The organism is Halomonas sp. LES1, assembly GCF_031846005.1.
In the GTDB taxonomy this organism is placed as follows: Bacteria; Pseudomonadota; Gammaproteobacteria; order Pseudomonadales; family Halomonadaceae; genus Halomonas.
The window spans coordinates 564956-677800 of the sequence record NZ_JAVRGC010000001.1 but is presented as its reverse complement, the minus strand read 5'-3'; the positions used below and the strand labels follow the sequence as shown (position 1 = coordinate 677800).

Sequence of the window (112845 nt, the reverse complement as noted above, 5' to 3'; positions counted from 1 at the left end):
CGAGGGGAAGCGTGGCGGATGGGCTTCCATGAAGGCGTGGCTGGCGCGCAGCACACGGATATCGTCGAACTTGCCGCCGGCCAGCTGGAAGCCTACCGGCAGTCCGGCGTCGGTGAAGCCGCAGGGGATCGACGCCGCCGGCTGCTGGCTGAGGTTGAAGGGGTAGGAGAAGGGCGCCCACTCCTCCCAGTCGCGCATGTCGCTGCCGGGAGGGACCTGGTGGTTCACCTCGAAGGGCGGTATGGCCACCGAGGGCGTCATCAGCAGGTGGTAGCGCTGATTGAAGTGCTCCAGCTGCTCGGTGAGACGCGCACGGTCGGCCAGGGCGCGGAACAGGTCCACCGCCGACCACTCCTCGGCACGACGCGCGTTGTCGACCAATCCCGGGTCGAGCTGCTGACGCTGTGTTTCGTCGCACTGAGACCACAGCTCCAGCGATGCCGTGAACCACAGGCGGCGAAAGATATCGATCGGCGACTCGAAACCGGGGTGGATTTCGGTGACCTCGGCCCCCAGCGCCTCGAGCTTCTCGGCGGCCTCGCGCACTCGCTGAGCGATCTGCGGATCGACCTTGGCATAGCCGAGATCGGGCGAGTAGGCGATTCGCAACCCCTTGAGGCTCTTGTCGAGGTCCACCCCCCAGTCCTCGGGCTGACCGCGCGTGGCGTAGGGGTCGCGGTAGTCGTAGCGACCAATCGCGTTGAGCATATGCACGGCATCCCGCACGGTGCGGGTGAGTGGCCCGATATGCGACAGGGTCGGCTCCTTGGCGGGTGGCCACTGAGGCGTCCAGCCGAAGGTAGGCTTGAAGCCGAAGACCCCGGTGAAGGCCGCCGGGATGCGGATGGAGCCCCCGGAGTCGCCCCCCTGGTGCAGCACTCCCATGTTGAGAGCGGCGGCGACCGCCGCACCGCCCGAGGAGCCCCCGGGGGTGAGTCGAGTATCCCAGGGATTACAGGTGGCGCCGAAGACGCGATTGTCGGTCACCCCCTTCCAGCCGAACTCGGGAGTGTTGGTCTTGCCCAGCAGCACCGCCCCGGCTTCGCGCAGTCGCGCTGACGGCGGTGCGTCGTGCTCACAGGGGGCGTCGGAGGTGGTGAGCGAGCCTTCGCGCGACGGCATGCCGGCCACGTCGGTGAGATCCTTCAGCGTGACCGGAATGCCATCCAGCTTGCCCAGAGGCCGACCCTGGCCCCAGCGGCGTGCCGAGGCCTTGGCGGCGCGCTCGGCGCCCTCGCTATCGACATGGGTGAAGGCGTTGACCTGACCATCGAAGCGCTGGATGCGCTCCAGGGCGGCACGTGTGGCCTCCAGCGGGGAGGCCTTGCCGGTGCGGTAGAGTTCGATCAGCTGGTCGGCCGTCATCTGGCCGAGGTCGGTATCGTTCATGGTTAGCGCCTTCCTAGCAGCATTCCAATGATGACCCCGAAAACGGTACCTATGCCGAGGCTGGTCCAGGGGTTGTCGTGAACGTAGCGGTCGCTGACATCGAGGCGGTGGTCCACGGTGTCGCGGGCCTCCCCGTAGAGGCGCTCGCCGCGGGACTCCAGCCGCTCGCGGGTCTCCTTGAGACGCTTCTCGGCGCGATCGCGAAGCGCCTTGATATTGCTGCGGGAGTCGTCGGCGGTGGCGCCGATCAGCTCCTCGATGGTCTGTGTCAGCTGATGCAGGTCCTCCTTGAGCTGGGCGGTGGACTCTTGGGTGCGCGACTGGCCGGTCGACTTGGCGGTGCTGCGGGAGCGCGTGTTCTGCTTTCCCTGTTCGCGGGTGCCCCGGGATCGAGTGTTGCGTTGCTGTGCCATCGAGCTCTTCCCTGTGACGGTGAATTCAGATCCAGCATAGCAGGCGTTGAGCAGCTTAAAAGGGGGTTGGTGGAAGCGATCACCCCCGGGATCACCCTAGCCGCTGGCTGCCTTCGGCATCCCGCGGCATCATGGAGCCGTTAGGCCGATCGGAGACCCGGACGATGAAGAAAGTGCTATTGATCGCGCTGCTGGCCCTGGCGGGGCTCACCTGGCTCGAGGGACAGTGGGAGGGGCGCGGCAGTGCGGAGCTCCCTGTCGTGGAGCAGCGCCTGCCGGGGCAGACGCAGATCGAGGCGACCCTGCGGTTGATCGAGCGTGGCGGCCCCTTTCCCCACTCCCAGGATGGCACGACCTTCTTCAACCGCGAGGGCAGGCTGCCGAAGGAGCCGCGGGGCTACTATCGCGAATACACCGTGGAGACGCCGGGCCTGGACCATCGCGGTGCTCGTCGTATCGTGACCGGCGGCAAGCCTCCCGAGGTCTTCTACTACACCGATGACCACTACGACTCGTTTCGGGTACTGGAGGGGCGACGTTGAGCACAACGAGTGAGAGTGAGGTTCTGGCACGCTATCTGAGCGATCCGGCCCACGCCGGGGTGTACCGTCTGGATGCGGCGCGGATCGAGACGCCTGTCGTGTCGGTGAGCGAGAAGAGGGGGGATGCCGTTGCAGGGGGCGACTGGCGCAGGCTGCCGGCGGCGCAATACTGGAGTCGCGAGGCGCTGCTCGATGGCCTGGCGGCGAGCCTGGCCTTTCCCGACCACTTCGGGCGTAACTGGGATGCCGCCTGGGACTGCCTGACGGAGCTTGACTGGAGCGAGGAGCGGGCCCTGGTGGTGTTGGTGCCCGCGGCACCCGCCGATGAGGCCGCCATGGCGGTCTTCGTCGAGTTGATGCGGGATGCCGCCGAGCACTGGGCGGCCCGCGGTCATGCGCTGGTTACGTTGATTGTCAGCGAGACGCCGGTCACAGCCGCGCTACGGACGGTGCCGGAATGGCCACTGGGACCAGACGCGAGGTGAGTCGCCGAGGATAATGCCTGCGACGCGCTAGCTCAGCAGTCGACGCAGGCGGTTGAACATCAGGGCGCTGGCGGTCGCGCGGCGACCATAGCGTATTAGCCGACTATGATTCTTGCCGATCCCCAGCATCAGCACTCCCCCCAAGGCATAGAGGGGAACCTTGAAGCGCATCAGTGCATGCCAGCCGCTGTCGATCGACTCGGAGGCGGAGTGCCAGCGGTTGGCCGCGACCAGAATGTCCACCCGCTGCTGTTCGATGCGTGCCTCCAGCTCGGCCTTGCGTTGCGCTCGGCTTAGTGGCGCTTCGTTGTCAGCTGTCATGTCGACCCTCCTTGCGCTCCTGCTCCAGCAGCTCACGGTCGGTGGCGAGGTGCTTGAGGGTACTGGCCAGCAGGGTGCGCCTGCGCGCCAGCTGCATGACGCGCAGGCATAGCAGCAGGCCGCTGGACAGCAGGACCCCCGCGCTGACGGCGATGGCGGTCAGGCGGTAGCTGTCCCAGAAGAACACGATCACCAGGGTGGTGAGTACCGCGATGCCGAGCAGCAACAGGATCAGTGCCAGGCCCGCGATCAGCAGCATGCCGACCAGGCGGGCGCGCTCCTCTTCCAGCTCCAGCACGGCGAGACGCAGGCGTGTCTCGCCGCTGGCCAGCAGGCTGCCCAGCAGGCGCCTGCCGGCGGTAAAGATACGCTGAGCCGGTCCCTGGCTGGCTGCCATCAGCGCCGCCCGATCAGCATGCCGATCACGATGCCTACGCCGGCGCCGATGCCGATGCTGGTCCAGGGGTTGTCGCGGACATAGCGGTCACAGGCATCGACCTGATGGTCGAGGGTCTCCCGGGCATCACCATAGAGGCGTTCGCCGCGAGCCTCGAGCCGATCGCGGGTCTCCTTGAGCCGCTTCTCAGCACGTTCGCGCAGCTCCTTGATATTGCCGCGCGAATCATCGGCGGTGGCACTGACCATCTCCTCGATGGTCTGGGTGAGGTGCTGCAGGTCTTCCTTGAGTTGCGCGTTGGTTACCTGATTACGATTTGCCATTCGGGTCTTCCTGTGACGGTGGGTGACAGGTCCAGCATAGCAGCCGGCATGCGGCTTGGCAGAGTGCCGGCAGGCCGGTCAGGGCTAGCGCAGCATGCCGCTATTGGGCGCAAACAGCGGGTTGAGGCTGAAGCCCAGGCTGAGGCGTTGAGTGACCTGATCGTAGTCGATCAGGCTCTCGCCGTAGCCATGGTAGTACTGTACATGGGCACGGACTCTGCTGTCGAAGAGCGGCCAGGAGTAGTCGAGCTGCCCCCCCATGTGGCCGGCCCCGGGGTTGCCGCGCAGCAGCAGGCTGAGCTCGTCCTCACCGAAACGCCGGGCGAGGGTGACGTCGCCATAGCCCATGTAGCGTTCGATATCGGGGTTGTCATCATCCCCGGTGGTTTCGGGCAGGCGATAATGCGGCGCCAGGCTTACCGCCCAGTTGCCACGCTGGAAGACCGTCTCCAGGTAGAGGCGGTTCCAGCTGCGCGACAGCTCGTTGGAGCGGCCGTTGGACTGATGATTGATGGCCACGCGGTTGCGTATATTGGCCCAGCCAAGCACCTGCCAGTCGTTGTCGGCGCTGAGAAAAATCTCGGGTTCGTAGTTGGTCTCGCGGAACGGCGAGGAGTCGTCGGTGTTATAGGCCTGCCACCAGCTGCGCTGGGTATAGGCGAAGTAGAGATCACCGGTATCGCCGAACAAACCCTCGGCAAGCGCGACCTTGGCGCTGAACTGAAACTTCAGCTCGCTGCGCTCCATCCCCCCCTCACCCGTAAGGTCGGCATAGGCAGCGTGGTTCGGCTTTCGGTTGTAGGTGAGCGGAAACAGGTAGTTGCGCCGGTAGGCGGTGATGGCATAGGGGTTGCGGTTCGAGGCCTGCTCCAGCTGACGCCGGCCGGCGGCTTCGGCCACGGCAACATCGGCCGGGGCTAGCTGCTCCTGGGGCCAGACGAACTCCCTGGCGTTCGGTATGTCATCGACTGGCTGGGCATCCATGGCATCGAGCCTGGCCTGCACTGCAGCGGCTTCGGTGTGAAGCTCGGCCAGGCGTGCCTCCAGCTCGGCGCGGCTGGTCGAGTCCGGTGCCGCCTGAGCCGTGCCGACGATCAATAGAGCCTGACAGGCAAGGGCGGCGGTGCGAATCGGCGGGCGCATGTGGTTTTCCAGGGTAGAAAGGGCTGGATGATCGTTCTACCACGCCCGGAAGACAAGTCAACCGCCTGAGGGAATCACGATTGCCTTGCCGCGGAAGGGAGCACAGAATCGACAGCCAGGAAAATGCAACGGGAGAGGGGCGTGAGGACGGCAACAACGGGAAGTGCCAGGCAGGGCAGAGGGCACCCAGCGCTCTGCAGGCTACTGGGATGTATTCTGCTGGGGTGGATGCTGCTGGCCATGGCATGGCCGGCCTTGGCCCAGCAGGAGCCACTGCCCGAGCGTGCCGCCGTGGAGGAGCAGCTGACGGCTCTGGAGGAGCGCGCCGGCGAGGCTGGCCCTTCCGGTGAAGAGCAGGTCACGATCGAGCTTCTCAACGCCACACTCGCCGACCTCGATGCCCTGGACGAGGTCGAGAAGCGCCGAGAAGCGCTTGAAGCGCGAGTGGATCAGGCGCCCGAGGTTCTGTTGCGTCTGGAGCGTGAGCTGGAAGATGAAGCCGCTAGCGGTCGAGCCACCGCCGCCGAGCTGGATGAGCTCTCTCTTGAAGAACTGGAAGCACGCCAGCAGCGGGCGGTCGTGGAGCTGCAGCGCCTTCAGGATCGCCTCGCCGAGGTCAACGCGCAGCTGTTGACGGGCCAGACCCTGCCCGAGCGCGCCCAGCAGGCCATCGCCGAGGCCATGCGTCGGGTCGAGCAGGCGAGACGCGACCTCGACGAGCTGGATGTCAATGATATCCCCGCGGATGATCCCAGGCGCTGGCGACGACAGGTGGCTCGTGCCCTGGCCGAGGCGCGGTTGCTCTATCACCAGCGCGAGCTGGCTACCAACAGCCGCCTGCGCGACCTGGACCAGCAGCGCCAGGAGCTCCTGACGCGCCAGCAGTCACGCCAGGAGGCGAAGCTTGCGTTGTTGCAGAATGTCATCGAGCGCAAGCGGCGGATGGCGTCGGAGCAGGCCATCGCCGATGCGGTAAGAGACGACCCGCTGCTGGAGGAGGGGCATCCGGTGCTGGTGAGTGCCCAGCAGGTGAACCTAGCCCTCAGTCAGGAGCTGCTGCGCGCCAACGATCGTAGCAGCGTGCTGGTGCGCGATAACCTCACGCTGCGTAGTCAGCTTGATCAGGTGCGTCAGCTAGAGCGCAGCCTCACCGAGCAGATCGAGGCGATTCGTGGCTCGACCCTGCTGGCGCGTATCCTGCGTGAACAGCGGCGTGCACTGCCTCAGGCCACCACGCGGCGCGACCTGCAGGATGAGATCGCCGATCTGCGACTTCGCCAGTTCGATCTGGCGAATCAGCGTGACCAGCTGCGCGAGGGGGAACGCCTGGCCCGGCAGCGCCTGGAGGAGGCCGGGGTGGCGAGCAGCGAAGCTCTGGTCGACTCCCTGAAGCGGCTATATCAGTCGCGTCGGGAGCTGGTCGACCGTCTCGAACAGACCTACGGCAGCCTGCTGAGCTCGGCCATCGAGCTGCAGCTGAATCAGCAGCAGCTGACGGAGACGACCCAGGGGCTGCGAGACACCATCGACGAGCAGCTGTTCTGGGTCGCCAGCACGCGTCCACTGGGGCTGGCCTGGCTGCGCCAGCTGCCCAACAACCTTGCCCTGGAGTGGCGGGAAGGCGAATGGCGACAGGCGTTGCCCACCACCTGGAGTCTCCCCTCGGTGGGCGCCCTGGCGGGATCGCTGCCTCTGCTGCTGGCCGCAGTCCTGCTGTGGAAGCGTCGGCGCATCCAGGCGCGCCTGGCCGAGCTGCATGAGCAGATCGGGCGACTGCGCAGCGATACCCAGCTGCATACGCCGCTGGCGATAGTGTTCAATGCGTTGATGGCCGCACCGGGTCCGCTGCTGCTGGCGGGGGCCAGCCTGGCACTGCTGTTCGGTGGGGATGATACCGCCCAGGCACTGGGCAAGGCCGGACTGGAGCTCTCCCTGGCCTGGGGCGTGGTGGCCTGGTCGCGCCGACTGCTGGTCCCTGATGGTGTGGCCACGACCCACTTCCACTGGCCGGCGGACTACGCCCTGCGCCTTTATCGGCAGATGAGCTGGCTGGGGATTGCCCTGGTGCCGGTGCTGGGGATCGCCACCCTGGCCCGTGAGTCGGAGTTTGGCCTGAGCAATCGTCCGGTGGCGCTGGGCCTGCTGTTGCTGGGGCTGATGGTCATGAGCGTGAAGATAGCTCGGCTGATCATGGCCCATGCACCCTACTTCGGGCTCAAGCTGTTTCGCCTGGTGCTGGGACTGGCGATGGCGGGTGTGCCACTGATCCTGATCGGGCTGGTGGTGAGCGGGTTCGAGTATACCGCGCTAAGCCTGATTGGCCGCTTCGTGATCACGCTCTATCTGCTGGGGTTATGGATTCTGGTCGAGGCCTCGGTGGTGCGAGGGCTGGCGGTGGCGGCGCGCCGTCTGGCGTTTCGTCGCGCCCTGGCCCGCCGCCGTGCCGAGGGAAAGGAGGGGGCCGAAGGCGGCCCCGAGGTCGTCGAGGAGCCGCCCCTGGACATGGAGCAGATCAATCAGCAGTCGTTGAGGCTCTCCAGGTTGCTCCTGCTGATCGGCTTCGTGCTGCTGTTCTACCTGGTGTGGGCCGACCTGCTGACCGTGCTCGGTTATCTGGAGAAGGTGGCGATCTGGGGTGGGGAAGGCGACGACCTGGTCACCGACGCCTTGACGGTGGCGGACGTCTTCACCGCGCTGCTGATCGTGGCGCTGACCATGATGCTGGCACGCAACCTGCCGGGGCTGCTGGAGGTCAGTGTGCTGTCGCGTCTGGAGCTCAAGCAGGGGAGCGCCTACGCCATCACCTCGCTGCTCTCCTACACCATCATCGGCACCGGCCTGGTGTCGTTTCTGGGAACCCTGGGGGTCTCCTGGGACAAGCTGCAGTGGCTGGTGGCGGCGCTGGGGGTGGGGCTCGGTTTCGGGCTGCAGGAGATCTTCGCCAACTTCGTCTCGGGGTTGATCATTCTCTTCGAGCGACCCGTGCGCATCGGCGATACCGTGACCCTGGGCAACCTTACCGGCACGGTGAGTCGAATCCGCATTCGCGCCACCACGGTGACCGACTTCGACAACAAGGAGATCATCATCCCCAACAAGACCTTCGTCACCGACCAGCTGATCAACTGGTCGCTCTCGGATACCATCACCCGTGTGGTGCTGACCTACGGCGTGGCCTATGGCTCCGAACCTCGCCTGGTGCACCGCCTGCTGCGTCAGGCCGCCGAGGAGAGCGAGCGCGTGCTGGCCGACCCGGAGCCCCAGGTCTTCTTCATGGCCTATGGGGCGAGCACCCTCGATTTCGAACTGCGTATCTTCGTCAACGCCCTGGGGGATCGGCTATTTGCCACCGACGAGATCAATTCGCGGGTCGGCGAGCTGTTTGCCGAACACGGTATCGAGATCGCCTTCAATCAGCTCGATGTTCGACTGCATCGTGCCGTCGATGGTGTGGAGCGCAGGGTCGAGCGCCGAGGCGCCGCCGGGCCGGTCGAAGAATATCCGGCCCCCGGGGCCTACGGTGATCCGGGAGACATCGAGACGGGGGATGCCGATGGTGCGGGCGAGGGCGGCCTGGATGGGGAGGCGGATGGTGGCCGCTGAATCGCCTGGTCGGGGCGCTCAGCCGCGCAGGGCGTAGAGCAGGAACTCGCGGTTGCCGTCACCGCCCCGTATCGGGCTCTCCTGCCAGTGCTGGATGACCAGGTTGGCCTCGCGACAGCACTGGCGGATGCGTGCCTCGACCTCGGCATAGCGTGCGGTGTCGCGAACCAGCCCCTGGGAATCGACTCCGCCGGGGCCTACCTCGAACTGCGGCTTGACCAGGCTTACCAGGCGTCCACCCGTGGTCAGCAGGGTGGCGAGCTCGGTCAGGATCAGCGTCTGGGAGATAAAGGAGACATCCATCACGGCCAGATCCGGGGCACCTCCGCCCTGGGCGGCAAGGGTCTCCGCCAGTCGCGCATCCTCGGCCATGGCGCGGGCATTCAGCCCTTCCAGGCAGGTGACCCTGGGGTCATCGCGCAGGCTGGGGTCGAGCTGGTCATGCCCCACCTCGACCCCGATCACGTGTCGCGCGCCATGGGCCAGGGCGCAGTCGGTGAACCCGCCGGTGGACTGCCCCACATCCAGCACCAGCTGGCCCTCCAGGTCGAGCGCCAGCGCCTGGAGGAGCGCTTCCAGCTTGAGCCCCGCCCGGGACACGTAGCGCTCCTCCGGATCATCCGCCACCGACAGCCGGGTATCATCCGGCAGCTTCTCCCCCGGCTTGGTCAGTACCCGGTCGGAGTCGGCCAGACACACCCGGCCATGGCGAATCAGTCGCTGGGCGCGGGTGCGTGAACGGGCCAGGCCCTGGGTGACGAGCAGCAGGTCGAGGCGAGGCATGGGGGCTCCGGGCGGAAAAAGGGCGCCATTATAGCCAGCGGAGAGTCTCCGTTGTAGCCAAGGGAGAGCCGCCGATTTTGGCGGGCGGCTCCCCTTCGGTCATGCCGGCATCATGGCGAGCTGCCCGGCCCCTCGGCGGCTTGCAGATCGGTGGGTGGGATGCGGTCGGCCCCCCAGCTGCGATAGAGATAGTCGGCGACCCGATCTAGTTCGCTCTGGCTGACCTCGGCCAGTTCGCCGCGCTCCAAGGGATCGTAATGGAAGATATAGAGCCGCGAGGCGAACTGATCGAAGGGCAGGGAGGATTCGCCGAAGCGCTCGCCGTGGTCGGCGGTGCTGACCTGGATGCCGTCACCCCAGTCCTGTCCGCTGTCATTGTTGGGGTTGAAGAAGTAGACCCGCATCACCTCGGAGGGGTCGAGGTTGACCCGTAATATGGTGATGGCATGCCAGCCGATAAAGCGGGCGGCGCTATCGGTGACCGCAATGCCGGCTGGCTGAGGGTGAATCAGTGGCTGGTTGCCGTTGTAGTAGGGGTGATAGCTGGCATAGAAGTGGCGCAGGAAGGTGTCCAGCTCCTGGATCTGGCCGGTGGCCACGTCGACATTGATGCGAAAGCCGCGTCCCGACCACCAGCCGTGGAACTCCGGGTTGACCCAGCGGTGGGGGTCGCCCTCGCGGCCGATGCAGCGCCGACCCATCTCGGCATAGATGCGGTCCAGGTGCGGCACCACGATCAGCGACACCGGGTCGAGGTCCAGAGGGAGCGTCTGGGCAACGCCTGACAGGCTGGCCATCGAGGAGAGCGGCATGCCCTCGAAGTGAATGATGATCTCGTCGTCCCGGGCCGCCCAGGTCACCATCTGCAGCAGGTAGTCGGGGTCGTTGTAGGCCCAGATCGAGAGGGCACGGGCGGACTGGCAGGTCGGGTTGTTGCCCTGGCCGATGCCCAGCGGCTGGCCGAGCATGCATAGCACGCCCTCGAGCAGCCGAGCCCGCGGCGAGACGGCCTCGCCGAAGGCCAGGTTGAGTCGCGCCTTGGACCACTCCGAGAGTGACAGGCCGAGCTGTCGCCACATGGCTGGTGCGACCGGGGGTTGATAGAGAATGCCGCGCTCGAGCATCAAGGCCAGGCCGTAGGCGGCCTGGGGGGTGGCGGAGTGCACGCCACCGCGAATCAGTGCCGTGACCAGCTCACGATAGCAGAGCAGGCAGTCCCGCCCGGTGGCGGAGAGCCCCAGCGCCTCCGCCAGCAGATGATCGTTATGGTCCAGCAGGTGGCGCAGCAGCACGGGATGGTAGGCGGAGACCAGGCCCGTGTCATGCATGGCCCGGGCGAATCCGGTGGCCTCTCCCTGAAGCGCCGTCGCATCCATGCTGGACAGCCGCTCGCGGTAGACCTCCAGGCCGGGGTCCTCGCGACAGGCGCGGGTAGGGCCGAACAGCGAGCTGACCAGACGGTCGGCTCCCTGGCCGCTGGCGCCCAGGTCGATTGCCGGGTCGGCCTGGCAGATGGCGATCTGGGTGATCATCTGCTTGACCGGATCGACCTGGATCGGTCGCTGCTCGAGGATCCGCCAGATCTCGTCGATCAGGCGGTCGATGATATGCTCATAGCCGATACGCTCGGCTAGATGGTGAAACAGGTGGCGGGGCACCTGGGCGAGTCGGCCCTGGGTCTCGCGTTCGGCTTCGCTGGGGGCGCCGAACAGCAGCCACAGGTTGATGGCCATCGTCTGGGTCAGGTAGTGGTGCGCCTGTTCCGCGGAAACCACGGGATGAAGGTACTCGCCCTTGGCTACCGCCAGCAGGCGCAGCTCACTGAGTGTCTCGATCACCACCATGTTGGGATCGGCACTCTTCAATGCATGGGTGGTGAGGGTGGGAACCAGATACTGGGGGGTCTCCCAGTCGGAGCCGTCGAAGACGCCGGCCTGCTCCAGCCTCTGGGCGCGCGCCTCTACGGCGGCGGCACCGCCCTCCTGCAGCAGCACACGGCGTGCGGTATCGAGCACCCGGGGCAGCTTGCCGGGCTTGGCGAAGTCGCGCGCCTCTTCCAGCAGGGTGGTTGCCGCGTCGAGCTTCTCCAGCAGAAGCTGAAGCTTGGTATCGTCGGGTGGCGTGGTACCGCCACCCGCTTGAGTGTCGTCATGCGTTGTCACGCTGACTCCTTGTCGTCAGGTCGTCATGGCTTCCCATGACGCCTAGATCGTGCGAGGAAATCAAGCTAACGCCCTGATTGAGACCTCAGCTCAGACATAGAAATCGAGCTCTTCCAGGCTCTTGAGCAGCTCCTTCATGCGTGCCGCTTCGTCGCCCTTGAAGTAGACCAGCCCCCAGTGCGTGCCGAAGGCGGTGCGCTTGGTGACCGTTTCCTCCAGCGGCGGCGTGAGCTCGTGGGATTCGAAGTAGGGGTCGTCCTCGACCTCTTCGGGAATCTCCAGCTTGCTGACCACGCGAAGTCGCGGATATACCCCGAAACAGCCGGCGTAGCCATCGGCGTCCTCGATCTCCCTGGGGAAGAACTCGGCGACCTCTTCCGGCGTGCTCTTGGGGTCGAACACCAGCATCGATGCCTGGTAGGCATTGAAGCCGTAGACCCGCTCGAGCAGCTCGAAGACCTTGAAGCCCGGCGGCCGGTAGGCGACCTCGCCGAAGTACATCTCGCCGTCGTTGGTGACGAAGTACTCGGGGTGAATCAGGCCAAACTCGATATCGAAGGCCTTGATCAGCTTTTCGATCTGGGCGGTGATCTGGGGGCGGTACTTCTCCAGCTCCGGCGAGGCCGGCACAAACACCGAATAGCCCAGGGTCACGTACTCGGAGATATTGAGGAACACGATCTTGCCGTCATGGATCCACGCCTCCACGGCGAACTCCCAGCCGTCCAGGTGCGATTCCATCAGCACCGGGAACTCCTCCTCGGGGATGGTATCGACCTCGTCGGGAGTGCGGATCACGCGATGACCGAGACAGCCAGCCTTGTCAAAGGCCTTGAGGTGGATGGGGTCATTGGGGTCGCCGTCGAGCTTGAGCAGGGTCTGATTGACTCGCTTCAAAAAGCGGATGACGTCGTCCTTGTCGTGGGCTTCCTCGAAGATGCCGACGCGGATGCCGCCGAGCTGGGCGCGGCGTTTCATCAACGCCTTGTCGCGCAGCAGCAGCGACTGCCCGTAGAGGCGCGGGCTGTCGAGCAGCACCGAGTTGATCGCCCCGGCCCACTCCACGGTCTCCTCGAAGAGCGGGATGGCCACGTTGACGTCCATCTCCTTGAGCGTCTCGGCGATCTCCATGGAGCGGTCGTTCAGGCGCTCGAAGTTCCATGGCACGTAAGGAATATCATGCTTCTGGCAGTACTCCTCTGCCCAGTCGGGCGCCACCACGACATAGCGTCGGTCGAAGTTCTCGGCGGCTTCGATAGCGTTCAGGCTCCAGCCCAGCAGGGCGATATGCCCCTTGTTCGGATCCTTCTTCATGTGGCGCCTCCTGTTATTCGCGATGGTGACCCCTGCCTGTCATGCCGTGCAGTGATATTGACGGCATATAAGGTAAGGGTAGTCTTCATGCTACAGCATGCAGCGTTGGCCAACATCCCGAACGCGACCGTCACGCATCCTTGCCTGCGTCCGGTGGGGCTGTTATAGTGCGCATCCACTCGGCAAGACGTTGATCGATAACGTCAATCAGGTCGAGTTGGCATCGTCATGATGTCGTGCTGTGGTGGCCCCGTCGGTCCTCCCGCAACGCTAAACCGCAAACCCCGCCAGGCCCGGAAGGGAGCAACGGTAGTGGTGGACGCGTGTGCCGGGATGTGGCTGTCGGGGCCGCCTCCATTTCAGGCGGCCGAATCGCCTCGACATGTTCCTGGCTTCCTCCCTGGGCCTCGCCTGTTGTCTACCCCTGGTTTTCCTCTTCTTTAGGGTCCTCCTCTTTCCTCGTCTTCTTTTTCTTCGATTTGTGTCGCCTCAACGTTGCCTGTCGTGTGGCTGCCACCCTCTGCGTGGCCGATAAACGGTCGTTCGTTGGAAGGTCGTATTGGCCGCGGCCGCGAAGCGCGCTAAGGTGCAGCCTCGGCCTTTCCAAGGCTGTTCGATCCTGTCTCGATCGCAACAACTCATCAATACGAATAACTCATCAATACGAAGAAGAGGGAACATCATGATGCGGCGTCGAATTCTCTCCGCGGTGCTGGGCTCCATGCTGGTGGCCGGAGTGGCCCAGGCTGAGACCGTCAACCTGGGCATCACCCAGATCGTCGAGCACCCGGCCCTGGATGCCAGCCGCCAGGGAGCGCTGGATGAACTCGCCGAGCGCGGCTATGTGGAGGGCGAAAACCTCGAGGTCGACTTCCAGAATGCCCAGGGTGACACCTCCATCGCCGCTCAGATCGCGCGCAAGTTCGCCGGTGATCGCCCGGACCTGGTGCTGGCGATCAGTACGCCTTCGGCCCAGGCCGCGGCCTCGGCATTGCAGGATGACACCCCCATCGTCTTCACCGCCGTCACCGACCCGCTGATCGCCAAGCTGGTGAGCGACATGGAGGCCCCCGGCGCCAATATCACCGGGGTGGTGGATGCGCCCCCCCTGCAGGCGCAGCTGCAGCTGATCCGCGACATGTTCCCCGAGGCCAAGCGGCTGGGAGTGATCTATAACCCCGGTGAGGCAAACTCCGTCTCCCAGGCCGAGAAGCTCAATGCGATGGCGCCAGAGCTGGGGTTCGAGCTGGTCGAGGTGACCGCCTCGCGCACCTCCGAGGTGATGGGCGCCGCCCGCAGTCTGGCCGGTCGCGCCGATGCCATCTACGTGCCGGTGGACAACACCGTGGTCTCGGCCCTGGAGAGCGTGCTCAAGGTCGGCTACGACGCCGATATTCCGGTATTCACCGGCGACAACTCCTCCGTCGAGCGTGGCGCCCTGGCTTCGCTGGGCTTCAGCTACTACGACATGGGACGCCAGACCGGCGCGATGATCGCCGACATCCTGGGTGGCGAGAAGGCCGGTGATCTGCCGGTGGGCACCGTCGAGAAGCTCGAGCTGATCCTGAACCGAGATGCCGCCGAGCAGATCGGCTACGAGATCCCGGCCGAGTTCGAGGAACAGGCGGTCGAGATCTTCGAGTAATGAGCCTTATAGCCTTCCTGGGGGCCATCGAACTTGGCCTCATCTTCGGTTTCGTGGCGCTCGGTGTCTATCTCTCCTTTCGCGTTCTCGACTTTCCCGACCTGACCGTCGACGGCAGCTTCCCTCTGGGGGCTGCCGTGGCGGCGGTATGGATCGTGGGCGGCGGCAACCCCTGGGTGGGAACCGCCCTGGCGGTGGTCGCCGGTGCCATGGCCGGCACGGTGACCGCCTGGATGGCGGTGAAGCTCAAGATCCTCAATCTGCTGGCCTCGATCCTGTCGATGATCGCGCTCTACTCGATCAACCTGCGGGTGATGGGGCGACCCAACATCGCGCTGCTGACCGATGACACCATCTTCACGCCGCTGGAGTCGCTGCCGTTCAGCCGCTATGTCGTCTTCCCGCTGGCGATCCTCGCCGGCCTGGCGGTGGTGACGGTCCTGCTCAACCGTTTCCTCAACAGCGAGGTGGGGCTCGCCATGCGTGCCACCGGCGAGAACGCGCGCATGGCCTCTGGCAACGGCATCAACACCTCGGTGATGGTGCTCTCCGGCATGGCGCTCTCCAACGCCCTGGTGGCGCTGGGAGGTGCGCTGTTCGCCCAGAGCCAGGGCAGCGCCGACGTGACCATGGGGGTGGGTACCATCGTGGTGGGGCTGGCGGCGGTCATCGGTGGTCAGTCGCTGATCCCCGGGCGCACCATCCTGATGGCTACCCTGGCGTGCATCTTCGGCTCCATCCTCTATCGCCTGATGGTGGCGGTGGCGCTCAATGCCGACTTCATCGGCCTCAAGGCCCAGGATCTCAACCTGGTGACGGCTCTGCTGGTCGGCTTCGCGCTGGTGCTGCCGCGGTTCAAACGCAAGAGGCGTGTCGCATGATCGAACTTCAGGATATCCACGTCACCTTCAATCCCGGCACGCCGCTCGAGAATCACGTGCTCAAGGGGATCGACCTGGTCATCGATGAGGGGGAGTTCGTCACCGTGATCGGTGGCAATGGTGCGGGCAAGTCGACGCTGCTCAATGTGCTGGCCGGGGAGGTAATCGCCCAGCCGGGGCGGGTGCTGATCGGCGGGCGCGATGTCACGCGGCTGTCGGCCTTCAAGCGCGCCGATCTGGTGGCGCGGGTCTACCAGGATCCGCTGGCCGGCACCTGCGGCACTCTGACCCTCGAGGAGAACATGGCGCTGGCCTTCGCTCGTGGGCGGCGCCGGCGACTGGGGCGTGCCCTGGACGGAGGCCTGCGCAGCCGCCTGCGCGACAACTTGGCGCGCCTGGGGCTGGGGCTGGAGGATCGCCTCCACGACAGCATCGGGCTGCTCTCCGGCGGGCAGCGCCAGGCGGTCAGCCTGCTGATGGCGGCACTGCAGCCCATGGAGATTCTGCTTCTCGACGAGCATACCGCGGCCCTGGATCCGAGAATCGCCAGCTTCGTGCTGGAGCTCTCCGCCGACATCATCCGCGAGCAGCGCCTCACCGCGCTGATGGTCACCCACAGCATGCGCCAGGCGCTGGATGTGGGACACCGCACCATCATGATGGATCAGGGCGAGGTGGCATTCGACGTCAAGGGCGAGCAGCGGGCCGGGCTTCAGGTGCCCGACCTGCTCAAACTATTCGAGCGTGCCCGCGGTGAGCAGGTCGACGACGATTCGCTGCTGCTGGGCTGAAGGGGAGGTGCCATGCGTATCTATCACTCCGAAATGAGCAAAGCGCGTCGCGCCCGGACCGAGCTCGATGGCGGCCAGTTGGTGCCGCCCTGGGAGTGCCCGGAGCGGGTCGACATGATCCTTGAGGGCCTGTGTAAGGCGGGGTTCACCGAGATAGTCGAGCCGGCCGAGCATGGCCTGGCACCGGTGCTGGCGGTTCACGATGCCGACTACGTCGACTTTCTGGCGACCTGCTGGGACGACTGGCAGGCGCTGGGGCGCGAAGGGGAGGCGATCGCCTGGATCTGGCCGACTCGCACGATGCCGGGGCGGCGAATCCCCAGCTGTGTCGACGGGCGCCTGGGCCACTATGCCCTGGGGGCGGACACTTCGATCTGCGGCGGCACCTTCGAGGCGGCCCAGGCCAGCAAGGATGTGGCGCTCTCGGCCCTGGACCATGTGCTGGCCACAGGCGAGCCGGCCTTCGGCCTGTGTCGTCCGCCGGGGCACCATGCCGCCGTCGATCAGTTCGGCGGCTACTGCTTCTTCAACAATGCCGCGGTGGCCGCTCAGCGGGCGCTGGATGCGGGTTTGTCGCGAGTCGCCATTCTCGACGTGGACTTCCACCACGGCAACGGCACTCAGCAGATCTTCGAGCAGCGCAGCGATGTGCTGTTCGTGTCGATCCACGGCGATCCCATGACCTGCTTCCCCTATTTCATGGGCCACGCCGACGAGGTGGGGGAGGGTGAGGGGGCGGGCTATACCGTCAACTATCCTCTGCCGGAGGGCACGGGTGCCGAGGTATGGTTCCATGTGCTCGAGGCCGCCAAGGAGCGCATCCGTGAAACGGGCTGTGAGCTGCTGATCGTGTCGCTCGGGGTGGACACCTTCGAGGGCGACCCGATCAGCGCCTTCAAGCTGAGCAGCGACGACTTCATCGAGATGGGGCGCCGCCTGGCGGCCCTGGGTCTGCCGACCCTGTTGTTGATGGAGGGCGGTTATGCGGTGGAAGAGATCGGTGTCAACGTGGCCAATGTGCTGAGTGGCATGACGTCAGGGGCTGTCGAGCGGGGTTAGGCCCGCTCGCTCTGTGCCTGCCGGCCGTGCTGGCGCCGCTGCACCTGCATGGCGTCCATGCGTGACTTGAGGGCGCTCTGGGTGGCCTGCAGCGCCTCGACCCGTATTTCCGCCTTGGTGGCGCGCTGCAGGGCCTCCTGGGCATGCTTCTGGGCCTCCTGCCTGGAGCGCTCTGCGGCATCCAGGCGCGCCTTCTGCTCGGCGCGCATCTCGGTGATCTCCTGGCGCTGGCGGGCACGCTCCTCCTGCATCTCCTGCTTGAGCTGAGCGATCTGCTCGGTCTTTTCGCGTGCCTGCTCGAGGGCGCCATCGCGCTGGCTCTCGGCCACCGCCTGGGCGCGCTCGGCCTTGATGCGCTCCTCCTCGCTGGCGCGGGTCCCGCGCTCGGCGGTCAGACGCGCCTGCTGTGCCTCCTCCAGCTGTTCGCGCAGCAGGGCCACCTGCTGGCGCTGCTCGGCGAGTGTCTGCTGGGCCTGGCGGGCCAGTTGCCGTTCACGCTCCAGCTTGTCGCGCAGGCTGTCACGCTCGGCCAGCAGGGTGCTGGCGCGCTCATCGGCAATCTGCCCGGCGCGTTCGGTGGCCTCGAGCCGTTGTGCCAGTTCGTGGTTACGCCTTTCGAGGGCCTCGCCGGCCTCGGCCAGGGTCGTGGCGTCGGCGCGCGCCTCATCGGCCAGGCGTCGACCCTCGGCCAGCCCGGTGTTGGCATGGGTCGCCAGCTCGCGCTCCAGGGCGTCGATCAATGCCGCGGGAAGGCGTGGAGCCGAGGGTTCGGGCACGCTGCGGGTATCACGCCAGGCGCTGAGGTGGCGCTGGACGATATTGGGTGAGCCGGTGCCGAGCAGCTCCAGCACCCGTTGCAGGGTGGGTTCGGCGCCGCGGTGTTCGAGGTTTTCGGCCGCGGCGACGACCTGCTCGTAGGTAAGCGATGAGGTGGTGGGTACGCTATCGCGAGATGGGTTCATGGCATCGTCGTCCCTGTAATGATCCATGAGGGCCACACTAGCACAGCCCCACGGCTCCGGGCAGCGAAGGGCCGCAGATAGCAATACCGCTCAAGGCTGTTCCGGCGACAGGCCGTCGAGGGGGCGCTACAAGTACTTCCTTGTAGGCTACCTCGGCCATCCCTGGTCCTCGGACCCCCTCTTCGACCTGCCCCCGGCGCCTTTCACTATCACCCTGTCTGTTACCGCGATAGTCCTGCTGGGCAGCGCGGCTCGCTTTCCGCGGCGCCCCCTGGACGCTAGAATGAGCGCTTCATGCCGGCGTTGCCGGCCTCCGTTTTCCCGCAAGGATATCGCGCCGCATGAGCTATCAGGTTCTGGCCCGCAAGTGGCGACCGCGCACCTTCCATGAGCTGGTCGGTCAGGAACATGTCCAGCGTGCGCTGGTCAATGCGCTGGATCAGGGGCGGCTGCACCACGCCTACCTGTTTACCGGCACCCGCGGTGTGGGCAAGACCACCCTGGCGCGAATACTCGCCAAGTGTCTCAACTGTACCGCCGGCGGCCGAGGTGACGAGGGGGTGACTTCCACTCCCTGTGGCGAGTGTGACAGCTGTCTGGCCATCGACGAGGGGCGCTTCGTCGACCTGATCGAGGTGGATGCCGCCTCGCGTACCAAGGTGGAGGACACCCGCGAGCTGCTCGATAACGTGCAGTATGCGCCGACTCAGGGGCGCTACAAGGTGTACCTGATCGATGAGGTGCACATGCTCTCCACCAGCAGCTTCAACGCACTGCTCAAGACGCTGGAGGAGCCACCGCCCCATGTGAAGTTCCTGCTGGCCACCACCGATCCGCAGAAGCTGCCTCCCACGGTGCTGTCACGCTGCCTGCAGTTCACCCTCAAGCATATGCCGCCGGAGCGCATCGTCGACCACCTCGGCAAGGTGCTCGCGGCCGAGTCGGTGCCCTTCGAAGAGAGCGCCCTGTGGTTGCTCGGTCGGGCCGCCGAGGGGTCCATGCGCGATGCCATGAGCCTGACCGACCAGGCCATCGCCTTCGGTCAGGGTCGGGTCGAGCATGCCGACGTGGCCGCCATGCTGGGCACCCTGGATCAGCACCATGTGCTGGCCCTGATCGAGGCGCTGGCCGATGTGGATGCCGCTCGACTGCTCACCGAAGTGGGCAACCTGGCCGAGCATGCCCCGGACTTCGCCGGCGTGCTCGACGAGGTGACCGGCGTACTGCATCGGCTGGCCATCGCCCAGATGGTGCCCGAGGCCCTGGATAACGCCCAGGGCGATCGCGAGGCGCTGCTGGCTCTCGCCTCGCGGTTTACCGCCGAGGATGTGCAGCTCTATTACCAGATCGGCATCCAGGGGCGTGGCGACATGGCCAGTGCACCGGATCTACGTACCGCGCTCGAGATGACCCTGCTGCGCATGCTGGCCTTCCGTCCCCAGGGCGTGCCGAGGCCGGCAACGACGCCGCTGCCGCTGCGCGGCAACTCCGAGGGGGCCCCGCCCCAGGGGGGCGACGCCCCGCCTGCCGGTAGTCAGGAAGCCGGGGGCAAGGCCGAGGGCGCGACACCGTCATCCACGCCCTCCACGCCCTCCACAGCCCCGGCACCCGAGGCGCCTCGCCATCCTTCGCCGTCGAACGAGCCCCCTGCCGAGCCGTCGGCGCCACCGCCGCCATGGGTCGAGGCAGAGCCTTCGCCTGAACCGACCCCCCCTGCGGCATCGGAGGCGCCGTCACCGGCTGAGCCCGCTCCTGCAGCGCCTTCGCCCGGGGCGGAAGGGCCATCCACGGTCTCGCGGCCTGCCGAGCCTCATTCGATGGAACAGGAGGCGACCCCGCCGGGCGAAGCGGAACCGGAGCCGGTCTCGGTTCCCGTTGCCGAGGAACCCGACCCGGCAGCGGTGTCAAACGAGACGAATGGTCACTTCAGCCACTCGGACTGGCTGGCGTGCTTCGAGACGCTGGGTCTGGGTGGGCTGACGCGCAACCTGGCCGCCGGCTGTGTGGTGGAGGAGGATGATGGCGAGCGGCTGCGGCTGCGCCTCGACCCGACGCTCTCCGCCATGCGCGCCGAGATCCATATCGAGCGCATGCAGCAGGCCCTGGCCGAGCACGGCGTCACGCGGCGGCTGGAGGTCGAGGAGGGCGAGATCCCGGCGAGTGTCGAGACACCTCGTCAGCAGGCCGAGCGTCTGGCCGCGCAGCGCCACGCCAGGGCGGTTGAGGCGCTGGGCAGTGACCCCCATGTACAGCAACTTCAGCGGGCCTTCGGGGCTCGCCTGATCGAGTCCACGGTGAAACCCGCCGGCGACCTACACTAGACGACTACTTACGCTATTAGACGACAAGAGAGGACACACCATGTTCAACAAGGGTGGAATGGGCAACATCATGAAGCAGGCCCAGGAGATGCAGGAGAAGATGCAGCGGGTCCAGGAGGAGATCGCTCGTGCCGAGGTGCTGGGCGAGGCGGGGGCAGGCATGGTCAAGGTCACCATGAACGGCCGTCACGACGTCAGCAAGGTGGATATCGACCCCAGCGTCATGGAAGAGGACAAGGAGCTGCTGGAGGATCTGCTGGCCGCTGCGGTGAATGATGCCGTTCGCAAGGTCGAGGCCAACTCCAAGGCCAAGATGTCCGAAGTCACCGATGGCATGAATCTGCCGGCCGGTTTCAAGATGCCGTTCTGATGAGCTTCTCCCCCCTCATCGAGCAACTGATGGAGTCGCTGCGGGTGCTGCCCGGCGTGGGGCCCAAGACCGCCCAGCGCATGGCCATGCACCTGCTGGAACGCGATCGCGACGGCGGTCGGCGGCTCTCCTCGGTGCTCGACGACGCCCTGGCACGAGTCGGCTACTGCCGGCGCTGTCGAACGCTCACCGAGGACGATGTGTGCCGGCTGTGCGCGAGTCCACGACGTGACGACGACCTGCTCTGCGTGGTGGAGTCGCCCGCCGACCAGCTCGCCATCGAGGAAGCCGGCGGCTATCGCGGCCGCTACTTCGTGCTGCATGGCCACCTTTCGCCCCTGGACGGTATCGGTCCCGAGGATCTGGGGCTCGACCGGCTCGAGACCAGAGTCGGCGAGGAGGGGGTCGAGGAGGTCATCCTGGCCACCAACCCCACGGTCGAGGGGGAGGCCACGGCCCACTATATCGCCGCGCAGCTCACCGCCCACGGGGTTCGCCTGTCGCGCCTCGCCTACGGCGTGCCCATGGGTGGCGAGCTGGAGTATGTCGACGGTGGCACCCTGAGTCGCGCCTTCAATGGTCGCCTGCCGTTCCGGAGCGAGTGAGCCTGCGCTCGATTGCTCCACCCCATTCAACACTGCCGGAACCCCGATGCCCCTGACCCCCGAGATACACTGGATCGATACCCCCGAGGCGCTGGATGCCGCCTGTGAGGCGGTGAGTAATGACGATGTCATCGCCCTGGATACCGAGTTCTTTCGCGAGAACACCTTCTACCCGGTGCCGGCGCTGATTCAATTTTCCGCCGGCGGCGTGGCCTGGCTGGTGGATCCCCAGGCCGTGACATGTACCGCCGCCTTTCGGCGTCTGCTGGCCGAAGGGCCGCTCAAGCTGCTGCACGCCGCCAGCGAGGACCTGGAGGTCTTCACGCGCTGGGCCGGTGTGACGCCGCGCCCGCTGGTGGATACCCAGGTCGCCCAGGGCCTTTTGGGCGACAATCCCGGCATGGGCTATCAGAAGCTGGTGGAGCACTGGGTCGGCGAGACCCTGCCCAAGGACGAGACCCGCTCCGACTGGCTGGTACGTCCGCTCTCGGAGACCCAGCTGCAGTATGCCGCCCTGGATGTGGTCTATCTGGTGCAGGTATGGGAGCAGCAGCGCCTCGAGCTCGAGCGATTGGGGCGTAGCGAGTGGCTTCAGGCCGATGGTGAGGCGATGCTGGCCCAGGCCGAGCGCAGCGTCGAGGCCGATGGGCAGTGGTATCTGCGCCAGCGTCAGCTGTGGCGCCTGGCACCGCGCCAGATCGAGGCCTACCGGCGGATGACCATCTGGCGCGAAGGCGAGGCCCGCGCTCGCAATCTGCCCAGGGGGTGGCTGGTGCATGACCGAGTACTGTTCGCGATCGCCGAGGCGATGCCCCGGAATCGCCATGAGCTGGCGCGGATCGAAGGTGTCAAGCCGAGTCTGGTCAAGCGCGACGGCGACACCCTGCTGGCGCTGGTGGCCGAGGCGCAGCACCTTGATGAGACCGAGCTCCCCGGCGAGCTGCCATCGCCCATGGAGCCCGAGTTCAAGCGTGGCATCAAGACGCTGAAGAAGGTGGTGAATGCCGAGGCCGAGGCGCTGGGTGTGGCCCCGGAGGTACTGATGCGTCGCCGCGACCTGGAGGCCCTGCTGGTGGCCCACCTGGAAAGGAGTCACCCGCCGCTGCCGACGGGGTGGCGCGGTGAACGCCTGAACACGGGGTTGATGAAGGCCCTGGAGGAACTACCGAGATGAGTGATGACCGGATGTCCGGCGACCGCCTGCTGTGCCAGGTCTTCAAGAGTTCGCGCAAGGAGGAGATGTATCTCTATGTCGACAAGCGCGAGGGCACGGAGCGCGTTCCCGGCCCCCTGCTGGAGCGTTTCGGCAAGCCGGTACCGGCCATGACGCTGATCCTCAGTCCCGAGAAACGGCTGGGGCGTGCCAGTGCCGTGGAGGTGATGCAGGCGATCCGTGACAACGGCTTCTACCTGCAGATGCCCCCAGCCAAGGAGGAGTATCTGCTGGACCTCTACCGCACTCCAACCCAGGCGCGTTACTGACCCGATGTGACCGTCGCCGCGGAGGAAACAACATGCGAGAACGTTTCTGGGAGCACTACCCCCTCGAAGAGCTGACCGCCGAGGAGTGGGAGGCGCTCTGTGACGGGTGCGGTCAGTGCTGCCTGCTCAAGTTCCAGGATGACGAGTCCGGCGAGCTGGCGGTGCTCAACCTGGCGTGCGAGCTGCTGGATATCCAGAGCTGCCGCTGCAGCGACTATCCCAATCGCCTGGAGCGGGTGCCGGAGTGCACCCGGCTGACGCCGGAGCGAGTGGACGAATTTCGCTGGCTACCGCGCTCCTGCGCCTATCGGCGGGTCGCCGAGGGCCGCAAGCTGGCCGCCTGGCATCCGCTGATCAGCGGTGATCCGGAGCGCGTTCATCGCAAGGGCGTCAGCGTACGCAGCTTTGCGGTCAGCAGCAGAGGGGTCCCCGAGGAGCACTACGAAGACCATATCATCGCGATCCTGCCCATCGACGGCTGACGTCGCCAGCCCACCCCTCCCTTCAGCGGGGATGCCGCCTTCACTGCATGCCTGTGACGCCTCGCCGATGGGCGTTCAGGCCCCTCATCTTGCACCCTCGTTTTATGCCCTCGTTATATGGCGCCGACCACCGGCGGGAACTATCCTTGATATGTGTAACAGATTGTTTTAGGCATGGGCATATTTGCCCAACGCATGACGCCGCTTATCGAGAGGTGCGGGGTCGGGGGGATCGAACATGAAAGGCTTCAGGAAACTAGCGTTGGTCATGGCGGTGGGTGCCCTGGCCTCGTCCGGCGTTGCGGCGCAATCCTCTTCATGGAGCGGCGATCCGCTCAGTGATGACGAGATGGCGGAGATGTTCAATGACCTCATGAATGAGGGCCGCGTGCTCGACAACCAGGAGATGGCGCAGCTGCAGTCGTGGCTGCCGACGCGGCTGAGTCCCGAGCAGTTGTTGCTACTCTATCCGCCGAGCGCTGGAGACCAGGAAACGGATATGTCCGGCGCTCGCGACGGAGGTGAGGGTGTGTTGGTTGCCAGCAACGACGGCTCCGACGATGGAACGGACGACGGCTCCGATGATGGAGCGGACGACGGCAGCGACGATGGAACGGACGATGGCTCCGACGATGGAACGGACGACGGCTCCGATGATGGAACGGATGACGGCTCCGATGATGGAACGGACGACGGCTCCGATGATGGAACGGACGACGGCTCCGACGATGGCTCCGACGATGGATCGGATGACGGATCCGATGGCGGCACTGATGGTGGGGGCGGAGGTGGTGGTCCCGGCGGTGGCTCCGGCGGCGGTTCGGGTGGTGGTTCCGGCGGTGGCTCGGGTGGCGGTTCCGGCGGCGGCTCGGGTGGCGGCTCGGGTGGCGGTTCCGGCGGCGGCTCGGGTGGCGGCTCGGGTGGTGGCTCCGGCGGCGGTTCGGGTGGCGGTTCCGGCGGCGGTTCGGGTGGCGGCTCCGGCGGCGGCTCGGGTGGCGGTTCCGGCGGCGGTTCGGGTGGCGGTTCGGGTGGCGGTTCCGGCGGCGGCTCGGGTGGTGGTTCCGGCGGTGGCTCGGGTGGTGGTTCTGGCGGCGGCTCGGGTGGCGGTTCGGGTGGCGGCTCGGGTGGTGGTTCCGGCGGTGGCTCGGGTGGTGGTTCCGGCGGCGGCTCGGGTGGCGGTTCCGGCGGCGGCTCGGGTGGCGGTTCCGGCGGCGGCTCGGGTGGTGGTTCCGGCGGCGGCTCGCGTGGCGGTTGATTGCGCGCCACTCACCTCATACAGGTGTCACAGGGACCCGGCCTCGGCCGGGTCCTCGCCGTCAGGGCGCTGTCCTCAAGGCATCATGCCTCCTGATCTGCCAGCCCCAGCGCCCAGAGAATAAAGGCGTCCTGGCGGGCACCATCGTGCCACGCCTTGAAGCGCCCGGAGGCCCCACCGTGGCCGGCGGCCATATCGGAACGCAGCAGCACCGGCCCGCGAGCGCTGCCCAGCTCGGTGAGTCGGGCATAGAGCTTGGCCGGCTCCCAGTAGGGGACCCGGGTGTCGTGCCAGCTGCCCTGCAGGAACAGCGCGGGGTAGGGGGCCGCGGCGAGGTTGTCCAGTGGTGAATAGTCGGCGATGCGCCGGCGGACAGCGACGTCCGCCGGGTTGCCCCACTCGGTATATTCGGCGGTGGTCAGTGGCAGGTCGGGGTTCTCCATGGTGCGCAGCACGTCCACGAAGGGGACGTCGAGCACTGCTGCACAGAATGCCTGCGGCGCCAGGTTGAGGCTGGCGCCCACCAGCAGGCCGCCGGCGCTGGCTCCATAGGCGGCGATACGCTCGCCGTCGCTGATGCCATGCTCCACCAGGGCGTCACGTGCCGCCAGAAAATCGTGGAAGCTGTTGGCCTTGTGTGCCAGCTTGCCGGCCAGGTACCAGGGTTCGCCGCGGTCACCGCCGCCCCGGACATGGGCCACGGCGAAGGCCACGCCGCGGGAGAGCAGCTCCAGGCGAGCCACCGAGAACCAGGGGTCGAGCACCTCCCCGTAGGCGCCGTAACCGTAGAGCAGGGTCGGAAGAGGGTGGCCGACCCGGTCGGCTCGCATTACCACCGAGACGGGGATGCGCTCCCCGTCGTGGGAGATGGCCCACAGCCGTTCACAGGCGAGCTGCTCGGGCTTGAGGTCGCCGTGAACGGGCTGCTGCTTGAGCAGGCGACGCTCGCCGCTGTCGAGGTCGAGCTCCACCCAGCTCGCCGGCAATATGAAGGACTCCTCGCACAGGCGCAGGCGACGACTATCGAAGTGGGGAGCATCGCCGAGTGCCAGGCTGCAGGGCGTCTCCGGCAGCGGCAGGCGCTCGTCTCGGGTCGCGAGATGTTCGGAGTCGAGCTCCATGACCCGCAGATGTACCTGGGCCTGGTCATGGTCGCGCTCGGTGATCACCATACCCCAGCTGAAGGCATCGATTCCCTCCAGGGTGTGATGGTCGCGATGGGGAATCAGCGGCTGCCAGCATCCGGTATCGGCGGCCACCTCGAGAGATGTCTCGGGCACTCTGTCGAGCCGAAAATGGGGGGCGCCGCGGTTGTGCAGCAGGTAGAAGTGGCCGGGGCGGTGGTCCAGCGCGAGTTCCACGCCGCTCTCGCGGGGGCGGAAGCAGCGCGGCGGTGTGGCCGGCGCCCGGGCCGGTATCAGGTGGCACTCGCTGGTATCCTTGGAGGCGCTCTCCAGCACCAGCCACTCCCGGGAGCGTGTCTTGCCCAGTCCCAGCCAGAACTCGGGGTCCTCCTCGCGCAGTACCAGAACCGGCTCGTCCGCCACCCCCTCGTCCAACCCCAGGCGCCATATGCTCTCGGGACGCTGGGTCGCGTCATGGCGGGTGAACAGCAGGGTGACGTTGTCCTCGGCCCAGCTCAGCTCGGCGCCGATATCCTCCAGCAGGCGTACGGGGGCTCCATCGGGCAGCCGGACCAGGAAGAGGTCGAACCTCTCGTCGCCGGTGGTGTCTTCGGTCCACGCCAGCCAGCGCTCGTCCGGGGACAGGGCCATGTCGCCGAGCTCGAGGAAGTCGTGGGCCGCGGCACGCGCCTCCAGATCGAGGAAGGGCGCGGCGCGGTCGGGCTCGCCGTTGGGGTGGCGCCACCACACCGGGTAGTCGGCGTCGGCCGCGGTCTCGCTCCAGTAGGTGTAGTGGTCCAGTGGGGTGCGCAGGCCATGCACGGCAAGCTCGCGACGCGCGAGGTGGCCGTGGTAGAGCCGTTCCACCAGCGACTCCAGGGGACTGAACCAGGCATCGCACTCGGCATTGGCGGCCTCAAGGAAGTCGGTGACTCCCGAGTCCTCGCGCTGCTCCAGCCAGTGCCACTCGGGGTCTTCTGGACGGCGGAAGCGGGAGGCCGGGGAGGCAGTGGGGTGCTCAAGACGCTGTGGCGGCTGTGCTTTCATGGCGCGGGATGTACCATACTCGGATAAGTGAAAAGTGAGGTGGCAATGCCTATTACCGAATCGATGAGCCTACTATGGCTGAGCTACGGCGTCTTGTCGCTGGTGATACTGCTCACCGGCTACCTGGGGCTGGCTTTCCTGCCAAGACTGCTGAGGCTGCCGATCACCTGGCTGGTGGCCGGTGTGATGTGGATGCCAGCGCGTTTTCAGCTCCCGCTGCTTGAGGAGGGAGATGTCTACACTGGTTTCGCCCCGGCGGTGGTCGTGGCGACCGTGGCCTTTCTCGAACGCAACAGCGAGGCGCTGATGCCGGCCCTTATCCTGACGCTTCTGGGTGCCGGGCTGGGGATGCTCTTCGGACTGTTGCTGTGGTGGCGAGGCAGGCGCCCCAGCAAGCCGGTTACCCGGGAAGAGCATGAGAGTGAGAATAAGGCGGCTGATGGTCCGCGTGGTGCCGTACGGCGGGAGCCGGTGATCGGCCAGGAGTGATCGTCGAACCAGGGGTGATCGAATAAGGAGGCCGGGATGGCCAGCAGAGTCCGGGGCAGGGCAGGGCGCATGGGCACCAGGCTGGTGCTCACCTTCCTGTGTGCACTGGCTCCCGCCGTGCTGGCACAGCCGGTCGGGGACCGCCCCGAGGTACGAGTGATCATCGACGTATCGGGCAGCATGCGCGCCAACGATCCGGATCGTCTCCGGGCCAGCGCCCTCGAGCTGCTGGTATCGCTGCTGCCCGAGGGCACCTCCGCCGGTGTCTGGACCTTCGGCGAGACGGTGGCCAACCCATTGCCGTCGGGTGAGGTGAATGCCGACTGGCGGCGACGGGCTCAGGCGCTGGGACCCGCGCTGGCAGGCGTGCAGCCCTATACCGATATCGAAGCCGCGGTGCGCCGCGCCGCGGCGCCTGCTGCCGAGGGCTGGCGCCACCTGGTCCTGCTGACCGATGGGGTGATCGACCTGCCCCCAGCGCGAGGCTCCAAGCCCGAGGTGGATGTGGCCTCGCGTCGGGAGTTGCTCGACGAACTGGCGGTGGAGCTTGCCGATTCCGGGGTGGTCGTGCACGCCATCGCCTTCTCCGATCAGGCCGATATGGCCCTGGTAGAGTCGCTTTCCCGTACCACCGGTGGTCTGCCCGCCCCGGTCGCGTCTCCCGAGAGTCTGCTCGTCGCCTTTCTGGATATCGTCGAGCGCATCTTTCCCACCGACCGTATTCCTCTGGAGGACGGGCGCTTTCATATAGAGCCGGGTGTCGAGGCCTTCTCGGCGCTGCTCTTCCACGCCCCCGATGCCGAGCCGCTGGTGCTGGTGGGGCCGCAGGGCCGCGAGTATCGCGCCACCACACCGCCCGCAGGGGGGCGCTGGAAGGTGGAGCCGCGCTTCGATCTGCTGAGAGTGCCCGACCCTATGTCCGGCGAGTGGCGTGTCGAAGGCGAGGTTGTCGAGCAGAGTCGCATCGGCGTCACGTCGGCGCTGGCCCTGCGTACCGGAGTGCTGCCGGCCACGGCCTTCCTGGGCTTCCCGTTGCCGATAGAGGCCTGGCTCGAGAGGAACGGGATGCCCTACACAGACGAGCTCGAGGGGCTCTCGTTGCGTGCCGACCTCGCCGCCGCCGATGGTACGGTGCGGGGCACGACACGACTCGCCCGCGACGGCGAACGCTTTCGTGGCGAGCTGCCAGCCCCCGTCCAGGCGGGTAGCGCGCGCCTGGTGATCACGGCCGAGGCCGAGGGGATGGTCCGCCAACGCAGCCAGGCGATCAACCTGCTGGCCCCTCTCGAGGCCATCCATCAGCCCGAGTCGCGGCGCGTGGTGCTGAGCGCTCGCCATCCCGAGCTGGCTCATCACAACACGCGCCCCTGGGCGGAGCTGGCCGGGGAGCGCCTCGAGGCCGAGCCCCAGGGCGAGCGGCGTTGGGTGATCGCCCTGCCCGAACTGGATGACAGCGTCAGTCGCCCCCTGAAGCTGGGCGCCGATGTGCGCCTGGAGCAGCAGACTCATCGGCTGCGTCTGCCACCACTGATGCTGTTTGCCGACTCTGCCACCGGCCTCGACCTGGCCAGTGGGCGCGGCGAGCTCTCGGCCGAGCGCTTCCACCAGGACCTGGCCGCCGGTCATGGGAGAGACGAGGCTGGTGGTGTCGTCGAACGGTTCATTGTGGCTATCAATGAAGGGGTCGCGTCCGGGATTGATCAGTGGCGCACCAGCTGGCAGCCGCGGCTAGCGGTGCTGGCCGCCAGGCCGCTGGTCTGGGCGCTGGTCGGCGGCACTGTTCTGATAGTGATGCTGCTGTTCGTGTTACGCGGTCGTCGCCAGCGGCGGCGTCCTGCCCATCGGGAGGATCCCCATGTGTGAACTGTTGGGCATGAGTGCCAATGTGCCGACCGACATCTGCTTCAGCTTTACCGGTTTCCTGCACCGGGGCGGGGGCACCGGGCCGCATCGCGACGGCTGGGGGATCGCCTTCTATGAGGAGGGCGGCTACCGCGACTTTCGCGACCCGCACCCCTCGGTGCGCTCGCCCATCGCGCGCCTGATCTGTGACTATCCGATCAAGTCCCATATCGTGATCAGCCATATTCGCCAGGCCAATGTGGGGCAGGTGCGGCTCGCCAATACCCACCCGTTTGTTCGCGAGATGTGGGGACAGCCGTGGTGCTATGCCCATAACGGCCAGCTCGATGGGTGGCAGTCGCTGCCGCTCTCCTTCTATCGCCCGGTAGGGGGGACCGACAGCGAGCACGCCTTCTGCTGGTTGCTGGGCGAGCTGCGCCGCGGCTTCCCTAAGCGCCCCGAGAACGCAGAGCAACGCCAGGCCTTGTGGCGCTTGCTCCATGAGCTATGCGAACGGCTCCGGGGGTTGGGGGTATTCAATCTGCTGCTGGCCGATGGTGACTATCTCTACACCTACTGCTCCACCAAGCTGGCCCATATCACCCGGCGTGCCCCTTTTGGCAGTGCGAGCTTGTCGGATGCCGAGCTGACGGTAAATTTCGCCGAACATACCACCAGCCGCGATATTGTCTCGGTGATCGCCACCGAGCCGCTGACCGATAACGAGGCCTGGGAGCGGATGGCGCCCGGCGAGCTGCTGGTATGGCGAGATGGTCAGATCCAGGCTCGCCTTGGTCATCGCGATGAGGCATGCAACGCACCAGGTCAAGAATTTAAACAAGAGTTTTAATCAATCGTTTTGCAGCGCGACAGGCACGGTAGTAAGGTAGCCTCGAGACAACAAGAAGCGTCGATGTCATATCGTCGATACTGTGGAGACACGTGATGAGTGAACATGCCCACGCCCCCATTCTCGAAGGCCCCGAGCTTAAAGGCATGGAGGCGTATCGATCGGTTACCGATATCTTTCACACGGCGGTGGGCAAGTATGCCGACAAGCCTGCCTTCAGTTGCATGGGGCAGACGCTGAGCTTCGCCGACCTGGAGCGTCTCTCGGGTGACTTCGCAGCCTGGCTACAGCATGAGACCACCCTGCAGCCAGGCGATCGCATCGCCATCCAGCTGCCCAATCTGCTGCAGTTTCCGGTGGCGGTGTTCGGCGCCATGCGCGCCGGCCTGGTGGTGGTCAACACCAACCCGCTCTACACCGAGCGCGAGATGGCCCACCAGTTCAAGGACTCGGGCGCCAAGGCGATCGTGATCCTCGCCAACATGGCGGACAAGCTCGAGAAGATCCTGGAGCGCACCGATATCCGGCACGTGGTGGTGACCGAGCTTGCCGATCTGCATGGCTTTCCCAAGCGACCGCTGATCAACCTGGCGGTCAAGCACCTCAAGAAGCTGGTGCCGGCCTATCGGCTTCCCGGCCATACGCCGCTGCGCCAGGCCCTCAAGGCAGGAAGCGCTCGTCAGCACCGCGAAGTGGAGCGGGAGCTCGATGATGTGGCCGCACTGCAGTACACCGGGGGGACCACGGGCCTGGCCAAGGGCACCATGCTGACCCATCGTAACCTGGTGGCCAACATGGTTCAGGCCGGTCAGGCCATCGGCCCGGGTCTCGAACACGGCAAGGAGGTGGTGATCGCGCCCCTGCCGGTCTATCACATCTATACCTTTACGGTGAACTGCCTGTTTCTGATGGAGACCGGCAACCATTCGCTGTTGATCACCAACCCCAGGGATCTGCCGGGCTTCGTGAAGGAGCTGCGCGAGGTACCCTTCACCGCCTTCATCGGCCTCAACACCCTGTTCAATGCCCTGTGCAACCGCGAGGATTTCCGCTCCCTGGACTTCTCTCGCCTGCACCTGACCATCTCCGGCGGCATGGCCCTGACCAGGACAGTAGCCGAGCGTTGGAAGGAGGTCACCGGCTGCGAGATTGCCGAAGGCTACGGGCTTACCGAGACCTCCCCGGTGGTCAGCTTTAACCCCGTCGACGCGATACAGCTTGGGACCATCGGCAAGCCGGTTGCGGGCACCCGGGTCAAGGTGGTGGATGCCGATGGCAATGACCTGGCCTTCGGGGAGCCGGGTGAGCTCTGTGTTCAGGGGCCCCAGGTCATGAAGGGGTACTGGAACCGTGATGACGAGACCGCCCAGGTGATCGATGCAGAGGGCTGGTTCCATACCGGGGATATCGCCGTGCTGCAGGAAGATGGCTATATCCGCATCGTCGACCGCAAGAAGGACATGATTCTGGTCTCGGGCTTTAACGTATACCCCAACGAGATCGAGGACGTGGTAGCGCAGCACCCCGACGTGCTGGAGGCGGCGGCGGTGGGGGTGCCCGATGCTGCCAGCGGCGAGACGATCAAGTTGTTCGTGGTGCCTCGTGGCAGCGCCGAGATCGACCCCGAGGCGTTGCGCGCCTGGTGCAAGAAGCAGCTCACCGGCTACAAGGTGCCGCGGGTCGTCGAGGTGCGTGACGAGCTGCCCAAGACGAATGTGGGCAAGGTGCTGCGTCGCCAGCTCAGGGATGAGGAGCGGGAGAAGGCCGGCAAGGGCGACTGAGCCCCCGCCCTCGATTGGCCGCCGCTGTGGCCGCGGCGTTACAATAGGGCGCCCGCGTCGGAGTCTCCGGCGCGGGCTTTGTTGTCATCCCTAAGTACCAGCCCTTAGTTGTCAGTCCTTACCGGAGTCGCCGTGCCCGACGAGACCCCTGCCATCACCTCACAAAGCCTGTCCGATGCCGAGCGACTGCGCCAGTTGCGCCACGGACTGGATAGCGTGCTGTTGCGCGACCACCCGAACCTGGAAAAGCGCCTCAAGGGGCTGTCGCGTCGCCTCAAGGAGGGCAAGCCGGTGGATCGCGGCCTGGCCGAGGTGGAAAAAGCCATGGTGCGTTCTCGCGGCCTGGTGGAGCGCCGTACGGCCCGGCCGGTAACGCTCAACTACCCGCCCGAGTTGCCGGTGGTAGAGCGTCGCGAGGATATCCTGGCGGCCCTTCGCGACCATCAGGTGGTAGTGGTGGCCGGCGAGACCGGCTCCGGCAAGACCACCCAGCTGCCCAAGCTCTGCCTGGAGCTTGGGCTGGGGCGACGCGGCCTGATCGGTCATACCCAGCCACGCCGGCTGGCCGCCCGTTCGGTCGCCACGCGTCTGGCCGAGGAACTCGAGACACCGCTGGGCGAGCAGGTAGGCTACCAGGTGCGCTTCACCGACCAGAGCGGCGATGACACCCTGGTCAAGCTGATGACCGACGGCATCCTGCTGGCCGAGACACGACACGACCCGGACCTGCGCCGTTACGAGGCGATCATCATCGACGAGGCCCACGAACGCAGCCTCAATATCGACTTCCTGCTCGGCTATCTGCGCCGGCTGCTGCCGCGGCGTCCCGACCTCAAGGTGATCATCACCTCGGCGACCATCGATGTGGAGCGCTTCTCCGCACACTTCGCCCTGCCAGGTGCCGAGGGAGAGGCGACACCCGCGCCGGTGGTGGAGGTCTCGGGGCGCACCTACCCGGTCGAGGTGCGCTACCGACCGCTGGTGCGCGAGGCCGACGACGAAGAGGACCGCACCCTGCAGGAGGGGATCCTCCACGCCGTGGAGGAGATCGAGCGTATCGAGCGCGAGAAGGGGTGGCGTCATGGCCCCCGCGATGTGCTGGTGTTTCTGCCCGGTGAGCGCGAAATCCGCGAAACCGCCGACACCTTGCGGCGTGCCGAGCTGCGTGGCACCGAGGTCCTGCCGCTCTATGCGCGGCTCTCCAATGCCGAACAGAATCGGGTCTTCGCCCCCCATGCCGGTCGGCGAATCGTGCTCTCCACCAACGTCGCCGAGACCTCGCTCACCGTGCCGGGCATCCGTTATGTGATCGATCCCGGCCTGGTGCGTATCAGCCGCTACAGCTACCGCTCCAAGATCTAGCGCCTGCCGGTGGAGCCGGTCAGTCAGGCCAGCGCCAATCAGCGCAAGGGGCGCTGCGGGCGTATTGCCGAGGGTGTATGCATTCGCCTCTATGACGAGGAGGACTTCCTCGCCCGCCCCGAGTTTACCGACCCCGAGATCCGGCGTACCAATCTGGCCTCGGTGATTCTCTCGATGCTGTCGCTCAAGCTTGGCAGCATCGAGGCGTTCCCCTTCGTCGACCCGCCGGATGCGCGCTTTATCACCGACGGTTTCAAGCTGCTGTTCGAGCTGGGTGCAGTCGACCAGGAAAGCCACCTGACCCCCATCGGGCGCAAGCTGGCCCGTCTGCCCATCGACCCGCGCCTGGCGCGCATGGTGCTGGCCGGTGCCGAGCAGGGCGGGCTGCGTGATGTGCTGATCGTGGTGGCGGGCCTGGCGGTGCAGGACCCCCGTGACCGCCCGGCGGACAAGCGCCAGGCCGCGGACCAGGCTCACCGTCGCTGGCAGGATCCCGAGTCCGACTTCATGGCGCTGCTCAACCTCTGGCACGGTTTCGAGGCCGCCCGGGAAGAGCTCTCCGGCAATCGTCTCCGGCGCTGGTGCAAGGAGCGCTACATCAACTACCTGCGCATGCGCGAGTGGCAGGATACCTTCCGACAGCTGCGCCAGCTGCTGCGCGACATGCAGATCGAGGTGCCGCCACCGGCGCCTCTTCCCGTGGCCAATGAGGGTGAGCCCACGGAGGCCACCCGTGAGGCGCGGCGTCAGAGCAGCGTGGCGCTGCATCGCGCGCTGCTGCCGGGGCTGCTCTCCCACCTGGGACTGCTCACCGAGAATCGCGACTACCTGGGGGCGCGCAATCGCAAGTTCGTGATCCACCCGGGGTCGGGGTTGGCCAAGAAGTCGCCCAAGTGGCTGATGGCCTTCGAGCTGGTGGAGACCACGCGGCTCTTTGCCCGCACCGTGGCGAAGATCGACCCACGCTGGATCGAGCCAGTGGCCGGCCATCTGGTCAAGCGCAGCTACTCCGACCCGCACTGGGAAATGAAGCGGGCCCAGGTGGTCGCCAGCGAGCAGGTCACCCTCTTCGGCCTGCCCATCGTCAGTGGCAGGCGGGTGCACTATGGGCCCATCGCACCGGCCGAGGCGCGGGAGCTGTTCATCCGCCGGGCCCTGGTGGAGGGAGAGTTCAGGACCCGTGGGGAGTTCTTCACCCACAACCGGGCGCTGATCGAGGAGGTCGAGGATCTCGAGGATCGTGCTCGCAAGCGCGATATCCTGGTCGACGAGGAGAGCCTGTTCGCCTTCTACGATGAGCGCATCCCCGCCGAGATCCATCACGGCAAGGGCTTCGAGGCCTGGCGCAGCAAGGCCGAGCGCGACGATCCCGGCATCCTCAAGTTCGATCGGGATGCCCTGCTGGCCCGGGAGGCCAGCGAGGTCACCGCCAGCGACTATCCGGATGCGCTCTCGCTCAACGGGGTGCGCTACCCTCTCGACTACCACTTCGAACCGGGAGCGGTGGACGACGGGGTCACCCTCACCGTGCCGGCGGCGATGCTGCCTCAGCTGCCGCTGGCACGGCTGGAGTGGCTGGTGCCGGGCCTGCTGCGCGAGAAGTGTATCGCCCTGATGAAGTCGCTGCCCAAGTCGGTGCGACGCCAGGTGGTGCCGATCCCCGACTGGGTCGATGCCGCCCTGGAGGCCATGGTTCCCGATGATGTGCCGCTGACCGAGGCGCTGGGCGAGTTCCTGCGCCGCAGAACCGGCGTGCGGCTGCATCCCGATGACTGGCGCCTGGATCAACTCGACCCTCACCTGGTGATGAACCTGCGGGTGGTGGATCACGCCGGTGAGCCCCTGGGGCAGGGGCGTGATGCTCGTGAACTGGAGCGGCGCTTCGAGGCGGCCGCGGGGGAGGGCGCCCGGGCCCTGGCGCGACAGGCGAGTGTGGCCGATGACCTGGAAGGCCTGCCCGCGGAGGGGCTTCCCGAGTCTCGGGTGACCACTCAGGCGGGCATTCGTGTCGAGGCCTTCCCGGCGCTGGTGCCCGGGGGGGATGCCTTCCGGGTGGAGCTCTTCGATCATCCCGGCAAGGCGCGTCAGGCGCATCGCGATGGCATCGTGACGTTGGCCATGCGCGAACTGCCCCAGGTCGTGCGCGAGATCGAGCGGCTCAAGGGGGTGGAGACCTGTGCGCTGCTGTTTGCCAAGGTGGGCAGCCGTCGTCAGTTCGCCGATGATCTGGTGCGTGCGGTGTTCGCCGGCACGCTGGCGGTGGCGCCGCTGCCGCGCTCCAGCGCCGACTTCGAGGCGCGCCTGGCACAATATCGGGAGGCGCTGCTGCCCGAGGCCAGGCGGCGCCTGGCCATCGTCGAGGATGCCCTGAAGGGCCATCTGGCCGTGACCAAGGCGCTGAAAGGCAACCTGAATTTGGCCCTGGCCCTGGTCTACTCTGATCTCAAGGCCCAGATGAGTCGTCTCGTGCACCCCGGCTTTATCAGTGAGGCAGGCGAGTGGCTGGAAGCGTATCCTCGCTATATGGAGGCGGCGCTGATTCGTCTGGAGAAGGCCGCACGGGAGCGCAATCGTGACCAGATGCATATGCAGCAGGTTCAGGAGCTCGAGGCGCGATTGGCCGCGCGGCTCGAGAGCGAGCGCCGCGGCGGCATGGTGCCGCCCGAGCTTGATGAATTTCGCTGGTGGATCGAGGAGCTGCGCGTCTCGCTCTTCGCCCAGCAGCTGGGTACCGCCTTCCCCGTATCCGCGAAGCGGCTCGAGAGGCGCTGGGCAGAGATTACCGGGCGCGGGTGAGCGCCCCGTCACAATGGTCGTCGCGGTGACCCTGGCGGTCGCGGCCGCCGCAAGGAGAATGCATGAATCAAGTGGTGATAACCGGCACGGGACTTTATACGCCGGAGCACAGCATCGACAACGACGCCCTGGTGGCCTCGTTCAATGCCTGGGTGGATGCCGAGAACACGCGCCGTGAGCGGGCCGGCGACGAGGAGCGCCTGGCGCACTCGAGCAGTGAGTTTATCGTCAAGGCCTCGGGCATCCACAGCCGCCATGTGCTCGATGCCGCGGGCATCCTCGATCCCGAGCGCATGCGCCCCAGGCTTCGCGAGCGTGATAACGACGAGCCCTCGATCCAGTGTGAGATGGGTGCCAGGGCCGCCCGCGAGGCCCTGGAGCGCGCCGGCCTTTCGGCCGATGCAATCGATCTGGTCATCGTCGGCTGCTCCAACCTGGAGCGTCCCTATCCGGCGCTGGCGGTGGAGCTGCAGGCCGAGCTGGGGGGCGGTGGCTACGCCTTCGACATGAACGTTGCCTGCTCCTCGGCTACCTTCGCCATCGAGACGGCGGCCAACGCCATCCGCGCCGGCAACGCCAGTCGTGCCCTGGTGATCAACCCCGAGATCTGCTCGGCGCACCTCAACTTCCGGGATCGCGATAGTCACTTCATCTTCGGTGATGCCTGCACGGCGATCGTGCTGGAGCGTGACGACCTGGCCACTGCCACGGAGCGCTTCGAGATCCTCGGCACCCGTCTGGTGACACGCTTCTCCAATGCGATCCGCAACAATGCCGGCTTCCTGAATCGCGTGACCGATGCCGATCCGTTGGCCGTGGACAAGCTATTCGTGCAGGAGGGGCGGCGGGTCTTCAAGGAGGTGTGCCCGATGGTGGCGACGCTGATCCGTGATCATCTGCAGAGCCTTGGTCTGGGGGGCGATGACCTGGCCCGCCTATGGCTGCACCAGGCCAACCGGCATATGAACGATCTGATCGCTCGTCGCGTGCTGGGGCGTGACCCCGATGAGCATGAGGCGCCGGTGATCCTCGACCGCTATGCCAACACGAGCTCGGCAGGCTCGGTCATCGCCTTCCATCTGCACCGGGATGATCTGGCCGCCGGCGACAATGGCGTGATCTGCTCGTTCGGTGCCGGCTACAGTGCCGGCAGCGTGGTGGTTCGGCGCGTCTGATACCAGAAATTCAGGGAGATGATGATGAGCGATGCCAAGGGGCACGAAAGACGGGTATGGCGTGGAGTGCTGGCGCTGGCTGTTGCCGGGCTATTGGCCGGATGCGCGAGCGGTGGCACGCAGCAGGAGCGTCATCCCGATGACCCCTGGGAAGGCTTCAACCGCAAGGTGTTTGCCTTCAATGATGTGCTGGACCGTTATGCGCTCAAGCCGGTGGCACGGGCCTACCGCTTCGTCACGCCGGATCCGGTGGAGACCGGCGTGGGTAATGTCTTCTCCAACCTGGGTGAGCCGCGTACCGCGCTCAACAGCCTGCTGCAGGGCAAGCCACGCAATGCCAGTGTTGCCACGGCGCGTTTCCTGATCAACACCACGGTGGGCGTGGGGGGGCTGTGGGACGTCGCCAGCCGCCTGGAGGTCACCGGCAGGGAGGAGGACTTCGGCCAGACCCTCGGCGTCTGGGGGTGGGAGGAGTCGCGCTACCTGGTACTGCCGCTGTTCGGTCCTAGCACCGTGCGTGATGCCGGTGGCCGACCCGTGGACATGTACTCCTACCCGACGACCTATATCGAGGATGACGAAACACGCCTGGGGCTGACGGCGCTGCGTCTCGTCGACACGCGGGCGGGCCTGCTCGATCAGGAGTCGCTGATCCAGGGGGATCGCTACAGCTTTGTGCGTGATGCCTGGCTGCAGCAGCGTCGCTTCGAGGTCAGTGATGGAGAGTTGGGAGACGACCCCTTCGCCAGCGACGAATTCAATTTCGACGATGGCGATTTCGACGACGCCTTTGCCGACTGAGGCCTGAGCATGGAACGTCCCAAGCAGCTGATCGGCGTGATCGATGAGCCGGGTCCGGCACGTGATGCGCTGGCCGAGACCATCGCCCGGGATGGCCTGGCGGTGGTGGCCGTCGCCGACAGCGAGGCACTGCCGCCCGAGGTGGCGTTGGCGGTGGCTCATGTGCGGGCCGTGCCGGCCGCCGACTGGCCAGCGCTATGCGAGAGCCTGCCGACCCTGGTGGTCAGCGACAGCCGCGATGCCCCGGACCTGCTCTCGGCGGTGGATGCGGGGCTGGTGGACTATATCGTGGAGCCGCGTCGCCACGGTCAGCTGCTGCGACGCATGATCCGCAAGGCGATTCGGCTGCATGACCTCGAGGAGGCGCGCCGCCGCGACAAGCTGCGCCTGGAGGAGCTCAACGAGACCCTCGAGACCCATCTGGCGATGTTGCGTCTCGACCAGCAGGCCGGCGGCCAGATCCAGCGCAAGCTGCTGCCGCCCAGGCCCCAGTCCCTGGGTGGCGTCACCTGTGACTACTGGTTTGCTCCCTATCTCTACCTCTCGGGAGATTTCCTCGACTTCCACCTTCTCGACGAGCGCTATCTGCTGTTCTACTTCGCCGATGTCTCGGGGCATGGGGCGTCATCGGCCTTCGTCACGGTGCTGCTCAAGTACCTGGCCAATCGTTGGCAGACCGAGTGGGATGGTGCGCACCCCGAGGCGCTGCCGGCACGCTGGCTGGCGGACCTCAACAAGGAACTGCTGGAGACCGGCATCGGCAAGCATGCCACCCTGTTTGTGGGTATCATTGACCTCGAGCGCCGCTATCTGCACTATTCGCTGGGCGCGCAGCTGCCCATGCCTCTGCTGGTGGTGGATGGCAAGGTGACCAGCCTGGCGGGCGAGGGCATGCCGGTCGGACTCTTTCCGGGCGCCGACTACCCGACCCTGGGCTGTTCGCTGCCGGAACGCTTTCACCTGTGGCTCTGTTCGGATGGCGTTCTGGAGTGCCTGCCGGGCGATACCCTCGACTCGCGGCTGATGGAACTCGAGCGGCAGGTTCAGGCCAGCGCGACGTTGGCGGACCTCAAGGGCCAGATTGGCCTTGACCTCGCGCCGGGCGATGAGACATTGCCCGACGACCTGACGATCATGATGTTGAGCGGATTTGGCCATGCTGATTCATGAAGGGCGCATCAAGGCGGCATTCGATGCCGGCGTATTCGTCCTCAAGCTGTGCGGTGACGTACGGCTGACACTCTGTGCCACCCTGGACCGTCAGGCCCAGCAGCTGGCGAGCACCCCGGGTCTCGAGTCGCTGATCATCGACCTGCGTGACGCCAGCAACGTGGACTCCACCGCGCTGGGCTTTCTGGCCAAGGTGGCCATGGCCGTCCAGGGGCGGCTGGCGGAGCGACCCACCATCGTGGTTGACAACCCCGACGTTCAGCGCATGCTGGATGTGATGGGTTTCTCGCGTTTCTTCACCATGGTGGAGTCGCCCATCACCGAGGTCTGTGAGCTCTGCGATCTGCCCGAGATCCCCACCGATGTCGAGGAGACCCGGCGACGGATCCTCGAGGCGCATCGCATCCTGATGCGCATGAACGAGCACAACCGCGAGGAGTTCCAGCCCCTCGTGGAGATGCTCGAGGCTCAGGAAGACGCCTCCCGTCAGCAGTAAGGTGGAAGGCGTCGGCAGGCTAGCCCCTTCTTAGCTCACTCAGCAGGCTTTCGAGCTTGCGCTGGTCCTCCATGAACTTGCGAATCCCCTCGGCCAGCTTCTCGGTGGCCATGGCATCCTCGTTGAATGCCCAGCGAAACTCGGCCTCGTCCAGTGGTTCCGGGGGGCGGGTCTCGGCGCCCTGGGGCGTCAGCCGTCGCTCGAGATGGCCACGGGACTCGGCAAGCTCGGCGAGCAGGGCCGGGGAGATGGTCAGGCGGTCGCAGCCGGCGAGGGCGAGAATCTCGCCGCTGTTGCGGAAGCTGGCTCCCATCACGATGGTCTGATAGCCGTGACCCTTGTAGTGCTCATAGATGCGTTTCACCGAGCGAACACCGGGGTCGTTGTCGCCGCTGAAGTCGGCATCCGGCTGCTGCGCCTTGTGCCAGTCCAGGATGCGCCCCACGAAGGGCGAGATCAGAGTGACGCCCGCGTCGGCGCAGGCCTGGGCCTGGGTGAAGCTGAACAGCAGCGTGAGGTTGCTATGGATGCCCTCTCGCTCCAGCTGGCGTGCGGCGCGGATGCCCTCCCAGGTGGCGGCGACCTTGATCAGGATGCGCTCGGGACCCACGCCATGACGCGCGTAGCGTTCGATCAGCGAGTGGGCTCGCGCCAGGGTGGCGTCGGTATCGAAGGAGAGGCGAGCGCTCACCTCGGTGGACACATAGCCAGGCACCAGTTCGCTGATCTCGCTGCCGATCTCCACCGCCACCGCGTCCAGGGCGTCATCGAGATCGATGGCCGAACGAGCGATCTCGCCGAGACGCTGGCGACGCGCATCCTGCTGGGCCGCCTGCAGGATCAGCGAGGGGTTGGTGGTGGCATCGCTGGGCTGGAAGCGGCGGATGGCCTCGATGTCGCCGGTGTCGGCGACTACCGTGGTCATGTCCTTGAGTTGTGATAGAAGATCGTCGGCCATTGGGTGCTCCTCCTTGAAGTAGATTCCCACTCTAGCAAGCTAGCCGGGGAGCGAACAGATCCGGCAGGCCACGGCGTTATCGGTTATTATTTGCAGGCTATTTAACCCTTTCATGCTTTCCGCGAGGAGTCGCCTTGACGCTCAACGCCCGCCGCCTGGCATTGCTGGTTGCGGCCAATACCGCGCTCGCACCCTTCGCCATCGATGCCTACCTGCCGGCAATGGCCGCCCTGGCGGAGGATATCGGCGCCAGCATTCATCATACCGAACTGTCGCTGTCGGCCTTTCTGGCCGGCTTTGCCCTGGGGCAGCTGATCTTCGGGCCCGTCTCCGATCGGGTGGGGCGCAAGCCGGTGCTGCTCGGTGGCCTGGTGGTGTTTCTGCTCGCCAGCCTGGTGATCACCACCGTGGGCTCGCTGCCTGAGCTGCTGGCGTGGCGCTTCGTCCAGGCCCTGGGCGGTGGCGCCACCGTGGTCAACTCGGCGGCCATCGTGCGCGACTGCTTCCACGGTCGCGAAGCGGCCAAGGTGATGTCGACCATGGCCATCATCATGCTGATGGCGCCGCTGGCGGCGCCGGTGGTCGGCAGTGCGTTGCTCTACCTGGGCGACTGGTGGTTGATCTTCGTGTTTCTGGCCCTCTACGCGGGCTTCCTGATGTGGCTGCTGGGTACGCGCCTTCCCGAGACGCGCGCGCCAGGGCGCTTCGCGACCACGCCACGACAGGTGCTGGGCAACTACGTGTCGGTGCTGCGCGACCGCCGTGCCATGGGCTTTATCGCCGCCGCATCGATGACATTCGCCGGCCTGTTTGCCTTCGTCACCGCCTCGCCGTTTCTCTATCTGGAGCACTTCGGGCTGACGCCCTCGCTCTATCCGCTGGTATTTGGCGTCAATGTGGTGATCATGGTGGCCGCCAACCGACTCAATATTCGCCTGCTGAGGTGGTATACGCCGCTGCAGAACCTGCGCCTGGGCCTCGGGGTTCAGCTGGTGGCGGGTCTTGGGCTGGCGCTGGTGGTGGCCACGGGGCTGGAGTCGCTGGTCACCATGGTGCCGTTGATCATGCTGTTTGCCGGCACCATCGGTCTGGTGGCCCCCAATGCGATTACCTCGCTGCTCGATCGCTTCCCGCACATGAGTGCCACGGCGGCGGCCCTGCAGGGCAGCATCCAGTTTTCCTGCGGTGCACTGGCCGGGGTCCTGGTCGGAGCCTTCGAGATCGACAGTGCCTGGCCCATGGTGGGCACCATGCTCGGAGCGACGCTGCTGGCGAACCTGGGGATTCGTGTACTGGCAGGCACGGCAGAGCAGGAGCAGCGGGCTCATGGCTGAGCGGCTGTGGCTTGGTAGTTTCGAGATGAGCGGCGCCACCTGGCTGGGCTGTGCCCTGGTGCTGGCGCTCGGGGCCTTCGTGCAGCGTGCCACGGGCTTCGGCCTGGCGGTGGTGGGGGCCCCTCTGCTGTTGCTGCTGGAACCACGCCTGGTGCCGGTGGTGCTGGTGCTGTTCGGCTTTACCGTCTCGCTGCTGACCCTGCGCCACTACCACCATGAGGTACGCCTTGGCGAGATCGGCGCGGCCTTGGTGGGGCGATTACCCGGCAACGGGTTGGGCGCCTGGCTGCTGCTGGCCGCCCCGATGGCAGCATTGGAAAAGCTGATCGCCATCAGCGTGTTGTTTACCGTCGTGGTGACCCTGTTTCGCCTGCGCCTGCCGGTCAACCGCGGCACCCTGTTCGGCGCCGGCGTGCTATCCGGCCTCTTCGGCACGGTGGCGGCCATCGGTGGGCCACCGATGGTGCTGCTGCTGCATGGGTTTTCACCCGATCGCCTGCGCGGGACCCTCTCGGCCTTCTTCGTGGTGACCTCGTTGATGACCCTGGCCACCCTGGCGCTGGTCGGGCAGGTCTCGGCCTGGCAGCTGGGCATGGCCCTCAGCTTTATCCCGGCGGTGTTGTTCGGCACCTGGTTGGCTAACCGTGTCGCCCACCGCGTCGATCGTCGCCTGCTGCAGGGCGCCTCGCTGGCGCTCTGTACCCTGGCGGCGCTGGGGCTGCTTCTGTAGCGAGAGTCTTCCAGCGAGAGCCATGGGGTGCGTGGATTCTCTGATGGCCCCAGCGATGTCATAAAGCTGTCATCTGTGTGGGGCAAGGTGTGTGTCGCGAAGGTTGCACACCGTACCCATCAGGAGATCGCTCCATGAATCGCATCCTCACCAGCCGCACACTCAAGACCACGGCGATCGCCGCCGCCGTCATGGGCATGGCCACCGTGGCCCATGCCCGTGACCAGATTCGCATCGTCGGCTCCAGCACCGTCTATCCGTTCGCCAGCTACGTGACCGAGGAGTTCGGCGCGGTGACCGAGTTTCCAACACCGGTCATCGAGTCCACCGGTTCCGGCGGTGGCATCCGTCTGTTCTGCAATGGGGTGGGCGAGGGGACGCCGGATATCTCCAATGCCTCGCGTCGCATCAAGGCCGCCGAGCTCGAACGCTGCATCGAGAATGGCGTGACCGATGTCACCGAGGTCAAGATCGGCTCGGACGGTATCGTCTTCGCCCAGTCCAGTAGCAACGAGGATGTCGATCTGACCCTGGAGCAGCTGTTCCTGGCCGTCGCCGCCAAGGTGCCCGGACAGGGTGACAAGCAGGGCGAGCTGGTCGACAACCCCTACCAGAAGTGGAGCGATATCGACGCCTCCCTGCCGGAGCGCGAGATCTCCATCTACGGTCCGCCGAGCACCTCCGGTACCCGTGATGCCTTCGAGGAGCTGGTCATGGAGGCCGTCTCCGAAGAGATCGATGGCTATGACGGCGAGGGCTATACCGATATCCGCGCCGATGGCGCCTATATCGATGCCGGCGAGAACGACAACCTGATCGTTCAGCGCCTCACCGAGGACACCGGCGCCTTCGGCATCTTCGGCTACTCCTTCCTGGTCGAGAACCCCAACGCCCTGATCGCCGCGGATATTGACGGTGTCGAGGCCGAGCCCGAGGCGATCAGCGCCGGCGACTACCCCATCGCGCGCTCGCTGTTCTTCTACGTCAAGAACCAGCACGCCGACGCCGTACCCCCCCTGTATGAGTACGTCGACATGTTCGTCTCCGAGATGATGATCGGTGAGGGGGGTTATCTGGGTGATCTGGGGCTGATCCCGCTACCCGAGGGGGAGCGCGAGCAGACCCGCGAGAAGGTCGCCAACCGCGCCGCACTGCAGGTCACCGATCTGTAAGGGAGCAGTACTCGGGCAAGGATGCCTGACCCGGCCGGCAGCCCTGGCTGCCGGCCGCTGCACCTTCCGACAGCCCGACTGTCGATGTAAGCCATCGAGAGATCCCTATGCAGACCGATCAACTTCTTTCCCTGTTCGGCGGCGTGTTGCTGCTGCTGGGTCTGATCGCCTTCTTCCTGGGGCGTGCCAAGGCCGCGCGGGTGCGCGCCGGTGGCACGACCATGCATGCACAGCCTGACCAGTATGCCTGGTTTGCGGTACTCGCCACCGCCGGTCCGGCCATCGCGGTAAGCGCGGTCGGGGCCTTCCTGTTGCTGTTGCTGGAGGTCGAGATTCCCCAGCTCGGCCTGCTGGCCGGCAGCCTGGCGGTGGCCGCCGTCGGGCTGGGGTTGGGGATGCGCCAGGTAAGGCCCGACTTCCATGCCCGCAAGGCGATCGAACGGGTGATTCGTGGTGCGCTGCTCACCGCGGCGCTGATCTCCATCCTGACCACCTTCGGCATCCTGATCTCCATCGTCTTCGAGGCCCTGCGCTTCTTCCAGATGCACAGCTTCTGGGAGTTCATCACCGGCACGGTCTGGAATCCCGGGGCGAGCTTCCTGGCCGCCGCCGGACGCGCCGAGGAGGGCGCCGGCGCCGCCCAGTTCGGCTCGCTGCCGCTATTCGCCGGCACCTTCATGATCACCGCCATCGCCATGCTGGTCGCCATTCCCGTCGGCCTGCTGGCGGCGATCTACATGGCCGAGTTCGCCCCCGGGGGGGTGCGCACCCTGGCCAAGCCGACCCTGGAGGTGCTGGCCGGCATCCCCACCGTGGTCTACGGCTTCTTCGCCGCCATCACCGTGGCGCCGATCATCGTCTCCATCGCCAATGCCTTCGGCCTGGACGCCGCCTTCAACAACGCCGTGGCGCCGGGGGTCGTGATGGGCATCATGATCATTCCCTTTATCTCATCGCTCTCCGACGACGTGATCAATTCGGTACCCGACAGCATGCGCCAGGGGGCACTGGCGCTGGGCATGACCAAGGGCGAGACCATTCGCGACGTGGTCCTCCCCGCGGCGCTGCCCGGGATCATCTCCGCCTCGCTGCTGGCGGTCTCCCGGGCGCTGGGCGAGACCATGATCGTGGTGATGGCGGCGGGCATGCGCCCCAACCTTACCGCCAACCCCTTCGAGGACATGACCACGGTGACGGTACGCATCGTCGCCGCGCTGACCGGTGACCTGGAGTTCGAGAGCGCCGAGACCCTCTCGGCCTTCGCCCTGGGACTGGTGCTGTTCGCCGTCACCCTGAGCCTGAATCTGGTCTCGGTGCTGATGATCCGTCGCTTCCGCGAGAAGTATCGCGTCAATAACCTGTAACGCCGAGGAATCGCCGAGATGAGTCAAACCTTCGACGAGATCAGCGCCCAGCTGCGCCGCCGCCATCGACGCTCGGCGCGGCTCAAGTGGGTCTCCATGGGCGCCCTGGGGCTGGCCGGCCTGTTCCTCCTGTGGTTCTTCTCCGACATGCTGAGCAAGGGGCTGCCGGCCTTTCAGCAGGCGCAGATCCAGGTGGAGATCGACTACAACGAGGATGCCGCCCGCATGGGGCGAGCCGCCCTCGACCGTGACCTGTCACGCCTGGTGAGCCGCACCTTCGAGCGCATGATACCCGTGCAGATGCGCGAGAACCCCGAGCTGCTGGGCAGCAAGGAGACGCGTTGGGTGCTGGCCGACAGCGAGGTCGACCAGTACCTCAAGGGGCATCGTCACAAGCTCAACGACGCCCAGCGGGCCCTGGTCGACGAGCTGGAGGCCGAGGGGCGGGTCGAGCTGCGCTTCAATACCACCTTCTTCACCACCGGAGACTCCAAGATGCCGGAGGCCTCGGGCATCCTCTCCGCCGCGGTCGGCACCATCATGACCATGCTGGTGACCCTGGCCATCGCCTTTCCGATCGGGGTGATGACGGCGGTCTACCTGGAGGAGTTCGCGCCGGACAACCGCTTCACCCAGCTGATCGAGATCAATATCAATAACCTGGCGGCGATCCCCTCGATCCTGTTCGGGCTGCTGGGGCTGGCGATCTTCATCAACTTCTTCGGAGTGCCGCGCTCCTCGCCGCTGGTGGGGGGCATGACCCTGGCGCTGATGACCCTGCCGGTGATCATCATTGCCACCCGCACGGCGCTGCGCAGCGTGCCGGACGCCATCCGTCATGCGGCCTTCGGCGTGGGCTGCTCGCGTTGGCAGGTGGTCCGCGACCATGTGCTGCCGCTGGCCATGCCCGGCATCATGACCGGCTCCATCATCGGTCTGGCCCAGGCCATGGGAGAGACCGCGCCGTTGATCATCGTCGGCATGGTGGCCTTTATCCCCGATGTCTCGGCCTCCTTGACAGAGGCCGCCACGGTGCTGCCGGCGCAGGTGTTCACCTGGGCCGGGGAGCCCGAGAAGGCCTTCGTCGAGAAGACCGCCGGGGGCATCCTGGTCCTGCTGGCCATCCTGATCTTCCTGAATGCCACCGCCGTCATCCTGCGCAAGAAATTCGAGCGTCGCTGGTAAGCCGGCGCGCCATGGAGACCACCGATATGACTTTCCAAGCCAATCCCCGTCACCTTGCCGGTTCCACATCCCGGGTGGGGCAGCCCCATACCCGCAACGAGGGCGCCTGCCATGATCTCAGCATCCGCGTGCGTGACCTCAACCTCTGGTACGGTGAGAGTCAGGCGCTCAAGGGCCTCGATATCGACCTGTTCCAGAAGAACATCACCGCATTGATCGGCCCCTCCGGCTGTGGCAAGTCCACCTTCCTGCGCTGTCTCAACCGCATGAACGACCTGATCCCCGGTGTGCGCATCGAGGGTCTGGTGGAGATGGATGGGCGTGACGTCAACCAGGTGAAGATGGACGAGGTGGCGCTACGTCGCCGGGTGGGCATGGTTTTCCAGAAGCCCAATCCCTTCCCCAAGTCGATCTACGAGAACATCGCCTATGCCCCGCGCATGCACGACCTGGTCAGCCGCAAGCCGGAGCAGGACGAACTGGTGGAGAAGGCGCTGCGCGATGCCGGCCTGTGGGAGGAGGTCAAGGACAAGCTGCATCAGCCTGGCACCTCGCTCTCCGGCGGCCAGCAGCAGCGCCTGTGCATCGCTCGAGCCATCGCCGTGCAGCCCGACGTGATACTGATGGATGAGCCCACCTCGGCGCTGGACCCGATCTCCACCGCCACCATCGAGGACCTGATGGACCGCCTCAAGGAGCAGTTCACCATCATCACGGTGACCCATAACATGCAGCAGGCGGCACGCGTGGCGGACTACACGGCCTTCTTCCACCTCGGCGAGATCATCGAGTACAACGATACCCGGACGATGTTTGCCAACCCTGCCACCAGGAAGGCCGAGGACTACATCACCGGCCGCTACGGCTGAGGGACGTCAGAGGCTGGATATCGGAGATTGAGAGCATCACGGGGAGGCTTTGGCCTCCCCGTGGTCGTCTATGATGTCATGCGATTGACATCGCGGCGGTTTATATATGGAATTTCAGATATCAGTATCCTCCGGCGAGAGAGCATCATGACCCTACGAATCGGCATCAACGGCTTCGGGCGCATCGGTCGCCTGGTGCTGCGCAGTCTCTGGCCCCGCGTGGAGGCCGGTGAGGTGGAGCTTGTCCACCTCAACGACCCGGGCGGTGACGCCGCGACCTTCGCCCATCTGCTGGAGTTCGATTCGGTCCATGGTCAGTGGTCGCCGGGGCAGGGGATCCAGGCGGAATCCGAGGCGCTGGTGATCGACGGCCGACGGATGACCTTCGGTGCCAGCAAGGCGCCGGAAGAGGGCGACTGGTCGAGCTGTCGGGTGGTCATCGAGTGTTCCGGCAGGCTCAGGACCGAGAAGGCCCTGCAGGCCTATCTCGACCAGGGCGTCGAGCGGGTGGTGGTCAGCGCGCCGGTCAAGGCGGAGGGGGTGCTCAATGTGGTGGTGGGCGTCAATGATCACCAGTACGACCCCGATGCCCATCGCATCGTCACCGCGGCGAGCTGCACCACCAACTGTCTGGCACCGGTGGTCAAGGTGGTTCACGAGACCTTCGGCATTCGTCACGGCTCGATGACCACGGTGCACGATATCACCAATACTCAGGTCATCCTCGATACCCCCAGCTCGCCGAGCAGCCCCGACCTGCGCCGCTCGCGAGCCTGCGGCATGAGCCTGATTCCCACCACCACCGGTTCGGCCAAGGCGATCACCGCCATCTTCCCCGAACTCGAGGGCAAGCTGAACGGCCATGCGGTGCGTGTGCCGCTGGCCAATGCCTCGCTCACCGACATGGTGTTTGAGCTCGAGCGAGAGGTCAGCGCGGAGGAGGTCAATGCGGCGCTGGAGGCCGCCGCCGAGGGGGAGCTCGCCGGCATTCTGGGCTTTGAAAGGCGCCCGCTGGTCTCCATCGACTACCGCACCGACCCCCGCAGCTCGATCATCGATGCGCTCTCGACCCTGGTCATCAACGGCACCCAGCTCAAGCTCTACGCCTGGTACGACAACGAGTGGGGCTACGCCAATCGCACCGCAGAGCTGGTCCTCAGGGTAGGCACCCAGCGGGTGGGGCGTGGCTGATTCCCTCGCCTCTCGCGTCAAGGCACTGCCCTTCGAGGTGCGTCAGTACCTGTTGATCACCGGTAACTACTGGGCCTTCACCCTGACCGACGGCGCGCTGCGCATGCTGGTGGTGCTTCATTTTCACCAGCTGGGCTACTCGCCGCTGGAAGTGGCGCTGCTGTTTCTCTTCTACGAGGCCTTCGGGGTGGTCACCAATCTGGTGGGGGGCTGGCTGGGCGCGCGCCTGGGGCTCAATCGCACCATGAACCTGGGGCTCGGCCTGCAGATCCTGGCCCTGGCCATGCTGATGGTGCCGGCCACGGCGCTAAGCGTGCCCTGGGTGATGACGGCCCAGGCGCTCTCGGGAGTCGCCAAGGATCTCAACAAGATGAGCGCCAAGAGCGCGGTCAGGGTGCTGGTGCCCGGGGAGAGCGTCGGCGCCGGCAGTGCCCTCTACCGCTGGGTGGCGATCCTTACCGGCTCCAAGAATGCGCTGAAGGGTGCCGGCTTCTTCCTGGGCGGTGCACTGCTGACGCTGATCGGTTTTCGAGCCGCGGTGCTGGTGATGGCGCTGATGCTCTGCGGGGTGCTGATGCTGTCACTCTGGCGGCTTACCGCCGATCTGGGCCGTCAGGCGCGCAAGCCGAAGTTCCGCGAGGTGTTCTCCTCCTCAAGGGCCGTCAATGTGCTCTCGGCGGCCCGGCTCTGCCTGTTTGCCTCCCGGGATGTATGGTTCGTGGTGGCCCTGCCGGTATTTCTCTTCGAGCAGCACGGCTGGAGTCACTGGACGGTGGGCGGTCTGCTGGCGATATGGGTCATCGGCTATGGCGGGGTTCAGACCCAGGCGCCACGGCTGACCGGCCTGGTCAAGGGCGGGGCGCGAGGCGTTACGGTCTTCTGGGCTCTAGCCCTGGCCGGGCTTCCGGCCCTGCTGGCGCTGTTGCCACTGGCCGAGGTGGGCGCGCTGGTGACGGGCCTGCTGGCCTTCGGCGTACTGTTCGCCGTGAACTCCAGCTGGCACAGCTACCTGATCGTCCACTATGCGCGCGCCGATGGCGTCTCCATGGACGTGGGCTTCTACTACATGGCCAATGCCATGGGGCGCCTCGCCGGCACCCTGCTCTCCGGCTGGGTCTACCAAGCCCATGGCCTGGCCGCCTGCCTGTGGATCTCGGCGACCCTGGTGGTGGCCAGCGCCCTGATGGCCCTGGCACTACCCAGGGAGGCCCGGGCCGTGGCGTAGAATGGCCGAGAGCCTCGACAAGGAATTCTCGATGACGCTGGACCCGCTGCGCCTGTTCAAGTGCCTGAGTGACGAGACGCGCCTGATGCTCACCCTGCTGGTCCTGCGCGAGGGGGAGCTGTGTGTCTTCGAGATGACCCATGCCCTGGAGGCCTCGCAACCCAAGGTCTCCCGTCATCTCGCCCAGCTGCGCCACTGCGGACTGCTCAACGACCGCCGCGAGGGCCAGTGGGTCTACTACGGCCTGGCACCGGCACTGCCCGGCTGGGCGGCGGCCGCGCTGGAGGCCGCGGCCGAGGGGCACGCAGGCGCCCTTGTCACCCTGCAGGAGCGCCTGGCGCTCATGGGCAATCGCCCGGAGCGGCGAGCGGCACTGTGCTGATCAGCCATGGCGTCTCTCGGTATCGATGACGGGAGACGCCTGCTGTTCGGTCAGGCGTCGCATGGCCCAGAGTCCCAGCAGCGGCCCTGGCAGCAGCCACCACACCACCCAGGCTCCTTGAAGAGACCATAGCGAGGTGGTCAGTGAGATGGCGGGAATGGTGAGCGCGAACCCCACGGTGTTCATGACTGCCAGGGTCGAGCCGACCCGTTCGCGAGGGGCACTGGCCGCGGCCAGGGCCGAGAACTGCGGCGAATCGGCTATCACGCTGAGGCCCCATAGGGCCAGTAGCCCCAGCAGCAGCCAGGGCGGTAGCCAGGTCATCAGCGGGTAGGCCAGGCAGATCAGCCCCGAGACAATCAGCGCCCAGCGTGCCACCCACAGGCTGCCGAGCCGTCGGCTCAGCTCCCCGCCGCCCACACAGCCGCAAAGCCCCAGGGCGATGATGCCAAACGACAGCCAGGGAACCCAGGCGAGGGAGGCGTCGAGACGTGCCACCTCCCTGGCGACCAGGAAGGGCACCAGCGTCCACAGTGCATAGAGCTCCCAGCAGTGTCCGAAGTAGCCTCCGGCCACGGCGCGAAACCGCCCCTCGCCAAGGGCCGCCAGCCCCTCGGTCAGTCTTGCACTGCCGCTCGAAGGGGGCAGATGAGGACCGTCGCCAAGGCGCCGGATCAGGCCGCCGCCGATTAGTGCCAGCAGTGAGGCCCCCAGCAGCGGCCACTCCCAGGGCAGGCCGATGGTGATGCCGCGCAGCAGGTGGGGCAGGGCGGTGCCCAGGGTCAGCATGCCCACCAGCCAGGCCAGGGCCGCCCCGGTGTGCTTCGGGGTCCAGCCGATCACCAGCTTCATGCCCAGCGGGTAAATGCCGGCGAGGCACAGCCCGGTCAGCAGGCGCAAGGTAAGCGCCAGGGGCACATGGTCGGCTACCAGCACGAAGCCGGCATTGGCCAGGGCGCCGGCAAGGCTGGAGACGGCGAAGAGTCGGCTGGCGCGGAAGCGGTCGGCCAGGCCGGTGGTGGCGATAAACAGCGTTCCGGCGATAAAGCCTGTCTGCACGGCCAGGGTCAGGTGACCCAGGCCCGTCTCGGAGAGGCCCAGATCGCGCGACAGGGAGTGGCCCACGCCGTTGACGGAGAACCATAGCGAGGTACCGAACAGCTGGGCCAGCACGATGGTAAGCAGCGGGAAGCGCCGCAGGAGGGTCGCAGTCATTGTCTGATCCTCACCGGAGGGCGCCGCGGTGCAAGGGGGTTACCTGGACAGGGGCGCGCCGTCCACGTAGAGATGACGGAAGGGGCCCCACCCCTCGAGGTCGACACGCAGCCCCTCGTCGGCCAGCTCCGGGGCAATATAGAGCGTGATCCCCTCGTGGTCGAGGCAACGATAGCGCTGTGGCGTCGCGGGGGCGGCGGCGTCCGCCACGGCGAGACTGGCCAGGCTGCCGCAGCAGCCGTGGCGTGGCGCGAGGCGCACCGTGACGATGCTGCCACGGTCTTGCAGCCAGGTCCGGGCGCGCGCACTGAACTCGATGGCCATGGGTCAGCTCCTCGTGGCGTCGCCGGCCGGTGTGGCGGCCGGGAAGCGGGTTCGGGTGGTATTGGCGATGCGCACCAGCGCCACCCATACCGAGAGAAAACGCTCGAAGAGCCCCATGCCCTCCGAGGTATCAGGGGGCCGTGCTGACTGATGTGTAGCCATGGCGTGACTCCTGTCAGATGGCGCGCTGGTTGACACGGTTGGCTGGCTGCTCGGCCGACTCCTTGCGTTCGGAGTAGCGTTCGAGACCGGGCAGGTCGTTGCTCGGCGTGCTGATCACGCTGTTTCCGATAAGGCGGGTCGATGAGTTCGAGGATGTCCGTGCCGACAATATATAATTTTTCCATATATTCTCAATAAGGTTGCCGTGTTGTTGCCTGGAGACTGTCTTGTCGACTATCGATGCCCTGAGCCTGGAGCGGCTCGCGGTGGGTGAGCTTGCCGGTGCAAGCCTGACCATCCATGCTGGCGAGGTTCACTGCCTTTCCGGCCCCAGCGGTTCGGGCAAGAGCCGCCTGCTGCGTGCCGTGGCTGATCTTGAGCCATATGGTGGCCAGGTATGGTTGGGCGATATTGCCCAGTCATCACTGCCGGCGCATGCGTGGCGAGCGAAGGTCATGCTGGTACCCGCGGAGAGTCAGTGGTGGGCGGAGCGGGTGGGCGAGCATATGCCCCGACCCAGTGACACGGACCTGGAGGCGTTGGGGTTCATCCCAGATGTGCTGGACTGGCAGGTGGCGCGGCTCTCCTCCGGAGAGAAGCAGCGCCTGGCACTGCTGCGGGCGGTCTGCCGTGAGCCGGCAGCCCTGCTGCTCGACGAACCCACCGCCAATCTGGACGACGCCACCACCCGACGGATCGAGACCTGGTTGTCCCAGCGCATCCGGGAGCGGGGCTGGCCGGTGATCTGGGTCGCCCACAGCCCTGACCAGATCGCCCGGGTGGCACAACGCCACTGGCGCATCGCGGGCAGCGAGCTGATAGAGGTGGCGGCATGGATGTGATTGCGCTTGCCTGGTGGCAGCTGGCCCTGGCGGCCTTGATGGTGGTGGCGCTGGCCGGCTGCACCGCTGTTGCCAGGCTGGGGATGGGACGCAGCCTGCTCATCGCCGCGTCGCGCACGGTGATCCAGCTGGCGCTGATTGGTCTGGTGCTCGAAGCGCTGTTCGCCTCGGCACGCCTGTACTGGGTGGCACTGATGGCGCTCGCCATGCTGCTGATCGCCGGACGCGAGGTGATGGCGCGCCAGCGGCGTCGTCTGCTCGGCGGCTGGGCCTTCGGTATCGGCACCGTGGCGATGTTCCTGTCGTCGTTCAGCGTCACCGTGCTGACGCTGACCCTGATCATCGGCCCGGAGCCCTGGTATCGCCCCCAGTACGCCATCCCGCTGCTGGGCATGATGCTCGGCAACACCATGACCGGCGTGGCCCTGGCGATGGACCGGCTCACCGACACCGCCTGGCGTCAGCGAGCCGTGATCGAGAACCGCCTGATGCTCGGTGAGCCTTGGCAGCAGGCGGTCGGCGATATTCGCCGCGAGGCGATGCGCAGCGGCCTGATGCCGATGATCAACGCCATGGCCGCCGCCGGGGTGGTCAGCCTGCCGGGGATGATGACCGGCCAGATACTGGCCGGCACGTCGCCGGGGCTGGCGGTTAAGTATCAGATTCTTATCATGTTCACCATCACCCTGGGTACCGGCTTCGGCACCCTGGCCGCGGTGGCAGCGGGAAGTCGACGGCTGTTCGATGACCGCCAGCGACTGCGCCTGGATCGCCTGTCTCGCCCCAGGGGATAGTCGGCCCCCCGCTTGCTCTTAATCGACCAGTTCGACGGCCACCGCCGTGGCCTCACCGCCGCCGATGCACAGGCTGGCGATGCCGCGCTTGCCACCCTTGGTGCGCAGAGCGTGGATCAGGGTCGCGATGAGACGCGAGCCGGTGGAGCCGATGGGGTGGCCCTGGGCGCAGGCACCGCCGAAGACGTTGACCTTGTCATGGGGGATATCGAGTCCGTCCATGGCCAGCAGGGTGACCACGGCGAAGGCCTCGTTGATCTCGAACAGGTCGACGTCGTCCACGCTCCAGTCGAGCTTCTTCAATAGCTTGTCGATGGCGCCCACCGGGGCGATGGTGAACTCGCTCGGATGCTGGGAGTGGGTGCTGTGGCCCAGCATGCGTGCCAGAGGCTTGGCGCCGAGCCGCTCGGCGGCGGCACCGCTTGCCAGGATCAAGGCCGATGCGCCATCGGAGATGGAACTGGCGTTGGCTGCGGTGATGGTACCCTCCTTGGCGAAGGCGGGGCGCAGCGAGCGGATCTTGTCGAGCTTGGCCTGGAAGGGCTGCTCATCATGGCTGACCACGCTTTCGCCCTTGCGGCTGGAGACGGTGACCGGTGCCATCTCGGCATCCAGGTGGCCGGCGTTGGTCGCCTCCATGGCACGCTCCAGCGAGGCGATGGCGAAGTCGTCGAGGCGCTCGCGGTTGTAGTCGCGCTGGGTGGCGATATCCTGGGCGAACACACCCATCAGCTTGCCGGTCTCGGCATCCTCGAGGCCGTCGAGGAACATGTGATCCTTCAGCTCGCCATGGCCCAGGCGATACCCGGCGCGGGCCTTGGGCAGCACATGGGGGGCGTTGGACATGGACTCCATGCCGCCGGCCAGGGCGACCTCGGCGCTACCCGCGCGAATCAGGTCATGGGCCAGCATGGTGGCCTTCATGCCCGAGCCACACAGCTTGTTGATGGTGGTGGCTCCGATGGCATCTGGAATGCCCGCCTGGCGCATGGCCTGGCGTGCGGGCCCCTGCTTGACGCCGGCCGGCAGCACGCACCCCATGATGCCCTCATCGATGCTCTCGGCGTCGATGCCGGCACGTTCGATGGCGGCGCGGATGGCCACGGCGCCGAGCTCGGGGGCGGTGAGGCTGGAGAGGCTGCCGAGCATGCCGCCCATGGGGGTGCGAGCGGCGGAGAGGAAGACGATATCGTTGGAGTGGCTCATGATGGTTCTCCCGATGTGGAGAGCGGTTCCCGATGGAGCCGCGCTGTAATGGTCGTTATGGCTGTGATGGTCGTTATGGTTGTAGTTGCCCTGTGTCACGTTGACCGACTGGCGGGGCTGTGGTTCTCTCACATTCAACCAAGCAAGCGCTAGTGTGAATGCCGATGAATGTAATGAATGCGTCCCCACGCCGCAAGGAGTTGACCCGCCTGGCCGCCCAGTTGTTCGTCCAGGAGGGCTTCGATCGTACCACGGTGCGTATGCTGGCCCAGGAGATGGGCATCAAGTCCGGTAGCCTCTTCCACCATTTCCGCGACAAGCAGGAGATCCTGGCTGCGGTGATCGAAGAGGGTACCGAGAATGCCCTGGTCATCGCTCGAGACGCCCTTGCCCGCTGTGACAGCAGTGCCTCGGCACGCTTGCATGCCATGGCGCGTGCCCACCTCGAGACCCTGCTCACCGATCGCAATGCCCATGTGGTTGCGCTCTACGAGTGGCGCCGACTCGACACCGAGGCGCGTGCCCATCTGAGCCACCTGCGCGACGCCTACGAGGCGTTGTGGGAAGAGGTGATCGACGAGGCGCTGGCCGAAGGCCTGGTCCACGGTGATCGCTTCCTGGTCTCCCGTTTCGTGATGGGGGCGCTCAACTGGACGGTACGCTGGTATGACCCGGAAGGCACGCGTACCCCCGACGAACTGGCCGATGAGCTGGTGGCCATGATCACGCGCTCGGCCTCAACTCCTTGAATCCGGCGCCTGTTCGGCGCCGCCTCGACCATCGTCTAGGCGCTTCTCTCTGCTCCTGCCCTTGTTCTGTGCGGTCCGACTCGCTAGGTTAGACCTAGCGCTTGTTAGGTTTACGCTTACGTTAACTGCTAACCATAACAATCACAAAACAACCCATGAGGACAGCCCATGATCACGCAAGCCAGCCTGCCCAACTACCGTGACTACCTGGAGCGATTCTCCATCGATGACGTCATCGCCCGCCTGGACGACCACCGGGATGGCAAGTTCAACGCCTTCGAGTCCTGCTGTGGTCGCCACCTGCGAGCCGGGCGGGGCGACGTTCTGGCCCTGGTCCATGAGGACACTCAGGGCAACGTCAACCGGATGACCTACGCCGAGCTCGAGGCCGAAAGCGCCAGGCTCGCCGGCTGGTTCGCCGAGCGTGGCCTCGGCGTGGGGGACCGCATCGCCTGCATGCTGCCACGCTCGCCCCAGCTGCTGGTGGCCATACTGGCCACCTGGCGGATCGGTGCCGTCTATCAGCCACTCTTCACCGCCTTCGGCCCCGACTCCGTCGACTACCGTCTGGGGCGCGCCGATACCAAGCTGGTGATCACCGATCACCCCAATCGCTATAAGTTCGACGGCTTGAGCCAGTGCCCGCCGGTGCTGGCGGTGGGAGGCCCCAGCGGCGAGCATGCCGACGACCTCGACTGGCATCAGGCGCTGGCTCATGCACCGGTCGCGACCCAGCCGCCGCGTCTGGACCGCGAGGCTCCCTTCCTGCAGATGTTTACCTCCGGCACCGTGGGCAAGCCCAAGGGCGTGGCCGTCCCGCTCGCCGCGATGCCGGCCTTCGCGCTCTATATGGAGCTGGCCGTCGGCCTGCGCGACAGCGACCGCTTCTGGAACATGGCCGATCCGGGCTGGGCCTACGGCCTCTACTACGCCATCACCGGGCCGCTGCTGCTGGGTGTGACCACGCATTTCTGTGAGGCAGGCTTTACGGCCGAGGGCGCACTGGCCTTCATGCGTCGTCACCGCCTCACCAACTTTGCCGCTGCCCCCACCGCCTATCGCCTGATGAAGGCCTCCGGCCTGTTCGACGATGCCCATCAGACTCTCGAGCTACGCGCGGCCAGCTCTGCCGGCGAGCCGCTCAATACCGAAGTGGTGAACTGGGTGGAGCGCTCCCTGGGGTGCCCGGTGACCGACCACTACGGTCAGACCGAAACCGGCATGACCTGCAACAACCATCAGGCCCTCGAGCATCCCAAGCATGCCGGGGGCATGGGGGTACCCATGCCCGGCTATCGCCTGGCGATCCTCGATGCCGAGTACAACGAGCTGCCACCGGGCGAACCCGGGGTGCTGGCGGTGGATATCGAGAACTCTCCGGCCTTCTTCTTCCCCGGTTACACCTGGCAGGAGAAGCACCCCTTCGCCGAGGGGTACTACCTGACCGGTGACGTGGTGGTCCGCAACGAGGATGGCACCTTCCAGTTCGCCGGCCGCGATGACGATATCATCACCACCGCCGGCTATCGGGTTGGGCCGACCGATGTCGAGAATAGTGTCATGACGCACCCGGCGGTGGCCGAATCGGCCGCCGTGGGCCAGCCTGACGAGATCCGCGGCGAGGTCATCAAGTCCTATGTGGTGCTTCGCGATAATTTTGAACCGAGCGACGCCCTGGCCGACGAGATCCGTCAGCAGGTCCGCGAGCGCCTCTCGACCCACGCCTTCCCGCGGGTGGTCGAGTTCGTGGATGAGCTGCCCAAGACGCCGAGTGGCAAGATCCAACGCTTCAAGCTGCGTGCCGATGCCGTCGGCAAGGCCGCAGGCGAGTAATTCGAGGAGTTCCTATGCAGATCAAAGACAGTACTTTCCTGATTACCGGGGCCGCCTCCGGGCTGGGTGCGGCCACCGCCGAGCGCCTGGTGGCCGCCGGTGGCCGCGTGGTGCTCTGTGACGTGAGCGATGCCGTGAATGACCATGCCGAGCGCCTGGGAAAAGCGGCCCGGGCGGTGCGTGGCGATGTCACCTCGGGAGAGGAGATCCAGGCCGCGGTGGATGCCGCCGTCGAACTCGGTGGTGAGGGCGGTCTTGCGGGAGTTGTGCACTGTGCCGGTGTCGTCAGTGTGGGCAAGCTGGTCGACCGTGAGGGCAACCCTGCCGACCTGGAAGCCTATAACCGTGCGATCCAGATCAACCTGGTGGGAACCTTCAACGTGATGCGCCTGGCCGCCGCCGCCATGTCGAAGAATGCACCGGGCGAGGATGGCGAGCGTGGGGTGATCATCAATACCGCCTCCATCGCCGCCTTCGACGGTCAGGTGGGGCAGTGCGCCTACAGCGCCTCCAAGGCCGGGGTGGTAGGCATGAGTCTGCCGGCGGCGCGCGAGCTATCGCGTCACGGCGTCAGGGTCATGGCCATCGCCCCGGGGGTCTTCGAGACCCCCATGATGAGCGAGATTCCCGATGAGGCCGCCCAGGCCCTGGCGGCCGCCGTGCCCTTCCCCAAGCGCCTCGGCCGGCCCGAGGAGTTTGCCCGCATGGCCGAACAGATCATCACCAATACCATGCTCAATGGCGAGGTGATTCGCCTCGACGGCGGGATTCGCATGCAGTGACCCGGTGTCGCCGTAAGCTGTCAGCTTTAAGAAAATGCCCGCGGTGTCGTTGAACAGCACCCCGAAGGCTGGACACTCGATCCAACCTTCGGGGTGTGTTCTTTTTTTGGGGCGTTCTCTCTTTTGGGGTGTGTTCAGTGGAGGGCAGCAGAGCCCGTACCGCTCGAGCTTTCAAACGAACGCTTGACTCTCGGTCGTGTGGCGGCTACTTTCAAACACATGTTTGAAAATGGTTGCCGTTGCCTTCCTGCAATCGACAGCTGGCGCCACTCTTGTGGTTTACCGAGTGGCGGTCAACCGAAGAATTGGAGAGTTCGAGATGCCCGACTATCAGGCCCCCCTGCGTGACCTTCGTTTCGTGATGGATGAGATGCTGGACTACCCGGGCCACTATGCTCGCCTGCCCGGTGGGGAAGAGGCGACGCCCGACGTGGTCGCCGCCATCCTGGAGGAGGGGGCGCGCTTCTCACGCGAGGTGTTGCTGCCGCTGAACCAGAGCGGCGACCGCGAGGGCTGCCTGCTGGAGGGTGGCGAGGTGAAGGCCCCCAGGGGGTTCAAGGAGGCCTACGCCCAGTATGTCGAGGGTGGCTGGCCGAGCCTGGCCGCCGACCCCGCCCATGGTGGTCAGGGGCTGCCTCACTCGCTGGCCATGGTGCTCAACGAGATGGTCTGCTCCACCAACCTGGCCTGGGGCATGTACCCGGGGCTCTCCCATGGCGCCGCCGACGCGCTGCGTCATCACGGAACCGAGGAGCAGCAGGCCACCTATCTCACCAAGCTGGTGGAGGGCACCTGGACCGGTACCATGTGCCTGACCGAGCCTCACTGTGGCACCGATCTGGGCCTGATCAAGACCCGTGCGATGCCCAATGACGATGGCAGCTACGCGGTGACGGGCACCAAGATCTTTATCTCCGCCGGTGAGCATGACCTGGCCGAGAATATCGTCCATCTGGTGCTGGCCAAGCTGCCCGACGCGCCGGAGGGCTCCAGGGGCATCTCGCTGTTTGTGGTGCCGAAGTATTTACCGAATGAGCACCTGCCCGATAGCGACGGCAACCCCGGTGAGCGCAACGGCGTCACTTGTGGCTCCCTGGAACACAAGATGGGTATCCACGGCAACGCGACCTGCGTGATGAACTTCGACTCGGCGAAGGGCTTTCTGGTCGGGGCACCCAACAAGGGCCTGGCCTGCATGTTCACCATGATGAACGCTGCCCGCATCGGGGTCGGCATCCAGGGGCTGGGCCTCACCGAGGCCAGCTTCCAGAACTCGCTGGCCTATGCGCGCGATCGCCTGCAGATGCGTGCACTCTCCGGTGCCAAGGCGCCCGACAAGGTCGCCGACCCGGTCATCGTTCATCCGGATGTGCGGCGCATGCTGCTGACCCAGAAGGCCTTCGCCGAGGGTGGCCGGATGCTGGTGCTGTATACCGCCCAGATGATCGATATCGTCGAGCAGGGCACAGATGCCGACGAGAAGGCGCGGGCCGAGACCCTGCTGGGCCTGCTGACGCCTATCGTCAAGGCGTTTCTTACCGAGGTGGGCTTCGAGGCGACCAACGAAGGCGTCCAGGTATTCGGTGGGCACGGCTTCATTCAGGAGTGGGGCATGGAGCAGCTGGTGCGCGATGCGCGCATCACTCGCCTCTATGAGGGCACGACCGGTATCCAGGCCCTCGACCTGCTGGGTCGCAAGGTGCTGATGAGCCAGGGCGAGAGTCTCAAGGCCTTTACCAGGGAGATCCACAAGTTCTGCCAGGCCGAGGAGGGCAACAGCGAGCTCGCCGAGTTCGTCCGCCCGCTGGCCAAGCTCAACCGGGAGTGGGGCGAGATGACCATGGCGATCGGCATGAAGGCAATGACCGATCGCGAGGAGGTGGGGGCGGCCAGCGTCGACTATCTGATGTATTCGGGCTACGTGACCCTGGCCTACCTGTTCGCTCGTGCCGCCCGGCAGGCTCGCGCCGCACTTGCCGATGGCACCGACGAGGCCGCCTTCTACCGGGCCAAGCTGGATACCGCGCGCTTCTTCTATCAGCGCCTGCTGCCGCGCACCCGCGCCCACAAGGACGCGCTCGAGGCTGGGGCCGAGCCGCTGATGGCCATCAGCGCCGAAGATTTCGGGCTCGGCTTCGAGATCTGACACCAGATTTCCCTGGCAAAACGATCGATGGGCGGCGAGGGCAACCTCGCCGCCTTTCTTGCGATGAACCTTTCCTGTTGGGACTGCTGGTGCCGGCGAGGCTGGGCAGGCATCATGCGTGACATACACGTCGTATCGACGCGCGCCAAGGTGCCGGGAGGCCAGCATGACCCGTTCCACTCGATTGCAGACGCTCATTCGCCTTCTGCGCCATCGCCAGGAGCCGATGCCTGGCCCCGCCCTTGCCGAGGCCCTGGGTATCTCGCTGCGTACCCTCTACCAGGAGGTTGCCGTGCTGCGCGCGGTGGGGGTCGAAGTGGTCAACGAACCCGGCCAGGGCTATCTATTGCCCTCTGAGGTGGTGCTGCCACCATCGGCCCTGCAGGAACCCCAGGTGGTCGGGCAGGGTGAAGGGGCCTCACCCCAGGCGACGGCCGACGCACTGGTCTTCTATACCAACCCGCTGTCGCGTGGCGGCATCGTGCACTGGATGCTGGAGGAGCTCGGCATCAACTACCGCACGGTCACGCTGGAGTACGGCAGCGCCATGAAGTCCCCGGAGTACCTCGCCATCAATCCGCTGGGCAAGGTGCCCGCCATCCGTCACGGCGACACCGTGGTGACCGAGGCCGCGGCGATCTGCGCCTATCTGGCCGATGCCTACCCCGAGGCGGGGCTGGCTCCGCCGCCCGCCGCGCGCGGCGACTACTACCGCTGGCTGTTTCTTGCCGCCGGCCCCCTGGAGAGCGCCATCGCCCTCAACGACCTGGGTGTCACACCCAGCCCGGAGCAGGCGATGCGCCTGGGCTGCGGCGACTATTACACGCTGGTGGATACCCTGGCTGGAGCCGTGGCGGGCAAGCCCTTTATCGCCGGCGACGCCTTCAGCGCGGCGGATGTCTATGTGGGCTCGCACATCGGCTGGGGCATGCACTTCGGTACACTCCCTCGCCGCCCCGAGTTCGAGGCCTACTGGGATGGCTTGTGCGAGCGACCGGCCCAACGGCGCTGCGAGGCCTTTATCGAGCGGGTACTGGCCGGTGGCGCCTGACTTCCCTCAGGCGCCTGCTTAGCGCCCATCTCCTCGAGCCAGCCGATCAGCTGCTGTGAGTGGTCTTAATAGTCTGGCCGGTTTCGAGTTGATCGTCTTGGTTGTTCACAATGAAGCAGACATACAGGTTGAGGTATATAACCAAGAAGCTGAAGTGTAGGTGGAACTACTTTTTTCGGGAAAACTGCAGGTGAAAGGACCTACGTCAGGCGATACACTATTTGTATATACATTTGTTCCGGTCGAAGGGGATCTTATGGCTAGTGCGCCGCCACTCTATCTGCAGATACAGCAACACCTGCTGAACAAGATCGCCAGTGGTCAGTGGCCTGCCCACCACCAGATTCCCCCGGAGGAGCAGCTGGCCCGGGATTTCCAGGTCAGTCGCATGACCGCCAACAAGGCGATTCGTGACCTGGTCCAGAAAGGCTATCTGACACGTCAGCCAGGACTTGGTACCTTCGTCACCGACCGCAAGGCGGAGTCGTCGTTGGTCGAGGTGTACAACATTGCCGAGGAGGTGCGATCCCGTGGGCATCGTTATGGTAACGAGGTGATTGCCTGTGAGGCGATCGAAGCCGATGATGAGGTGGCCCTGCGTCTCGGGATGCGGCTCGGCAGCAGGGTCTTCCACACCTTGATTCTTCATCTCGAAAATGACGTAGCCATCCAGCTCGAAAGTCGTTTCGTCAATCCGCGCTGGGTTCCGAACTATCTCGATACCGACTTCTCCCGGCATACGCCCAATGAGGTGTTGGTGGATGCCTGCCCCATTACCGATGTGGAGCACATCGTCGAAGCGGTCCTGCCCGATCACCAGGCTGCCGAGTGGCTAGCGATCGATACGGCAAGTCCCTGCCTGAGCATGATTCGTCGCACCTGGTCGGGTGAGCAGCTGATCAGCTATGCGCGGCTGCTCCACCCCGGGGAGCGCTACAAGCTGCGCTCGTCGATGCATCGCGAACCTGAATGAGTAACCCAGTAACCCTCATCCAGTATCAATGCAAATGGCCGGGACTTCCCGGCCATTTGCGTATGCAAGGTTGACGGCAGAAGTGTGTTGCCGAGCCAAAGTGGGAGCGATCTATGGGCATGTCTCTTGTCTTGCGCCTCGCGGAGGCTGGATCGGGATAGGCGGCCTGTCTCGATATGTATATACAATAATGCAGGGCAAGCCAGCGCCTCCGTCTAGCCAGAAGGGTTAGACATTGGTCTAAAATGCCGATCGTTAATGAATGGAGGTGGGGCCGAGAATTATATTTAAATATCTGTTTATAAAGATGTATTAAGGAAGGTTGTCTTTCTCCCGTACGGCTTCTCTCTGTTGGTCTCTTTAGAAGGTGGCTTGACGTTCTCCAGCGTGCTTGGCTTATTGTATATACATTGAGTCTGCATCTGCTGAGCCACCCCGGAGGAGGCCTCTATGTCGGAAACCACCAAGACGCGCCGATTGTGGCGCGATATCCACGTCTTCGATGGGCTGCGCACACTGCCCGAGTCCATGGCCGTCATCAGCGAAGGGGCGCGAATCGTGTCGCTGGTGCCAATGCGGGAGTTCGATGAAGCGTCGGTAGAGGGCTGCCATGACATGGGGCGCGGTGGCGTGATGACGCCGGGCCTGGTGGATTGCCATACCCACCTGGTGTTCGGGGGCTCTCGCGCCGATGAGTTCGAGGCGCGCCTGGAAGGGACCAGTTATGAGGAGATCGCCCGGCGTGGCGGCGGCATCCTGAGCACCGTGACGGCCACACGGGAGGCCAGCGAGGACCAGCTGCTTGAGCTGGCACGGCCGCGTCTCGAGGCGCTGATCGCCGATGGTGTCACCACCGTGGAGATCAAGTCCGGCTACGGCCTGACGGTCGAGGACGAATTGAAGATGCTGCGCGTGGCGCGCCGCCTCGGCGAGGTGCTTCCGGTGCGGGTAGTGACCACACTGCTGGGCGCCCATGCGTTGCCGCCCGAGTTCAAGGACGACAGCGACGGCTATATCGACCTGATATGCCAGGAGATGATCCCGGCCGCCGCCAAGGAAGGCCTTGCCGATGCCGTCGATGTATTCTGCGAGAAGATCGCCTTCTCGGTGGCGCAGTGCGAGCGCGTCTTCGAGGCTGCCGAGGCCCATGGGCTGCCGATCAAGGCGCATGCCGAGCAGCTCTCCAACCTGGGTGGCACCGCCATGGCGGCGCGTCACGGTGCGCTCTCTGCCGATCATATCGAGTATCTGGATGACGCGGGCATCAAAGCCATGCGCCAGGCCGGCAGCGTCGCGGTGATCTTGCCCGGCGCCTTCCATACCCTGCGCGAGACCCAGCAACCTCCCATCGCGGCGCTGCGCGAGGCCGGAGTGCCCATGGCGGTGGCCACCGACGCCAACCCGGGCAGCTCGCCGCTGTTCATGCCCACGCTGATGCTGAACCTGGCCTGCACCCTGTTTCGGCTGACGCCCCAGGAGGCATTGGCCGGCATGACCGCCCATGGGGCGACCGCCCTCGGGCTCAAGGGAGGGGGGCGGATCCAGGAGGGGACTACCGCCGATCTGTGCATCTGGGATATCGATACCCCAGCCGCATTGGCCTATGCCGTTCAGCCTGGTCGCCTGCGCCAGCGCCTGTTACAGGGAGAGCTGACCCATGCCGTCTGATACCTCGCTTCACTACGGCTTCGACAGTTCTCTGTGGCAAGGGCGCACCGATCCCGAGCCCGACAGCGAGCGCTGGCACCAGAAGGTCCAGGCGCTGACCGAGGGCGCTGCCCCCGGCTGCGCACTGTTGGGCTTCGCCTGCGATGCCGGCGTGGCTCGCAATCAGGGCCGCACCGGTGCGGCCGAAGGTCCCGAGGCCATGCGCCGCGCCCTGGCACCGCTGGCCTGGCACCGCCGAGGGCCTGCCTATGACGCCGGTGACGTGCGTTGTGAGGGCGATGCCATGGAAGAGGCCCAGCAGGCGCTGGCCGATCGGCTCGCCGCACTGCTGGGCGAAGGGCACCTGCCCATCGTGCTGGGTGGCGGTCATGAGGTGGCCTATGCCAGCTGGTCGGGGCTTGCCCAGCATCTGGCGACCAGCGAAGAGACGGCGCCACGCGTCGGTATCGTCAATCTGGATGCCCATTTCGATCTGCGCGACCCGCGGCACGTGCGCTCCTCGGGCACGCCCTTTTCCCAGATTGCCAACGACTGCGAGGAGCGCGGTTGGGCATTTCGCTATGCCTGCCTGGGGGTGAGCCGTGCCGCCAATACGCGAGCACTGTTCGGCCGCGCCGACGAGCTTGGCGTGCTGGTGCGTGAGGATCGCGAGATCACCGTATCACGCCTGACCAACATCGAGCAGGACCTCGCAGGCTTTATCCGCGACTGCGACCACGTCTACCTGACCATCGACCTGGACGTGCTGCCTGCCGCCGAGGCTCCCGGGGTGAGCGCACCGGCCGCTCGTGGCGTTGCGCTCGCCCTGATCGAGCCGCTGATCGAGGGCATACGAGATAGCGGCAAGCTGCGCCTGGCTGACCTGGCGGAGCTCAACCCCGGCCGTGATATCGACGGTCGCACCGCCAGGGCGGCAGCTCGCCTGGTGCATCTGCTGACCCTGAACGACTGAGAGCCCACGGCTCCACCACCACCACGACAATCCATCGAGACTCCAGAGGCCATACGCCATGACCCAGCAAGACAAGCGTCACGACCCATCCCGCAAGATTGCCGCTCCCATCGGACCCGAGCGCAGCTGCAAGAGCTGGCTGACCGAGGCCCCGCTGCGCATGCTGATGAACAACCTGCACCCCGACGTGGCCGAGCGCCCCGAGGATCTGGTGGTGTATGGCGGCATCGGCCGTGCCGCTCGCGACTGGGAGTGCTACGACAAGATCGTCGAGACCCTGCAGCGCCTGGAGGATACCCAGACCCTGCTGGTGCAGTCCGGCAAGCCGGTGGGCGTCTTCGAGACCCACAAGGACGCGCCGCGCGTGCTGATCGCCAACTCCAATCTGGTGCCTGCCTGGGCCAACTGGGAGCACTTCAACGAGCTGGATCGCAAGGGCCTGATGATGTACGGCCAGATGACCGCCGGCTCGTGGATCTACATCGGTTCCCAGGGCATCGTGCAAGGCACCTACGAGACCTTCGTCGAGGCCGGTCGCCAGCACTTCGACGGCGAGCTCAAGGGGCGCTGGATTCTGACCGCCGGCCTCGGGGGCATGGGGGGTGCCCAGCCGCTGGCGGCCACCCTGGCCGGTGCCTGCTCACTCAACATCGAGTGCCAGCAGACCAGCATCGATTTCCGCCTGCGCACCCGCTACCTCGACGAGCAGGCCGAGGATCTGGACGACGCCCTGGCCCGCATCGAGAAATACACCAAGGATGGCCAGGCGGTCTCCATCGGCCTGTGTGCCAACGCCGCGGATGTACTACCGGAGCTGGTCAAGCGCGGGGTCAAGCCGGACATGGTCACCGACCAGACCAGCGCCCACGACCCCCTGCATGGCTACCTGCCCGCCGGCTGGAGCTGGGAGGAGTACGTGACGCGTGGCAAGGCCGAGCCCGAGGCCACCGTCAAGGCCGCCAAGCGGTCCATGGCGGTGCATGTTCAGGCGATGCTCGACTTCCAGAAGATGGGCGTGCCGACCTTCGACTATGGCAACAACATCCGCCAGATGGCGATGGAAGAGGGCGTCGAGAATGCCTTCGACTTCCCTGGCTTCGTGCCGGCCTATATCCGTCCGCTATTCTGCCAAGGCATCGGCCCGTTCCGCTGGGCGGCGCTCTCCGGCGACCCGGAGGACATCTACAAGACCGACCAGAAGGTCAAGGAGCTGATCCCCGACGATCCGCACCTCCACAACTGGCTCGACATGGCGCGCGAGCGCATTAGCTTCCAGGGCCTGCCGGCACGCATCTGCTGGGTGGGTCTCAAGGACCGCGCCCGCCTGGGCCAGGCCTTCAACGAGATGGTCAAGAACGGCGAGCTCAAGGCGCCCGTGGTCATCGGTCGTGACCACCTGGATTCCGGCTCGGTGGCCAGCCCCAACCGCGAGACCGAGTCGATGATGGACGGCTCCGACGCCGTCTCCGACTGGCCGCTGCTCAATGCCCTGCTCAATACCGCCGGCGGTGCTACCTGGGTCTCCCTGCACCACGGCGGCGGCGTGGGCATGGGCTACTCCCAGCACGCCGGCGTGGTGATCGTTGCCGACGGTACGGACGATGCCCACGCCCGCCTGGGCCGCGTGCTGCGCAACGATCCGGGTACCGGTGTCATGCGTCATGCCGATGCCGGTTACGAGATCGCCAAGGAGTGCGCCCGTGACAATGGCCTCGACCTGCCGATGCTCAACAACGAATAACAGGAGACTTTCCCATGCCCCATCTCGAGATTCAGCCTGGCAGGATGACCCTGGCGCAAGCGCGCCAGGTTTTCCAGGACCCCATCAGCGTCAGCCTGCCAACCAGTGCCGATGTCGATATCGGAAAGTCGGTCGACTGCGTCAACCGGGTTGTCGCCGAGAACCGCACCGTCTATGGCATCAACACCGGCTTCGGGCTGCTGGCCCAGGCCCGTATTGCCGATGAAGATCTCGAGGCGCTGCAGCGGTCCCTGGTGCTGTCGCATGCCACCGGTGTCGGCGCGGCTCTGGACGACGACCTGGTGCGGTTGATCATGGTGCTGAAGGTCAACAGCCTGGCGCGCGGGTTTTCCGGCATCCGCCGCGAGGTGCTCGACGCCCTGATGGCGTTGGTCAACGCCGAGGTCTATCTCCATATCCCGGTCAAGGGCTCGGTAGGGGCCTCCGGTGATCTGGCGCCGCTGGCGCATATGAGCGTGGTATTGCTGGGCGAAGGACAGGCACGCCACAAGGGCGAGTGGCTGCCGGCCCGTCACGCTCTCGAGATCGCGGGGCTGGAGCCGATTTCCCTGGCGCCCAAGGAGGGCCTGGCTCTGCTCAACGGCACGCAGGTCTCCACCGCCTATGCACTCCGCGGCCTCTTCGACGCCGAGGATCTATTTGCCGCGGCCACGGTGTGCGGGTCATTGACCGTGGAGGCTACCCTGGGCTCGCGCGCGCCTTTCGACGCTCGGGTTCATGCGGTGCGCGGCCAGCGCGGCCAGATCGATGCCGCTGCCGCTTATCGCCACCTGCTGGGCGAGGGCAGTGCGATCGGTGACTCCCACGTCGACTGTGATAAGGTCCAGGACCCTTATTCCTTGCGTTGCCAGCCCCAGGTGATGGGTGCCGTTTTGACCCAGCTCCGCCAGGCGGCCGAGGTGCTGGCGGTGGAGATCAATGCAGTCTCGGACAACCCGCTGGTATTTGCCGATGACGACGATATCATCTCCGGCGGCAACTTCCACGCCGAGCCGGTCGCCATGGCGGCCGACAACCTGGCGCTGGCCATTGCCGAGACGGGCTCGCTGGCCGAGCGGCGTATCTCGCTGATGATGGACAAGCACATGTCCCAGCTGCCTCCCTTCCTGGTGGAGAATGGCGGGGTCAACTCGGGCTTCATGATCGCTCAGGTCACCGCGGCGGCGCTTGCCAGCGAGAACAAGGCCCTGGCGCATCCGCATAGCGTCGACAGTCTACCTACCTCTGCCAATCAGGAGGACCATGTCTCCATGGCTCCCGCCGCCGGCAAACGCCTCTGGGAGATGGCCGACAACGTGCGAGGCATTCTGGCCATCGAGTGGTTGGGCGCCTGCCAGGGACTCGACATGCGTCACGGCCTGAAAAGCACCGACACGTTGGAGCAGGCCAGGCAGCTGCTGCGTGAGCGGGTCAGCCACTACGAGCAGGATCGCTTCTTTGCGCCGGACATCGAAGCCGCCAGTGAGCTGCTGCGCGAACGCACCCTAAGGGGGCTTTTTCCTGGAGGAGTGTTGCCGAGTCAGTAAGCAGTTCGCCAGGCAGGTTGCTCGCGTCGAAGCGGCGCGGGCAAGCTCAAGGCGGGCATTCGTGATCTTTGCCAGACAACACAACAAAGGTGGCAATTATGAAAGTAGCGACTTGGAGCCCAGGCTCTATCAGCTCGAAAAACCTTACCTCCATAGCGGTCATATCCTTTACGGTTATCCTGTCGGTTATTTTGCTGCTGGTGACCGACGCCAATGCAATCGTCTTGTCCGTAGGGCTCATGGTTACGCTAAGCATGCTACGGGTATCGGTGGTGCTGGCGCTGATCCTGTCTGCCATCGTCGGCGGCGTCTATGCCGGATTACCCATCGAGTCGGTCGTTCAAGAATTCAACGACGGACTCGGCAGTGGCGCCCCCATCGCACTCGCGCTGGCGGCTCTGGGGGCCTTTGCTGTCGCGCTGTCCCGCACCGGTGTTGCCTCCTATATTTCCTCACGGATGCTTGCTGTCGTGGGTCAATCCGACAGCGACAAGAACATCGAGAAGACCAAGTGGGGCATTTATATCCTGCTGCTGCTGATCAGTATAGCGTCCGGTACCATCGTTCCCGTGCACATTGCCTTCATACCGCTGCTCATACCACCGCTGCTGCTTGTATTCAACAAGATGCAGCTGGATCGGCGCATCATCGGCTGCGTCATCTGCTTCGGTATCGTCGTGAAATACATGATCTTTCCGGTTGGCTATGGTGCCATCTACTTGAATGACATTCTGATCTACAGCATCAATGAGGCAGGCGCGGAGCTCGACTTTTTGGTGACTCGTCATATGGCACCTCGGGCGATGCTCATACCGGCTTTCGGCATGTTGGTGGGACTGTTGGTGGCCATTATGTTCACTTACAGAAAAAAGCGGGTGTACTCGGATGCGCCGATAAAGGCCGAAGAAGAGCGAGAAGAAAAGCCTCTGCAGCCAATTCAAAAGCTTCTGGTGGCGGTTGCTATTGCCTCGACGCTTATCGTTCAGCTGATTACCGGCTCCATGGTATTTGGCGGCATGGTGGGGTTTTCCCTGTTGGCATTAAGTGGTGTGATGAGGTGGAGCGAGCAGGATACGATCTTCGATAACGGCATGCGCATGATGGCCATGGTTGGCTTTATCATGGTGGCGGCCGCGGGTTTTGCCGCTGTGATGCGCGCTACCGGCGACGTTCCCGTACTCGTTGAACAGGCGGTGGCATTAATTGGCGACAGCCGCGCCCTGGCAGCCCTGGCCATGCTGATAGTCGGCCTTATCATCATCATGGGGATCGGTTCCTCCTTCTCCACCGTGCCCATCATTGCTGCCATCTTCGTGCCCATGGGCCTTGCCTATGATTTTTCTGCCATGGCCATCATTGCCCTGATCGGTACCGCCGGGGCGCTTGGCGATGCCGGGTCACCGGTCTCTGACTCCACCCTTGGCCCCACCGCGGGCCTTAACGTGGATAGACAGCACGATCATATCTGGGACACGGTCGTTCCAACGTTCATTCACTTCAACATACCGCTGATCATCTTTGGCTGGATTGCCGCGATGCTGCTGTAAAGGCTGTGGCGAATGCTTTATCACGCAGAGCCGTTAGCAATCCCTTGGGTATCAACCTGAAAAGGATAAAAACCATGTCTCATGTAACTAGCTCAACCCTTCCTGTCTATGCGGATGTCGTCGATCTGGACAAGTATCCGATTCATGAACTCGACAGCGAAAAAGGCAAGGCGCTGATTGATAGCTGCCGCCAGGAGCTTGCCAAGGATGGCTGCTGCACGCTGGCGGGCTTTATCAAGCCAGAGGCAGTCGCTCGGATGGTGGAACTGGCTGACCAGCTGAAGGACAAGGCCTGGGTCAGCGATAGAGAACATAACGTCTACTTCACCCCCTTCGATGAAACGGTCGATGCGGATCATCCGCTGGCCTATCCCGTGCGCTCGGCCAAGCACGGTATCGCCTACGATCACATTCCCGAAGACGCTCCCCTGCGGCGGCTGTACGAATCGAATGATCTGACGCGTTTCATCGCCGCAGTGCTGGAAAAACCGGTGCTTTACCGCAGTGCCGATCCGCTGGACGCCCTGCAGATCACTCGATTCCATCCAGGTGAAGAGCTGGGCTGGCACTTCGACAACAGTGAGTTCTCGATCACGGTGATGTACCAGAAGGCTGACATGGGTGGCGATTTCGAATATGTTCCCGCGCTGCGCACCAAGGAGGAAGAGTGCTACGACGACGTCAGGAAAGTGCTTCAGGGTGATCGCTCCAGGATCAAGGTCCAGTCTGGCGAACCGGGTACGCTCGCCTTCTTCCACGGCAACTGCGCCATGCACCGGGTTGCGCTGGTGGAAGGGGAAACGCCGCGAATCAACTCCGTGCTCACCTACGGCGAACATGACAATATGCGATTGAATGATCTCACCTCGGAGCTGTTCTACGGTCGGACCTCGTCGGACCCTTCCTGAAGGTGTGAAGATGATGTACTTATGTCGGCCTCTTGCTTTGGCCGTTCGGCATACTAGTCGGCGGCGCTGACGCAAAATAGGCGTCGGTGCATCGGCACCGCTATCGGCCGCGCGATTTCCGTTGCTGGAAGTCTCGCGGCCGACGCTTGTTCTGCCATCCCATTGTTTACGTTTGTACCTGGGGGTGAGGCCGTCACTCGAGCCGGAGGTCCGCCGAACTGGTGAATCTGGCCATGATGACGTTGGTGCGTCTCGAGCCTCTGGTGGTGGAAGGATAGGCGGCTGTTGAGTCCCTTCAGCACCCGTGCAACCGGCGGTGCAGAGAGCGGATCCGCTCGGCGAAAGCCGGTACCGGCCCCTCGACCACGGCGTCCGGCACCACCTGCTCGATGGGCAGTGGCGCCACCGGCGCCGGCGCAACGCTCATCTCTCTGAGCCAGCCGATCAGCTGCTCGGAAGAGCTGGCGTAGACGATGCGCCCGAGGCCGACCCAGCCATGGGCCGCCGCGCACATGGGGCAGTGCTCGCCGGAGGTATAGACGGTCGCCCCGGCGCGCTGCTCGGGTGTGAGGTGCTCCGCCGCCCAGCGGGCCAGGAAGAACTCGGGGTGCTGGGTGGCGTCGCCGCCGGCCACATGGTTGTGGTCCTCGGCCAGCACCTCGCCTTCTGCATTCACCAGCACCGAGCCGAAGGGCTCGTCGCCCGCTTCCAGTCCCTTCTCCGCCAGCGCCACGCAGCGCTCCAGATGAACCATATCGGTGGCATCGATCATGTCGGGTCTCCAGTGGTGAAAGGGCCTCCAGCATAAGGAAGCCTCGCCGCGATTTGCACTCCCCCCAGAGCGTCGCCCATGGCTGGCGTTCTGGTAAGATGGCCGGCCCAGATCGGATGCCTCTGCCAGGAGTGACTCGTTCAGCATGATCCCCGACCGTCTTCCCCAGCTCGACAGCATCGCCGCGGAGCGTGCCGTGCGGCGCCTCGACCGACTCACCAAGCCCCCGGGCAGCCTGGGGCGCCTGGAGCGTCTGGCCGTGGAGTTGGCGGCCATTCAGGGGCAGCCGCTCCCCCAGGTTACGCCGCCCGCCATGCTGGTGTTTGCCGCCGACCACGGGGTGGCCGCCGAGGGGGTATCGGCCTTTCCCCAGGAGGTGACCGCGCAGATGGTGGCCAACTTCACCGCCGGTGGGGCCGCCATCAACGTTTTCGCTCGACAGCACGCGGCGCACCTTGAGGTCATCGATGTGGGGGTTGCCACTCCCTTGCCCGAGGAGGTAGCCCGTCACCCGCTACTGGTGAACGAGAAGGTTCGTCTCGGTACCGCCAATATGCTGGAAAGCGACGCCATGACGCGAGACGAGGCCCTGCAGGCCATGGCGGCAGGGGCGCGCGCCGCCAAGCGTGCCGCCGCGGCCGGCTGTCGCTGCCTGATCATCGGCGAGATGGGGATCGCCAATACCACGGCGAGCAGTGCCTTGCTGGCCGTGCTGACCGGCGGTCCTGTGGCGGGGCTGGTCGGAAACGGTACCGGTCTCGATGCCAGCGGTGTGGCCCACAAGCAGTCGGTGATCGAGCGCGTCCTGGCGGCACGTCGGCCGGATCGAAACGACCCGCTGGGGGCTCTGGCCGCGGTGGGGGGGCTGGAGATTGCCGCCATGGCCGGGGCCTTTCTGGGCGGCGCCGAACAGCGCCTGCCGCTGCTAGTGGATGGCTTTATCGCCACCGTGGCGGCGCTGGTGGCCCGTCGGCTCTGCCCCGGCTTGCGAGAGTATCTGATCTTCGGTCACCGCTCCCAGGAGCCGGGACATGAACAGGCGCTGAAGGCCCTCGATGCCCGACCGCTGCTCGACTTCGGGCTGCGCCTCGGCGAAGGCACCGGCGCCGCCCTGGCCTTTCCGCTGCTGGACTCGGCGTGTCGCCTGCTGTCGGAGATGGCCACCTTCGATGATGCCGGTATCGGCGCTGGGTCATGACGCCGGAGACTTCCCAGCTCGCTTTTGGGCCGGGGCTGACCCTGGCCGTCGATAAGGAGTGCGTGCACCTTGCCAGCCCTCAGCCACTCTGGACACTGAGCAGCGCCCTGGTGGGTGGTGGCTTCGGCTGGCGCCACCATTTCTGCAACTTTCATGTAGACAAGGACTACGCTGGCCACGACCCGGCCGGGGATCTGGCGAGGTGGCTGACGGCTCGCGGTATCCCGCTGGAGGGGAGCCTGGCCATGATGACCGCGGTGCGACTCGAACACCTGGCGCTGGTGGAAGGGGAGGGAGTAGTGGTGGCGGTGACCGCGGGGGCAGGCAATGCCGTGGATATCACCGCCCCCCTGGCTGGCGACCCTCGACCGGTGGGCACCATCAACACCCTGGTGCTTATCGATGGGTGCCTCAGTGACAGTGCCATGGTCAACGCCTGCCTGTCTGCCAGCGAAGCCAAGGTACGCGCCCTTCAATCGCTGGAGGTGCGTGATCCCCACAGCGGCACGCCGGCCAGTGGTACCTCCACCGACTGCCTGGCGATCGCCGCGACCCGGCAGGGCGCGGTGACTCCCTATGCCGGGTCCGGTACGCGTCTGGGACGCGAGCTGGGCAAGGCGATATATCGGGCCACCCGAGAGTCGCTGCTCGCCTCCCGGGAGTGGCGGCGAGACGCCGAGGAACGGGCGGTGTTCCATGGCTGAGCCGCTATCGCTTGCACTGCTCGGCCTGGTGCTGGCCGCCGTGGGCGTCGACCTGCTGATCGGCGATCCGCGTCGGCTGCCGCATCCGGTGGTGGGCATGGGCAGGGTGATCGCTCGCCTGGAAGGCGCCTGGAACCATGGCAGCCCGTTGAGCCGCCGGCGCAAGGGGGCCTTGATGACGGCGCTGGTGGTACTGGGCAGCGGGGGACTGGCCTGGTCGGCCATTACGCTACTGGCACGCGTTCACCCCTGGCTGGGCTGGCTCGCCGAGGGGTGGCTGCTGGCCAGCTGTCTGGCGATCAAGGGCCTGCGCGACGCCGCCCTCGCCGTCGCGGCGCCCCTGACGGGTGGCGATCTGCCCGGCGCTCGTCGGGCACTCTCCATGATCGTCGGGCGCGATACTGCCGAACTGGATGAGGCCGACATCGCCCGTGGCACGGTGGAAACCGTGGCCGAGAACAGCGTGGATGGCATTACTTCCCCGCTGTTCTTTGCCCTGCTGGGCGGTGCGCCGCTGGCGCTGGCCTACAAGGCGATCAACACCCTCGACTCCATGGTGGGCCATCGCAGCGCGCGCTATCTCGACTTTGGCTGGGCCTCGGCCAGGCTCGACGATCTGGCCAACTGGCTGCCGGCACGTCTGACCGCCCTGACGCTATGGCTCGGCGCGCGACTGAGCGCTGGGTGGCGGACCCGGGGAGCGCTGGTCGCCACCCGCCGGGAAGCGCCGCTCCACCTTAGCCCAAACAGCGGCTGGCCCGAGGCCATGGTGGCCCATCTGCTGGGCGTGCAGCTCGGTGGCAACAACCACTACCTCGGCGAACTCTCGGAGCGGGTTCGGCTCGGCTTCCCCCATGAGGCTCTCGGTGCCCGGCATATCCCGGCGGCGGTTCGCTTGATGCATGGCGGTTGGGTCGTCTTTCTGGCGTTGCCGGCCCTTGTCATCCTGCTGAAGGAGGTGCTGAGATGAATTCGAAGGAGTGGCCGCTCCACGGCGGTCAGGCGGCGCCCTTGCTGGCTCGCTTCGGGCTGGCCGACGACACGCCGGTGCTGGATGCCAGCGCCAATCTCAATCCCCTGGGGCCGCCGGCCTGGCTCCCCGACTGGGTGTCGGCTCGTCTGCAGGGGGAGGGCGAGGCACTGGCCCGCTATCCCGACCCCGACTATCGCGAGGCGCGTGAGTCGATCGCCGCTCGGGACGGGGTGGCACCCGAGCAGATACTGCTGACCAACGGTGGTGCCGAGGCGATCTTTCTGGCCGTTGCCCTCCAGGCCCGGGAGTTCCCTGCCGCTCCCGTGGCCATCGTCGAGCCCACCTTCGCCGAGTATGCACGAGCCTGCGCGGCCCATGGCCTGCCAGTCACTCGCCTGACTCTCGAGCCACCGGACTTTCGCCTCGACCCGGAGGCGGTGGTCGCCGCCCTGGGCGAGGCGCGGCTGCTCTTCCTGTGCCGCCCCAACAACCCCACCGGCACCCTGGTGCCGCAAGCCTCGGTGGCACGGCTGCTCGAACTCACCGCGCAGCGTGGCTATCGCGTGGTGGTGGACGAGGCCTTTATCGATTTCGTGGGCAACGAGAAGGGAAGGCCGGCGGGGGAGGAGGCGTTGACGCCGCTGCTGACCCGCTTCGAACACCTGATCCTGCTGCGCTCGTTGACCAAGCACTTTACCCTGCCCGGATTGCGCCTGGGCTATCTGCTGGCCGACCGCGAGACGGTGCGACTTGCCGCCGGCTGTCAGCCCGCCTGGAGCGTCAATGGCCTGGCGGCGGCACTGGTGGCACCGCTGCTCGCCGACCGCGACTTCGCCGGTCGCACCGAGGCGTGGCTCGCCACCGAGCGGCCACGGCTGCAGGCGGGTCTCGCTACCCTGGGCCTGGAGGTGATCCCCAGCCGGGCCAACTTCTTCTTGGTGCGTCACCCCGGGGGGCGCGAGGCGACGCGACAACTGCTGCCGGCGCTGCTGCGCCGCGGTGTGCTGGTGCGTCATACCGAATCCTTCCCGGGCCTCGACGGCGGCTGGTTGCGTCTGGCCCTGGGCGATGCCACGGCCAATCAGCGCCTGCTGGCGGCCCTGGCCGAGGTGTTGCAGGAAGCCGAGGAGGGCGCGCCGTGATCGCCTTCGTCGGTGGTGGGGCGCGCTCCGGCAAGAGTCGCCATGCCGAGGCGCTGGCCGGCGCCTTGCATCGATCCCGCGGTGGCCAGCTCGTCTATCTCGCCACGGCCCAGGCCACGGATGCCGAGATGGCCGCGCGAATCGCGCGCCATCGTCACGAGCGTGGCACCGGTTGGCGCACCCTGGAGGCGCCCCTGGCGCTGGACACGGCCCTTGCCGAGGTGGCCGCGGGAGATAGCGTGCTGCTGGATTGCCTGACCCTCTGGGCCAGCCAGTGGCTCTATGCCGGTGGCGGCCAGGAGGCTGACGGGGAGGCGATGCTGGCCCGGGTGGTCGAGAGGGCCCGCATGCGCGATATCGCCCTGGTGGTGGTCTCCAATGACCTTAACGAGGCGCTGCCGCCAGCCGATGCCGAGACCTGGCGCTACCTGGCCTTTCTCCAGCGACTGCACCGCCGGCTGGCGCGAGAGGCGGACCGGGTGATCGAGGTGGTGGCCGGCATGGCGCTCGAGTGGAAAGCCATCGACGGCCAGGCTGATGGAGAATGCCGCGCGGAGGCGAGACGATGAAGGAGGCCTTCTATGGGCTGGTGCTGGCCCTGCAGTTTCTGACCCGAATTCCTCTGCCTGTTGCCTGCCCCTGGCATGCCGACACCTGCCGCTGGGCGTTGCGCTGCTATCCCCTGGTGGGCCTGCTGATCGGCGCCGCCCTGGCGGTGGTGGCCGCTCTCGGGGTGGGGCTTCCCACCCCGCTGCTGGCACTGACCCTGCTTAGCCTGTGGGTGGCGCTCAGCGGGGGGCTACACCTCGATGGGGTCATGGATCTGGCCGATGCACTGGGCAGTAATGCGCCCCTGGAGCGGCGCTGGGCGATCATGAAGGATAGTCAGGTGGGCAGCTTCGCCATTCTCGCCCTCGTCTTCCTGCTGGCCTGGAAGGGGGTACTGCTGTGGGCGTTGCTCGACGCCGGGGTCAGCCCCTGGCTATGGGTGGCACTGCCGGGTCTGGCGCGCTTCGGCACCCTTGTGTTGCTGCGCCTGGCGCCCCTGGCACGGCGCGAAGGGTTGGCCTGGACCTGGCGGCAACACCTGGGGCATCGCGACCTGTGGCTATCGCTGCTGCCGTTGCTGGCCATCTTCGGCTTCGTGCCCGGTGGGATCTGGCTGCTGGGTGCTCTGCTGGTCTTTCTATGCCTCTATGGCCTCTTCATGGTCAGGGCCTTTTCCGGCATCAACGGTGATATCGTTGGTGCCGCCATCGAGGGAGGAGAACTATGGCTGCTGCTCGCCGCCTGGAGCTGGTGGTGGTTCGGCATGGCGTGACGCGCTGGAATCTCGAACGACGCTACCAGGGGCAGCGCGATATCCCGCTTCTGCTGCCCGATGCCGTGCCTGACATGGAGCGGTTGCGTGAGCATCTGGCGGGCACCGAGTTCGATGCCATCCACTGCAGTGACCTGGCCCGCTGTCGACAGACGCTGGCCCATGTGCAGCCGGGCCGCGACGCCTCGGCGCTGTTTGACCCGCGCCTGCGGGAACTCGATTTCGGCGACTATGAAGGCCGTACCTGGGACGAGCTCAAGGACGACCCGCACTATCGGGCCTGGATCGATAGCGCCGGCATGCAGGCACCCCCCGGCGGTGAGTCGGCCGATGCGCTCTGGGGCAGGCTCTTTGCCTGGCTGCAGGAACTTCAGACACAGGCAGGTGAACGGCAACGCGTGCTGGCGGTAAGCCACGGCGGCGTCATTCGCGAGCTGCGCCGTCGTCTGGAGACCGTCGACTTCTGGGAGGGCGTGGTGGGCCAGGCCCAGGGGCGTCATTTCACGTTCACCCATCATGAGGGAGGCTGGCGATGCAGTGCTTCATCGGCGGTGCCTGTTCAGGGCGACGCAAACTAGTCGACGAACGCTTTCCGGCGGCGCATTGGGAACGGCTGAACCCGGGGGAGGGTGTGGCGGACTGGCTCGGCGACCTGCCTGAAGGTGTGACCCTGGTGGTCACAGGCTGGGCCGGCTGGCTCACCGCCGCCCAGGCCGAAGTTGATGACGACGTACGGGCAAGCTGGCGTGCCATGCTGGAGGCCCTGGCGGCGCAGGAGACCCGGGGGCTGGAGGTTGTACTGATTCTCGACGAGATGGGGCGCGGCATCGTGCCGATGGCGCCCGAAGCTCGCCGGCTGCGGGATCTCAATGGCTGGCTGGTCCAGGAGGTCGCGTCACGCTGCTCGGCGGTGTGGTATGTGCGCCATGGGCTGGCCAGACGACTGGATCTTGCTCAGTAGCTGCCCAATGTGTAGCAGGGCTATCGCAGATAGCTTGGCTGCTCGATAGCTCGGGGCTGATCTGGCGACAAGCCTACGAGGGGGCGCTATGAACCCCTCCATGGGCGCTACCGACGCCTTCCCTGGCGTAGGACCCCCTCTTCGGCTTGTCCTCAGCGCCCCTTGGCTCGGTAACTGCGATAGCCCTGCAAGGCGTCGACGCCGCGTTGACGCTTCCCATGGGGATTGGTAGCTTACGCGCACTCTCAGGTGCTGGCGGAGTGAATGCCGCCAGGTAAACGGGAAGTCGGTCCATTCCGACGCTGCCCCCGCAACGGTGATCGAGTCAAGAACCGCCACTACCCTCAAGGTATGCCACTGTGCCAATCGGCATGGGAAGGCGGCGGTTCTGCAGGGTCGTTGGTATCACGCCAGCCCCTCGCTCGTCAGCCCGGAGACCGGCCCGAGAGCGCATGCCGGACCGCGGAGGGTGGTCAACAGGCAGGGCCTCGACCGCACGCATCCACGCCGTCTCCCTTCCTTCCGTCCCTCTGCACCGGCCCTAAAAAAGCAGTATGACACCGTGCGGGTGAGTACGGTGAGCAAGGGACAGAGATGAACACGACACACGCAACCCGTGGCCTGGCGACCTTCGCACTGGCCGCACTTCCTTTGGCCGTGCAGGCCGCAGACGCCCAGACTGCCGACACTGGCGAGACCCAGGTGCTCAACCCCATGGTGGTCACCGCAGCCCTGGCGCCGCGTACCGCCGACGAGAGCCTCGCCTCGGTAACGCTGCTGGACGAGGCCACCCTGCGCCGGCAGGACCCCACCAGCTTGACCGATCTCTTCCGCGGCCAACCCGGGGTGGACGTCACCTCCAGCGGCAGCTTCGGCAAGAGCAGCAGCGTCTACATTCGCGGCACGTCCAGCAATCAAAGCCTGCTGATGATCGATGGTATTCGCCTGCGTTCGGCGACAACAGGTGCTCCGGCCTGGGAATTTCTCGATCCGCGCATGTTCGACCGCGCCGAGATTGTGCGCGGCCCCCGCGGTAGCCTGTATGGCGCCGATGCCATGGGTGGGGTGATTCAGCTGTTTACGCCCGAGGGTAAAGAGGGCGGGGCGACACCGCGCATCTCCTTCGGCGGCGGCTCCTTCGATACCCAGCGCTACAGCGCCAGCCTCTCCGGTGCCGAGGGTGGCACGCGATACCATTTCGCCGCCAGCCGCTTCGACACCGAGGGTGCGCCGGTTCGTCGTGGCGGGGAGGATATGGGGTACGACAACACCACAGCATTGGCGCGTATGTCGCATACCTTCGATAGCGGCGCGGAACTGGGGCTGCTGGCTCTGCGGGCGCGTGGAACCACCGAGTATGATGAGAGTGGCTCACTCGCTACGACTGACTTTGTGCAGCAGGTGGCCGGAGTGTATGCAGAGTTGCCAGTGTCCGACAACTGGCGCAGCCGCCTGACACTCAGCGAGGCTCGCGATGAAAGCGATAACCACTTCTATGATTCTATTCTCGATACGCAGACCCGGACGGCACGCTGGGAGAATACGCTAAGTGCCGGAGTGCATGAGTTTGTTCTGGGAGCGGAATACTCGAATGATAGCGTAGCAGGTAGCAACACGGGATTCGGTCCATATGCCGAGGAGGAGCGCGATAACAAGGCTATCTTTTCTCAGGCGCTGCTCGACTTCTCACCCGTAGCGCTTCAGGCGAGCCTGCGCTTCGACGATAACGAGGCCTACGGTGATGAGGTGACAGGCAGCCTGGCGCTGGGTTACGAGCTGGATGGATCGCATACGATAAGAGCGAGCTACGGTACTGCTTTCGTTGCACCAACGTTCAATGACCTATATTGGCCGGGTTATGGCTTTCCCGATTTGGAAGCCGAAACATCGGACACGCTTGAGGTTGGCGTACGTGGCGGATATACCAGCTGGTTCTGGGATGCGGCGGTCTATCAGACCGACATCGACAACCTGATCTCCTGGCAAATGGGTGGAAGAACGAAAAATATACCGACTACGCGCATTCGCGGCGTTGAGTTGGCTGCCGGTGCCGTGATTGACGATTGGACTTTGGCTACAGCACTCACCTATACCGATCCCGAGAATCGCGAGACCGGTGATCGCCTGCCGCGACGCGCCACCCAGAGCCTGCGCTTCGACATCGACCGCGAAATGGGCGATTGGTCGCTGGGCGGGTCCTGGATCGCCCAGAACCATCGCTACGAGTATGACTATTTAACCGGTGAGCCCATGCGCCTGGATGGCTTTGGCCTGCTTAATCTGCGCGCCGGTTGGGAGTTTGCACCGATGTGGTCGGCTCGCGTGACGCTCGAGAACGCCCTGGACAAGGAGTACACCACGGCCAAGTTCTTCGACGGAGATGACTATATCAATGCCGGCCGTGCGGCCTTCCTGAGCGTGCACTTCGGGCCGTGATGACCAGACGACTTTCTCGGCTACTCCTGGCCGGCCTTGCGCTGCTGCCCCTGGCGACGGCGCAGGCCCAGGATGAAATATGCGCGGTAGATGCCCTGGATCGCGAGGTGTGCCTGGAGCGGCCCGCCTCGCGCATCGCCGCGCTGTCACCGGGTGCCACCGAGCTCGCCTTCGCCGCCGGCGCGGGTGAGCGGGTGGTGGCGGCGGTCGAGTACAGCGACTATCCGCCCGAGGCCCTCAAGATTCCTCGAGTCGGCAGTCATAACCGCCTCGATCTGGAGCGCCTGCTGGCGCTCACCCCGGACCTGGTGATTGGCTGGGTCACCGGCAACCCCGCCGAGCAGCTCGAGCGCCTGGAGGCGCTGGGTATGGCGGTGTTCTATATCGAGCCACGCAACTTCGACGAAATAAGTGCCACGATCGAGCAGCTGGCCCGCTTCGCCGATACCCGGGAAGCGGGCGAGGCAGAGGCCGAGCGTTTCCGCCGGGAGATGGCCTCGCTGGCCGAGCGCCATGCTCAGGCCGAGCCGGTCTCGGTCTTCTACCAGGTCTGGGACCAGCCACTGATGACCATCAACGACAGGCACTGGATCGGTCAGGTGCTGCAGCTGTGTGGTGGTATCAATGTCTTCGGCGAGCTCGAGCGCCTGGCGCCCCGACTCGATGAGGAGGCACTACTGGCGGCGAACCCCGAGGTGATTCTCGCCGGTGGCAGGGGGGAGGATAACCGAGACTGGCTGGCACACTGGCGAGGCTATCCATCACTCACGGCGGTTGCCCAGGACAATCTCTTCTTCGTGCCGCCCTCGCTGATCCAGCGTCCGACGCCCCGTCTCCTGGAAGGCACCAGTGTGGTCTGTGAACGGCTCGACCAGGCCAGGGCGCGGCGCGGAGGGCATCGGCAGTGATCGCGCTGTTTCGCCCCCTGGGGTTGCTGACCCTCGCTGCACTGGCGGCGCTGGTGCTCTCCGTGGCGCTGGGTAGCGTAACGCTGCCGCCTGGCGACGTTCTGGCGGCCCTGAGCGGGCGTGGCGAAGGGCTCGCGCGTACCCTGATCCTCGAGTTGCGCCTGCCCCGCTCGCTTGCCGCCTTTGCGGTGGGCGGGCTGCTCGCCGTGGCCGGGGCGCTGATGCAGGTGCTGCTACGCAACCCTCTCGCCGACCCTTATGTGCTGGGGCTCTCCGGAGGAGCCGCGGTGGGGGCGCTGATGGCCATGCTGGCGGGCGTGGGAGGACTGTTGATCTCGGGTTCCGCCTTCGTGGGGGCCCTGATCTCGACTCTGCTGGTGTTCGGGCTGGCCCATGGTCGTGGCGGCTGGACACCTTCAAGGCTACTGCTGACCGGCGTGGTGGTGGCGGCCGGCTGGGGGGCGGTGATCACACTGATGCTCTCGGTCAGCCCCGTCGAACGCCTGCCTGGCATGCTCTACTGGCTGATGGGTGATCTCGCTCATGCCGGCACGCCCTGGCCGCTGCTGGCGCTGCTGCTGGGCGCCTGCCTGCTGGTGGTGCCCCTGGGGCGCCACCTCAATGTCCTGGCGCGGGGCCCCTTGCAGGCCGCCGCCCTGGGGGTGGCGGTGCGACGCCTTGAGTGGGGGCTCTACCTGACGGCGAGCCTGCTGACGGCGGCGGCGGTGACCGGTGCCGGCAGCATCGGCTTCGTCGGCCTGGTGGTACCGCATATGCTGCGCCTGGCGTTGGGTAATGATCAGCGCCTGATCCTGCCCGCCTGTGCGCTGGCGGGGGGCACCCTGTTGCTGGTCGCCGATACCCTAGCCCGCACCGTGATCGCACCGGAGCAGCTGCCGGTGGGGGTGATCACCGCGCTGCTCGGCGTTCCCACCTTCCTCTACCTGCTCTATCGAGGCTCCTGATGGCAGATCCAGTGACACCGCCGCTGGTGGCCCGCCATCTGGTGATCGATGTGCCAGGACGCACCGACGGTGACGCCCTTGACCTTCGGGTCGAGCCGGGGCAGGTCTGGGGCGTGCTGGGGCCAAATGGTGCCGGCAAGACCACCCTGCTGCATACCCTGGCGGGGCTGCGCCCGCCTCGCGCCGGAGAGGTGCTTCTGGGGGAGGCGCCGCTTGCCTCGCTGCGTCGTCGTGAGGTGGCCAGGCGGCTGGGGCTGGTGTTTCAGGAGCGCCACGACGGCTTTCCATCCACGGTGCTCGAGACGGCGTTGATCGGCCGCCATCCCTGGCTTTCCCCCTGGCAGATGGAGGATGGCGAGGATCTCCGCCTGGCCGAGGCGGCACTCGAACGACTCGATGTGGCCCATCTGGCCGAGCGCCTGGTGAGTACCCTTTCGGGGGGCGAGCGTCAGCGACTGGCCATCGCCACGGTGCTGACCCAGGCACCGGCGATCTGGCTCGCCGATGAGCCCACCAATCATCTCGACCTGCATCATCAGACGGCGGTAATGGCCCTGCTCAACGAGCTGGCTGGTGAAGGGCGTGCGGTGATGATGTGCCTGCATGATCTCAACCTGGCCGCACGCTGGTGCGACCATCTGTTGCTGCTCTATCCGGATGGGCGAGCATGCTGGGGCCCGGCGCAGGAGATGCTGGTTCCCGAGGCGCTGGAGCGCCTCTATGGTCAGCGCCTGGCGAGTGCGGAGATCGATGGAGCCCCTGTCTTCGTACCGGTGAGCGGAACATGACCGACCTCCAGGGGCGCGGCGAGGCGCGTGGCGTCTGATCCCCCCATCATCTGTCGTCGATAACAGTCATTACCCGATCATGATCAATGTGCTCAATATCGTCTGTGCGGGATAGACGAAGAGGAGTGAACCATGCACAACCCCAATATGCCCTTCTCCGAGGCGGAGAAGGCGGGTCTCTATCGGGCCATCCATGAGCGCCGGGACGTGCGTTCGCAGTTTCTGCCGGACCCGGTGCCGCCGCGGGTCCTGGGCCGACTGCTGGAAGCGGCCCATCACGCCCCCTCGGTGGGCTTCATGCAGCCCTGGGATTTCCTGGTGATCGACAGCATCGAGGTGCGCCGGCAGGTACATGGCATCTTCACCCGAGAGAACGAAAAGGGGGCGCGACGGTTTTCCGGAGAGCGCCAGCAGCACTACCGCAGCCTGAAGCTTGAAGGGATCCTCGAGAGCCCCCTCAATCTCTGTATTACCTGCGATCGTAGTCGCGGGGGTGGCCCGGTACTGGGCCGTACCAGCATTGTCGAGATGGACCTGTTCAGCACCTGCCTGGCGGTCCAGAACCTCTGGCTGGCCGCGCGTGCCGAGGGAATCGGCGTGGGCTGGGTCAGTATCCTTGACCAGCATGAGCTGGGCACGGTGCTGGGCCTTCCGGAGCATGTCTACCCACTCGCCTACCTATGTATCGGCTATGTCAGTGAGTTTCTGGATGAACCGGAACTGGCCCGCAAGGGCTGGCGTCAGCGGCTGCCGCTGGCCGATCTGGTACATGCCAACGGCTGGGGGCAAGGGGTCAGCGATGACGAACTCCGCCAGGCCTTGGGGGGTTCATGCCCACGCTGATGATCCAGGGCACCACTTCGGATGCGGGCAAGAGTACGGTGGTGGCGGCGTTGTGCCGGGCGCTTCATCGGCGAGGGGTATCGGTCGCCCCGTTCAAGCCGCAGAACATGGCGCTCAACAGCGCGGTGACGGGGGATGGCGGCGAGATCGGCCGCTCCACGGCGCTGCAGGCGTTGGCGGCCGGCGTCGAGCCCCATAGCGATATGAATCCGGTGCTGCTGAAGCCGGAGAGCGACCGCGGTGCCCAGGTGATCCTGCGTGGCCAGGTGCATGGCCATATGGATGCGCTGGATTACCACGCCTACAAGCGAGAGGCGCGCCATAGCGTTCTGGCCGCCTGGCAAGCGTTGTCGAAGCGCTACGATGTGATCATTGCCGAGGGAGCGGGGAGCCCGGCGGAGATCAATCTGCGCGAGAACGATATCGCTAACATGGGCTTCGCCGAGATGGTCGACTGCCCGGTCTTGCTGGTGGGCGATATCGACCGGGGTGGGGTCTTCGCCCAGCTGGTGGGTACCCTGGAGTTGCTCAGTGGCAGCGAGAGAGCGCGTGTCCAGGGCTTCATCATCAACCGCTTTCGTGGCGACTCTGCCCTGCTGGAGCCGGGACTCGAATGGCTCGCCGCGCATACCGGCAAGCCGGTGCTCGGCACGCTGCCCTATCTGCATGGCCTGCTGCTCGATGCCGAAGACAGTATCGGTTGCGCTGGGCGAGAAGAGGGCGTTCCGGCCCTGCGCGTCGTGGTGCCGGCCCTGCCGCGTATCAGCAATCATAACGACTTCGACCCGCTGCGGCTGCACCCGCGGGTGGCGTTCACCTTCGTGGGGCCGGATCGGCCCATTCCGCCGGCCGACCTGATCATCCTGCCGGGCAGCAAGAGTACTCGCACGGATCTCGCCTGGCTGCGCAGCCAGGGCTGGGAGTCTGCTATTCAGCGTCACCTGCGCTATGGCGGACGGGTGCTGGGCATCTGCGGGGGCTTCCAGATGCTGGGGCGTGCCATCCATGACCCCGAGGGCCTGGAGGGGCCGACTGGTTCCTCTGTTGGACTGGGCCTGCTCGAAATGGAGACACGCCTGGTGGCCGGCAAGCAGCTGCGCAATGTGAGTGGGCGCCTGCTGCCCGAGAGCGTGCCGATCGCCGGCTACGAGATTCACAACGGCGTTACCACGGGGCCGGCGCTCGAGCGCCCCCTGTGCGAGCTGGCGGGGCGCCCGGACGGGGCGGTGAGCGACGATGGCCGGGTGCTGGGCACCTATCTGCACGGCCTGTTCGACCGACCCGAGGCCTGCGCGGCGCTGCTGGCGCGTTGCGGACTGGTCGGCAAGGCGGGGGCGGTCGACTATGGGCGTCATCGCCAGGAGGAGCTCGATCGCCTGGCCGATGCCCTGGAAGCGTATCTTGATATGTCCGCTATTCAGCGGTTGTTGCGGTGTTAACGCCAGGCGTCTCGTGAGCGCGCTACAGCGTGACCCGGTCGATAAAGCGGCGGAAGTACATCTCCAGGCGCAGGGTGAGCGCCCAGCGGTGCTCGTAGTCCACGTCGCGGGGGAAGTGCAGGGAGGGCGCGATGTCCAGGAAGGTGAAGCCCTTGTGGATATCGCGGCGGAAGCGCAGCTGCAGATAGCTGTCCTCGATGGTGGTATGGGAGAGGCTCTCGCCCAGCACCACGGCGGAGTAGCGCAGTACGCTGCGGCGGTTGATGCGTTGGTTGAGCTCGGCGGCCTGGCTGAACTCCAGGGTGTCGACCTCTTCGCGCCACTGGGCGTTACTGATAAAGCGCAGATGGCGCTTCTCATCTATAGGACGGCCGAGATCCCAGCGGGTACGCGCCGAGTAGCCGTCTTTGTTGAACCAGGAGAAACGGTTATCGCTATGCAGCTTCCATGGGCCGTCATCAAGGGTCCAGAGCCGCTGGGTGGTGATGCGGGCATAGGGATCGAGGGGCAGGCGAACCTTGATGCCGGCGCCGAGTTCGGTATCCCACTCCCGGGTCCTGTCGCCCTTCCCCAGATGACGTAGCCCCACCAGTACATCCTCGATGCTGTTGGATCGGTCATCGGTCAGTGCCGACTCCTGATCGCCGAGAGTGCCGCGCGTCTCATCCGGCTCGCTCTCGATGATCAGGCGCAGGCGCTCCTCGGTGGTGGGCAGGTCGAGGCGAAAGCGAGCGCTGAGGTCATGGTCGAACGCCTCGCCCTCCTTCCAGGCGTTCTCCTGGCTGATCCGCAGGTAGGAGTCGGAGTCCACCGTCAGGGCATCGGTGGTACCGAAGAACCCGTCGATGCTGCGCGAGGTGCCGTCTACCCAGTCGGTCATGGTGGCATGGAAGGGGCCGATACGTTTCTCGGCCCACTCCGGGAGGTCGCTGTCATCATCGGACATCGGGGCATCCGCGTGGGCGGCCAGGCTGAGACTGGCGGCCAGAGCGATCAGCGCCTTCTTCATCTTGTTGGTCTCGCGTCGGTTCCGTCTTACGCAGAGTCTATCTGAACCAGCCCTTCATGACCTCGGTAATCTGGCGGATTTGTGCCTCCGAGGTGACGTAGGCGGGCATGGTGTAGAGCCAGCGGCCGATGGGGCGCAGCCAGATGCCCTGTTCGCGCGCCCAGTCCGCTACGCCGTCAAGGGCGGCTGCGTCGTGAGTCTCGATCACCGCGGTGGCGCCGAGCACGCGTACATCCGCGACCGCCGGGTGCTCGGTCAGGCGCGTGTCCTCGAGCAGTTCCTGGCGCAGCACATCGCTGAGATGAGCGATACGCCCCAGGTAATCCTCCTCTTCGAACACCGCCAGGCTCTCCAGAGCTACCGCGCAGGCCAGCGGGTTGCCCATGAAGGTGGGGCCATGCATGAAGGCGTGCTCGGACGAGTCGCCCACGAAGGTGTCATGCACCCGGGTGGTGGCCAGTGTCGCCGCATGGCCGAGATAGCCTCCCGTGAGCCCCTTTGACAGCACCATCATGTCCGGGGTGACATCGGCGTGATCGGCGGCGAACATTCGGCCGGTGCGACCGAAGCCCGTGGCCACTTCATCGAATATCAGCAGCACGTCGAACTCGTCGCATAGCTCTCGCGCCCCACGAAGGTAATGGGGCGAGGTCATGTTCAGCCCGCCGGCGGCCTGCAGCAGCGGTTCCATCAGGAGGGCGGCGATCTCCTGGTGATGACGTTCCAGCACATTGCGCAGGGCGGCCAGGTCCGCCGCTACCGCCTCGGGATCGGCATCGAAGGAGGCCTCTGGCGCCGGGGCGAAGTGGTGGCGGGGAAGGTAGCCGGCGAACAGGGAGTGCATGCCCTCTTCGGGATCGCACACCGCCATGCAGCCTGCGGTGTCGCCGTGGTAGGCCTTCATCAGAGAGAGCATCCGGTGTTTACCGCTCCTGCCGCGCAGCTGATGGAACTGAATGGCCATCTTCATGGCCACCTCCATGCCTACCGAGCCGCTGTCGGAGAAGAACACATGGTTGAGCCCCCTGGAGGTGATGCGTACCAGCTCGCGTGCCAGGCGGTCGGCGGGATCGTGGGTCAGGCCTCCGAGCATCACATGACAGAGCGTATCGGCCTGCTGCTGGATGACCTTGACCAGCCGCGGGTGGCGATAGCCATGAATCATGCACCACCAGGAGCAGGTGGCGTCGAGCAGGGTCTCGCCGTTCTCCAGCCGGAAGCTCGGGCCTTCGCCGCCGACTACCTTGGGTGCCGGTTGCTGGGTCTTGAGGTGGGCATAGGGGTGCCAGACGGGGGATGAGTCGAGAGAGCTAGACATCAGCAGGATCCAGGGCCGTTGTGGTTGGGAGCGTTGTGAAGGGAAACGACAGACACGCGAAAGCACCGCACATCTCGTTGGAGATGACAGGGGTGTTGGCGTTGGATGCTGGGGGACTACTGGGGGAGAAGATGGTGCGGATGGGGAGACTTGAACTCCCACGCCCTGAGGCACCAGAACCTAAATCTGGCGTGTCTACCAATTCCACCACATCCGCACGGATAGGCTGGCGTGGTATTTTACGGACGCACACGGACAAGTCAATGATCATCGGGCAACTCCAGGTGGTCGGCAGCCGCCGCGGCCAGGGCCGGCGGGTCGCAGGCCGGTAGGTGCGGAACGACACCCAGGCAGGGGGCGTCCAGCGTTCGCGCCAGCGTAGCCAGGTTGTCGCGATAAAGACCTTCGTCGTTGCCGAATGCGGGATCGACGAGGCTGCCGGCCCAGCCGGCCAGCCGCAGACCGTCGGCGCGTATTGCCTCGGCCGTCAATCGTGCGTGACTGATGCAGCCGAGCCGGAGGCCAACCACCAGAATCACCGGTAGCGCCAGCTGCGTCGCCAGGCCGGAGAGGTCCTCCCGGGCATTCAGCGGCACCCGCCAGCCGCCGGCGCCCTCCAGCAGGGTGAGCTCCCGACCCAGGGCGAGCCCTTCGCGCATGCTCTCGCTCAAGGCGTCTAGCGTGAGCGTGACCCCCGCATCTCGAGCGGCGAGGTGAGGCGCTATCGCCGGCGAGAAGGCGTGGGGATTGACCGTGGCATAGGGCACTGCGGGGTGGCTGCAGGCCTGTAACGCCAGGGCGTCGGTATTGCGCAGGCCCGCATCGGTGGGCTCACTGCCCGAGGCGACGGGCTTGAGGCCCAGGGTCGTTAGGCCCTTGCGGCGTGCCAGGGCCAGCAAGCCGGACGTGACCAGGGTCTTGCCGGCGTCGGTATCCGTGCCGGTGACAAGGTAGGCGGCCATATTAGCGTTCGAGCTCCAGCGTCAGTAGGTGATAGGTGACGGGCAGCCCCTCGGGCTCGCGCAGGGCTTCGAACCGTTGTGAGGCGCGAACAAGGTCGGCCCGGGTCAGGTGGCCCCTGGGGCGTGAGGCCTGGGCACCGATGCCCTTGATCGAGGCCATTACCGCGGTCATGTCGGGGTAATGGAATCTTGGCCGACTTACCTCGACCGCGACGCGTCGGAAACCCGCCAGGCAGGCGGCCTTGCGATAGTGCTCGGGGCTGCGAAAGTCGAGCAGGGCGGCGTGACGACCGGGCCGCTTCCAGGCGTAACCCACTTCGCTCAGGGTCTCGGGGCCGAGGGTGTTGATCAGGGCGCGACTGCCGGGACGCAGTGTGCGATACAGCTCGGCCATCACGGCGTCGAGGTCGGGGCACCATTGAACGGCCAGGTTGGAGAACACCAGCTCCAGGCTGGCATCGGGCAGCGGCAGGGCGCCTGCATCAGCGCAGATCCAGCGCACCTTGTCGCCTCGCTCGCGACGGGCGACTTCCAGCATTCCCGGGGCGATATCGAGGCCGATGACGCGGGCGTCGGGTGCATAATCGTCGGCCAGTCGCTGGCTCCAGCTGCCCGGGCCGCACCCGAGGTCGAGGATATGCATCGCTCCCCGGGGTAGCCGGGCCCAGAGGGTTTCGCCCATGTCCTGCTGTGCCGCCGCCAGGCGCTCGTAGTGATTGGCGGCGCGTGAAAAGGCATGGGAGACGCGCTGCTGAAAACCGGCGGGCGCCCCCGTGGGCATCAAGGCGGGTGAATTCATGTCTGCACCTCGAGATTGGCCGCGCTCCTACCCCCAAGGCACTCTCGGGAGAGTCCAATCAGAGTCGTCACCAGAGTATCCGGGCGTGACAGCATGGGGCAGTGGCCGGCCCCGTCGATGGTGCGATCGGCATCTTGCCGTCGTGTCGCGGACAGCAGTGGGTCGTCGGTTCCAGACAGGAAGCGCACTGGGCAGGGTGGCTCGGCCAGGAGGCGACTGCTGTCAAGCTCGGCAAGCCACTGCAGACCGGCGCCAAGGGTGGCCACATCGGGGGGAGGGCCCTCCCCGAGCAGGTCGAGAAGGTGACGGTAAGCGTTCCGGGGAGACGCCTCTCCGCGCAGCATCCAGCGTCGAAAGTGTGCCAGGGTCGCGTCCGGGTCTCGAGCGAAGGCACGGCGGAAGCGGCCAAACTCCTGCTGTGTCACCCCCTCGGGGTGGCAGAAGCGTGGGCCCATGCCGATCTGGATCAGCCCCCGGGGAGGGGGAAGCGCGGTCGACGCAAGGCCGAGCAGGACGGTCGCCAGCAGCCCGCCCAGGGACCAGCCAATCCAGACGGCGTCCCGGGGAAGCTCGTCGGCTAATGCCCTGGCAAGGGCTTCCAGGTCGGCAGGAGGCTCAAGGGCCGGCTGGGCCCCATAGCCCGGCCAGTCTGGCGTCTCGACGGTGACCCCGGCCGGCCACAGGGGCGCCAGGGGCTGCCAGATTCGCGCATCGACCCCCCAGCCGGAAAGCAGCACCAGACGGGTCATGCCAGGGGGTCTCCATCGGTCATGACGCTCCTCTCCTGGCATTCGGCCAGGGCATCGATCAGGGCGTCTATATCATCGTCGGCATGGGCGGCGGAGAGGGTAATACGCAACCGGGCCTTCCCGCGTGGCACGGTCGGCTCGCGAATGGCGCCGACATTGATACCACGCTCGGCGAGTCGTGTGGCCCAGGCCATGGTCGTTGTGTTGTCGCCGAGCACGACTGGCTGGATCGGCGTGGCGCTGGCCGCCAGCGGGAGCCCGAGCTCGCTTGCTGCCGCGCGGAAGCGGGCGATCAGGGCGTGTAAACGTTCACGCCGTTCCGGCTCTTCAGCCAGGATATCCAGCGCTGCCAGGGTGGCGGCCGCCACCCCGGGTGGTTGGGCCGTCGTGTAGATATAGGGGCGCGCGAACTGTATCAGGTGCTCGATCAGTGCCTCGCTCCCCGCGACGAAGGCCCCGGCGGTGCCAAGCCCCTTGCCCAGGGTACCGACCAGCACTGGCACGTCGTCGATGCTGTAGGCGCGGCCCACGCAGCCGTCGCCTCGCTCGCCCAGCACGCCCATGCCGTGGGCATCGTCGATCATCAGCCAGGCAGCGTGGCGACGAGCGGTGGCTACGAGCCCCGAGATATCGGCCACGTCGCCATCCATGCTGAAGACACCGTCGCTCACCACCAGCCTGGGGTGGTCGGCCGGGCTGCGCGCCAGCAGTCGCTCGAGGTCGGATAGGTCGGCATGGTGGAAACGACGCGAACAGGCGCCGGCCAGCCTGGCGCCATCCAGCAGTGAGGCGTGGTTGAGGCGGTCCTGAAAGACTCGGGTATGCGGATCACAGAGCGACTGGAGCACACCCAGGTTGGCCATGTAGCCGGTGGAGAAGAGCAGCGCTCGGGGGCGACCGGTGAGCTCGGCGAGACGACTCTCCAGGGTCTCGTGAACCGCCAGGTGTCCGTTGACCATGTGCGAGGCTCGGGCCCCGCCTCCGTAATGCCGTGCTCCCTCGGCCATGGCCTCGGCCAGACGCGGGTCCCGGGAGAGACCCAGGTAGTCATTGCCGGCAAAGTCACGCAGCCGACTCGTCGGCCGACGTGTCGCGCGGTGTCGCCACAGACCGCTATCGCGGCACGCCCGGGCGCGATCGGAGAGACGGCCTGGCCAGTCGTGCTGGGTCATGGCTCAACGCTTGTCGCATCGTAGGCCAGCTCGCCGACCCGGGCGGCGGCCCGGTGTGCCGTCTGCTGGACAAGGTCGGCCTCCACGCTTGCCTGAATCCAGTCGTCGTCGGCACAGGTTTCCCTGCGCTCCGGATGCAGGCCGAGCCGGGAGAACAGGGCCCTGTCGCGCTCCGCCTGGGGATTGGCGGTGGTCAGCAGTCGATCACCATAGAAGATGGAGTTGGCGCCGGCCAGGAAGGCCAGGGCCTGGGTCGAGTCATCCATCTGCTCGCGTCCCGCGGAGAGGCGCACATGGCTCTGCGGCATCAGGATGCGCGCCACGGCGATGGCACGAATGAACTCGATGGGGTCGAGATCCTCGACATCTTCCAGTGGGGTGCCGGGGACCTTGATCAACATGTTGATCGGCACCGACTCCGGGTGCGGCTCGAGGCGTACCAGCTGCTGGAGCAGGGCGGCCCGGTCGCGGGGAGCCTCACCCATGCCCAGAATCCCCCCCGAGCAGACCTTCATGCCTGCCTCACGGACCTGGGCGAGCGTATCCAGACGCTCGGCGTAGGTTCGCGTGGTGATGATCTCCCCGTAGTAGTCGGGAGAGGTGTCGAGGTTATGGTTGTAGTAGTCGAGCCCCGCCCGGGCGAGCCGCGCGGCCTGGTCGCCATCGATCATTCCCAGGGTCATGCAGGTCTCGAGCCCCAGCGCCTTGACCCGGCGGACCATCTCCAGCACCACCCCGAGATCCTTCTCGCGGGGGCTCTTCCAGGCCGCTCCCATGCAGAAGCGGCTGGCACCGGCGGCCTTTGCCGCCTGGGCCTCCTCCACGACCCTCTCGATCTCCAACAACTTCTCCTTGCCCAGGCCGGTGTTGTAATGGCCGGACTGGGGACAGTACTTGCAGTCCTCGGGGCAGGCGCCGGTCTTGATCGAAAGCAGGGTGGAGACCTGAACGGCGTTGGGGTCGAAGTGGGCGCGATGCACCTGCTGGGCGCGATAGAGCAGGTCATTGAAGGGCAGTGCGAACAGCGCCTCGATCTCATCGAGACGCCAGTCGTGGCGTATCTCGGCCGGTGCGGCTAGGGTCTGGGAATCGGCTGTACAGGCTTGCGACGCTTGAGACATGGGGGAGTCGCCTATGGTCAACTTGTTGCTAAGTGGAAAGTTGACGAACAGCTTACGGGCCGGGCTCGAGATGTCAACCCGAGTAAAGTTTATAGTTGACAGCGCCCTGCGCCGAGCCCTGCCGGGCCGCTGTGCCTTCTGCCTGGCACCGGTGCTCGATGATCGCCCCTGGTGTCGCGACTGCTTCGAGACACTGCCCTGGAACCTGCCCGCCTGTCCTGTCTGTGCCGAGCCGCAGCCCGGGGCCAGCCAGGAGCGCCGTTGTGGTGCTTGCCTGCGACGCGCTCCGGCCTTCGTGCGTGCTCGGGTACCACTGCGCTATAACGAGGAGGTGGCCTGGCTGGTGCGGTGCTTCAAGTTTCGGGCCTCGCCGAGGGCCGGGATGGTGCTGCTGGCGTTGCTGGAGGCGTCGCTCACCGAGGAGGCACGAGCCTGGCCCCAGGCACTGGTACCGGTGCCACTGCATGCCAGCCGTGCCCGTGACCGGGGTTTCGATCAGGCCGAATGGCTGGCGAAGCGCCTGGCCTCGCGACTGAGGGTGCCGTTGCGCCATGGCACTCGTCTGCGTGATACGCCCAGTCAGCGTGGGCTCGATCGCCAACAGCGCCGGAGCAACCTGAGGCGCGGATTTCGCGTGGTGGGGCCCCTGCCATCTCGAGTGGTGCTGCTCGACGATGTGATGACCACCGGGGCGACCCTGGAGGCGCTGGCACAGGCCTGTCTGGCCGCCGGGGCCGAGGAGGTCGAGGCCTGGGCGATAGCCCACACGCCACTGGGGGAAACATGAGTCAGGCCTGGTAGAGTAGGGGTTTTCTGGAGGATGGACCATGGACGCCGATCATCACCCCTTCTCCACGCTGTCGCCGGCTCGGGTCGTGGCGGCCATCGAGTCGCTGGGGTTCTGGCTGCCCGGTGAGCCCTTTGCACTGAACAGCTACGAGAACCGAGTCTACCTGGTTCATGATGACGAGCGTCGTCGCTGGGTGGCGAAGTTCTATCGACCGGAGCGCTGGAGCGATGCCTGTATCCAGGAAGAGCACGACTTCCTCACCGAACTCGCGTCAGCAGGCGTGGCGGTGGCCGCACCGTGGCGTGATGGCGATGGGCGCAGCCTGCTGCATGCCGAGGGGTTTCGCTTCGCGCTCTTTCCCCAGCTCCCCGGCCAGGCCCCGGAGCTGGAGAATCCCGACCATCTGTTTGCCCTGGGCGAGTTGATCGGCAGTGTGCATGCGGTGGGGGAGCGTGCCTCCTTCAGGCAGCGAGGTGTGTTGGATCTGGACGCGATGGTGATCGATGCCCGCGAGCGGGTGCTCGCCGGCCCCTGGCTGGACCAACGACAGCGCCAGGCCTACGAGCGGGTCACGGCGGCACTGCACGAGGCGCTGGCGGAGTATCGCTGGAGCCCGGAGCGGCAGATTCGGGTCCACGGTGACTGCCATATCGGGAATATCCTGGGCCGCGACGACCGCTTCGCGCTGGTGGACTTCGACGACTGCCTGATGGCCCCGGCGGTGCAGGACCTGTGGATGCTGATCACCGCACAGGCGCCCGAAGAGCGGCATATGCAGCTCTCGGAGGTGATCGAAGGCTATGAGCAGCAGCGTGAGTTCGATCGCCGTGAACTGGCCCTGACCGAGCCGTTACGGACCCTGCGGCTGCTGCGCCACAGCGCCTGGCTGGTGTCACGCTGGGAGGATCCGGCCTTTCCGGCCGCCTTCCCCTGGGTGGCCGATAATGGCTACTGGGAGTCGCATATCAGAACGCTGGAGCAGCAGCGCCTGGCGCTGGATAGCGCGCCGCGCTGGCTGGCATAAGGGCAGGGGCCTGGCCCTGTCGCAGGACGACAGGGTCAGGCCCTCGAAACAGTGCAGATCAGAGTTACGAGTCGTCGGGATCGGGCTGATCGGCGGGGATCGGGTTGGCGACACCGCTGCCTTCGGCCTGACGCCGTTCGATATTGATCTGTTCGGAGGGGTTCTCCTGCTCCTCGATGGCCAGGTCGCTGGCCAGCTGGAGTTCGAAACCGCGTTCCGGAGAGAGCTCGCAGCGGCCATCCTGACAGGCGTCGATGCCGAACTTGCCGTCGCTGCCGTAGGCCGCCGCGGAGATCTCGCCGCTGTAGATATGGCTGTCGCTGCCTTCGGTATCGATACAGGTGACGCTGGAGGTGGTGATGCGGATGCGCTCACCATCGAGCTGCGCGTCGCCGACCATCACGCAGTAATCGGGCACCTGGTGGCTCCCGCTGCCGTTGGCCACCGGCCGCAGCAGGACGTCGTCATGGCGGGGTGTGTCGGGGTCGAGGCTCAATGACTCGACAACCTGCACTTCCAGGCGAGCATCGGCAGGCAGTTCCAGGGTGGCGGCGAAGGCCAGGGAGGGGGCCAGCAGCAGGCCCAGCAGCAGGGATGTCTTGGTCATGTCGGGCTCTCGCGGAAAGGTCTGCACAGCATGAAAACCTGCATACTATCACAGCCTGATGCATCGACTCATCGACCTTGTCGAGGTGCGGCAGCATGTCGCGAGCCGAGCAGGGATGGGTAAAGCGAGAAAGTGGCGGCGAAGTGCCGAACCAGGAGGGTGGGCTGATAGACTATAGGCTCGGGATGTTAGAATCTTGTACGCTTCAAAGATTCTGTATATATATTGCACATGAAATGCGGCAACCAGCGACGACTTGACGGAGCCCCCCATGACAGAAGAGCTCGCCAACCACTATCGGCAGATTATCCTTGCACTGGGCGAGGACCCCGAACGGGAAGGGCTGCGTGATACGCCAAAGCGGGCCGCCAAGGCCATGCAGTTTCTCAACCACGGCTATCTTCAGTCGCTGGAGGAGATCGTCAATGGCGCCGTCTTCGAGTCGGAGACCGACGAGATGGTGCTGGTCAAGGACATCGAGCTCTACTCCATGTGCGAACATCACCTGCTGCCCTTTATCGGCAAGTGCCATATCGCCTATCTGCCCGATGGCAAGGTGCTGGGCCTCTCCAAGTTTGCGCGTATCGTCGACATGTTCGCTCGACGCATGCAGATCCAGGAGAGCCTTACCCGCCAGATCGCCGAGGCCGTGCAGGAGGTGACCGACGCTCGCGGCGTGGCGGTGGTGGTCGAGGCCCGTCACCTCTGCATGATGATGCGCGGCGTCGAGAAGCAGAACTCCAGCATGACCTCCTCGGTGATGCTCGGTGGCTTCCGCGAGAATCCAGCGACCCGCCAGGAGTTTCTAACCCTGATCAACGGGCGCTGATTCGTCTCGGGGCACGCTCGGATGCATTTCCCTGGCGCACTTATTGAGGAGAGTCGGCCATGCCGCTGCACGCCATCGATGACCAGCACTTCGACCATGGTCTGGCGACCATTCGCATCAAGAACCTCCGCCTGCGCACCCATATCGGCATCAAGGAGGAGGAGATTGCCAATCGCCAGGATGTGGTGATCAACGCGGTAATACGCTATCGCGCCGACAAGGCGGTGGCGTTCAACCATATCGAGCAGGCGCTGAACTACCGCACCATCACCAAGCAGGTGATCGCCCACGTCGAGGAGAACCGTTTCCTGCTGCTCGAGCGCATGACCCGCGAGGTGCTCGACCTGATCATGTCCCACGAACAGGTGTTGACGGCCCAGGTCGAGATCGACAAGCCCCATGCCCTGCGCTTCGCCGACTCGGTTTCCATCACCCTGTCCGAGAGTCGCAAGCCGCGTTGATCTCGCCGTGGGAATAATGTGGCCCCGTCACTTGGAGTGTCGGGGACTTTGCGCTTAGCATGAGGTCAAACTGGTCAGTGCCGCAATGCGGCAGGAGAACGTCATGGAAGCCCTCAAGGAAACGCAACTCTACTGTCCCTTCGCCTATATCGACGGCAGCTGGGTGGCCGCCGACAGCGGTGAGCAGATTCAGGTGATCAACCCGGCCACCGGTGAGGCCGTGGGCGATGTGCCGCGCCTGGGGCGTGCCGAGACCGAGCGGGCCATCGATGCCGCCTATGCCGCGCTGCCGGCCTGGCGGGCGCTGAGTGCCCTGGAGCGCGCCGACATCCTGATGAAGTGGCATGACCTGATGCTGGAGCATCAGAATGACCTGGCAATGATCATGACCCATGAGCAGGGCAAGCCACTCAAGGAGGCCGCCGGTGAGATCGCCTATGCGGCCAGCTTCCTGCGCTGGTTCGCCGAGGAGGCCCGGCGTGTCTACGGTGAAACCATCCCGCCCGCCAAGGGCAATCAGCGTATCGTGGTCACCAAGCAGCCCGTCGGAGTGGTGGGGGCCATCACCCCCTGGAACTTCCCGGCGGCCATGATTACCCGCAAGGCGGGGGCGGCGTTGGCCGCGGGCTGCACCATCGTCTGCAAGCCGGCCAGCCAGACGCCGTTCTCCGCCACCGCCCTGGCCCTGCTGGCCGAGCGCGCCGGTGTCCCGCGCGGGGTGTTCAACGTGGTGCCGGGGCGTGCCAGCGAGATCGCCGCGGCCATGACCGAGTCGCCGCTGGTGCGCAAGATCACCTTCACCGGCTCCACCGAGGTGGGGCGTGAGCTGATGGCCAGCGCCTCCCAGCACATCCAGAAGATATCCCTCGAACTGGGCGGCAATGCGCCCTTTATCGTCTTCGAGGATGCCGACCTGGACGCCGCGGTGGAGGGCGCCATGGCGGCCAAGTTCCGCAATGCCGGCCAGACCTGCGTCTGCACCAACCGCTTCCTGGTGCAGTCCAGTGTGGTCAATGCCTTCTGCGAAAAGCTTGCCGTGGCCATGAACAGCGAGCTCAGGGTCGGCGATGGCACCCAGCACGATATCAATATCGGCCCGCTGATCGACCACAAGGCGGTTGACAAGGTCAGTGAACATGTCCATGACGCCGTGGACAAGGGGGCCGAGCTGCTGCTGGGGGGCCACCCCCACCCGCTGGGCGGCAACTTCTTCACGCCGACCCTGATCAGCTTCGCCACCGAGCAGATGCAGGTGGCTCGAGAAGAGACCTTCGGTCCGCTGGCGGCGGTGTTCCCCTTCGATGACGAGGAGAGTGCCGTGGAGATGGCCAATGATACCGAGTATGGCCTCGCCGCCTACTTCTACTCTCGGGACCTGGGGCGCGTATGGCGTGTCGCCGACGCCCTGGAGTACGGCATGGTGGGAATCAACACCGGGTTGATCTCCAACGCCGCCGCGCCCTTCGGTGGCGTCAAGGAGTCCGGACTCGGTCGCGAGGGTGGCCACCAGGGACTGGAGGAGTTCCTAGAGACCAAGTACCTCTGTATTGATCTCGGCTGACCGGGCTTGGCCCGGAGCCGTAAGCTTTACGCCTTAAGCTGTAAGAAACGAAAACCCCGTCGGCCATGGCCGACGGGGTTTTCTGATTATGGCGGCTGTTTACGCTGTGCTTACAGCTTACAGCTTACAGCTTACAGCTTACAGCTTACAGCTTACAGATTGCCGCTCGCCGCAGGCGCTTAGTGCCTGAAGTGGCGCATGCCGGTAAACACCATGGCGATGCCGGCCTCGTTGGCGGCGTCGATCACTTCCTGGTCGCGCATGGAACCGCCGGGCTGGATCACCGCGGCGATGCCGGCGGCGGCGGCGGCATCGATGCCATCACGAAACGGGAAGAAGGCGTCGCTGGCCATCACCGAGCCGGGAACCGAGAGGCCCTCGTCGGCGGCCTTGATGCCGGCGATCCTGGCCGAGTAGACGCGGCTCATCTGGCCGGCTCCCACGCCGATGGTCTGGCCATCCTTGGCATAGACGATGGCGTTGGACTTGACGTACTTGGCCACCTTCCAGGCGAAGGCCAGGTCGCGCAACTCCTGCTCGGTCGGCACCCGCTCGCTGACCACGGTGAGCTCGTCGCGCCCGACCATGCCCAGGTCGCGGTCCTGGACCAGCAGGCCACCGGTGACGCGCTTGAAATCGTGGGCATGGCCGCGCTCGCCTGGCCAGCTGGCGCCCACGTCGAGCAGACGCACGTTCTGCTTCTCGGCGACGATGCCGGCGGCCTCGTCGTCGACCCCCGGGGCGATGATCACCTCGACGAACTGGCGGTCGATGATGGCGCGCGCGGTGTCGGCGTCCAGTGGCACGTTGAAGGCGATGATGCCGCCGAAGGCGCTGGTGGGATCGGTGGCGAACGCCTTGTCATAGGCTTCCAGGGCGCTGGCGCCGACCGCCACGCCGCAGGGGTTGGCATGCTTCACGATCACGCAGGCGGTATCGGTGAAGGCCTTCACGCACTCGAAGGCGGCGTCGGTATCGGCGACGTTGTTGAACGAGAGCGCCTTGCCATTGAGCTGCACGGCGGTGGCCACGCTGGGCTCGCTGGCATCGCTCTCGACATAGAAGGCCGCCTTCTGGTGCGGGTTCTCGCCGTAGCGCATGGACTGCTTCTTCTCGAACTGCAGGTTGTAGGTGCGCGGGAAACCATCCTCGCCACCCTGTACCCGCTGGCCGAGATAGTCGGCGATGGCGGCGTCGTAGCCCGCGGTGTGCTCGAAGGCCTTGACGGCCAGGTCGAAGCGGGTCGCCTCCGATACCTTGCCATCCTGGGAGGCGATCTCGCCCAGCACCCGGGCGTAGTCGGCGGCATCGACCACGATGCTGGTGTGAGCGTGGTTCTTGGCGCAGGCACGCACCATGGTGGGGCCACCGATATCGATGTTCTCGATGGCGTCCGTGAGGGTGCAGTCAGGCTTGGCGACCGTCTGGGCGAAGGGGTAGAGATTGACCACCACCATGTCGATAGGCGTGATGTCATGCTCGGCCATCACCGCATCGTCCTGGCCACGACGGCCGAGGATGCCGCCGTGGATCTTCGGGTGCAGGGTCTTGACGCGGCCGTCCATGATCTCGGGGAAGCCGGTGTGTTCGGACACCTCGATGACCGCAATACCGTTCTCCTGAAGCAGGCGGAAGGTGCCGCCGGTGGAGAGCAGTTCGACGCCATGCTCGCTGAGTCCACGAGCGAAGTCGACGATGCCGGTCTTGTCGGAAACGCTGATCAGGGCACGGCGTACCGGGAGGGAGGAGGCTTGGGCCATGGGGACACTCTCTTGACGTCTGGGGCGGTGGGTGGTGGATGCGAAAGGGGGTGGTGGCGGGTTGTGAGACGCACCGCAGGGAGCCAGAGGCTCCCTGCGTCATATCAGGTCATACTGCTTGAGCTTCTTGCGCAGCGTGCCGCGATTGAGGCCGAGCATCTCGGCGGCGCGGGTCTGGTTGCCCTGGGTGTGGTCGAGCACCGAGGCGAGCAGCGGGGCCTCGACCTCGGCCATCACCATGGCATGGAGGCCGGTCACCTCGCCGCCATCCAAATGGGCGAAATAGCGGCGCATGGAGAGCTCGACCGCTTCACGCAGCGGCTGCTGGCCACCTGCCGGCGCGGACAGCTCGGTGCTGGCATCCTGCGACGGGTGACCGGTTGACATCTGTGGGTCGGAGGGAAGGGCTTGACTGGTCATGCGGCTCGTATTCCTTTCGCGGTCGCGCCCCGCTCGTCCGGCGCGGTGGCGGGCGAGGGGGCATGACCAAAGAGGTCGTCGATAAAACGATGCTGGTCGGCACGGCTTTCGAGACGGTTGAAGCGTCCCTTCAGTTCGCGTCGCTGCCCCTCGTTGAGGCGGGTATCGCCGGCCAGGTACCAGCCGACGTGCTTGCGCGCGATGCGCACCCCCATGAAGTCGCCATAGAAGTCATGTAGCGCGTTCAGGTGGTGGCGCAGCACGCTCGCGCGTTCGTCATCGCCGGGCGGGGGCAGGCAGACGCCATGGCGCAGGTAGTGGTCGATCTCGCGGAAGATCCAGGGGTTGCCCTGGGCGCCCCGGCCGATCATCACCGCGTCAGCGCCAGTATAGTCGAGGACGGCGGCGGCCTTCTCGGGAGAGTCGATATCGCCATTGGCGAATACCGGGATCTTCACCGCCGCCTTGATGGCCGCGATGGTGTCGTATTCGGCGCAACCGGCGTAACGCTGCTGGCGATGGCGCCCATGGACCGCCAGGGCCTGGATGCCGGCCTCTTCGGCCAGGCGTGCCACGCGCAGCCCGTTGTTGCTCTCGGCGCACCAGCCGGTACGGATCTTCAGCGTGACCGGGATATCCACCGCCGCCACCACCGCCGTCAGGATCTCGGCCACCAGCGCCTCGTCGCGCAGCAGGGCGGAGCCGGCGGCCTTGTTGCAGACCTTCTTGGCCGGGCAACCCATGTTGATATCGATGATCTCGGCGCCCTGGTCGGCATTGAAGCGGGCGGCCTCGGCAAGCATGGCGGCATCGCCCCCGGCGATCTGCACGTTGCGTGGCCCCGGCTCGCCCCGATGGTCCATGCGCAGCTGTGACTTGCGGGTATGCCACAGGCTGGGGTCCGAGGTGACCATCTCGCCTACCACCATGCCGGCGCCCAGTTGCCGACACAGCTGCCGGAACGGGCGGTCGGTGACGCCGGCCATCGGTGCCAGGATCGTCCGATTCGGCAGCGTGTGGTGGGCGATGCGGGGAAGTGACTGACTGGCGTCGAACATGGCTCGGGGCAGTGGAGGCTAGAGGGGGACATATCATACGCCCCCCGCCGGGTAGGGTGAAGTGGTGGTGAGGGCGAGCCTAGGCCGGGCGACGGCCGGTCAGGCGAACCCACCCTTCGCGGGTGACCGGTTCATCCATCCGCAGGTCCTGCTCGCGATAGGCCTGCAGCACCTGTTCGGCCTGGCCCTCGAGGATGCCGGAGAGCGCCAGGCGCCCCCCGGGGGCGACATGGCCTGCGATCATCGGCGCCATCTCGACCAGTGGCCCGGCGAGGATATTGGCCACCACCACGGGGAATGTCTCCGCGTCGTCGAGCTGTTCGGGGTAGCAGAGGTGCAGGGCCTGCTCCTGCACGCCGTTACGCTCGGCGTTGTCGCGGCTTGCCGTCAGGGCCTGGGGGTCGATGTCGGTCGCCACCGCCTGCCTGGCCCCCAGCTTGAGGGCGGCGATGGCCAGGATGCCCGAACCGGTACCGATATCGAGCACCGTCTGACCCTCCAGGGCCTCGCAGATGGCGAGGGCGTCGAGCCACGCCAGGCAGAGAGCGGTCGTGGGGTGCGTACCGGTGCCGAAGGCGAGCCCCGGATCGAGATGCAGGTTGACCGCACCGGGCTCGGGCGGCGTGTGCCAGCTCGGCACGATCCACAGTCGCTCACCCATCTGCAGCGGCACGAAGTCCTCCATCCATTCGCGCTCCCAGTCGCGATCGGCGAGCAGCTCCACGGAGATCTCGGGGCAGGGGTCCTCGGCCTGCTCGGCGGCCCAGGCCTGCTGGACCCGTTCAAGCATGGCGTCGACGCCCTCGAGGTCGTCATATAGTCCGGTGAGCACCGTCTCGTGCCAGAGCGGGGTGCTGCCGCGCTCGGGCTCGAAGACCGGGTCGTCGTGGGCGTCCTGCAGGGTAATGGCGGTGGCACCCTCGGCGAGCAGCAGCTCCTCGAGGGTCTCGGCCTGTTCCGGGGCGACGTGGGCCTTGAGTTGCAGCCAGGGCATGGGATCTCCGATAAGCGGGGGGAAGCGCAAGCGGGGCGGCCGAGGCCGCCCCGCTGAATACCGAAGCCGGGAAGGTCAGAGGCCCAGCTTCTTCTCCAGATAGTGGATATTGACGCCGCCCTGTCGGAAGTCGCCATCACGCACCAGATCCTTATGCAGATCGGTGTTGGTCTTGATGCCTTCCACCAGCAGCTCGTCCAGGGCAACCCGCATGCGAGTCAGGGCGGTTTCACGGTCGCTGCCCCAGGTGATCAGCTTGCCGATCAGGGAGTCGTAGTGGGGGGGCACCGAGTAGCCGGTATAAAGGTGAGAGTCCATGCGCACGCCGATACCGCCCGGAGGGTGAAAGAGGGTCACCTTGCCGGGGGAGGGGATGAAGGTGCGCGGATCCTCGGCGCAGATGCGGCACTCGAAGGCGTGGCCGTTGAGAGTGACGTCCTCCTGGCGGATGGAGAGCGGCAGGCCGGAGGCGATGCGCAGCTGCTCCCTGATGATATCCACGCCGGTGACCATCTCGGTGATGGGATGCTCCACCTGTACGCGGGTATTCATCTCGATAAAGAAGAACTGGCCGTCCTCGTAGAGAAACTCGAAGGTACCGGCGCCGCGATAGCCGATGGTGATGCATGCCTGGCGACACGCCTCGAGCACCTCCGCGCGGGCCTTGGGGTCGAGCATGGGGGCCGGCGCCTCCTCGATCACCTTCTGATGACGGCGCTGCAGCGAGCAGTCGCGGTCATAGAGGTGGATGGCGTTGCCCTGGCCGTCGGCCAGCACCTGCACTTCCACGTGGCGCGGGTTCTGGAGGAACTTCTCCATGTAGACGGTGCCGTCACCGAAGGCCGAGTGGGCCTCGGTGCGGGTTACGGTGACCGCCGAGAGCAGGTGAGCCTCGGTGTGTACCACGCGCATGCCGCGACCACCGCCGCCGGCAGCGGCCTTGATGATCACCGGGTAGCCGATGCGGCGTGCGGTGGCCAGAATCTGGCCATCGTCATCCTCGGGCAGGGGACCATCGGAGCCAGGCACGGTGGGGACGCCAGCCTTCTTCATCGACTCGATGGCGCTGACCTTGTCGCCCATCAGGCGGATGGTCTCGGCCGTGGGACCGATGAAGGTAAACCCGGAGCGCTCCACCTGTTCGGCGAAGTTGGCATTCTCGGCGAGAAAGCCGTAGCCGGGGTGGATGGCGCTGCTGTCGGTGACCTCGGCGGCACTGATCAGTGCCGGAATGTTGAGGTAGGACTGGGCCGAGGAGGCCGGCCCGATGCACACGACCTCGTCGGCCAGGCGCACGTGCATCAGCTCACGGTCGGCCTTGGAGTGGACCGCCACCGTTCTGATACCCAGCTCCTTGCAGGCACGCAGGATGCGCAGGGCGATCTCGCCGCGGTTGGCAATAAGAACCTTGTCCAGCATGATGGGTCCGCCAGTATCGAGTGAATGACCAGTATCGGGTATTTGAGGGGGAGCGGGGCTCAGGCGATCACGACCAGAGGCTGGTCGTATTCCACCGGCTCGCCGTCCTCGACCAGGATGGCCTCGACCACGCCGTCACGCTCGGCCTCGATCTGGTTCATCATCTTCATGGCCTCGACGATACACACCGTTTCGCCCTTCTTGACCTGGGAGCCGACGTCGACGAAAGCCTTGGCGCCCGGAGCCGGTGAGCGGTAGAAGGTGCCCACCATGGGCGAGGTGATGGCCTGACCCTGGAAACTGGGGCCCTCGGCGGCGGCCGGCTCGGCACTCTCGGCGGCTGCCGGTGCGGCGGCGGGGGCGGGCTGTGCCGCAGGCGCATAGGCCTGAGGCATGCTGGGCTGCCAGCTCACGCCATTGGGATGACGGCTGATACGGACCGACTCCTCGCCCTCCTGGATCTCGATTTCGCTGATGTTCGATTCTTCCAGCAGCTCGATCAGCTTCTTGACCTTGCGGATATCCATGACGTTCGTCCCGATCGGTTGGGTGCGGTGAATGGCCGTTGGCCCGGCGCTGTCAACCCGGGCCAAGTTTCATTAGATCGCGGCAAGATGGCGACTCTTCCGCCTCTACGGACCATGAAAAGAGGATAGCGGCGGAGTTTGCCGAAAAACCCGAGCGATGTCCAGTACCGTTGAAAACGCTGTTCGAACGGGCGTTTCAAGGCACCTTTCCTCGTTGCTGCCCTGGTCAGCTGCCCTGATCAAGAGAGCGGTTCAGGCATCGCTTCCGCTGTCGAGCCAATCGCGCACACCAGTCAGGTGGCTGGCAAGCTCTCCGGCATTCGGTGCGCCCAGGATGCGTGCCTCGCGGATCTCCTCGCCTGCACGGAAGAATAGCAGGCTGGGAGGCCCGAAGAGTTCGAAGCGCTCCAGGAGTTCGCGGCTGTTGGCGTCGCTGTCGGTGACGTCGACATTGATGCGAGCGAACTCCGAGAGCGGCTCTGCCACCCGTGGGTCCGGGTAGACCCGGCGCTCGAGCTGCTTGCAGGAGATGCACCAGTCGGCAGTGAAATGAACGAAGGCGGCCTGGTCATCCGGCACCGAGGCGAGAGCCTGATGCAGCTGGTCGAGACGCTCCACCGTGATGATCTCCTGTGGCGCGGAGGTGCCGGCAGCGGGTGATGAGCCCGCGCCACCGGTCAGTGGCGCCAGGGGGCGCAGCGGATCGCTGGCGCCGCTGGCGGCACCGAGAACTAGCACCACCCCCCAGGCGAGCAGCAACAATCCCAGGGCCTGGCGTGCTCGTGCCCATCCCTGAGGAAGGTTGGTGGACATGGCGCCAAGCGCCACCGCGGTGCCGACGGCCAGGCCGGCCCACAGCAGCAACACCAGCGTGGCCGGCAGCAGGCGTTCGACCAGCCAGATCGCCACCCCCAGCAGCAGGATGCCGAAGGCGATCTTGACGCCGTTCATCCAGGCACCGCTACGGGGCAGCAGGGTGGTGCCGAAGGTGCCCACCAGCAGCAGGGGAACGCCCATGCCCAGCCCCAGGGCGAGCAGGGCGGCCCCGCCCAGCAGCGCATCACCGGTGGTGGAGATGAAGACCAGGGCGCCGGCCAGCGGAGCTGTGACACAGGGGGATACCACGAGAACCGACAGCGCCCCGGTCAGTGCCAGGCCGGCGGGGCCGCTCTGCTGGGCGCGGGCCTGCCAGGCGTCGATGCGGCCGGCCAGCCGGGGTGAGAGGCGCAGGTCGAAGGCGCCGAACATGGCCAGGGCGAAAATCGTGAAGAGTACCGCAAAGGTGATCAGTACCGGGGCGGACTGCAGTTGCGCCTGGAGATTCAGTCCGGCTCCGAACAGCCCCATCAGCACCCCGACGAGGGCGTAGGTGAGTGCCATGCCCCCTACATAGCTGGCGGAGAGCGCGAAGGCGCGCGGCCGGCTCGGGTTCTGACCGACGATGATGGAGGAGAGGATCGGCACCATGGGCAGTACGCAGGGCGTAAAGGTCAGCCCCAGGCCGGCGATGAAGAACAGCCCCAGCGTCAGCGGCAGGCTGGCTTCGGCCATCAGGGTCTGAAAGCGGCCATCCTCGCTCTGGGGAGCGGTGGGCGCTGTGGTGGAGGCGTCGCCACCCCTATTCTCGACAGAGTCGGAGCCGGAACCAGAGTCGGCATTCGATGCCTGCCAGCCGGCAAAGGCGGCGGGTGCCTCCTGCTCGGCGGCGTCCAGGTCAACATGTTCCGGGGGGTAGCAGAGGCCGGCATCGGCGCAGCCCTGAAAGGTTAGCGTGACGGGGATCACGCCGCTGGCCTCCTCCTCGAGGGGAACCTCGAAGACCACGCTGTCGCGGAATGTGTAGACGTCACCGAGGAACTCGTCGCTGGTGAAGGTGCCTTCGGGGATATCGGGCTCACCCAGTGCTACCGTATCGCTCTTTACCGCGAACTGATGGCGATAGAGATAGTGCTCCTCTTCCGCCTCCATGCCGATATAGAGGGTCTCGCCATCATGCCAGGCGCTGGGCTGGAAGGCTTCCAGTACCGGCAGAAATTCCGAATCATCGTTGGAAAACCACTGTCCCTGGGCGGCGATCGGCAACAGCAGGAGCAACAGGGCGGTCAGAGCTAGGCGTTGAATGCGGATCACGAAAGTCCTGTCCTTGGTTGGTAGTGTGACTGGCGATCAGACCTCGCTTGCCGCGCGGGGTTCCGGTGCGTTCCCTGACGTGACGATGTATCCAGCAGAGGTTTCGCATCAGGGCCTGTTTTCCAGGCAAGGTCGAGCTGACCGCTTGTACGGGTCGGGTGCTAGGATAACGCAAGGGGAGGGCGTGTCTTCATCGAGAAGGGTGGCATCTGGTGTGCCACGTTGTCGCACGCTCCATATCTCATATAGAAAAGTCTCGTATAGGAAAGGAACCTGCACATGGCTTGGATGGGCAACAGCGACGCCAGGCGTCGCAAGAAGATCGAAGCGCTGGAGCGGCCCGACTACGGCTGGATCTGGAAGCCGTTGCTGGCACTGCTGGTGATCTATCTGGTGGTGACGCTGGCGCTCGGGATCTGGTGGAGTCGCACACCGGCGCCGCACAGCGTCGAGCGGGTGCCCATGGAGCGTCGCGGTGATGCCGGCAGCGAACCCGCCGCCAGAGGGGCGGTAACGGTCGCGACCCTGGCCTCCATCATCGAGACACTCTACGACAAGCCCGGCGGCTATCTGCGTAATGACCGGCTGCCGCCCGGCCTGTGGCTGGACAATATGCCGAGCTGGGAGCGAGGTGTGCTGATCCAGGCCAAGAACCTGGCGCGGGCGCTGCCCTCGATGAATCCGGGCGCGGTCGAGCATCTCGAGAAGGCGGTTCGTGGCCTGGCCGGCGACGGCCTCGACTGGTATCGACCCGCCGCCGAGGATCGCCTGATGTCGGCGGTGACCGCCCTGGACCGCCAGCTGATGGCATTGAGCGGCATGGAGGCCGAAGGCTTCGTGCCCGGGGCGGGGCTGCGCCGCTGGCTGGCCGATGTTCGCGTAGATCTCGACGACCTGTCGTTGCGTCTGGCCTCGGGTGCCGAGGGGCATCAGCTGCTGCAGGAGCTCGCCATCGATGGCGAGGCGCTCCCCGAGGGTACCCCCTGGTATCGGGTCGACAACGTCTTCTTCGAGGCGCGCGGCACCGGCTGGGCGCTGGTGCAGATGCTGGAGGGGGTGCAGCGTGACCAGGCCGATGTGCTGGGGGCGGCCGAGGTTGTCGAGCAGTGGGAGCGGCTTCGGGCGGAGCTTGCCATGACCCAGCGTCGCCTGTGGAGCCCGGTGGTGATGAGCGGCCAGGGTTTCGGCCCCTTCGCCAATCATACGCTGGTGATGGCACATCACATCAGCCGGGCCCGCGACCTGGTCGAGTCGATCATCACTCGTCTTGCCGAGAGTGCCGAGCAAAAGGTGGCCGGAGAGGAAGTCCAGCAAGCACCCGCCAGCGAACCTGAAGTGCTCGATGTGGAGCGCGCCGAGCCCGAGCAGGAAGCTACCGACTATCAGGAGGCCGAGCAGAAGACTGAGCAGAAAACCGAGCAGAAGGCCGAGTCAGCTCAGGCGCCCAGTCTGGACGACCAGGTGGAGCCGGAAGCGCAAGAGGACCAGGCTGCCGAGCAGTGAGCTGGCTTCCTAGGCCGGGTTTCCTATGCCCATAAACCGCAGCGGGCCGCCTCAAGGGCGGCCCGCTGCGTTTATGCTCGACACTCATGACGGGGAGCGCAGAGTGCCGGGTCTGGAGTGGTCTTCGAATCAGGCCTTGTGATAGGCGTCGACTGCCTTCTCGATGGCCTTGCGGGCCGCCTCGGCGCCCTCCCAGGACTCCACCTTGACCCACTTGCCCTTCTCGAGGTCCTTGTAGTTCTCGAAGAAGTGGGCGATCTGCTGGCGCAGCAGCTCGGGCAGGTCGGTCACTTCCTGGACGTCGTCATAGAGACTGGACAGCTTTTGATGCGGCACGCACACCAGCTTGGCGTCCTCGCCCGCTTCGTCGGTCATGTTGAGGATGCCTACCGGACGGGCGCGGATGATGCTGCCGGGCTGGACCGGGCAAGGGGTAACCACCAGGGCGTCCAGGGCGTCACCGTCGTCGGCCAGGGTGTGCGGGATGAAGCCGTAGTTGGCCGGGTAGAACATCGGGGTGGCCATGAAGCGGTCGACCAGCAGGGCGCTCATGTCCTTGTCGATCTCGTACTTGACCGGCGCGTGGTTGGCCGGGATCTCGATCGCCACATAAAGGTCGTTCGGTAGCTCCTTGCCGGCGGGGATATTATCGAAGTTCATCGTCGCTTCCTTGGTTGGTAAAAGAAGGGGTTGGCAGAAGATCTTGGCGCGTCGTCTGGAAGAAAAAAATCCGCAAAATTATACGGGCCAGCCCGGCCGAATACCAATTCGACATAGGTGCCGGCGCGCGTTTCGGTGCTCACAAGGTGCCACTAGGGTCAAGCTGTTGCACCCGTGCCGGGTCGCGGCGTGTATGATGGCCGCGCATGATTCAACGGGTAAGGAGAGGCGAGTGTCACCCGCGCAGCTGTCATTGAGTTTTGGTCAGGCCTTCGTGGCGCCGGATCGCCGGCGGCACCGCAGCTCCATGTCGGTATGCCTACCCGAGCCCCCCCAGCTCAACGCCAAGGGCGCCTGCGCGCTGATCAGCGATGCGACCCAGCGCAACAGCATGGCCAAGCAGGCCGGCGATCTCAGTGTGCGCAGCTTCCTGAGCGACTACTACTCCACCCCCGACCACTGGGACATCAAGACCTCGGCAACTCGCGTGCTGCTTGCGCTCAATGCCTGGACCTATAGTCAGAGTCGTCAGGTGGCGGACGGCAGTTACGTCACCTCGCTGTCGGCCCTGGTGCTGCGCGGCACCGAGGGCCACCTCTTCCATATGGGAGATACCCTGGTGTTCCGGCTGCGCGGGGCGGAGTTCGAGCAGCTGACGCGAGACCATGTCACCGACCTGGGGGGGTATCGCTACCCCTCGCGTGCACTGGGCATGGATAACAGCATCGATATCGATTACGTCCGCTTTCCGGTCAAGCAGGGGGACCTCTTCCTGTTCACCACCCAGGCGGTGCTGGGCACCCTGATGCCATCCGAGTATGTGCAGCTGATCCGCCAGGACGCCAGTGATCTGCATGCCGCCTGCGACCGGCTGGCCGAGGCGGCGGTGGAGCGTGCCCAGTCCCGCGGCTACGGGGCCGATCAGTTCTGCTTTCAGCTGCTGCGTATCGATGAGCTCCCCGAGGAGCAGTCGGACAACCCGGCGAAGGTGTATGGCGAACTGCCGATCCCGCCGGAGCTCTCGCCCGGGGACCGCCTCGAGGGGCTGGAGGTTCAGGCCGTGCTGTCGCGTACCGCCCAGTCACGCGTCTACCGAGTGCGCGACCTCCAGAGCGGGCGTGTGATGGTGATGAAGGCGCCGAGCCCCGAGCTCTCCCTGCGCAATATCTATCTGGAGCACTTCCTGCTGCAGCAGTGGGTGGTGGAGCGCGTCAAGTCGCCCTTCGTGGCGCGTATCATGGAGCCGTCGCGGCCACGACGCTACCTCTACTATCTGATGGCCTATGTGGAGGGCGAGACGCTGGCCGACTGGGCGCGACGCCACCCCCAGGCGAGCCTCGCCCAGCGCCTGGATATCGCCAACCAGCTGGGCAAGGCGGTGCAGGCCCTGCATCACCGGGAGCTGCTGCATCAGCTGATCCATCCCGGCAATGTGCTGATCGATCCTCATGGAAAGGTGGTGTTGACCGATTTCAGCGCCTGCCGAAGGCGTGACGGGGCGGGGCTCAAGGATGCCCACGAACTGCTGCGTCAGGTAGGGCTCACCGAACACAGCGCTCCCGAATATGCGCTGGGTGACGGGATCGGTCGGCGCAGTGACCAGTACTCCTATGCCTCCACGGTCTACTGGCTGCTGACCGGGGAGTTGCCCTACGAGGTGCCCCCCAACCGTCTGCTGCGGCATACCGACCTCGAGCAGCTGGTCTATCGCAGCGCGCGGCAGCGCAACCCCGAGGTCCCCCAGGCCCTTGACGAGGCGCTGCGTCGGGCACTGGATCCCCAGCGAGCGCTGCGCTATCGACGGATGTCGGAGTTCCTGCGCGAGCTGCGCCAGCCGTTGGCAACCCTGCATCGCGAGCCGGAAACGCGTAGCGCCCCGGGGAGATTCCGGGATGGCGGTCAATTCTGGCAGGGGGTGGCTGCGATACTGCTGCTGCTGCTGGTGCTTTCCTGGTTGCTGCGATAAAGCGTCGAGCGCCAAGCTGCCTCAGGTGCTACCAGTCACAAGTTGACGATCGCGCGATTAATCACGTTCCCCCGGGCGTCAGTAGCAGGCCGGCCATGCCGGGCGAGTGGAGGCCGAAGGCCTCCCCTCTGGCTGTTTGGTGCTTGGCCGCTTCGAGCCTGGCTGCTTAATGTGGTGAGGCTGAGAACGAGAAACCCCACCAGGAAGTGGCCTGGTGGGGTTAATTGGTAGGAGCGCGATTTATCGCGCGATAGGGTTTTTACAGCTCGAAGTCGGGCAGCTTGCGCTCGACGCGGTGCTTGGCAAGCTTTGCCACCCGGGGCAGGCCGTTATCGAACGGGGGGAAGTCCTCGCCCTGGATCAATGGCAGCAGGTAATCACGGCAGGCTTGGGTGATGCCGAAGCCATTCTCGCTGATGTAGTCGCGGGGCATGAACTTCTCGCGGTTGGCGATCTCGGCGAGAGGGGCCGGCTCGATGCGCCACTGGTAGGGAGCCTCGGAGACCCGCTTGATGGCCGGCATCATCGCATTCTTGCCCTCGATGGCCAGCTCCACCGCCGCTTCGCCGACGGCGTAGGCCTGCTCCACGTCGGTCGCGGAGGCCAGGTGGCGGGCGGCGCGCTGCAGATAATCGGCCACCGCCCAGTGATACTTGTAGCCCAGGTCCTGCTTGACCATGCCGGCCAGGGTCGGCGCCACGCCGCCCAGCTGGCGATGGCCGAAGGCGTCGGTGTTACCGGCATCGGCGAGGAAGGTGCCATCCTCGTAGCGCGCCCCCTCGGAAACCACGATCACGCAGTAGCCGTACGTCTTGACCGCATGGTCGACGCGAGCCATCACCGCCTCGCGGTCGAAGGCGATTTCGGGGAAGATCACCAGGTGGGGCGGCTCACCCTCGCCCTGGCCGGCCAGGGCGCCGGCGGCGGCGATCCAGCCGGCATGACGGCCCATCACCTCGAGCACGAAGACCTTGGTGGAGGTCGCGCACATGGAGGCGATGTCCAGCGAGGCCTCGAGGGTCGAGGTGGCGATATACTTGGCCACGCTGCCGAAGCCCGGCGAGTTGTCGGTGATCGGCAGGTCGTTGTCCACGGTCTTGGGCACGTGAATGGCGGTGAGCGGGTAGCCGAGCTTCTCGGAGAGCTGAGAGACCTTGAGGCAGGTGTCGGCACTGTCGCCGCCACCGTTGTAGAAGAAGTAGCGGATATCGTGGGCGCGGAACACCTCGATCAGCCGCTCGTACTGGGCGCGGTGGGTCTCGATGTCCTTGAGCTTGTAGCGGCAGGAGCCGAACGCACCGCCCGGCGTGTGGCGCAGTGCGGCGATCGCCTCGTCTGACTCTCGACTGACGTCGATCAGCTCCTCGGTGAGGGCGCCGATGATGCCGTTGTGGCCGGCATAGACCTTGCCGATCTGGTCGGGATGACGGCGGCAGGCCTCGATCACGCCACAGGCGCTGGCGTTGATCACGGCGGTGACGCCGCCGGACTGGGCGTAGAAGGCGTTATGGGCCATGGGGCTGTTCTGCTCCTGGTCGTCGCTACTGTTGGGATGGAAGGGGTTGAAGGTGGAGGGGATTCTAGCCGAAACCCCCTTGCCCTGCACCCGGGGGGTATCGCAGAAAGCTTGGCAGCTCGGAAGCTCGGGGCTGGTCTGGCGACAGGCCTACGAGGAGGCGCTGTGAACCCCTCCCTGGGCGCTACCGACGCCTTCCCTGGCGTAGGACCTCCTCTTCGGCTTGCCTCCAGCGCCCCTCGGCTCTGGTAACTGTGACAGCCCTGCCTGCACCCGGTGGAGCTGGAGGGCCTCGTCGGGGGCATGCTAGTCTCGCCTCTCCTCGCGCCTTGGCTGGCGCACTCATCGGACCCATGCTGGAGTGAGTCCCATGCACCTTCATATCCTTGGTATCTGTGGCACCTTCATGGGCAGCCTGGCGCTGTTGGCGCGCGAGCTGGGCCACACGGTCAGTGGCTCGGATGCGGGGGTCTATCCCCCCATGAGCACCCAGCTGGAGGAGGCCGGTATCGCGCTGTGTGAGGGGTACTCGCCCGCCAATCTCGAGCCACGCCCCGACCTGGTGGTGATCGGCAATGCGCTGTCGCGGGGCAACCCCGAGGTGGAGGCGGTGCTCGATGCCGGTCTGCCCTACGTCTCGGGCCCCCAGTGGCTGGCCGAGCATGTGCTGCCCGGGCGGCGGGTGATCGCCGTGGCGGGTACCCATGGCAAGACCACCACGGCGAGCCTTGTCGCCTGGCTGCTGGAGTCGGCGGGGCTGGCGCCGGGGTTTCTGATCGGGGGCGTGCCACGCAACTTCGGTGTCTCGGCGCGCCTCGGCGCCGCGGATGCTCCCTTCGTGGTGGAGGCCGACGAGTACGACACCGCCTTCTTCGACAAGCGCTCCAAGTTTGTTCATTACCGCCCCGAGATCGCCGTGCTGGGCAATCTGGAGTTTGATCATGCCGATATCTTTGACGATATTGCCGCGATCGAGCGTCAGTTCCACCATCTGGTGCGCACGGTGCCGGGCAGAGGAGTGCTGCTGGTAGGCGACGGCGAACCGGCCCTGGAGCGTGTGCTGAGCATGGGGGTCTGGAGTCCGGTGGTGCGCTTCGGCGAGACTCCCTCGAGCGCCTGGCGGCTCGAGCTTGAGCGTGACGACGCCTCTCGTTTTCGGGTCATCCACCAGGATGCCGAGGCCAACGAGGATGCGGTGGTCGACTGGGCCTTGACCGGCCTCTACAACGCCCGCAACGCCCAGGCAGCGCTCGCCGCTGCCCATGCCTGTGGGGTGAGCCTGGTGCGGGGGGCCGCCGCCCTGGCGCGCTTCGAGTCCCCGCGGCGACGCCAGGAGGTGCGGGGAGAGGTGGCCAATATCCAGGTGATCGACGACTTCGCCCACCACCCCACGGCGATCGCCGCGACGCTCCAGGGGTTGCGTGCCGCTACCGCTCGGGGTCGGCTGCTGGCGGTGATCGAGCCTCGCTCCAATACCATGCGTCTGGGCACCCTGCGTGATCGCCTGGCCACGAGCGTGGCCGACGCCG

The 112845-nt window shown here is 65.8% G+C and carries 101 protein-coding genes, 1 tRNA gene, 1 other RNA gene, 1 pseudogene and 1 riboswitch (2 of these 105 only partly in view); of the genes and pseudogenes, 69 read left to right on the top strand and 35 right to left on the bottom strand.

Annotation, left to right across the window (positions count from 1 at the left end):
• Together RM463_RS03225 and RM463_RS03220 are read right to left on the bottom strand one after the other, a co-directional pair.
• On the bottom strand, positions 1-1389 hold the 5' portion of the coding sequence (locus RM463_RS03225; RefSeq protein WP_311428954.1) for an amidase. The gene continues 27 nt to the left of window position 1, outside the view; 1389 of the gene's 1416 nt are visible here — the first part of the coding sequence; its start codon is at positions 1387-1389; the stop codon falls past the left edge of the window.
• A gap of 2 nt (positions 1390-1391) precedes the next feature.
• A complete protein-coding gene (locus tag RM463_RS03220; RefSeq protein ID WP_195686966.1) occupies positions 1392-1802 on the bottom strand; it encodes a YqjD family protein in 411 nt (136 codons plus the stop codon).
• A gap of 164 nt (positions 1803-1966) precedes the next feature.
• Here RM463_RS03220 and RM463_RS03215 point away from each other — a divergent pair, with 164 nt between their 5' ends.
• Together RM463_RS03215 and RM463_RS03210 are read left to right on the top strand one after the other, a co-directional pair.
• Positions 1967-2344: a ribonuclease domain-containing protein gene (locus RM463_RS03215; protein WP_195686965.1), complete on the top strand. Its 378-nt coding sequence runs from the start codon at positions 1967-1969 to the stop codon at positions 2342-2344.
• A complete protein-coding gene (locus RM463_RS03210) occupies positions 2341-2829 on the top strand; it encodes a barstar family protein (protein ID WP_311428953.1) in 489 nt (162 codons plus the stop codon). The genes RM463_RS03215 and RM463_RS03210 overlap by 4 nt, the downstream gene beginning before the upstream one ends.
• 27 nt (positions 2830-2856) lie before the next feature.
• Here the strand turns inward: RM463_RS03210 and RM463_RS03205 are convergent, their stop codons facing one another.
• The 4 genes from RM463_RS03205 to RM463_RS03190 form a co-directional block, all read right to left on the bottom strand.
• Entirely contained in the window at positions 2857-3150 is a 294-nt protein-coding gene (locus RM463_RS03205) for a YqjK family protein (RefSeq protein WP_195686963.1), read from the bottom strand.
• Positions 3140-3547 (bottom strand): phage holin family protein, encoded by a 408-nt coding sequence (locus RM463_RS03200; protein WP_311428952.1) that lies wholly within the window; start codon positions 3545-3547, stop codon positions 3140-3142. The genes RM463_RS03205 and RM463_RS03200 overlap by 11 nt, the downstream gene beginning before the upstream one ends.
• The gene (locus RM463_RS03195; RefSeq protein WP_195686961.1) at positions 3547-3870 is read right to left on the bottom strand and encodes a YqjD family protein; all 324 of its coding nucleotides are present in this window, start codon (positions 3868-3870) and stop codon (positions 3547-3549) included. Before RM463_RS03195 ends, RM463_RS03200 begins: the two co-directional genes overlap by 1 nt.
• Positions 3871-3954: 84 nt before the next feature.
• Complete coding sequence (locus RM463_RS03190) at positions 3955-5013, bottom strand: phospholipase A (protein WP_195686960.1); 1059 nt, start codon at positions 5011-5013, stop codon at positions 3955-3957.
• A gap of 123 nt (positions 5014-5136) precedes the next feature.
• Here RM463_RS03190 and mscK point away from each other — a divergent pair, with 123 nt between their 5' ends.
• Positions 5137-8616, top strand: a complete 3480-nt coding sequence (gene mscK / locus RM463_RS03185) for a mechanosensitive channel MscK (protein ID WP_409229245.1) — start codon at positions 5137-5139, stop codon at positions 8614-8616.
• Positions 8617-8634: 18 nt separating this feature from the next.
• Here the strand turns inward: mscK and RM463_RS03180 are convergent, their stop codons facing one another.
• The 3 genes from RM463_RS03180 to RM463_RS03170 form a co-directional block, all read right to left on the bottom strand.
• Positions 8635-9399: a TlyA family RNA methyltransferase gene (locus tag RM463_RS03180; RefSeq protein WP_311428951.1), complete on the bottom strand. Its 765-nt coding sequence runs from the start codon at positions 9397-9399 to the stop codon at positions 8635-8637.
• A 110-nt stretch (positions 9400-9509) separates the two neighbouring features.
• Positions 9510-11561: a hypothetical protein gene (locus RM463_RS03175; protein WP_311428950.1), complete on the bottom strand. Its 2052-nt coding sequence runs from the start codon at positions 11559-11561 to the stop codon at positions 9510-9512.
• A 90-nt stretch (positions 11562-11651) separates the two neighbouring features.
• Positions 11652-12875 carry an acetyl-CoA carboxylase biotin carboxylase subunit family protein gene (locus RM463_RS03170; protein ID WP_195686956.1) on the bottom strand — a complete coding sequence of 408 codons (1224 nt, stop codon included), beginning with the start codon at positions 12873-12875 and terminating at the stop codon, positions 11652-11654.
• 251 nt (positions 12876-13126) lie between these two features.
• Here RM463_RS03170 and ffs point away from each other — a divergent pair.
• From ffs to RM463_RS03145, 5 genes are all read left to right on the top strand, one after another.
• Positions 13127-13223: signal recognition particle sRNA small type (gene ffs / locus RM463_RS03165), an RNA gene on the top strand.
• Between the two features lie 334 nt (positions 13224-13557).
• Positions 13558-14520: an ABC transporter substrate-binding protein gene (locus RM463_RS03160; RefSeq protein WP_311428949.1), complete on the top strand. Its 963-nt coding sequence runs from the start codon at positions 13558-13560 to the stop codon at positions 14518-14520.
• Positions 14520-15401, top strand: coding sequence for an ABC transporter permease (locus RM463_RS03155; RefSeq protein WP_299230943.1), 882 nt, complete (start codon positions 14520-14522; stop codon positions 15399-15401). Before RM463_RS03160 ends, RM463_RS03155 begins: the two co-directional genes overlap by 1 nt.
• A complete protein-coding gene (locus tag RM463_RS03150) occupies positions 15398-16192 on the top strand; it encodes an ABC transporter ATP-binding protein (protein WP_132041436.1) in 795 nt (264 codons plus the stop codon). Before RM463_RS03155 ends, RM463_RS03150 begins: the two co-directional genes overlap by 4 nt.
• Before the next feature lie 12 nt (positions 16193-16204).
• A complete protein-coding gene (locus RM463_RS03145) occupies positions 16205-17251 on the top strand; it encodes a histone deacetylase family protein (protein WP_311428948.1) in 1047 nt (348 codons plus the stop codon).
• On the opposite strand, the gene RM463_RS03140 is transcribed toward RM463_RS03145, so the two are convergent.
• A complete protein-coding gene (locus RM463_RS03140) occupies positions 17248-18213 on the bottom strand; it encodes a DNA-binding protein (protein ID WP_311428947.1) in 966 nt (321 codons plus the stop codon). The genes RM463_RS03145 and RM463_RS03140 overlap by 4 nt on opposite strands.
• 341 nt (positions 18214-18554) lie before the next feature.
• Between RM463_RS03140 and dnaX the strand changes: the two genes are divergently transcribed.
• The 7 genes from dnaX (at position 18555) to RM463_RS03105 (ending at position 24728) form a co-directional block, all read left to right on the top strand.
• A complete protein-coding gene (gene dnaX, locus RM463_RS03135; RefSeq protein ID WP_311428946.1) occupies positions 18555-20534 on the top strand; it encodes a DNA polymerase III subunit gamma/tau in 1980 nt (659 codons plus the stop codon).
• 40 nt (positions 20535-20574) lie between these two features.
• The gene (locus RM463_RS03130; protein ID WP_132041440.1) at positions 20575-20904 is read left to right on the top strand and encodes a YbaB/EbfC family nucleoid-associated protein; all 330 of its coding nucleotides are present in this window, start codon (positions 20575-20577) and stop codon (positions 20902-20904) included.
• The gene (gene recR, locus RM463_RS03125; RefSeq protein WP_311428945.1) at positions 20904-21509 is read left to right on the top strand and encodes a recombination mediator RecR; all 606 of its coding nucleotides are present in this window, start codon (positions 20904-20906) and stop codon (positions 21507-21509) included. Before RM463_RS03130 ends, recR begins: the two co-directional genes overlap by 1 nt.
• Before the next feature lie 46 nt (positions 21510-21555).
• Positions 21556-22683: a ribonuclease D gene (gene rnd, locus RM463_RS03120; protein ID WP_311428944.1), complete on the top strand. Its 1128-nt coding sequence runs from the start codon at positions 21556-21558 to the stop codon at positions 22681-22683.
• Complete coding sequence (locus RM463_RS03115; RefSeq protein ID WP_311428943.1) at positions 22680-22991, top strand: YcgL domain-containing protein; 312 nt, start codon at positions 22680-22682, stop codon at positions 22989-22991. Before rnd ends, RM463_RS03115 begins: the two co-directional genes overlap by 4 nt.
• Positions 22992-23023: 32 nt before the next feature.
• Positions 23024-23473, top strand: coding sequence for a YcgN family cysteine cluster protein (locus RM463_RS03110; protein ID WP_195686947.1), 450 nt, complete (start codon positions 23024-23026; stop codon positions 23471-23473).
• 238 nt (positions 23474-23711) lie between these two features.
• On the top strand, positions 23712-24728 hold the full coding sequence (locus tag RM463_RS03105) for a hypothetical protein (RefSeq protein WP_311428942.1): 1017 nt from the start codon (positions 23712-23714) through the stop codon (positions 24726-24728).
• 83 nt (positions 24729-24811) lie between these two features.
• Here RM463_RS03105 and RM463_RS03100 read toward each other — a convergent pair whose 3' ends face one another.
• A complete protein-coding gene (locus RM463_RS03100) occupies positions 24812-26899 on the bottom strand; it encodes a prolyl oligopeptidase family serine peptidase (RefSeq protein WP_311428941.1) in 2088 nt (695 codons plus the stop codon).
• 45 nt (positions 26900-26944) lie between these two features.
• Between RM463_RS03100 and RM463_RS03095 the strand changes: the two genes are divergently transcribed.
• The 9 genes and pseudogenes from RM463_RS03095 (at position 26945) to RM463_RS03055 (ending at position 39661) form a co-directional block, all read left to right on the top strand.
• Entirely contained in the window at positions 26945-27388 is a 444-nt protein-coding gene (locus RM463_RS03095; protein ID WP_311428940.1) for a hypothetical protein, read from the top strand.
• A 36-nt stretch (positions 27389-27424) separates the two neighbouring features.
• Entirely contained in the window at positions 27425-29251 is a 1827-nt protein-coding gene (locus RM463_RS03090; RefSeq protein WP_311428939.1) for a vWA domain-containing protein, read from the top strand.
• Complete coding sequence (locus tag RM463_RS03085; RefSeq protein ID WP_311428938.1) at positions 29244-30080, top strand: class II glutamine amidotransferase; 837 nt, start codon at positions 29244-29246, stop codon at positions 30078-30080. The genes RM463_RS03090 and RM463_RS03085 overlap by 8 nt, the downstream gene beginning before the upstream one ends.
• Positions 30081-30175: 95 nt before the next feature.
• Positions 30176-31861, top strand: coding sequence for an AMP-binding protein (locus RM463_RS03080; protein ID WP_311428937.1), 1686 nt, complete (start codon positions 30176-30178; stop codon positions 31859-31861).
• 153 nt (positions 31862-32014) lie between these two features.
• A pseudogene (gene hrpA / locus RM463_RS03075) lies at positions 32015-36019 on the top strand (ATP-dependent RNA helicase HrpA).
• 62 nt (positions 36020-36081) lie between these two features.
• Positions 36082-37194 (top strand): beta-ketoacyl-ACP synthase III, encoded by a 1113-nt coding sequence (locus tag RM463_RS03070; protein ID WP_311428936.1) that lies wholly within the window; start codon positions 36082-36084, stop codon positions 37192-37194.
• Positions 37195-37218: 24 nt separating this feature from the next.
• Positions 37219-37995, top strand: coding sequence for a VacJ family lipoprotein (locus RM463_RS03065; protein WP_229333006.1), 777 nt, complete (start codon positions 37219-37221; stop codon positions 37993-37995).
• Between the two features lie 9 nt (positions 37996-38004).
• Positions 38005-39165 carry a PP2C family protein-serine/threonine phosphatase gene (locus RM463_RS03060; RefSeq protein ID WP_195688469.1) on the top strand — a complete coding sequence of 387 codons (1161 nt, stop codon included), beginning with the start codon at positions 38005-38007 and terminating at the stop codon, positions 39163-39165.
• The gene (locus RM463_RS03055; protein WP_311428935.1) at positions 39152-39661 is read left to right on the top strand and encodes an STAS domain-containing protein; all 510 of its coding nucleotides are present in this window, start codon (positions 39152-39154) and stop codon (positions 39659-39661) included. Before RM463_RS03060 ends, RM463_RS03055 begins: the two co-directional genes overlap by 14 nt.
• 19 nt (positions 39662-39680) lie before the next feature.
• Here RM463_RS03055 and tal read toward each other — a convergent pair whose 3' ends face one another.
• The gene (tal, locus tag RM463_RS03050; RefSeq protein ID WP_311428934.1) at positions 39681-40619 is read right to left on the bottom strand and encodes a transaldolase; all 939 of its coding nucleotides are present in this window, start codon (positions 40617-40619) and stop codon (positions 39681-39683) included.
• Between the two features lie 134 nt (positions 40620-40753).
• Here tal and RM463_RS03045 point away from each other — a divergent pair, with 134 nt between their 5' ends.
• From RM463_RS03045 to RM463_RS03005, 9 genes are all read left to right on the top strand, one after another.
• Positions 40754-41953 (top strand): Bcr/CflA family multidrug efflux MFS transporter, encoded by a 1200-nt coding sequence (locus RM463_RS03045; protein WP_311428933.1) that lies wholly within the window; start codon positions 40754-40756, stop codon positions 41951-41953.
• On the top strand, positions 41946-42683 hold the full coding sequence (locus RM463_RS03040; protein WP_311428932.1) for a sulfite exporter TauE/SafE family protein: 738 nt from the start codon (positions 41946-41948) through the stop codon (positions 42681-42683). Before RM463_RS03045 ends, RM463_RS03040 begins: the two co-directional genes overlap by 8 nt.
• Positions 42684-42817: 134 nt before the next feature.
• On the top strand, positions 42818-43855 hold the full coding sequence (locus tag RM463_RS03035) for a substrate-binding domain-containing protein (protein ID WP_311428931.1): 1038 nt from the start codon (positions 42818-42820) through the stop codon (positions 43853-43855).
• A gap of 107 nt (positions 43856-43962) precedes the next feature.
• Positions 43963-45219 carry a phosphate ABC transporter permease subunit PstC gene (gene pstC / locus RM463_RS03030; protein ID WP_311428930.1) on the top strand — a complete coding sequence of 419 codons (1257 nt, stop codon included), beginning with the start codon at positions 43963-43965 and terminating at the stop codon, positions 45217-45219.
• An 18-nt stretch (positions 45220-45237) separates the two neighbouring features.
• Positions 45238-46404, top strand: a complete 1167-nt coding sequence (pstA, locus tag RM463_RS03025; RefSeq protein ID WP_311428929.1) for a phosphate ABC transporter permease PstA — start codon at positions 45238-45240, stop codon at positions 46402-46404.
• 26 nt (positions 46405-46430) lie between these two features.
• Positions 46431-47273, top strand: a complete 843-nt coding sequence (gene pstB, locus RM463_RS03020) for a phosphate ABC transporter ATP-binding protein PstB (protein ID WP_311428928.1) — start codon at positions 46431-46433, stop codon at positions 47271-47273.
• Between the two features lie 147 nt (positions 47274-47420).
• Positions 47421-48464 (top strand): ArsJ-associated glyceraldehyde-3-phosphate dehydrogenase, encoded by a 1044-nt coding sequence (locus tag RM463_RS03015; protein ID WP_311428927.1) that lies wholly within the window; start codon positions 47421-47423, stop codon positions 48462-48464.
• Positions 48457-49689: an organoarsenical effux MFS transporter ArsJ gene (gene arsJ / locus RM463_RS03010; RefSeq protein ID WP_311428926.1), complete on the top strand. Its 1233-nt coding sequence runs from the start codon at positions 48457-48459 to the stop codon at positions 49687-49689. Before RM463_RS03015 ends, arsJ begins: the two co-directional genes overlap by 8 nt.
• Before the next feature lie 31 nt (positions 49690-49720).
• Positions 49721-50071: a metalloregulator ArsR/SmtB family transcription factor gene (locus RM463_RS03005; protein WP_311428925.1), complete on the top strand. Its 351-nt coding sequence runs from the start codon at positions 49721-49723 to the stop codon at positions 50069-50071.
• Here the strand turns inward: RM463_RS03005 and RM463_RS03000 are convergent, their stop codons facing one another.
• From RM463_RS03000 to RM463_RS02990, 3 genes are read right to left on the bottom strand one after another with little or no spacing between them, the layout of a single operon-like run.
• Complete coding sequence (locus RM463_RS03000; RefSeq protein ID WP_311428924.1) at positions 50072-51286, bottom strand: MFS transporter; 1215 nt, start codon at positions 51284-51286, stop codon at positions 50072-50074. It lies immediately after the preceding gene.
• A 39-nt stretch (positions 51287-51325) separates the two neighbouring features.
• Positions 51326-51610 (bottom strand): CC/Se motif family (seleno)protein, encoded by a 285-nt coding sequence (locus RM463_RS02995; RefSeq protein ID WP_311428923.1) that lies wholly within the window; start codon positions 51608-51610, stop codon positions 51326-51328.
• Positions 51611-51613: 3 nt separating this feature from the next.
• Positions 51614-51772: a hypothetical protein gene (locus RM463_RS02990; protein ID WP_311428922.1), complete on the bottom strand. Its 159-nt coding sequence runs from the start codon at positions 51770-51772 to the stop codon at positions 51614-51616.
• A gap of 227 nt (positions 51773-51999) precedes the next feature.
• Between RM463_RS02990 and RM463_RS02985 the strand changes: the two genes are divergently transcribed.
• On the top strand, positions 52000-52614 hold the full coding sequence (locus RM463_RS02985; protein WP_311428921.1) for an ATP-binding cassette domain-containing protein: 615 nt from the start codon (positions 52000-52002) through the stop codon (positions 52612-52614).
• Positions 52605-53408, top strand: a complete 804-nt coding sequence (locus RM463_RS02980; protein WP_311428920.1) for an ABC transporter permease — start codon at positions 52605-52607, stop codon at positions 53406-53408. Before RM463_RS02985 ends, RM463_RS02980 begins: the two co-directional genes overlap by 10 nt.
• An 18-nt stretch (positions 53409-53426) precedes the next feature.
• On the opposite strand, the gene RM463_RS02975 is transcribed toward RM463_RS02980, so the two are convergent.
• Positions 53427-54614 carry an acetyl-CoA C-acyltransferase gene (locus RM463_RS02975; RefSeq protein ID WP_311428919.1) on the bottom strand — a complete coding sequence of 396 codons (1188 nt, stop codon included), beginning with the start codon at positions 54612-54614 and terminating at the stop codon, positions 53427-53429.
• 173 nt (positions 54615-54787) lie between these two features.
• On the opposite strand from RM463_RS02975, the gene RM463_RS02970 reads away from it, so the two are divergent.
• The 12 genes from RM463_RS02970 (at position 54788) to RM463_RS02915 (ending at position 70511) form a co-directional block, all read left to right on the top strand.
• Entirely contained in the window at positions 54788-55363 is a 576-nt protein-coding gene (locus RM463_RS02970) for a TetR/AcrR family transcriptional regulator (protein ID WP_311428918.1), read from the top strand.
• 168 nt (positions 55364-55531) lie between these two features.
• Positions 55532-57196, top strand: coding sequence for an AMP-binding protein (locus RM463_RS02965; RefSeq protein ID WP_311428917.1), 1665 nt, complete (start codon positions 55532-55534; stop codon positions 57194-57196).
• A gap of 14 nt (positions 57197-57210) precedes the next feature.
• Positions 57211-57978, top strand: a complete 768-nt coding sequence (locus RM463_RS02960; RefSeq protein WP_311428916.1) for an SDR family NAD(P)-dependent oxidoreductase — start codon at positions 57211-57213, stop codon at positions 57976-57978.
• Between the two features lie 319 nt (positions 57979-58297).
• A complete protein-coding gene (locus RM463_RS02955; protein WP_311428915.1) occupies positions 58298-60124 on the top strand; it encodes an acyl-CoA dehydrogenase C-terminal domain-containing protein in 1827 nt (608 codons plus the stop codon).
• Positions 60125-60290: 166 nt separating this feature from the next.
• Positions 60291-61175 (top strand): glutathione S-transferase N-terminal domain-containing protein, encoded by an 885-nt coding sequence (locus RM463_RS02950; protein WP_311428914.1) that lies wholly within the window; start codon positions 60291-60293, stop codon positions 61173-61175.
• A 256-nt stretch (positions 61176-61431) separates the two neighbouring features.
• A complete protein-coding gene (gene hutC / locus RM463_RS02945) occupies positions 61432-62148 on the top strand; it encodes a histidine utilization repressor (protein ID WP_311428913.1) in 717 nt (238 codons plus the stop codon).
• A gap of 450 nt (positions 62149-62598) precedes the next feature.
• On the top strand, positions 62599-63816 hold the full coding sequence (gene hutI, locus RM463_RS02940; protein WP_311428912.1) for an imidazolonepropionase: 1218 nt from the start codon (positions 62599-62601) through the stop codon (positions 63814-63816).
• Positions 63806-64768, top strand: coding sequence for a formimidoylglutamase (gene hutG, locus RM463_RS02935; protein ID WP_311428911.1), 963 nt, complete (start codon positions 63806-63808; stop codon positions 64766-64768). Before hutI ends, hutG begins: the two co-directional genes overlap by 11 nt.
• 58 nt (positions 64769-64826) lie before the next feature.
• Positions 64827-66509: a urocanate hydratase gene (hutU, locus tag RM463_RS02930; RefSeq protein WP_311428910.1), complete on the top strand. Its 1683-nt coding sequence runs from the start codon at positions 64827-64829 to the stop codon at positions 66507-66509.
• Between the two features lie 14 nt (positions 66510-66523).
• On the top strand, positions 66524-68056 hold the full coding sequence (gene hutH, locus RM463_RS02925; RefSeq protein ID WP_311428909.1) for a histidine ammonia-lyase: 1533 nt from the start codon (positions 66524-66526) through the stop codon (positions 68054-68056).
• A gap of 239 nt (positions 68057-68295) precedes the next feature.
• Positions 68296-69603, top strand: coding sequence for a Na+/H+ antiporter NhaC family protein (locus tag RM463_RS02920; protein WP_409230094.1), 1308 nt, complete (start codon positions 68296-68298; stop codon positions 69601-69603).
• Positions 69604-69677: 74 nt separating this feature from the next.
• Complete coding sequence (locus RM463_RS02915; RefSeq protein ID WP_311428907.1) at positions 69678-70511, top strand: hypothetical protein; 834 nt, start codon at positions 69678-69680, stop codon at positions 70509-70511.
• Positions 70512-70806: 295 nt separating this feature from the next.
• On the opposite strand, the gene RM463_RS02910 is transcribed toward RM463_RS02915, so the two are convergent.
• Positions 70807-71283: a nucleoside deaminase gene (locus RM463_RS02910; RefSeq protein WP_311428906.1), complete on the bottom strand. Its 477-nt coding sequence runs from the start codon at positions 71281-71283 to the stop codon at positions 70807-70809.
• 145 nt (positions 71284-71428) lie between these two features.
• On the opposite strand from RM463_RS02910, the gene cobT reads away from it, so the two are divergent.
• The 14 genes from cobT to RM463_RS02840 all read left to right on the top strand — a co-directional run bounded on the left by cobT (position 71429) and on the right by RM463_RS02840 (position 84961).
• Entirely contained in the window at positions 71429-72481 is a 1053-nt protein-coding gene (cobT, locus tag RM463_RS02905) for a nicotinate-nucleotide--dimethylbenzimidazole phosphoribosyltransferase (RefSeq protein ID WP_311428905.1), read from the top strand.
• Positions 72478-73185 carry an adenosylcobinamide amidohydrolase gene (locus tag RM463_RS02900; protein WP_311428904.1) on the top strand — a complete coding sequence of 236 codons (708 nt, stop codon included), beginning with the start codon at positions 72478-72480 and terminating at the stop codon, positions 73183-73185. The genes cobT and RM463_RS02900 overlap by 4 nt, the downstream gene beginning before the upstream one ends.
• Positions 73178-74155, top strand: coding sequence for an adenosylcobinamide-phosphate synthase CbiB (cbiB, locus tag RM463_RS02895; RefSeq protein WP_311428903.1), 978 nt, complete (start codon positions 73178-73180; stop codon positions 74153-74155). The genes RM463_RS02900 and cbiB overlap by 8 nt, the downstream gene beginning before the upstream one ends.
• Positions 74152-75300 (top strand): threonine-phosphate decarboxylase CobD, encoded by a 1149-nt coding sequence (cobD, locus tag RM463_RS02890; RefSeq protein WP_311428902.1) that lies wholly within the window; start codon positions 74152-74154, stop codon positions 75298-75300. Before cbiB ends, cobD begins: the two co-directional genes overlap by 4 nt.
• A complete protein-coding gene (locus RM463_RS02885; protein WP_311428901.1) occupies positions 75297-75869 on the top strand; it encodes a bifunctional adenosylcobinamide kinase/adenosylcobinamide-phosphate guanylyltransferase in 573 nt (190 codons plus the stop codon). The genes cobD and RM463_RS02885 overlap by 4 nt, the downstream gene beginning before the upstream one ends.
• Complete coding sequence (gene cobS, locus RM463_RS02880) at positions 75866-76621, top strand: adenosylcobinamide-GDP ribazoletransferase (RefSeq protein WP_311428900.1); 756 nt, start codon at positions 75866-75868, stop codon at positions 76619-76621. Before RM463_RS02885 ends, cobS begins: the two co-directional genes overlap by 4 nt.
• The gene (locus RM463_RS02875; protein ID WP_311428899.1) at positions 76573-77199 is read left to right on the top strand and encodes a histidine phosphatase family protein; all 627 of its coding nucleotides are present in this window, start codon (positions 76573-76575) and stop codon (positions 77197-77199) included. The genes cobS and RM463_RS02875 overlap by 49 nt, the downstream gene beginning before the upstream one ends.
• Positions 77154-77582, top strand: a complete 429-nt coding sequence (locus tag RM463_RS02870; protein WP_311428898.1) for a bifunctional adenosylcobinamide kinase/adenosylcobinamide-phosphate guanylyltransferase — start codon at positions 77154-77156, stop codon at positions 77580-77582. Before RM463_RS02875 ends, RM463_RS02870 begins: the two co-directional genes overlap by 46 nt.
• 230 nt (positions 77583-77812) lie before the next feature.
• Positions 77813-78043, top strand: a riboswitch (cobalamin riboswitch).
• A 133-nt stretch (positions 78044-78176) separates the two neighbouring features.
• Complete coding sequence (locus tag RM463_RS02865) at positions 78177-80018, top strand: TonB-dependent receptor domain-containing protein (protein ID WP_311428897.1); 1842 nt, start codon at positions 78177-78179, stop codon at positions 80016-80018.
• The gene (locus RM463_RS02860) at positions 80018-80926 is read left to right on the top strand and encodes a cobalamin-binding protein (RefSeq protein WP_311428896.1); all 909 of its coding nucleotides are present in this window, start codon (positions 80018-80020) and stop codon (positions 80924-80926) included. Before RM463_RS02865 ends, RM463_RS02860 begins: the two co-directional genes overlap by 1 nt.
• Positions 80923-81891, top strand: a complete 969-nt coding sequence (locus RM463_RS02855; RefSeq protein ID WP_311428895.1) for an iron ABC transporter permease — start codon at positions 80923-80925, stop codon at positions 81889-81891. The genes RM463_RS02860 and RM463_RS02855 overlap by 4 nt, the downstream gene beginning before the upstream one ends.
• Positions 81891-82679 carry an ABC transporter ATP-binding protein gene (locus RM463_RS02850; RefSeq protein WP_311428894.1) on the top strand — a complete coding sequence of 263 codons (789 nt, stop codon included), beginning with the start codon at positions 81891-81893 and terminating at the stop codon, positions 82677-82679. The genes RM463_RS02855 and RM463_RS02850 overlap by 1 nt, the downstream gene beginning before the upstream one ends.
• A 132-nt stretch (positions 82680-82811) precedes the next feature.
• Complete coding sequence (gene bluB, locus RM463_RS02845) at positions 82812-83522, top strand: 5,6-dimethylbenzimidazole synthase (protein ID WP_311428893.1); 711 nt, start codon at positions 82812-82814, stop codon at positions 83520-83522.
• Entirely contained in the window at positions 83510-84961 is a 1452-nt protein-coding gene (locus RM463_RS02840) for a cobyric acid synthase (RefSeq protein ID WP_311428892.1), read from the top strand. The genes bluB and RM463_RS02840 overlap by 13 nt, the downstream gene beginning before the upstream one ends.
• Positions 84962-84983: 22 nt before the next feature.
• On the opposite strand, the gene RM463_RS02835 is transcribed toward RM463_RS02840, so the two are convergent.
• From RM463_RS02835 to bioB, 8 genes are all read right to left on the bottom strand, one after another.
• Positions 84984-85970: a hypothetical protein gene (locus tag RM463_RS02835; RefSeq protein ID WP_311428891.1), complete on the bottom strand. Its 987-nt coding sequence runs from the start codon at positions 85968-85970 to the stop codon at positions 84984-84986.
• Between the two features lie 37 nt (positions 85971-86007).
• Entirely contained in the window at positions 86008-87288 is a 1281-nt protein-coding gene (gene bioA, locus RM463_RS02830; protein ID WP_311428890.1) for an adenosylmethionine--8-amino-7-oxononanoate transaminase, read from the bottom strand.
• 132 nt (positions 87289-87420) lie between these two features.
• Positions 87421-87505: transfer RNA gene (locus RM463_RS02825), tRNA-Leu, on the bottom strand.
• Positions 87506-87548: 43 nt separating this feature from the next.
• Positions 87549-88250 carry a dethiobiotin synthase gene (gene bioD, locus RM463_RS02820; protein WP_311428889.1) on the bottom strand — a complete coding sequence of 234 codons (702 nt, stop codon included), beginning with the start codon at positions 88248-88250 and terminating at the stop codon, positions 87549-87551.
• A gap of 1 nt (position 88251) precedes the next feature.
• Positions 88252-89049, bottom strand: coding sequence for a malonyl-ACP O-methyltransferase (locus tag RM463_RS02815; RefSeq protein WP_311428888.1), 798 nt, complete (start codon positions 89047-89049; stop codon positions 88252-88254).
• On the bottom strand, positions 89046-89798 hold the full coding sequence (locus RM463_RS02810; RefSeq protein ID WP_311428887.1) for an alpha/beta fold hydrolase: 753 nt from the start codon (positions 89796-89798) through the stop codon (positions 89046-89048). The genes RM463_RS02815 and RM463_RS02810 overlap by 4 nt, the downstream gene beginning before the upstream one ends.
• Complete coding sequence (bioF, locus tag RM463_RS02805; protein ID WP_311428886.1) at positions 89795-90970, bottom strand: 8-amino-7-oxononanoate synthase; 1176 nt, start codon at positions 90968-90970, stop codon at positions 89795-89797. Before bioF ends, RM463_RS02810 begins: the two co-directional genes overlap by 4 nt.
• Complete coding sequence (gene bioB / locus RM463_RS02800) at positions 90967-92091, bottom strand: biotin synthase BioB (protein ID WP_311428885.1); 1125 nt, start codon at positions 92089-92091, stop codon at positions 90967-90969. Before bioB ends, bioF begins: the two co-directional genes overlap by 4 nt.
• Before the next feature lie 70 nt (positions 92092-92161).
• On the opposite strand from bioB, the gene RM463_RS02795 reads away from it, so the two are divergent.
• A complete protein-coding gene (locus RM463_RS02795; protein ID WP_311428884.1) occupies positions 92162-92878 on the top strand; it encodes a ComF family protein in 717 nt (238 codons plus the stop codon).
• A 40-nt stretch (positions 92879-92918) separates the two neighbouring features.
• On the top strand, positions 92919-93905 hold the full coding sequence (locus RM463_RS02790) for a serine/threonine protein kinase (protein WP_311428883.1): 987 nt from the start codon (positions 92919-92921) through the stop codon (positions 93903-93905).
• 64 nt (positions 93906-93969) lie between these two features.
• Here RM463_RS02790 and RM463_RS02785 read toward each other — a convergent pair whose 3' ends face one another.
• Entirely contained in the window at positions 93970-94512 is a 543-nt protein-coding gene (locus RM463_RS02785) for a hypothetical protein (RefSeq protein ID WP_311428882.1), read from the bottom strand.
• 271 nt (positions 94513-94783) lie between these two features.
• On the opposite strand from RM463_RS02785, the gene folE reads away from it, so the two are divergent.
• The 3 genes from folE to RM463_RS02770 all read left to right on the top strand — a co-directional run bounded on the left by folE (position 94784) and on the right by RM463_RS02770 (position 97363).
• Positions 94784-95341, top strand: a complete 558-nt coding sequence (gene folE, locus RM463_RS02780; RefSeq protein ID WP_195688425.1) for a GTP cyclohydrolase I FolE — start codon at positions 94784-94786, stop codon at positions 95339-95341.
• A gap of 59 nt (positions 95342-95400) precedes the next feature.
• The gene (gene folX / locus RM463_RS02775; protein WP_132041493.1) at positions 95401-95802 is read left to right on the top strand and encodes a dihydroneopterin triphosphate 2'-epimerase; all 402 of its coding nucleotides are present in this window, start codon (positions 95401-95403) and stop codon (positions 95800-95802) included.
• A 103-nt stretch (positions 95803-95905) separates the two neighbouring features.
• Entirely contained in the window at positions 95906-97363 is a 1458-nt protein-coding gene (locus RM463_RS02770) for an NAD-dependent succinate-semialdehyde dehydrogenase (protein ID WP_311428881.1), read from the top strand.
• A gap of 179 nt (positions 97364-97542) precedes the next feature.
• On the opposite strand, the gene purH is transcribed toward RM463_RS02770, so the two are convergent.
• The 7 genes from purH to dsbD all read right to left on the bottom strand — a co-directional run bounded on the left by purH (position 97543) and on the right by dsbD (position 105671).
• Entirely contained in the window at positions 97543-99123 is a 1581-nt protein-coding gene (gene purH / locus RM463_RS02765; RefSeq protein ID WP_195688423.1) for a bifunctional phosphoribosylaminoimidazolecarboxamide formyltransferase/IMP cyclohydrolase, read from the bottom strand.
• Positions 99124-99222: 99 nt separating this feature from the next.
• A complete protein-coding gene (gene fis / locus RM463_RS02760) occupies positions 99223-99510 on the bottom strand; it encodes a DNA-binding transcriptional regulator Fis (protein WP_409228860.1) in 288 nt (95 codons plus the stop codon).
• Between the two features lie 29 nt (positions 99511-99539).
• Positions 99540-100601 carry a tRNA dihydrouridine synthase DusB gene (gene dusB, locus RM463_RS02755; RefSeq protein WP_311428879.1) on the bottom strand — a complete coding sequence of 354 codons (1062 nt, stop codon included), beginning with the start codon at positions 100599-100601 and terminating at the stop codon, positions 99540-99542.
• Between the two features lie 79 nt (positions 100602-100680).
• Positions 100681-101595, bottom strand: coding sequence for a 50S ribosomal protein L11 methyltransferase (gene prmA, locus RM463_RS02750; protein ID WP_311428878.1), 915 nt, complete (start codon positions 101593-101595; stop codon positions 100681-100683).
• Positions 101596-101670: 75 nt separating this feature from the next.
• Positions 101671-103014, bottom strand: coding sequence for an acetyl-CoA carboxylase biotin carboxylase subunit (accC, locus tag RM463_RS02745; RefSeq protein ID WP_195688419.1), 1344 nt, complete (start codon positions 103012-103014; stop codon positions 101671-101673).
• Between the two features lie 59 nt (positions 103015-103073).
• Positions 103074-103541, bottom strand: a complete 468-nt coding sequence (gene accB / locus RM463_RS02740; RefSeq protein ID WP_195688418.1) for an acetyl-CoA carboxylase biotin carboxyl carrier protein — start codon at positions 103539-103541, stop codon at positions 103074-103076.
• A gap of 252 nt (positions 103542-103793) precedes the next feature.
• Positions 103794-105671: a protein-disulfide reductase DsbD gene (dsbD, locus tag RM463_RS02735; RefSeq protein WP_311428877.1), complete on the bottom strand. Its 1878-nt coding sequence runs from the start codon at positions 105669-105671 to the stop codon at positions 103794-103796.
• A gap of 279 nt (positions 105672-105950) precedes the next feature.
• Between dsbD and RM463_RS02730 the strand changes: the two genes are divergently transcribed.
• Positions 105951-107174: a DUF2333 family protein gene (locus tag RM463_RS02730; RefSeq protein ID WP_311428876.1), complete on the top strand. Its 1224-nt coding sequence runs from the start codon at positions 105951-105953 to the stop codon at positions 107172-107174.
• Positions 107175-107303: 129 nt separating this feature from the next.
• Here RM463_RS02730 and ppa read toward each other — a convergent pair whose 3' ends face one another.
• Positions 107304-107834: an inorganic diphosphatase gene (ppa, locus tag RM463_RS02725; protein ID WP_195688415.1), complete on the bottom strand. Its 531-nt coding sequence runs from the start codon at positions 107832-107834 to the stop codon at positions 107304-107306.
• Positions 107835-108066: 232 nt separating this feature from the next.
• On the opposite strand from ppa, the gene RM463_RS02720 reads away from it, so the two are divergent.
• A complete protein-coding gene (locus RM463_RS02720) occupies positions 108067-109800 on the top strand; it encodes a protein kinase domain-containing protein (RefSeq protein WP_311428875.1) in 1734 nt (577 codons plus the stop codon).
• 259 nt (positions 109801-110059) lie between these two features.
• On the opposite strand, the gene RM463_RS02715 is transcribed toward RM463_RS02720, so the two are convergent.
• Positions 110060-111316: a 6-phosphofructokinase gene (locus RM463_RS02715; protein WP_195688413.1), complete on the bottom strand. Its 1257-nt coding sequence runs from the start codon at positions 111314-111316 to the stop codon at positions 110060-110062.
• A gap of 370 nt (positions 111317-111686) precedes the next feature.
• Here RM463_RS02715 and mpl point away from each other — a divergent pair, with 370 nt between their 5' ends.
• A protein-coding gene (gene mpl, locus RM463_RS02710; protein ID WP_311428874.1) for a UDP-N-acetylmuramate:L-alanyl-gamma-D-glutamyl-meso-diaminopimelate ligase crosses the window boundary here: on the top strand, positions 111687-112845 show its 5' portion. 221 nt of this gene lie beyond the right edge of the window; 1159 of the gene's 1380 nt are visible here — the first part of the coding sequence; it begins with the start codon at positions 111687-111689; its stop codon lies off the right edge, out of view.

What these genes read in the sequence shown, in the direction of transcription:
- RM463_RS03220 (WP_195686966.1), bottom strand. Translation starts at nt 1,802, where the DNA reads ATGGCACAGCAACGCAACACTCGATCCCGGGGCACCCGCGAACAGGGA.
- RM463_RS03215 (WP_195686965.1), top strand. Translation starts at nt 1,967, where the DNA reads ATGAAGAAAGTGCTATTGATCGCGCTGCTGGCCCTGGCGGGGCTCACC.
- RM463_RS03205 (WP_195686963.1), bottom strand. Translation starts at nt 3,150, where the DNA reads ATGACAGCTGACAACGAAGCGCCACTAAGCCGAGCGCAACGCAAGGCC.
- RM463_RS03200 (WP_311428952.1), bottom strand. Translation starts at nt 3,547, where the DNA reads ATGGCAGCCAGCCAGGGACCGGCTCAGCGTATCTTTACCGCCGGCAGG.
- RM463_RS03195 (WP_195686961.1), bottom strand. Translation starts at nt 3,870, where the DNA reads ATGGCAAATCGTAATCAGGTAACCAACGCGCAACTCAAGGAAGACCTG.
- RM463_RS03190 (WP_195686960.1), bottom strand. Translation starts at nt 5,013, where the DNA reads ATGCGCCCGCCGATTCGCACCGCCGCCCTTGCCTGTCAGGCTCTATTG.
- mscK (WP_409229245.1), top strand. Translation starts at nt 5,137, where the DNA reads ATGCAACGGGAGAGGGGCGTGAGGACGGCAACAACGGGAAGTGCCAGG.
- RM463_RS03180 (WP_311428951.1), bottom strand. Translation starts at nt 9,399, where the DNA reads ATGCCTCGCCTCGACCTGCTGCTCGTCACCCAGGGCCTGGCCCGTTCA.
- RM463_RS03170 (WP_195686956.1), bottom strand. Translation starts at nt 12,875, where the DNA reads ATGAAGAAGGATCCGAACAAGGGGCATATCGCCCTGCTGGGCTGGAGC.
- RM463_RS03160 (WP_311428949.1), top strand. Translation starts at nt 13,558, where the DNA reads ATGATGCGGCGTCGAATTCTCTCCGCGGTGCTGGGCTCCATGCTGGTG.
- RM463_RS03155 (WP_299230943.1), top strand. Translation starts at nt 14,520, where the DNA reads ATGAGCCTTATAGCCTTCCTGGGGGCCATCGAACTTGGCCTCATCTTC.
- RM463_RS03150 (WP_132041436.1), top strand. Translation starts at nt 15,398, where the DNA reads ATGATCGAACTTCAGGATATCCACGTCACCTTCAATCCCGGCACGCCG.
- RM463_RS03145 (WP_311428948.1), top strand. Translation starts at nt 16,205, where the DNA reads ATGCGTATCTATCACTCCGAAATGAGCAAAGCGCGTCGCGCCCGGACC.
- RM463_RS03140 (WP_311428947.1), bottom strand. Translation starts at nt 18,213, where the DNA reads ATGAACCCATCTCGCGATAGCGTACCCACCACCTCATCGCTTACCTAC.
- dnaX (WP_311428946.1), top strand. Translation starts at nt 18,555, where the DNA reads ATGAGCTATCAGGTTCTGGCCCGCAAGTGGCGACCGCGCACCTTCCAT.
- RM463_RS03130 (WP_132041440.1), top strand. Translation starts at nt 20,575, where the DNA reads ATGTTCAACAAGGGTGGAATGGGCAACATCATGAAGCAGGCCCAGGAG.
- recR (WP_311428945.1), top strand. Translation starts at nt 20,904, where the DNA reads ATGAGCTTCTCCCCCCTCATCGAGCAACTGATGGAGTCGCTGCGGGTG.
- rnd (WP_311428944.1), top strand. Translation starts at nt 21,556, where the DNA reads ATGCCCCTGACCCCCGAGATACACTGGATCGATACCCCCGAGGCGCTG.
- RM463_RS03115 (WP_311428943.1), top strand. Translation starts at nt 22,680, where the DNA reads ATGAGTGATGACCGGATGTCCGGCGACCGCCTGCTGTGCCAGGTCTTC.
- RM463_RS03110 (WP_195686947.1), top strand. Translation starts at nt 23,024, where the DNA reads ATGCGAGAACGTTTCTGGGAGCACTACCCCCTCGAAGAGCTGACCGCC.
- RM463_RS03105 (WP_311428942.1), top strand. Translation starts at nt 23,712, where the DNA reads ATGAAAGGCTTCAGGAAACTAGCGTTGGTCATGGCGGTGGGTGCCCTG.
- RM463_RS03100 (WP_311428941.1), bottom strand. Translation starts at nt 26,899, where the DNA reads ATGAAAGCACAGCCGCCACAGCGTCTTGAGCACCCCACTGCCTCCCCG.
- RM463_RS03095 (WP_311428940.1), top strand. Translation starts at nt 26,945, where the DNA reads ATGCCTATTACCGAATCGATGAGCCTACTATGGCTGAGCTACGGCGTC.
- RM463_RS03090 (WP_311428939.1), top strand. Translation starts at nt 27,425, where the DNA reads ATGGCCAGCAGAGTCCGGGGCAGGGCAGGGCGCATGGGCACCAGGCTG.
- RM463_RS03085 (WP_311428938.1), top strand. Translation starts at nt 29,244, where the DNA reads ATGTGTGAACTGTTGGGCATGAGTGCCAATGTGCCGACCGACATCTGC.
- RM463_RS03080 (WP_311428937.1), top strand. Translation starts at nt 30,176, where the DNA reads ATGAGTGAACATGCCCACGCCCCCATTCTCGAAGGCCCCGAGCTTAAA.
- RM463_RS03070 (WP_311428936.1), top strand. Translation starts at nt 36,082, where the DNA reads ATGAATCAAGTGGTGATAACCGGCACGGGACTTTATACGCCGGAGCAC.
- RM463_RS03065 (WP_229333006.1), top strand. Translation starts at nt 37,219, where the DNA reads ATGAGCGATGCCAAGGGGCACGAAAGACGGGTATGGCGTGGAGTGCTG.
- RM463_RS03060 (WP_195688469.1), top strand. Translation starts at nt 38,005, where the DNA reads ATGGAACGTCCCAAGCAGCTGATCGGCGTGATCGATGAGCCGGGTCCG.
- RM463_RS03055 (WP_311428935.1), top strand. Translation starts at nt 39,152, where the DNA reads ATGCTGATTCATGAAGGGCGCATCAAGGCGGCATTCGATGCCGGCGTA.
- tal (WP_311428934.1), bottom strand. Translation starts at nt 40,619, where the DNA reads ATGGCCGACGATCTTCTATCACAACTCAAGGACATGACCACGGTAGTC.
- RM463_RS03040 (WP_311428932.1), top strand. Translation starts at nt 41,946, where the DNA reads ATGGCTGAGCGGCTGTGGCTTGGTAGTTTCGAGATGAGCGGCGCCACC.
- RM463_RS03035 (WP_311428931.1), top strand. Translation starts at nt 42,818, where the DNA reads ATGAATCGCATCCTCACCAGCCGCACACTCAAGACCACGGCGATCGCC.
- pstC (WP_311428930.1), top strand. Translation starts at nt 43,963, where the DNA reads ATGCAGACCGATCAACTTCTTTCCCTGTTCGGCGGCGTGTTGCTGCTG.
- pstA (WP_311428929.1), top strand. Translation starts at nt 45,238, where the DNA reads ATGAGTCAAACCTTCGACGAGATCAGCGCCCAGCTGCGCCGCCGCCAT.
- pstB (WP_311428928.1), top strand. Translation starts at nt 46,431, where the DNA reads ATGACTTTCCAAGCCAATCCCCGTCACCTTGCCGGTTCCACATCCCGG.
- RM463_RS03015 (WP_311428927.1), top strand. Translation starts at nt 47,421, where the DNA reads ATGACCCTACGAATCGGCATCAACGGCTTCGGGCGCATCGGTCGCCTG.
- RM463_RS03005 (WP_311428925.1), top strand. Translation starts at nt 49,721, where the DNA reads ATGACGCTGGACCCGCTGCGCCTGTTCAAGTGCCTGAGTGACGAGACG.
- RM463_RS03000 (WP_311428924.1), bottom strand. Translation starts at nt 51,286, where the DNA reads ATGACTGCGACCCTCCTGCGGCGCTTCCCGCTGCTTACCATCGTGCTG.
- RM463_RS02995 (WP_311428923.1), bottom strand. Translation starts at nt 51,610, where the DNA reads ATGGCCATCGAGTTCAGTGCGCGCGCCCGGACCTGGCTGCAAGACCGT.
- RM463_RS02990 (WP_311428922.1), bottom strand. Translation starts at nt 51,772, where the DNA reads ATGGCTACACATCAGTCAGCACGGCCCCCTGATACCTCGGAGGGCATG.
- RM463_RS02980 (WP_311428920.1), top strand. Translation starts at nt 52,605, where the DNA reads ATGGATGTGATTGCGCTTGCCTGGTGGCAGCTGGCCCTGGCGGCCTTG.
- RM463_RS02975 (WP_311428919.1), bottom strand. Translation starts at nt 54,614, where the DNA reads ATGAGCCACTCCAACGATATCGTCTTCCTCTCCGCCGCTCGCACCCCC.
- RM463_RS02970 (WP_311428918.1), top strand. Translation starts at nt 54,788, where the DNA reads ATGAATGCGTCCCCACGCCGCAAGGAGTTGACCCGCCTGGCCGCCCAG.
- RM463_RS02965 (WP_311428917.1), top strand. Translation starts at nt 55,532, where the DNA reads ATGATCACGCAAGCCAGCCTGCCCAACTACCGTGACTACCTGGAGCGA.
- RM463_RS02960 (WP_311428916.1), top strand. Translation starts at nt 57,211, where the DNA reads ATGCAGATCAAAGACAGTACTTTCCTGATTACCGGGGCCGCCTCCGGG.
- RM463_RS02955 (WP_311428915.1), top strand. Translation starts at nt 58,298, where the DNA reads ATGCCCGACTATCAGGCCCCCCTGCGTGACCTTCGTTTCGTGATGGAT.
- RM463_RS02950 (WP_311428914.1), top strand. Translation starts at nt 60,291, where the DNA reads ATGACCCGTTCCACTCGATTGCAGACGCTCATTCGCCTTCTGCGCCAT.
- hutC (WP_311428913.1), top strand. Translation starts at nt 61,432, where the DNA reads ATGGCTAGTGCGCCGCCACTCTATCTGCAGATACAGCAACACCTGCTG.
- hutI (WP_311428912.1), top strand. Translation starts at nt 62,599, where the DNA reads ATGTCGGAAACCACCAAGACGCGCCGATTGTGGCGCGATATCCACGTC.
- hutG (WP_311428911.1), top strand. Translation starts at nt 63,806, where the DNA reads ATGCCGTCTGATACCTCGCTTCACTACGGCTTCGACAGTTCTCTGTGG.
- hutU (WP_311428910.1), top strand. Translation starts at nt 64,827, where the DNA reads ATGACCCAGCAAGACAAGCGTCACGACCCATCCCGCAAGATTGCCGCT.
- hutH (WP_311428909.1), top strand. Translation starts at nt 66,524, where the DNA reads ATGCCCCATCTCGAGATTCAGCCTGGCAGGATGACCCTGGCGCAAGCG.
- RM463_RS02920 (WP_409230094.1), top strand. Translation starts at nt 68,296, where the DNA reads ATGGTTACGCTAAGCATGCTACGGGTATCGGTGGTGCTGGCGCTGATC.
- RM463_RS02915 (WP_311428907.1), top strand. Translation starts at nt 69,678, where the DNA reads ATGTCTCATGTAACTAGCTCAACCCTTCCTGTCTATGCGGATGTCGTC.
- RM463_RS02910 (WP_311428906.1), bottom strand. Translation starts at nt 71,283, where the DNA reads ATGATCGATGCCACCGATATGGTTCATCTGGAGCGCTGCGTGGCGCTG.
- cobT (WP_311428905.1), top strand. Translation starts at nt 71,429, where the DNA reads ATGATCCCCGACCGTCTTCCCCAGCTCGACAGCATCGCCGCGGAGCGT.
- RM463_RS02900 (WP_311428904.1), top strand. Translation starts at nt 72,478, where the DNA reads ATGACGCCGGAGACTTCCCAGCTCGCTTTTGGGCCGGGGCTGACCCTG.
- cbiB (WP_311428903.1), top strand. Translation starts at nt 73,178, where the DNA reads ATGGCTGAGCCGCTATCGCTTGCACTGCTCGGCCTGGTGCTGGCCGCC.
- cobD (WP_311428902.1), top strand. Translation starts at nt 74,152, where the DNA reads ATGAATTCGAAGGAGTGGCCGCTCCACGGCGGTCAGGCGGCGCCCTTG.
- cobS (WP_311428900.1), top strand. Translation starts at nt 75,866, where the DNA reads ATGAAGGAGGCCTTCTATGGGCTGGTGCTGGCCCTGCAGTTTCTGACC.
- RM463_RS02875 (WP_311428899.1), top strand. Translation starts at nt 76,573, where the DNA reads ATGGCTGCTGCTCGCCGCCTGGAGCTGGTGGTGGTTCGGCATGGCGTG.
- RM463_RS02870 (WP_311428898.1), top strand. Translation starts at nt 77,154, where the DNA reads ATGCAGTGCTTCATCGGCGGTGCCTGTTCAGGGCGACGCAAACTAGTC.
- RM463_RS02865 (WP_311428897.1), top strand. Translation starts at nt 78,177, where the DNA reads ATGAACACGACACACGCAACCCGTGGCCTGGCGACCTTCGCACTGGCC.
- RM463_RS02860 (WP_311428896.1), top strand. Translation starts at nt 80,018, where the DNA reads ATGACCAGACGACTTTCTCGGCTACTCCTGGCCGGCCTTGCGCTGCTG.
- RM463_RS02850 (WP_311428894.1), top strand. Translation starts at nt 81,891, where the DNA reads ATGGCAGATCCAGTGACACCGCCGCTGGTGGCCCGCCATCTGGTGATC.
- bluB (WP_311428893.1), top strand. Translation starts at nt 82,812, where the DNA reads ATGCACAACCCCAATATGCCCTTCTCCGAGGCGGAGAAGGCGGGTCTC.
- RM463_RS02840 (WP_311428892.1), top strand. Translation starts at nt 83,510, where the DNA reads ATGCCCACGCTGATGATCCAGGGCACCACTTCGGATGCGGGCAAGAGT.
- RM463_RS02835 (WP_311428891.1), bottom strand. Translation starts at nt 85,970, where the DNA reads ATGAAGAAGGCGCTGATCGCTCTGGCCGCCAGTCTCAGCCTGGCCGCC.
- bioA (WP_311428890.1), bottom strand. Translation starts at nt 87,288, where the DNA reads ATGTCTAGCTCTCTCGACTCATCCCCCGTCTGGCACCCCTATGCCCAC.
- bioD (WP_311428889.1), bottom strand. Translation starts at nt 88,250, where the DNA reads ATGGCCGCCTACCTTGTCACCGGCACGGATACCGACGCCGGCAAGACC.
- RM463_RS02815 (WP_311428888.1), bottom strand. Translation starts at nt 89,049, where the DNA reads ATGAATTCACCCGCCTTGATGCCCACGGGGGCGCCCGCCGGTTTTCAG.
- RM463_RS02810 (WP_311428887.1), bottom strand. Translation starts at nt 89,798, where the DNA reads ATGACCCGTCTGGTGCTGCTTTCCGGCTGGGGGGTCGATGCGCGAATC.
- bioF (WP_311428886.1), bottom strand. Translation starts at nt 90,970, where the DNA reads ATGACCCAGCACGACTGGCCAGGCCGTCTCTCCGATCGCGCCCGGGCG.
- bioB (WP_311428885.1), bottom strand. Translation starts at nt 92,091, where the DNA reads ATGTCTCAAGCGTCGCAAGCCTGTACAGCCGATTCCCAGACCCTAGCC.
- RM463_RS02795 (WP_311428884.1), top strand. Translation starts at nt 92,162, where the DNA reads ATGTCAACCCGAGTAAAGTTTATAGTTGACAGCGCCCTGCGCCGAGCC.
- RM463_RS02790 (WP_311428883.1), top strand. Translation starts at nt 92,919, where the DNA reads ATGGACGCCGATCATCACCCCTTCTCCACGCTGTCGCCGGCTCGGGTC.
- RM463_RS02785 (WP_311428882.1), bottom strand. Translation starts at nt 94,512, where the DNA reads ATGACCAAGACATCCCTGCTGCTGGGCCTGCTGCTGGCCCCCTCCCTG.
- folE (WP_195688425.1), top strand. Translation starts at nt 94,784, where the DNA reads ATGACAGAAGAGCTCGCCAACCACTATCGGCAGATTATCCTTGCACTG.
- folX (WP_132041493.1), top strand. Translation starts at nt 95,401, where the DNA reads ATGCCGCTGCACGCCATCGATGACCAGCACTTCGACCATGGTCTGGCG.
- RM463_RS02770 (WP_311428881.1), top strand. Translation starts at nt 95,906, where the DNA reads ATGGAAGCCCTCAAGGAAACGCAACTCTACTGTCCCTTCGCCTATATC.
- purH (WP_195688423.1), bottom strand. Translation starts at nt 99,123, where the DNA reads ATGGCCCAAGCCTCCTCCCTCCCGGTACGCCGTGCCCTGATCAGCGTT.
- fis (WP_409228860.1), bottom strand. Translation starts at nt 99,510, where the DNA reads ATGTCAACCGGTCACCCGTCGCAGGATGCCAGCACCGAGCTGTCCGCG.
- dusB (WP_311428879.1), bottom strand. Translation starts at nt 100,601, where the DNA reads ATGTTCGACGCCAGTCAGTCACTTCCCCGCATCGCCCACCACACGCTG.
- prmA (WP_311428878.1), bottom strand. Translation starts at nt 101,595, where the DNA reads ATGCCCTGGCTGCAACTCAAGGCCCACGTCGCCCCGGAACAGGCCGAG.
- accC (WP_195688419.1), bottom strand. Translation starts at nt 103,014, where the DNA reads ATGCTGGACAAGGTTCTTATTGCCAACCGCGGCGAGATCGCCCTGCGC.
- accB (WP_195688418.1), bottom strand. Translation starts at nt 103,541, where the DNA reads ATGGATATCCGCAAGGTCAAGAAGCTGATCGAGCTGCTGGAAGAATCG.
- RM463_RS02730 (WP_311428876.1), top strand. Translation starts at nt 105,951, where the DNA reads ATGGCTTGGATGGGCAACAGCGACGCCAGGCGTCGCAAGAAGATCGAA.
- ppa (WP_195688415.1), bottom strand. Translation starts at nt 107,834, where the DNA reads ATGAACTTCGATAATATCCCCGCCGGCAAGGAGCTACCGAACGACCTT.
- RM463_RS02715 (WP_195688413.1), bottom strand. Translation starts at nt 111,316, where the DNA reads ATGGCCCATAACGCCTTCTACGCCCAGTCCGGCGGCGTCACCGCCGTG.